We start from the raw sequence: 115,343 nt of genomic DNA, 5'->3' as shown, positions 1-115,343 counted from the left end.
CCGACGATGTACTGGTTGAGGATGGACAAATCGAAGTAATCACCAGTGCGGAAACCTATCATGCAGTGCTTCATGCCCTGCAGGAAGCCGGTTATGAGATTGAACAATCCGGCTTAACCATGAATGCGCAGACCCTGGTGACCATCGATAACGATTCCGCTGAAACCCTGATTAAATTGATTGACATGCTGGAAGATTTGGATGACGTACAGGAAGTCCACAGCAATGCCCAGTTTCCGGAGGCTTTACTGGAATCAATGGCCGGATGAGCATCATTCTAGGCATTGATCCGGGCTCTCGTGTCACGGGTTACGGGATCATCCGGGAGGAAAAGCGGCGTATTACGTATGTCGACAGCGGTTGCATACGCACGGCAGACGGCGAGTTAAGCGAGCGTTTGCTGGAAATCTTTGACGGCGTCTGCCTGCTAATGGATAATTTCAGCCCTGATGAAGTGGCCATTGAGCAGGTGTTTATGCATCAAAACCCTAATTCGGCATTGAAATTGGGGCATGCGCGGGGGGCCGCCATGGTGGCTGCGGCTTCCCATCGAGTAAAAATCAGTGAATATTCGCCGCGTGAGGTGAAGCAGGCGCTTGTAGGGTATGGCGGCGCCACCAAGGATCAGGTCAAACAAATGGTGATTCATTTGCTGATGTTAAACAGTTCGCCGCAAAGCGATGCGGCAGATGCCCTGGCTATTGCCATTTGCCACAGCCACTGGCGTCAAAGTTTAGTGGGACGTCAACAGAAACAGCTCAGGAGGGTAAAGCAATGATAGGCTGGCTGCAGGGAAAAATTATTGATAAGGAACATCCAGGAAAAATGGTCCTCGATGTTAATGGCGTGGGGTACGACATTGAAACCTCGTTGCCTACTTTTTTTGAAGTGGAGTCCAGAGAAGGCCTGCTGGATTTGCACATTCATACCATTGTGCGCGAAGATGCCCTGTTGCTTTATGGTTTTGCGGATAAGCAGGAACGGGCTCTGTTCAGGGCTTTACTCAAGGTTAACGGCATTGGCCCCAAGGTGGCACTGAGTATCCTTTCAAGCATTACGCCCCTTGAATTTATTCAATGTGTCCATCAGAACAATACCCTGCAATTGACTCATATCCCAGGCATTGGCAAAAAAACAGCAGAGCGTTTAGTCATGGAGATGAAAGACAATCTCAGTCATTTGGCGAATGTCGAGTCGTTTCATTTGTTTACCTCAAAATCAGCGGGCGGTCTGCACCATGATCAACAGGAAGCCATCAGTGCGCTTGAGGCATTGGGCTATAAAAATCAGGATGCTGTGAAAGTCATTAAAAAAATCGATGACGGCACAAAAAACTGCGAACAGTTGATTCGCCAAGCCCTGCAGCTTCTTGCGGTGAGGGCTTAACTGCCAGTCTGCGGGGTCAGGCTAACGTTCCGCTTCAGCGGAAGGTTGGCCTGGGGCCATCATTCTGTAAACTGCTCTTTTGGATTGTCCTGATGCAGGGGAAAATAAACCCGGACAATGAGGCCCGTGCCTTCTTTGGGTGAATCCAGTTCCACTTTGCCGCCGTGGAGATCCGTAATTTGTCTGACAATGGCAAGACCCAGTCCGCTGCCTGGACTTTTGTTCCCTAACACCCTGAAAAATCGTTCAAAAACACGCGACTGCAATTCACTGGGTATACCCGGACCATTATCAGAGACTTGAAGCACGATGTCGTCGTTTTTCTGGTAAACCTGCACCAGCACCTTGCCGGCATCCTTGCAATAGCGGATGGCATTGTCAACCAGGTTGCGAATAAGAATACTGATGGCTGTCAGATTGCCGGCAAAATCAGGCAGGTTCTCCTCATGCTCAAACTCCAGCTCAATCTGCTTTTCGACCGCACTGGGCGCCAGCATAGCTAATACTTCACGAGTAATTTTGACCAGATTGACTGCATCAATGTCATTCAGCGAATTGGCCTCAGGAACCAGTTTGCTCATGGTTAAAAGCTGCTGCACAATGTGCGTGCTGCGATTGACACTGGCAATGAGCTTCTGCAAAGCCAGGTTTTTTTCTTCAAGATCATTGGTATTTAAAGCCACCTGAGCTTGGGCTTTAAGTGCGGCAAGCGGGGTCCGTAATTCATGGGCTGCGTCAGCGGCAAAGCGTTTCTCGCGCTCAAAGCCTTCCTGCAGCCGATAAAACAATTTATTCAATTCATCAATAACGGGTTTGATTTCTTCGGGAACTTCTTCCAGATCCACGGGTTTTAAATGGGTTGGGGCGCGGTTAGCCACTTCCTGTGCGACGCGATCAAGGCTATCTAAACCGCGGCCGATAATGATCCAGATGAGCAAGCCGGAGAGCGGGAAGGTCAGCAACATGATGTAGAGATCATCCTGGGCGATACGATGCCCCAATTCGTTGCGGGTATCATAGCGTTCGGCCAGTACGGTGCGTATGCCGGCTTTGTCATTGTAGGTGGTAAATACCCGCCATTTTTGATCCGAAAGGTATTTGTCGCTAAACCCGTCCTCTTCAGCGGTTAAAGGAATTTTAGGGGCGGTGGACGAATGCAGGAGCAATTTTCCGCCGTTGGTCCAGACCTGAAAGTTAAATTTATCAAGGTAGTTTTTAGGCGGTAGATCGTTTAAAAAACGCCGCTGGTAATAATTTTCAATTTTCTGTGGAATAATTTCCAGGTTATTCTGAATTTTCACCAGGGGGCGCTCATGCAGATCATCCCCAAGCAGGGCCTGATAGGATAAAGCGGAAATCGCCATCAGCGTATCGAGGTGCTCCTGAATGTCTTTTTGATCGAGGTAATAGTTCCCAATGGCAGTTAACGTCGTCGTGATCGTGATAGCCAACAGAAGATTGATCAATAAAAACTTGCGTATTGAGGATTTCACAGACGTCAGTTACTCTCGTTTTTTTCAGCCATGTACCCTACACCGCGTATCGTCCGGATGAAATTGGCATTGAGCTTCTTACGCAGGTTATGAATATGAACTTCCAGCGCGTTGCTGTCGACGTCTTCATCCCAGCCGTAGATGCTTTGCATTAATTGCTCTCTGGAGAGGACCTGACCGCTGTTTTCCAGGAGCTTCTGCAACAAGGCAAATTCGCGACGGGGGACATTGACGATGGTGTCATCGACATACACGCTATGAGCAGCCGGATCAAGCGTGACATTGCGGTACTGCAGTACGGAATCGGCACGGCCAGTCGAGCGTCGAACCAGGGCCCGTACCCGGGCGCTCAATTCATTTAAATCAAAGGGTTTGATCAGGTAATCATCGGCGCCGCTGTCCAGCCCCTTCACTCTGTCTTCTATTGATTCACGTGCCGTCAGAATGATCACAGGCGTTGCGTTGCCTTCGTTGCGAATGGCCTGTAAAAACCCAAGACCGGATAACTTGGGTAAACCGAGGTCCAAAATAATCAATTCGAATGATTCAGCTTTTACAGCGGCGCGGGCAGCCTCGCCGTCTTTAAGCCAGTCCACAATGTAGCCAAATTGGGTCAGGCCCGCCTTGACTGCATCACCCAGCAATTCATCATCTTCGACCAGTAGCAATCTCATGGTTTGCTCCAAATGTTATGGCAGACTTTTCCCGGAGTCCCTGGAGGGTTGGTTTTCGTCTTCCTTCTCGATAAGGTGCCGACTTAAATAAATAGCCTGTAGAAACACAAACAGCAACGTTAATCCCGCGCCGCCGAATAATTTGAAATTGACCCAGACATCCGTGCTGTAATGGTAAGCCACGTAAAGATTTAAAATGCCCATCAGTATAAAAAAGCCGGCCCAGGCGTAGTTCAGCCGATACCAGGTCTGCATGGGCAGCTTGATGTTATGCTCTATCATCTTCTGGATCAGCGTGCGGCTGCCGATGAAGCGTGAGCCTAAAAAAACCAGGGCAGTCAACCAATAAATCCCGGTCGGTTTCCATTTAATAAACCAGGGGTCGTGAAGAATCAGGGTGGCGCCGCCTAAAATAAAAATAACGCCAAGGCCTATCAGATGCATTTTTTCGTAGCGCTGGTACTTGAGCCTGAAGAAGATAACTTGGATTAAGGAAGAAAGCATTGCGACAGCGGTAGCATAATAGATGCCATACAGCTTATAAGTAATAAAGAACAGAAGTATGGGAAAAAAGTCAAACAATAATTTCATGGGTGTTTGCTAATTTTTACAGGCAGTTAAGTTATCATTAAGTATAACACACCATTTAACTGCAACTTGCAAGGAAGTTTGCCTATATTTACTTTTCTTTACGGTGTTTTAGCGTCTTCCGTATTAAATCCTTCTGTTTTACTGTCAAAGCGTCCATTAAGTACTATTATTGTATAATAATTACACATTTTTTATCAGCGAGCGTGCAGGCTGGCATAAGAATCCCACGGCCTGTTTGTTGTTTATTTTTGCCTTAAGGAATTGAACTATGGGGTTTTTTGTTGATAAGAGTCCAACCAGGCGTGTCCTGGTACTGGGGGAGGAGGCTTGTGGGAAAAGAGCCTTTCTACTCTATTACAAAGATAATTTATGGGTGCAGGATACAGGGCGGTTTTCCACGTTAAAACTGACGGATCAGGATGAAAACATCGCCATTGTGTTTGATTTGAATCAGGACCTGGATGAAACCGCAATGGCTTCACCTCAGGGAAAGGAAAAGTACGATTTAATTCTCATTCTGGGTGATTTGTCCTCGCCCCATTTTAATCAGGCCTGTAACACCGGCCGGGCTTATGCCGAGCGTTTTTTCCCACAGGCCAGCCGGATGATCGTCGGTACCAAAGCCGATGAGAAATTGCCAGGGAATAACAGCGACAGCATGGCCCTTGAGACTTCGGCAAAAACGGGAGAAGGCTTTAACAATTTCAAGCGGGTGTTTTTGTATAAACTAAAAATGGCGCCTGATATTTCACAGGCGCGTCAGCCTTTTTCCCCGGGTACGAACTAGCCGAGAATTAATTTCTGACCCGGCTTAAGCAGACGGCTGTTGATGTGCGGGTTTAAACGCGTCAGCTTAGCCACGGTTGTATTGTAGCGTTGGGCGATGCGGCTTAAGTTATCGCCCGTTTTCACCGTGTAAACGCCGGCTTTAACCACACGTTTCCAGATGATTAATTGCTGCCCTTTACGCAACAGGGCATGACCTGGAATTTTGTTCCAGCGGCGTATTTCCGCGGCCTCCACATTGTATTTGGTCTCAAGGCTGTGGAAACTGTCACCGGGCTGGACAATATGGAGCACTTTATAGGTCTGGGTGGTTGACGGCGTGTCGGGGGTATTCAGCACGGTCGGTCGTTTGGAGGCCGCGACACTGGTGTTTTTACTGCTTGGGATTAACAGGAATTGTCCTGCCTTTAATTTCTCTGAATGCAGTTGATTCAGTTCGCGGATCATTTTAACCGTTGTGAAATAGCGCTGGGCAATGGAATTGAGGCTGTCGCCGTTTTTTACCTGGTGGCGGGTCAGGCTTACCCGTTTTTCCTGAGGAACCAACGCGAGGTTGCGATTAAAATAAGCCACCTTGTCGGCTGGAATCAATAACTTGAATGGCTTATAAGGTGCTGTCGCCCAGCGGTTGTAACCGGGATTTAATTTAATCAGGTCGTTGTAGGAAATGCCTGCCAGTTTGGCGGCATGGCTTAAGTCAATCTGGCTGCCAATGTTCACTTCTTCAAAATAGGGCGTGTGCGGGATATCCGGCAGGGTGACATGGTAACGTTGCGGGTATTTAATAATTTCAGCCAGGGCGAGGAGGCGGGGGACATAGGCCCTCGTTTCTTCAGGTACCGGCAAATTCCAGAAACGGACATTGCGCGATTGGCCGCTGTTCTTGATGGCTTTGGAGACGGTGCCTTCGCCCGAATCATAGGCAGCAATCGCCAGTATCCAGTTGCCGTTAAAGTATTTGTTGAGGTAGGTCAGGTAATTCAACGCCGCATCAGTGGAAGGGCGGATACTGCGGCGGGCATCAAACCACCAATCCTGTTTTAATCCGAGGTTATTACCGGTGCCGGGCATGAGCTGCCATAAGCCGGCTGCCCCGGCCCCTGAATAGGCAAAGGGGTCGTAAGCGCTTTCAATCATGGGCAGCAGGGCAATTTCGCCTGGCATGTTGCGTTTACGGATTTCCGTGACGATGTGGTAAATGTAAGGTTCGGAGCGCGCCAGCTTTTGCAGGTAGCTGGGATGTGAAATAAGCCAGCGCAATTGCGCCTGAACTTCGGGTTGAGTCACTTCATGATTGAGTTTTAATTGGCCACGTAACACATCCCAGACCGAGGGGATGGCGCTGGCGAAAGCAGCAGTGAACATGCTGCAACAGATTGAAAATAAAAGAAACAATCTCGTAACAATTGATGCCTTATACTTCAATGCAAAAGCCTGTTATTAATTATTGGCTTGCCAGTGTACTAAATTATGGCCCGGCAATAAACCCTTTTTGCTGATTTATTAACCGAATAGGTTTTAATTGATTCTTTTGTTCATTGAGTTTATTCATAATGAATAACAAATAGACAAATCGATTTTGCAAAAAATGGCGATGCAGTTTGAACAGACTAGGGATTTCGTCGATGCAAGGAAAAGCCAGGGCCAAATCACAACAAAAACTATTTCAGCGAATAAGGTTGACTTTTAACCCTAAAAAGTAGTACTTTAGAACAAGCTAGAAAATGTCTATTTTACACTCTCCAAATCGATCGTTTTATTCATTTAATCCCTCGTTCGGTAGTTTTTAATTCTTGTTTCCGGCTAAATTCGCCTTTACAGGCATTACAATAAACACTTAAGGATACTTATGTCTAAAACAGTAAACGGAGTCGTTAAATGGTTTAACGAAGCTAAAGGATTTGGTTTTATTGAGCAAGATTCCGGCCCGGACGTCTTTGCTCATTTTAAAGAAATTTTAAGCTCTGGCTTTAAAACCCTCACAGAAGGTCAACGAGTTCAATTCATTGTGACGCAAGGAGCCAAAGGCCCTCAAGCACAAAACATACAAGCTCTTTGATTAAAGTAGTTAGTCTTAAACCGCTACAGCATCTGATGGCTGTAGCGGTTACCTGAAGAAAACGGCAGGGGGCAGTATAACCCTCTGTGAATAAGAAGACCGTCAATCAGCGTCTAACGCTGTCAATTTAGCAATCGTTCGGCTGACTTTGCCGACTTACCCAAACGTCCTACCTCCCCGTCAATGACGTGTGTTGCGTTGGGTTAGGCCAGGAACCTAGTGCAGAGCGTGACCTTCCTTTTCCTCATCGCGGCTATCATGCGCCTGGATGGCATCGTCCACAGCCTTTTCGAGGGCTTTAACAAGATCTTCGGAGTGGGTGGTGTGTTTGCGGGCAAAAAAATCATAAATGGGATTTTTATGCGTTTCGATGATTTTCATTTTGTCTTTATTTTTGCGCAGAGCGGACAATGTGTCTGTAATGGTTTCCAAATCGCCTTTTGCCTGGAGAATACGATGATAAAGTCCATGCAGGTGCTCCCCTTTCGAACGGCGAAGCAAAGAAGAAGAGTTCATCAGCGTCTCTGCATGCTCATTTAAGGATTTCAATAAGAGCAGAACATTGCGAGGCAGGGCTTTCTCGGGTCTATCCAACTCCCATTGATCCAAATACCGCTGCTCTTCTCTTTTTTTGCCCTCATGCTGCGAAGCCGGTGGTTCAATCCTAAGCTTGTCTTCATACTGCTGTTCAAATGTTTCAGCCAGGTAGGCGTGCATGTCGGCGGTGGGATGGACATCATCCCAGAACATGTACCCTTTGGAGGGCGAGATGTGTTTTTGGGTGTCGACAGGGTCCTTCTGTTCCTTTTTGAAGGCTTCCGATTCAGTAAACGGCGTGGTTAATTTATCCTTATCAAAACCGTATTTTTTCGGATCGTCATAGGCTTGCTGCAGAAGGGTGCAGACGTCGAACACGTCAAGGAAAATCGGCGGATTAAGTTTGGCGTATTTTTCCTTCAGCTGTTGGCATCGCTTGTCCAGTTGCTTGTTGAAATACAGGGACAGGAGTCTGGCATTTTTTTGTTCGTCGCCGCCTTTTCTCGCATAACGCGGCGTTAATGACAAATCAGGCAAATTAAACAGGACAAAATTGCGATAGCCTTGGGCGATCAGTTTTTCTACATTATCTATCCGTGCATCGACTGCCCTGTCTGCTTCTTCCATGGTGGGCTTTTCGTTCACCGTAATCAGGTCATTGGCGCCTGACCATTCCACGATGAGGGTGTCTTCTTTTTCAGCTTGCGTGATGGTGTATTTCTCATCATCATCCAGCAGGGATTGCCGTTTGGCGCCGAGGTTAGAAACAATTTGACGAGCCCCTTCCTTGCCTAAATCCAGCGTCAATTCATCGGAGTAATCATGCGCCGTTAATCCGCCTTCGCAGTAAAAACGCGCAAGGCGATGGCCTTCATACAGTACATGCAAATCGTCATTTAAAGAGAAGGCATTTTCATTTCGGCGTTTAAAGCCATGATCATTGGTGAGCAGGGCATCGGCCAAATCCGCATTCCCTGCGCCGCTGTGAGGCAGCCTCTCTTGACGACGGGCACGCTGAATTTCCAACTGTTCAACGGTGGTGGCTGCGACAAAATCACCCCATAAAAAGCCATTGGTGAAACGGCCGCGCGGCGATTTGCTTTTCAGGCCGCTTAAATAATCCATGGGAATCAAACCGAGCAGTTTACGGCGATCCATGGTGCGTCGATCGGATAAACTATCACCTAGAAATGCAATATGCCTGAATTTACGAACCATTTTTTTGTCACTGAAGTGAAATAGGTTAAATTATACTCAATTTGATCCCTTGTTGAAAGACAAGAGAGTGTAAATTTGCCGTGCTAAGTCTTAAAATTATTCTTGTCTTCCCGCAATTGCTGAAACACCAGCAGGGACTCCTGGCTGGCGAGGCCCCGGCTGCGAACATAGGCGAGCACCGCCGGCTCCTGCGTACGCAAAAAGGGGTTGATTTTTTTTTCTTTCGCCATCGTTGAAGGCAGGGTGCAGCGGCCGGCATGCTGATCGAGCTCCTCCAGGTAACGGGTTATTTCTTCATTTTGCGGTTCCACACTCGCTGCGAAACGCAGATTCTGTTGTGTGTACTCATGAGCGCAGTAAACCTGCGTGGCGTCTGGTAAGGCTTTCAGGCGCGCCAGCGAACCGTGCAAGGCGTCCAGCGTGCCATCAAACACCCGCCCGCAACCGGCAGAAAACAGCGTGTCGCCGCAAAAAAGCAGGTTTTGTGCTTCATCATACAGGCTGATGTGGGTCGAAGTATGGCCGGTTGTGCTTAAAACCTGCAGGGTCATGTTGGAAAAACAGAGCCTATCGCCCTCACGCAGGGGGTGAGTCACCGCCGGAATGCGAGAATCGTCAGGGGCGTAAACCGGCGTGTTTGGCCAGGTGGTCAATAAGCCTTCAACACCACCCACATGATCAAAGTGATGATGCGTTAATACAATGGCCTCAAGCGTCAGTTGATTGTCATTCAGGTAATGTAAAACCGGTCCACTGTCGCCTGGGTCCACACTAATCGCTGTGTGTTGCTCTTCATTGACAACAAGCCAGATGTAGTTGTCCGTAAACGCCTGAATGGGAACGATGATCATCCTGCTTTTTCCTTATGGGTTATTCCATGTAATAAGAAGTAATGCCGGGATTAAACAGGGACTGTAAGTAATCCAGGGCTTCTTTCATTTCGCCGGCCAGGGTATAGGGCGGATTGGCTATCCACAGGCCGCAACCGGTCATGCCGCCGCTTTGGGCTTTAGTCAAATTAAATTCCACGCGCAGGGTATTGGCTGCGGGTATTTCAGCCAGATTTCTAACCAATTGCTGATGATGATAATGATCCACCAGAGGGTACCACAGGCAATAAACTCCATTGGAAAAATGGGGTAAGGTTTGTTTGATGGCTTGCGGAATGTGTTTGTATTCACTTTTAATTTCATAGGCCGGATCAATAAAAATTAAGCCGCGTCGTTCGGGGGGCGGCAGCAGAGCCTTTAATTGATGGATGCCGTCCGATTCGCTGAAGAACACCCGTTTACCCTGACGTTTTAACTGCTTAAGCTGTTCAAATTCCTGGGGATGGAGTTCGCAGCAGAACAAGCGATCGTCCTTCCTGAATTGGGCAATGGCAATGGCCGGGGAGCCTGGATAATAACGCAGCGTCTGCGTGGGGTTCTGGGCTTTAAGCAGGTTCAGGTAGGTGAGAAAAACCGGCGGCAATTGCTGCTGTTTTTCCCAAAGCAGGGAAATGCCTTGTTTGTATTCAGCGGTTTTATTGGCCTGGCTGTCTTTTAAATCATACAGGCCGCGGCCGGAATGGGTCTCTAAATAAAAAACAGGCTTGTCCTTTTGCACCAGGTAATCGATCAGCCGGGTTAAAGTGACGTGTTTAATGACATCGGCAAAATTTCCGGCATGGTATCCGTGTTGGTAACTGAGCATAACTAATCAATGGCAAGACAACAGGACGTTGATTATAGCCTGACTGGCAGGTCGCCGCCTTCTTTTTTTCAGTCCTCATCATTGGCACGCTTTGCACTATACTTATAACGTGGAATCATTACGGAGGCCGACATGAGCTTGCACAAAGAGCAGGATGATGACAGCTACTCGTTTACCGATTTTTCTTTCGAAGAGGATACTGACGAGTTAAATCGGAAAAAACACCTGCGAAAAAAAATCGAAGAACGTCTGGAGAGGAAACGACTCAAAGAAGAATTCGACGAGCTCGATGGTGATTTTGACTGGGATGAACTGGATCGTTAAAAGGCAATAAAGCCACCCGCTCATCCCCAGGAATACAGTCTGAGGCCACACGGCCTTAGGCCTCTTATTTTTTCTTTTTCTTGTCGCCTGAATTCCTTATTCAAGTTGAATATATTTTTAAAAATTACTTAATAATTATGTGCTTAAAATTATGAAATTTTACAATCAATTTCGTTAATACTATTCTTATATATTGAGGAATATAATTTTTATTTTTTCCTTAGGTTTTAATAAAAATTTACCCAACGGAGAATTAAAATGAATAAGGAAATATTTGAGGGAAGCTGGGAAGAAATGAAAGGCAAAATAAAACAGAAATGGGGAAGGCTAACGGATGATGATTTACTTGAAATCGAAGGAGACAATCAAGAGATTTATGGCAAGCTAACGAAACATTACGGTTATACCAAAGACGAAATCGACAAGCAATTGAAACGATTCAGAAGACACTAAATTAAGGAGTGAACCATGTTATATTGGGCTCTTGTTTTTCTGGTGATTGCCATTGTCGCGGGTTTGTTTGGTTTCCGGGGAGTGGCATCAACAGCAACGGAAATTGCTAAAATATTATTCTTCTTGTTTTTAGTAATTTTTATCGTTTTGCTGGTTTTAAATCGGGTATGACCTCGAATTAATGTACTGTTTGCTTCTTATAAATAACTAGCAAATTTCTGCCAGACCGATTAAACCTGCTTGATTAATTCGCTCCCAAAATTGTTCCCACCGACCTTTGGTTGATATCAACGCTCTTAAATGCAGGACCATCGAAATACCCTGATTTTTCCACTTCATTCCTGATTGGCAGAGGCGCTGTTTAATAAGAGTCTTGCAAGCTGCTTCGGTAACCCCCGAGCCAATGGGCAAATTGTTCATTTGATAAAAGTTATAATCCATTCGTTGCCTTTGATTTTTAAAATAGGTAATTGCACTTTTTAGTTTGTCAACAAGCCCCTGTCTTTGTCTATTGGGTAGCATATTGCTCATTTCACTAAGCAATTGGGAGGCTGCATTAAGCTCATGTTTTAATCGGTGACATGCACAATCGAGCCAAGGTTTCCGCAGTGAAGTATCGATTGGGTGCATGGCATGAGAAGCTGCTGCAAGATATTCAGTTGCATGAAAAAAATCGAGAACCTGGTATTGGGTATGGCGCTCTAAAAAATCCCAATTCACTCGTGCACCATCAGCAATACCCACATAAGTTGCATTAGGGTATTGTAATTTAATGCGGTACACCTCTCGCTCAAGACGTTCCAAAAAGTTCGCCTTGCCATATTCTGGAGCTGCCCCTAAATAAATAGTATGCAACCGTTCTCCAGTCTTATTGTATAAGGTAATTGTTCCTGTCATGGCTTCTCGCCAACCTTCATTGACCATGAGCACACAAGTGCCATCAAGACTCACAGATACCGTGGTAACCTCATCTAGTTTGGGCGTTTCATACATCCAGTCTGCTTCCACAGCTTGAGCGATTGAGCCCACCACATCCACAATATTTTGTAGAAAAGAACGGGCTACTGGACGACCATGATTGGTTTTAAAATCGTCCATGACTTCTTGTGCACTGAGTTGTGCGTATTTGCTAGAAACTTGCTTGGCAAATCGTGGCGTTGAACTGATAATAGTTCGTGCTCGTTCATCTAAAGGACAGTAGGTTTTTCCTCCAGATGAGGTTTGATAAACGTAACGCTCCAAATGGACAGCACCATAAGGTGTTTCATAACATTTTCGGACTTTCCCTTTGCTTGTCATCCGAACATTACCTATTTGAACAGGTGTCCCCGTTGTATCAAACCGCTTTAATGCCTCTGCTGTTGCAAGACGTCCCATTTCATTGACTGCGGATTGAATGGCCTCCTCCATATTCAGCATGGAACCATCAAGTTTGAGCCGTACTTGCAACACTAATTCATCACCATTTACAGCAATCACTTCAGCCATATCAATTACTACAAATCCGTTTTAAAATGGCGATGATATAACACCTGGTTTGGCAGTCAAGTTAGAATGCTCATTATTGGCTGTTCCATGCAATAAAAACAGATGAATAGATTCCTGGATGAAGCAAGGATAGAAATAAAGTATGAAACGCTGGGATCTTACTTCAATGCTGAATATAGGCCGGAAACTGTTTGCCAAGATCCATAAGCAGAAACATCATGCCCACCATAACCATGATATTCATTTTTTAGCACGAGAATTGGATGATTGGTTAGTGGAAGGAATTCATGCCCTAATCGATGGCAGTTATACACCACGATTTCTTAAGCGTTGTTATTTTCCAGACGAAATGATTGATCAACTCCATCTTTCCGACCGTATTCTGCAACATGTTTTGCTGCACCAGTTAAAGCCCACATTTCCTTTTGTCATGAACCCTAATTGTTATCACCTTCATGGTCCAAGCGGGGTAAAGTATGCAACAGAGCAAGTGAAAAAAGTTCTGGAAGAGAAGAAGCCAAAGTACCTTATTCGCGCGGATATTAAGTCGCATTACCATGATCCTAAACTGAATTTGATGTTGGAACGCATTATAGTCAATCCAATTGAAACACCAAGAGGCTATAAAAATCCAGATACAGGCATTGCGTTACGCGGCCCTTTATCCCAATTTTTTAGTGCACTTTATCTCAAGCCGTTAGATGACGCATTCAATGAAATGGATGTGGCCTACTTTCGGTATCAGGATGATATCCTATCCTATGCCAAACCCAGCGCAGTCTCAATCGATGTAAGCAGCGTCTCATGCAGGTGTTGCAGGAAAGGCGTCTGCGCTTGTCTGGTAAAAAAACGCGTATCGGCTCCATCGATAGGGCTTTCATTTTTTAGGCATCCAATATCCAAAGACGCAGCCTTTGGATAACACCACAATGACACGGGCTGTTGTAACTGTTTCTAACACGGAGCGAGTTGGACAAAATCAAGCCAAATCGGGGGTAGAGACTATTTGACAACCCGAAGAGCAGCCTCTTTTGCAAACACACAGTGTTCCTCATGCAAGAACATTGCGCAAAGCGCGCGAGCAAGTTAAATGGATGGTCAAAGATAGGGTTTCTCCCCGGCAAATCATCAGTTACTTGCATCGATGGTGTATGTGGTGGGTGAGAACAACAGCACACTGGTTATACCAGGACTTGCTTTTATGGTTTTTGGACTCATGCTGGGATGAGCATGTGGCGGCTTACGCCGCCGGGCTTCTTCATCGACATGATGTCAATTCGGTCAAATCTGAGACACCTGGTGATGCTTATCCAACGTCATCTGTTCTTCAAGTTGCGATTTAAGATCGATAAAATCGTTTGTTCTTAATTTACATAATGCCGTCATGGCAATCAAATCGTCGTCAACCGCCCACCTCGACGCAACACCCCACCCCAGCACCGGCACGCGACCCCACCGGCCGGTCCAGGGGCCCGCGGCCCCACCTTTATATATTGCAAAATCAACCGACAACTTAGAATCAACACTAAACCAATTTTCATCCTTTTTAGTAGTCCAATTATAGAATTGTTTCGATGATTTCGGCTGGGAGGTAAACTTCGGCACAGGATAAAAAGGTTCATCAGAGCAGTACTCATAGACAACATGTATAGGAAAAAGATTTTCGGCACTACCTGCACCTTCTATCCATTGCTTATCAATGGCATCCCAATTTTTATCCCCTGGTGCGTTTATTGAGTCCACTTGTGTTTGCAGCTCTTTCATGATGGTATTATTGAAATCAAAATGCTTTTCAGTGATTGTTTTCCCATTAAGCTTATAAGTGACTCCATCTGCGTTCACTTTGTTGTATTGAGCAATCAATTGTGCGAATACCTTTCTGCCTTCTTCATTCTGAGGGATGCACGCAATCATTGCTGCCCACATATGTTTATCCAGGGCCCACAGCGCATATTCAAAACCACTTATGTTCTCAAATTCTCGCCCAGAACAATCCGTAACGGCGCCCCTTTTAAAAATTAAACTCATGTCCTTCTTTAGCATTGCTTTAACCGCATCATGTTCCCCACGTGTCACATGATGCAATAATTTACGAACATCAATCATAGGCTTAAACAAAGCCAAATGATATTTTGATGTCTGAGCTAAGTTTACTAAATCACGGTTTGATAAATTTTGAGCGGTTTCAGTTTTAAGTTCTGGTAGTAATTCATTAAACTTCTCGAATTTGGATTGCATACGTTCACCTTAATTCTATTCACTGGGGATAATTTAAGAAAGAATTATATGTGAATTAATTGAAAATATAAAGAGCTATGTGATTTTAAATTGTACACAGAAAGAGAGTGCTCGGAAATCTTATTACATTAATGCGAGGTCACACCCTTTAAATCTGTTATCAGGAACACCTCCTCCGTCACCAGCAGTAACCCCTTAACAGCAATCAATTGCTATTTCAAACACAGGAAAAAAGCAGCGGATTACCCGCTGCTTTTTTATTTTAAACAGCCATCATTGCGAGCCATGGCGCAAAGGGTTATAGTAGATAAAACGCATTATCAGGGACGAAGGGCATGATGGCATTTTTATTTCTGGTTCTGGCTCTGGTGATCTCGCTTGCCTGGGTCGGGCGGCGAAACCTGTCGTTAGTGACGCTGGCTTTTGCTCTTTTTCTGAGCGCGGCTTCCTTTTTTCACCACATCACCAGCCAGTTGAATCTTAATTTATAGGAACAGGAATGAAGACGGCGTTCATGAATCGTATGATGCAGCTTGTTAATCTCCTCAATGCCTCTGCCCTCATTATTGTTTTAGTGATGGCGTTTGTTTTTCAGTTCGTTTTTAACGAATTACCCTGCCCATTATGCCTGTTGCAGCGGGCCGGTTTTTTAATTACCGCGATCGGCTTTCTGCTGAATTTACGTTTCGGCCTGCACCCCAGCCATTACGCCCTGACACTGCTCGGGGCCTTGTTCACGGCCTTCGTGGCTTTACGGCAGATTGCCCTGCATGTGCTTCCTGGCAGCGGCGCCTATGGTTCAAGCATTCTAGGACTGCACATGTACACCTGGTCATTTGTTATTTCCATGGCCATTGTGCTGTTTAATACCATCATCCTGGGTGTCGATACGCAATATCAGAGGCAATGGCGCAATACTCCGGTGACGAAATCCTTCATGCATGCGGTGTTTGCTCTGTTGCTTTTTCTGGCGTTAGCCAATGCTGTTGCGGTTTTGGCGGAATGCGGTCTTGGGGAATGCCCCGATAACCCCACCGCCTATTTATGGTAGCGGGTTGATGTCGTGATGCGCTGCGGCAAAGAGGGTGTTTTGCAGCAGGGCAGTAATGGTCATGGGGCCGACTCCGCCTGGGACGGGCGTAATCCAGCCAACCCGGCTCACAGCCTTGTCAAAATCAATGTCTCCGCGCAATTTTCCGTCGGCGAGGCGATGAATACCGACATCAACAATGACCTGATCGCCATGCAGCCAGTCGGCATCCACCACGTTCTGTTTACCAGTCGCTATCACCAGCACATCAGCCATGCGTACATGCTCTTTAAGGTCGCGGGTAAACCGATGGCAGATGGTCACCGTCGCCCCTTCGCCTAAAAATTCAAGCCCCATGGGCCGGCCTACAATGTTGGATGCTCCAACCACGACGGCATGGCGGCCGCGCAGGGTGATGCCATTGGCCTGAAGCAACTGGATAATGCCGTAAGGCGTACACGGCCTGAGAAGCGGCAGGCGCTGCGCCAGCCGCCCCAGATTGTAAGGATGAAAACCGTCAACGTCTTTTAAAGGGCTAATGCATTCAATGATTTTGTGAGTGTGCATGTGGTCGGGTAGAGGCAGTTGCACCAGAATGCCGTCAATGGCCGGTGAGTGATTTAACCGGTCGATTAAAGCCAGCAATTCCTGCTCCGAGGTGTTTGCTGATAACTGATAGGCTTCGGAGGTGATGCCTACTTCAACGCAAGCTTTGCTTTTATTTGTCACATAAATATGGGAAGCGGGGTCATCGCCTACCAGTATGACGGCCAGTGCTGGAGCGCGCCGACCGCTGGCAATCCGTGCTTGAATGGCCAGTTTAAGCTCGTCTTTTTTTAACCGGGCAAGGGCTTTGCCGTCCAGAATGAAGGCAGTCATGCAATATCCTCGTAGAGAATATGGTGGGGCGGATTATGAAATAGCAGGCGTGCTTATGCAATGCTCTTTGTTATAAATTGCTGAAAACCGCGTTTTAGTGGCCATTAAATTTTCAATTTGAGACTCGAAAGGGCAATCAAGCCTTATTGTCATTGAACCTGTTGAATACCCGTGATGAAGATGCTATTTTTTGGCTATTAATTAAAAGGTTAGATTGTCCATGCAGGGAGCGCCAATTGAATAAGACACGGTTGTATGTCGCGATAATGGCATCTTTACCCTTTGCTGCATTTTCACTCGGCATGGGCGACATGACGGTTGAATCTGCCCTAAATCAGCCTTTCAAAGCGGAAATTCAACTGTTTGATGTCGATATCCCTCTCGCCGGTATCAAAGCCCGCTTAGCCTCAGTGGAGGACTTTGCGCGCATTGGTCTTGATCGAAATGAAATACTGACCCTGCTGCATTTTGAAATAAAGAAAAATGAACATGGGCAGCCTGTCATTTTTATTTCCTCCCATGAACGCATCGTTGAACCCTTTCTTGAAATCGTTGTCGATTTAACCTGGTCCAACGGCCAGCTTTACCGCGCGTACACGGTGTTGCTCGATCCTCCGGGTTATCAGTTAAATGGCGGGATAAAAGCCACAGGTTCACCGGTCAAACTTAAAACCTACAATGAACCGGGCGTGGTGGAAAAACCCTCCTATGCGCATGTGGTCGAGCAGGGTGCCGAGAGCGGCAAAGTGCGTAAGGAGGCCACGTATGGTCCTACCGTCGCTAATGAAAGCATCTGGCAGATTGCCCAGCGCTACACCACACCGGATACAACCATTCAGCAGGTCATCCTAGCCATTGTGGGAACCAACTCTCAGGCCTTTACCCAAGGCAACCTGAACGGCTTGAAAACCGGCGAGCGTTTGCGCATTCCTTCAAGCGATGAGGTGAAGAAAGTGCCGGAAGATCTGGCGCGAGGCGAAGTGGATGCCCATGATGTGGCCTGGCGCAACAAGGAAGAAATCAAGCATGTGTTGTTGCCGCCTTACATTGACGGCGTTGCCGGCACGTCACAGTTCGACAACCCATCCTCAGCTAAGCCCATAACCAATCCAGCCACGGGGGCAAGTCCCTCCAGTATTCCCCAGGCGCCGGTCTTTAATCAACAAAAAACCACCCAGGGCAATGCCTTTACGGACATCTTCTCCACCTCGGATTCGCTCATGTCCGCGGAAGACAGCAAAAAGCCGGTGGCTGCGGACAAGCAGCCGGTTAAACCGGATTCAGCCATGAAGGCGGAGATGGACGTGACGAATGCCGCCATTGATTCCATGCGTCTGGTTAACTCGCAGTTGAAAAATCAACTGCAATCCCTGGAGAAGAACAATAAAGCGCTGCAGGAACAGATGAGCAAGCGTGACGAGGACATCAAGCAGCTGCGCGAACAAATAGCATTACTGCTCAAGCAACGTCAGGCCATTGCCGCCCAGACAAGCCAGATGCAGGCTGAAGAAGACTCATCCAATTTATGGATTTACGTGTTGTTGCTACTGGCTGCCGGCGGCCTTGGCGCTTTCACCTGGCTTTTCCTGAAACAAAAAGCAAACCGCCGCAATTCCCTGGCTGAGCCGGATGATCATCCCGATAATGAGACACCCCCTTCGCCAGTCAAGCCGCTGCTGCAGGCTCAGGCCATTAAATCTGAGCGCTCAGAAGACACCCAAAGCGCGGCAGATCCTGCCGAGGCCTTGAACGATGAGGCTAAACCAACGATCGAAAAACCCAGGTCTAAATCCAAAGACGCGTTAATCATCCACCAGGCGGCCATTGAACCGGCTGCGGCCAGTGTCGAGATGACAGAACGTTTGCCAACGGATGAGCCGGCCGCGGTAAGCGACTTGGACGAAAAGAGACCCGATATCAACGAGAGGGCTGAACCTGTCATTGAAAGTCCCGCTGTTGTGGAGGAGCTTGTACAGCCGCAACCGCCGATGGCCGTTCATGAAAACGAACAGCCTCTCTCCTATGAGGTCACGGAAGAGCCTGCCGCTGTTGCTGACGACGCAGAAAAAGCGCCTGAGAAAAAAGAATTCAAGCGGCCTTTAAGCGACCTGCTGAAAACCACATCCGACTATCCCGTCGAGGTGGTGGGTATAGACAGCCAGGTGCATGAAGCAATACAACCCGTAACGCCGGATGAAGAACCCGCGCCCATTCAGGAGGACGCTTCCGAGTCTGACAACTTTGTGCTTGATTTTGAACCAAGTCTTGAAAAAATGGTGGAAGAGAATAAGCAAAAGCACACGGTTTCTGAGGAAGTGGAACAGGTTGCGGATGATGGACTTGAGTTTATTCCAACCCCCATTGAAACAAAGACAGAGGAAAAGGCGGCCTTACCCGAGGTGGAGGCAAGCGATGATCAGGCGCTGGATTTTGAGGCTGGTTTGCATTACGAACCGGCAAGACTTGAGCCTGAAAAGGCCGAGGACCAACCCATCGAATCCCCTGAAATTGATGAACTGTTGAAGTCAGACGGGGAGGCCAATGAGGAAGGCCCGGTCATCGAGTTTGACGCCCTTGCCGAGGAAGAAAAAACAGCCGACGTTAGCGCCGCACCGCTTAACCCTGAGGCAGAACAAAAGCCTGGAAAATCCACTAAAGCCCGTCAGGAGGACGACAAGGAGTTTGACGCCCTTGTGCAGGGTAGCACGGCGAAAGACGATGAGCCTTTTCCCATAGAGGACGAGAGGGATAATGAATTTAACTTTGAGGCTGAGTTTAATGGGGATGACGCGGCAGCAGACATTCCGCTTCAGGCTGATGAGTTGGCCGATGAATTGGAAGAGACAGAGGCACCACAGAAGCTGGTGAAAAGTAAAAAAGCCCTGGATACTCTGATGGCTTTGGCGAAAACCTACCTGAGCATGGATGATCACGAGGCAGCGAAGCAGTCCCTGCAGGAAATCGTCGAATTCGGTAATAAAAAACAACGTGCGGAAGCTCAGAAACTGCTGGATGAAATGGATAAAAAATAATCCTGTTCGTAAGGTTCACCTTTCACGGAAGCAGACTGGACAAACGCGGGCTGGTGTTATACATTGACCCTTTTGGGCAGGAATAGTGATGCGTATTGCCTTAGGGGTTGAATACGATGGATGCCAGTACCATGGCTGGCAAGCACAAACTGGCCTGCATACCGTTCAGCAAGTTATCGAATCAGCGCTGTCAAGAGTCGCTGATTGCCCGATTAGCGTTGTTTGTGCAGGCAGGACGGATACAGGCGTCCATGCAACCAACCAGATTATCCATTTTGATTGCGACAAGGAACGAACCATTCGTTCCTGGATCCACGGCGCCAATTCGTTTTTACCCAAAGACGTTTGCGTGAAGTGGGGGCGGGAGATGCCAGACGAATTCAACGCGCGTTATTCAGCCCTGTCTCGCCGTTACCGTTACATCATTTACAATGCGTCCATACGTCCTGCTCTGCTCAGGGGGAATGTGACTTGGCAGTATCGGCTCCTGGATCATAAATTAATGGCGGAAGCCAGCAAATACCTGGTCGGGGAAAATGATTTCACTTCGTTTCGTTCCGTCGAATGCCAATCCAATACGCCGATGCGCAACGTGCACCAATTGCAGGTAGCTCGTATGGGTGATTTAATCGTTATTGACATTACCGCCAATGCCTTTCTTCATCACATGGTGAGAAACATTGCCGGCGTGCTCATCGCCGTGGGTTCCGGCAAAAAACCGGTAGAGTGGGTAAAGGAAGTGCTTCTGGCTCGCGACAGGCGTCTCGGCGCAGAAACAGCGCCGCCTTACGGGCTTTATCTGGTGGCGGTTACTTATCCCAAGGAGTACGGCGTGATGCAAATGGCACCCGGACCTTTGTTTCTTGGGGAGCGTTGATTGACCTCAAATCGCATAAGAATAAAGATGTGCGGGATGACCCGCGCGGAAGACATCAGGCAGGCGGCAGTCATTGGGGCTGATGCGGCAGGATTTATTTTTTATGACCAAAGCAAGCGGGCTATTTCAGTTCAGCAGGGGCATGAATTAATGCAGGCCATGCCTCCGTTTATGAGCGCTGTTGCCGTGGTCGTCAATCCGGAGCCGGCGCTGGTTGATGAGATTGTGAAAAAATTGCCGATTCAATGCCTGCAGTTTCATGGCGATGAATCCCCTGCGTTTTGTGACCAGTTTGCCTTCCCTTACATCAAGGCTATCCCGGCGACTTCCGCTGAGGCCATTTTAAAGGCTGCAGAGCAGTATACCGCCGCCAGGGCCATACTCCTTGATACGCCCTGTGATTCGCACGGCGGTAGCGGCAAGGTCTTTGATTGGCGTACCATTCCCCCATTTCTCGATAAAGCGGTAATCTTGGCGGGCGGGCTGCATGCCGGCAATGTCAGGGAGGCGGTCAGCGTTTATCGCCCCTATGCGGTGGATGTGTGCAGCGGCATTGAATCGGCCCCCGGGATTAAAGATCATCATCAAATGAAATTAGTTGTTCAGGCCTTAGGAGACATGTAGATGCGTTTCAGCGATCTTCCTGATGAACACGGCCATTTTGGTCCGTATGGCGGTGTGTTTGTTGCCGATACCTTAATGCAGGCGTTGCAGCAGTTAAAAACAGCCTATGAAAAATACCGTGTGGATCCTGATTTTCTGGCGGAGCTGACGACAGAATTAAAGGATTATGTCGGTCGAGCTACCCCCTTATACCATGCCGAACGATTAAGCAGGCAACTCGGGGGGGCGGGCATCTATTTAAAGCGTGAAGATCTCAATCACACCGGCGCACATAAAATCAACAATACCGTGGGGCAGGGGTTATTGGCCAAACGCATGGGCAAGACCCGCATCATCGCTGAAACCGGTGCCGGCCAGCATGGCGTAGCTTCCGCCACGGTGGCAGCCAAACTGGGCCTTGATTGTGTCGTTTACATGGGCTCGGAAGACATCAAACGCCAGGCCAGCAACGTTTATCGAATGAAACTTTTAGGTGCTGAGGTGGTGCCGGTCACTGCCGGTTCCAAAACCCTGAAAGATGCCTTGAATGAAGCCATGCGCGATTGGGTGAGTAACATTGACAACACCTTTTACATCATCGGCACCGTGGCGGGTCCGCATCCTTATCCGCAGATTGTACGCGATTTTCAGGCTGTTATTGGCCGTGAGGCCCGTGCGCAGATGCTTGAAAAAACCGGTGCTCTGCCGGATGCGCTGGTGGCCTGTGTGGGGGGCGGTTCCAATGCCATTGGGCTGTTTTACCCTTTCCTGGATGATGAATCGGTCGCCATTTATGGCGTCGAAGCAGCGGGCAAAGGGATTGAAAGCGGTGAACATGCTGCGTCATTGATTGCCGGTAAACCTGGCGTCCTGCATGGCAACCGCACGTACCTGCTGTGTGACGAAAACGGTCAAATCAAAGACACTCACTCCATCTCCGCAGGGCTTGATTATCCCGGCGTGGGGCCTGAGCATGCCTACCTAAAAGATCAGGGCCGTGTCCAGTACGTGCCCATCACCGATGACGAAGCCCTGCAGGCATTCCGTACCCTTACACGGACAGAAGGCATTATTCCGGCGCTGGAATCCAGTCATGCGGTGGCGTATGCCATGAAGCTCGCAAAGACCATGGCGCCCACCCAACGAATCATTGTCAATTTGTCGGGACGCGGCGACAAAGACATGCATACCATTGCCGCGATTGACAAGTTGACTATTTAACGCAGGCAGGACGTAATGAATCGAATTGATGCATGTTTAAAACGATTGCAAGACAGCAATAAAAAAGCCTTAAGCCCTTATATCACGGCAGGGGATTTGCAGCCTGAACGAACCGTGGAGTTGATGCACGCGTTGGTCAAGGCCGGTGCTGACATTCTGGAGATCGGTATTCCTTTCTCCGACCCCATGGCGGAGGGGCCGGTGATTCAGGCGGCCATGGAACGGTCGTTGAATAACGGCACGACCCTGAAAACGGTCTTGCAGTACGTGACAGAATTTCGCCAAACGGATGACACCACGCCGATCATTCTGATGGGGTACGTTAATCCGGTGGAAACGCATGGCTATGAGCGTTTCGCCCGCGAGGCGAAAGCAGCGGGTGCGGATGGCACCATTTTAGTGGATTTACCGCCGGAAGAAAGTGAAGAGGTTGCCAAAATCTGGCAGGAGTCAGGGCTTTACATGATTTACCTCTGCTCACCGACTACCAGCGACGAACGCATGGTTCGCATCAATCACTTCGCGCAGGGTTATCTTTATTACGTGTCCTTGAAAGGGGTAACCGGCGCCAGCAGTTTTGCCCTGGATGAGGTCAGAAAACACTACCAGCATCGTCACTCGCAAACCCGCTTGCCGCTTATGGTAGGATTTGGTATTAAAACGGCAGAGATGGCCGCCCAGGTTGCCGATTTTGCCGATGGGGTGATTGTGGGAGCCGCGCTGGTGGAGCGGCTCTTCGACAGTTATACGCGGAAGGACGATTACATTTTACCAGGCGTGACTCTGATTGCAGACATGCGCCGTGCCATCGATGAATAATGGATAAAAACATGACAGAAAGCAGTGAAAAAAGAGCTCATTTTATACGCCAATTGATTACCGATGAATTAGCCAGCGGCAAACATCAAGACGTTGTGACCCGTTTTCCGCCGGAGCCCAATGGTTACCTTCACGTCGGCCATGCCAAATCCATCTGCCTGAATTTTGGTCTCGCAGAGGAATTCAACGGACGTTGTTATCTTCGCTTTGACGATACCAATCCCATTAAGGAAGAAGAGGAATTTGTCAATGCCATCATCGACGATGTGAAGTGGCTGGGCTTTGAGTGGTGCGACATGACCCATTCCTCGGACTATTATCAACAGCTGTATGATTACGCGGTCTTGTTAATCAAAGCAGGAAAAGCCTACGTTGACAGCCTCAGCATGGACGAAATCCGCTCTTACCGCGGCACGTTGCAGATGCCGGGTAAAGAGAGCCCTTATCGTAATCGGTCGGTGGAAGAAAACCTCGATCTGTTTGAACGGATGAAAGCCGGGGAATTCCCCGATGGTGCCCATGTGCTTAGAGCGCGCATCGACATGCAGTCCGGTAATGTGAATATGCGCGATCCCGTATTATACCGTATACGCCATGCCAGCCATCAACGCACAGGTGACGAGTGGTGCATTTACCCCATGTACGATTATGCACACCCCATCTCCGATGCCCTGGAGCATATCACGCATTCCCTGTGTACTCTGGAATTCCAGGATCACCGCCCGCTGTATGACTGGTTCATTGAAAACCTGCCTGTGCCCGCACGTCCTGTTCAGACAGAGTTTGCCCGCTTAAACCTTTCCCATACAGTGACCAGTAAACGCAAATTACGCGAACTGGTTGAGAAAAAAATTGTCTCCGGCTGGGATGATCCGCGCCTGCCGACTTTGAGGGGTATGCGTAAACGCGGCTATCCACCGGCGGCCATACGTCAATTTTGTGAAATGATCGGTATTTCCCGCAGCGATTCAGTCATTGACATGTCCCTGCTTGAAGAATGTGTGCGTGATGAATTAAATAAGGTGTCGAAACGCGCGCTGTGTGTGCTTGAGCCGCTTAAAATCGTCATTGACAATTACCCTGTCGATCAGGTTGAAGAGTTAACTGCGGCTTTTCATCCTCAGAATGCCGATGCTGGAAGCCGCACGCTGCCTTTCAGCCGCGAGCTTTACATTGAGCGCTCCGACTTTATGGAAGCGCCGCCCAAGGATTATTTCCGTTTAGCGCCGGGGCGAGAAGTGCGTTTGCGTAACGCCTATGTGATTCGCGCCAATCAGGTTATTCATGATGATAACGGGCAGATTATCGAAGTACGCTGTACCTATGATCCAGACACCTTAGGAAAAAACCCGCCGGATCGTAAAGTGAAAGGGGTGATTCACTGGGTGTCGAGCCAACACGCTTACCCGGTTAAAATTTATCAATACGATCGCTTATTTAACGACGCCAACCCGGCGCGGGAGGAGGATTTTCTACAATTCCTCAACAAGGAGTCCTTACAGGTTCGTGAGGGATTTTGCGAGCCCTCGCTGGCGAAACAACCAGTGGGGGAAACTTTCCAGTTTGAACGCTTAGGGTATTATTGCGTCAACGAGGTGGAACATCACAAGGTCATCGCCTTTCACCGCATTGTCGGATTAAAGGATACCTGGGGCAAAACGAGCTGAGAGGAAGGCATGTTATATTTATACAATTCACTGACCCGAAAAAAAGAACAGTTTGTACCGATTGAGCCGGGAAAAATCGGCTTGTACGCCTGCGGTATTACGGTGTATGACCGTTGCCATTTAGGCCATGCCCGCTCCATGGTGGCCTTTGATGTCATGGTGCGATTTCTGCGTGCTGAAGGCTATGACGTCACGTATGTCAGAAACATTACCGACATTGATGATAAAATCATTGTTCGGGCTAACGAGCGGCACATGCCGATTGATCAACTGACATCCCTCTATATTGACGCCATGCATGAAGATGCCCGCGCCCTGAATATTCTGCCGCCTGATGTGGAACCTCGCGCCACGGCCCATATTGAAGCCATTATTCGTCTCATCGAACGTTTGATGGCAAAAGGTTTTGCCTATGTCAGCGACAATGGCGATGTCTGTTTTGAAGTCGAACGTTTTAAAGCGTACGGCAAACTGTCCAATAAAGAAATTGAGAATTTAATTGCCGGGGCGCGCATCGACGTCGTCAGGGAAAAGCGCTCGCCGCTTGATTTTGTGCTGTGGAAGAAAGCCAAAGCATCGGAGCCCAGTTGGGCTTCGCCCTGGGGCGATGGCCGTCCAGGCTGGCATATTGAATGTTCCGCCATGGCGATGCAGGAATTGGGCGAACAATTTGATATTCATGGCGGCGGATTGGATTTGCAGTTTCCGCATCACGAAAATGAAATTGCCCAGAGTGAAGCAGCCAGCGAAAAACCGTTTGCCAATTATTGGCTGCACGTCGGTATGCTGCAGGTTAACAATGAGAAGATGGCGAAATCAGTAGGGAATTTTTTCACGATTGAGGATGTCTTGAAAAAACACCATGCGGAAGCAATCCGTTATTTCCTGTTAAGCAGCCATTACCGCAGTCCCTTGAATTATTCCGAAGAGAATTTGCATAATGCCCGCAAGGCGTTGGCGCGACTTTATCAATCCATCAAAGACATTCACTGCGATGATTCGCTGGCCCTGCATGAAAAATGGGAGGCAGCGTTCGCCGCAGCCATGAATGATGATTTTAATACTCCTGTGGCCTTGTCTGTGTTATTTGATCTCAGTCATGAGGTCAATAAAACGGGCGATCCGCAACTGGCGTTAACACTGAAGCATTTAGCCGGTGTGTTAGGGCTCATGCAATCCAATCCCCTGGATTTCCTGCAGGCGGGTTTGAATGAAGAAGACAAGGAAGGCATTGAACAATTGATTCAGGAGCGTCTGCAGGCACGCGCTGACAAAAATTGGGCACGTGCTGATGAAATCCGGGATTCGCTGGCTAAATCAGGAATCGAGTTATTGGACGGCCCGCAGGGAACCACCTGGCGAAAAGTCAGCGATTAAGCACATTCAGGGCTCTTGGACTATAGTTAGTTTATCGTTGATTAAACGTAAATTCTGCTTAAGTCCGGGAGCTCAAAGTAATGATCATTGCTGATAAGCCCTGTAGTGACGTAACCCCTTTTTTTGTGAGTCGGCCCGCCAACAAGGGATTGCGGTTAAGGGGTTGTCTTTTAGTTTTCACCAGTCTCCTGGCCGCATGGCCTGTTCATCAAGCCACGGCGCATGCACGCAGCACCTCGCTTTTCCTGCAATCGACTGAAGAAACCAAGGGCTCTTATGGCCTTACCACCCGCAATAATAATCAATTGCTGACGGCATCAGCCCCCAAAGTCATCAGGCTGTTTAATGTGATTGAAAAACAGTTTGAGGGTGTTTTTTATACCCTGTCTGAAGTGAGCAGTTTTCCTTTGGATTTGACCATTATCCCGCCGAATCCCTCGCGTGACGTTCCGGGAGGGATTGCCATCAGCAGTTTTTTGGATGGCCGGGTGATTACCGTACTTACTAATGGCAGTGTCATTCAATCCAATATGGAGGCCTTTCAATTATTGCCGGAAACCGGACTGTACAAGGCAACATTTGGGCCTAGCTTGTTGGGCGTTGACGGCATTGCTTATCGACGTCAGAATGATCGCCTCTATGTCGCAGGGTTTGATCCTTACAATCTTTATGAATTGGATTGGCGGGGCTCCTTGCCGCGCCCCATCCCCTTATTGCCCTTTTTACCGGAAGGGAGGTGGCTTAATTCATTTCAGTTTGGCCCGGATGGATTGCTTTATGCACCCGATGTGGTGCATGGACAAATTGTGGTCATTAATGTGGAAACCGGGGTGGTGACGCCCTTGGTTGAAAACATCGATAAACCCGCTGCTGTGAAAGTAGACCGGGATGGCCGGGTTTATTTTATCGGAAGACGTACTGGTCATGTTTACCGGCATAATCCCTTGAGCGATGAAACCGTGCTGTTAGCAACGCTTCCACCTGGACTTGATAATCTGACGCTGGATCGCTCCGGGGATAAAGTCTACGTCAGCAATAATCAGAATCAGATTTTTGAAATTGATGTCGCGACCCGTGCAACGGAGATTCTGTTTGATTCGCCGGTAGCACAAATGTGGGATTTTGCCTACGATTCGGATCGGCGTTCCCTGTATGTGACGGATCTCGCTTCGGTTAAGGAATTCAATGCCCAGGATGCCAGTCTTGAAAGCCGCTTTGTGTTTTCAGATTTTAATTCAGGCCTTACCAATCTTAATTTTCATGCAACCAGTTTAACCCTCGATGCTCGTGAAGAAGGGAAAATCATTTTAACCGACATGTTTCTTGGCAATATTCTGGTTCTGAATCGTGCAGATTACTCTATCCATGATCAAACCCTGACCGGTGATTACACCGGATTATGGTATAAGCAACCCTCCTCTACCGTGCGGGTAGAAAACAATGGAGGGGAGTATTATCTGGCGGCCAGTTTACTGGATGGCACGATTGTTAAAATTTTTCATAATGGCGGCATTGAATCCAGTAACGTCGTGGTGGAATCCTTTGCCTCAGGATTGGATGCGCCGACGAAGCTTAAAATTTATCAGGGGTATGTCTATGTCGTTGAGTTAGGTCAGACAACCGCGGGTATGGCCAACAGCGGGAAAATCAGTCGCATTTCGCTGGCTAATCCGCGTATTAAAGAAGTACTGGTCGGTAATCTTTCAGAACCTCAGGGGCTTGATATCGTCGATGATGTCATGTATTTCATTGAATCAAAAACGAAGCGCCTGTTAAAAGCGTCCGCGCTCAATCCCGGTACGGCGGAGGTGGTAGAGGAAAATCTTGATTTAAGCAATGACCTGTTTGTTTCGCAGCTCACCCCGGTCGCTCAGGCAACACCACCGGCTGCTGTTGCTGTTCCTCCTCAAGCGGAGAAACTATTCGTCATGGAGACGCAGCCGAATGCGATTCGCCTGTTTGAAGAAGAGGATTAATGCTGGCTGGTCACGCGCAGAATTTCAGCCAGGGACGTATCGCCCATCAGTACGCGTTTGAAACCGTCCTGACGGATGCTGGGATTATTGGGGCGGAGGTAGTCTTCAAGCACCTGCAGATTCTCATCGCGGTGGATCATGCGCCTCAACGTCTCATCGATTTCAATCAATTCATAAATCCCGGTTCTGCCGCGATAGCCTAAGTTATTGCACTCCGTACAGCCTTTAGGTTCATAGACCGTGATTTTTTCGGAATTTTTAGGGAGATTCATCAATTCAAGTTCATCATCCCTGAGCACATGCGGTACTTTGCAAAAGGAACATAATTTTCTTACCAGACGCTGCGCGATGAGTCCCACCAGGCTGGATGAGAGCAGAAAGGATTCCACCCCCATGTCACGCAGACGGGTAATGGCGCCGAGCGCACTGTTGGTGTGCAGCGTCGAAAGCACCAAATGGCCGGTGAGACTTGCCTGCACCGCGATTTCAGCCGTTTCCAGATCGCGGATCTCCCCAATCATCACCACATCCGGATCCTGCCGTAAGATCGCGCGTAAGCCTTTGGCAAAGGTCATTTCCACTTTGGTATTGACCTGGGTCTGGCCAATGCCGGGCAGGTCGTACTCAATCGGATCTTCGATAGTAAGGATGTTGCGGCTGACTTCGTTTAATTCCGTCAGCATGGCATAAAGCGACGTGGTTTTACCGGAGCCGGTGGGACCGGTTAATAGAATAATGCCATGGGGCTCGGCAATCATGCGCCGGATAATGCTTAAGGTGCTTTCGGGCATGCCAAGCAGGTTTAAATCCAGTTGCGCAGCCTGTTTGTCCAGGATCCGGAGTACGATGCGCTCGCCATAATTGGACGGCAGGGTGGATACCCGCACATCAATATTATGACCGCCGATGCGAAGGGCAATACGGCCATCCTGAGGAATGCGTTTTTCAGCGATATCCAGTTTAGCCATTACTTTGACGCGGGAAATGAGCAGGGGTGCGATAGCACGCTGAATTTCCAGCACTTCATGAAGCACCCCGTCAATGCGGTTGCGGGCAATCACGCGGTTTTCGTAGGTTTCAATGTGGATATCCGAGGCTTTCTGTTTAATGGCCTGGGTAAACAGGGCATTGATCAGGCGGATAATGGGTGCGTCATCCTTGTTATCCAGTAAATCTTCGCTGTTGGAAAGTTGATCCGCAAATTGCGAGAGATCAAAATCGCCTTCCATGTCGATGGCCGCATCAAGAACGGAAGATTGCGATTGATAACATTGCGCCAAATGCTGTTGGAATTCATGTTCGCTGACTTCCTGGAGCGTCAACCGGTGTTGCAACAGGCGTTTCGCTTCAGCCAGCGCTGTCAGCGACAAATTGGGGAGGTGATAAAGCAGCGTCCCCTCGTCTTTGGCGACAGCAACCAGCCCGTGGTTTTTGGCAAAGCCATAGGGTAATCGCTTGATGTTTTCAGGCTCGTTCATTGCTATTTCGTCGTGACTATCGTGGTGCTGCGTTGCACTAAGCGATTCTGGAATGGCCGTGGCAAATCCGCGGATTTCAGAGGCGGCAGCACGGTTTCATCATCATGTTTGTGATACGTTTCCTGAGAGCGGAGGAAGTCGAGCTGCGATTGCCGTAAGTCATTGTACTTGCCGCCGCTTAAATGCACCGCATCCGCTTCCGTTGTTAAAATGATTGGACGGATAAAGACCATGAGCACACGTTTTTCGCGGTTGCGGATATTGTGCTGGAAAAGACGGCCAATGCCTGGAATATCACCCAATATCGGCAGGCGGTTATCATCATTACCCAGACTGTCCTGAGTTAAACCGCCGAGCACCACAATGTCGCCGCTTTCCACATGAACCGAGGTGACAATGCTACTGATTTTAAAGACCGGGTTGGTCGTATCCAGCGTGCTGGCTGGATCCACGGTGTCGTTGCCCTGATCAATCTGCAACTGGATGCCCTCACCGCGCGTGATTTGCGGGCGAACATACAGGTGCAGGGCGACATTCACCCGATCAAAGGTGACATAGGGACTTGCCGTGGTAGTGCCGCCGGCATTGTTGGGGTAGGTGGTGGAGGCCACGGACACCTGTCTACCGACTAAAATTTTAGCCTGGCGATTATCTAAAACCACGACGGACGGCGTGGACAGAATATTGGCCTTGCGCTTGCGCGCCAGAGCATGAATCTGGGCCTGAAAGTCATCAATGGTGGTCTGGTTATTAATGATGGCAAACCCTGGGCGAAAATCACCCGGGTCGCCGGTTTGCTGATTGGTTCCCCACTCTATACCGAGGCTGTTGACGTCACTGGCATCCACTTCGGCCACCAGCGCTTCGATTAGTAATTGCGCAGGACGAATATCCAATTGACGAATGACGCCTTTTAAAATGCGGATTAAACTGGCCGGTGCATTAAGTATGATGGAGTTGGTATTGGGCTCGGCAATAATTTGCACCGTGGGTTTAGTCGATCCCTCGCTCTGAGTGCTGGCACCGGTGGTATTGGGCGTTGCCGCCGGATTAGCCGCCGGCGGTTGAGCCGGTTGCGTCATGCCGCCGCTGTTGCCACCATAACCCCCGGAGGATGAATTGTTCACGAGGTTAGAGGCTGGATTGGTGCTGTCCAGTTCAGGACGGGTAATTGTGCCGATGGTTGTGCCGACGTTGCCGCTGAAATTCGCTTGAGCAATGCCGGCGAGGATAGGAACTAAATCCTCCGCCCGCAAATAATTTAAGTAAACAACCTGAGTATTGCTGTTCGTGCCGTTAGGGCTCTGCCGGTCAAGGCCGGCAATCAGCAGGCGCAGTTTAATGCGTTCGGTACGGCTGCCGCTGATTAGGATGGCATTGCTGCGATCATCGGCGGCAATCATGGTTTGCGCATGGCCGCTGCCGGGTTGCGATTTGATTAAATCCTTAAGGGTCGCTGCGACATCCATGGCTAAAGCATGCCGCAGTCTGACCATGTCAATGTCATTGGCGGACGAACTGTCGACCTGTTTGATAATGTTGGCGAGACTTTTAATGTTGCTTGCACGCCCGGAAAGAATCAGCATGTTGGACGGCGCATAGGCAGAGATGCTGCTCCATTGCGGCATCAGGGGGCGCAACACAGGCACCAGTTGTTCGGCGGGGACATAACGCACCGGCACAACGACCACCATCATGTCATCGCCCCGCGGCGGATGGCGCATCTGGCTTAATAAATCAGACGAGACGGTTTTGGCATCGATGTTGGGGATAATCTTGATGACGTCGCCACTGGGAATGGCGGCGTAACCTGAAACCTGCAGCACGGACAGAAACACCTGATACAGTTCGTTATTGGACATCGGCGTTGAGGAGACAATGGAAATTTTTCCCTGGACACGCGGGTCAATAATAAAATTTTTGCCGGTGACGCGGGATACCTCGGCAATGACCGCCCGGATGTCTGCATTGCGAAGATTCCATAATTTTTTTTCACTGTTTTCTGTCTCACCCGGCGGCAGTTGCGGTGCCTGGGGTGGCGGGGCGTCAGTACTGGTTGACGTGGTCTCGTGATTTAACAACTGCTTGATGTTTTGAGCCACGCTATATTCTTCAATCGGACCAATTTTAACAACATAGACGTTTTGACTTTTGTCATGCTCGATGGTTACCGGTTGTTTCAGTGTGGAAGACAATTTGAGTTTCAACTGCAGGGCGCTGTTTTCATTGGTAAAATGCCCGGCATTGAGCTCATAGGCAGGTCGTCCATCAATTGCTATGTTTTTGATAGCAACTGTTGTCGCATAAGCACAGGCCAAACCAAGTGAAACCAGGATTAATGATAAAATCTTACGCATCAAGCAACACTGAAATAAGCAATTATGACATCATAACCAAATTTACACGGTTTCAATAGCGTTTTCGAATAATCAGGGTATTAATTAAATAAAGGGCATCTGGATTGAAACGCGTTGGAGCAGGAGTCAAGTAAGACCGACGGGATTGGAAATGGTGGCTATGGGTGGACTCGAACCACCGACCTCAGCATTATGAGTGCCGCGCTCTAACCGGCTGAGCTACATAGCCACAAGAGGCCGTGATTTTGTCGTTTATGAGGAATTCTGTCAAGAGTTAGATGCTTAATTTTTTAATTTTTTTAGAGAGTGGGCAAGCCTGGCGACTTGCCCGTCTTTAAGACTAGATGATTAGAATATACAACGCGCCGGCGTCACGTAAAACCTGAACCAGCAATTGTTGTTTTTTCTGAGACGCAATCGTTTGCAGGGTCTTCACATTGGGGGTGCGTTCCTTGTTGGCGCTGATGATGATGTCGCCAGGACGTAAGCCTGCGCGCCAGCCGGCGCTGCTTTCCGATGCGCCTACCACCTGAATACCGACCACATGGCCATGCAGAGGCGAATCCTGCTCAAAGTTCCTTAAGGCAAGGCCGTAAAGGAAAGGATTGGTGGCCTGCAATTCCTGCTCGTGCTTTTTAATGTCGGTTACCACCGCGTTTAAGGTTAATTCCTTGCCATCGCGCTTCACCGTGATTTTGGCGTCGCTGCCGACACGCAGCAGGCTGATGGTAGTTTTGACCTGGGTCGCCTGGGTAATTTTAGTGTTGTTAATCTGGGTAATGATATCGCCCGGTTTTAATCCGGCGCGTTCAGCCGGGGATTTTTCATTCACCTGAGAAACCAGTGCGCCCTGAAAATCTTCAGGATAGCCCATCGCCTGAGCCAGTTCTGGCGTTAAGTGCTGGACAAAAATGCCCATCAGGCCGCGATGGATTGACCCAAATTTGATTAATTGCTGCACCACGTCTTTCGCCATGTTGACCGGGATGGCAAAGCCGATGCCCACATTGCCGCCATAGGGCGACAGAATCGCTGTATTAATCCCGATAAGTTCACCGCGGGCGTTAACCAGGGCGCCGCCTGAGTTTCCGGGGTTAATGGCGGCATCCGTCTGGATGAAGTTTTCAATGCCTTCGATGTTTAAATCGCTGCGCTTCATTGCACTGATAATCCCAAAAGTAGCGGATTGGCTGTTGCCGAAGCTGTTTAAACCGAAGGGGTTACCAATGGCGACCACAAAATCACCGACTTCGGCTTTGTCTGAATCACCAATGGGCAGACTCTTTAAGTTTTTCGCGTCGATTTTCAACACCGCCAGATCGGTTTCACTGTCGCTGCCAATCAATTTTGCCTTGAGACGGCGGCCGTCATTCAAGGTCACGGTGATGAGCGTGGCGTTACGGATGACGTGATCATTGGTAATGATGACCCCGTTTTTGGGATCGACGATGACACCGGAACCGATGCTTTGAAATTTGCGCGGTTTTTCAGGGGTGAGCTGCTGGCGTTCATTGTCGTCATCGTCATTGTCTGCGGCAGGGGGACCGGCAGGTATAACCCCCTGGACAGCGACGTTGACAATGGCTGGCATCACGTTCTTAAGAACGGGGGCTAAGGTAGTGATGGTTTTATTATCATCGGCGGCAGCGGAAGCCGTCAGGCCAATGAAAAGTAAACCGGTCAGAAATGAAAGTAATTTACGAGACATAGTTTTTCCGAGCGTTTAAGTGAACCAAATTAAAGTGGCCATTCTACCTGTTTGTGGCTCGCGGCGATAGGAATAGAAGTCATTTTTTTGCTCAAAAGTGCAAAGATTAGACTTCGAAACAGTAGGAATGGACAAATTTTCCAAAACCAGAGCAGCTAAACCGGGTAAATCGGCTAACCATTTGCTGTCCTTTTTTTGAAAAGCGGGCAATGAAAAATCATAACGGCTTTTAAACTGACTGCGCATGTCATCGCCAACCTCATAGCAGGATTGGCAAATCCCAGGTCCTATCCAGGCCATGAGATCGGCTGGTTGACTCTGCATGGCCTGTACCGTGTTTTCAACGATGCCATTGACCAGACCACGCCAGCCGGCATGGATGGCAGCAATTTCCGTTCCTTGCCGGTTGCAGAGCAGGATAGGGAGGCAATCGGCGGTCATGATGGCTAAAACCTGTTGCTTATCACGGGTGATGGCGGCATCGGCGCGGCGATTGTGGTTTTCTTCCACCACCACGCAGGTGGTGCTGTGCGTCTGGTCAAGCCAGGCCGGTTCACCGGGCAGACGCAGGCTGTCTACCAATTCGCGGCGGTTTCGCAGCACATGTTCCGGGTTGTCGCCTACGTGCAGACCCAGGTTATTTTTGTCATAGGGCGGCTGGCTAAAACCCGAGTGCCTTAATGTGGTGAGGGCGCGAATTGTCGCAGGGGCTGGCCAGTCGGCAATTAAATTAGACAAGGTACTCATCCAGGCTGTTTATCAAGGATTGAAAATCATCCGGCAAAGGGGCGGTGAAAGTCAATAAGTCATCGTGTTCTGGATGATGAAACGACAGGGACGCGGCATGCAGCGCCTGACGTTTAAACGACTGCAGGGCTTCGCGTAATTCGGGGGCAATTTGTGCCGGTATTCTGGGGCGTCCGCCGTACAGGGGATCGCCGACCACCGGATGATTGATGTGCGCCATATGCACGCGAATCTGATGCGTTCGGCCGGTTAACAACTGCACATCAAGCAGGGTAAAGGCATCATAATGGCGCTTGACAGTATAAAGGGTAACCGCCTGCCGGCCCTGATTGAGCACCGCCATTTTCAGGCGATTACGGGGATGTCGGCCAAAAAAGGTATCGATTTCCCCGCCGCTTATCACATGCCCCTGAACCAGGGTCACGTACCGACGCTGAATGTCGCGTTCCTGCATTTGCCGTACCAGCGAGGTGTGAGCGGGCAGGGTTTTAGCCACAACCAGGAGACCGGTGGTGTCTTTATCCAGACGATGAACGATGCCGGCTCTCGAAAGCGAGGCCAGTTGGGGGGCATGATGCAGCAGCGCGTTGACCAGCGTGTGTTTGGGATTTCCAGCACCGGGATGCACCACGAGGCCCGCCTGTTTATTCACCACCAGCAAGGCATCGTCTTCGTAAACGATGTCGAGTGGAATAAACTCCGGCTCATACGTGTCACTGGACTGTTGGTGCGCCTCGTCCTCCACTGCAATCGTGATGACATCGCCTTCCATCACCTTGTCTTTCGGCTTTAATTGACGCTGATTGACCTGGATGAGTCCCTGCTTCAGCCATTGGCTCAATTGTGAGCGGGAATAAAGGGGGAGCAGTCGGGCTAAGGCAACGTCAATGCGTTGCCCATGCAGATCGCGAGGAACCCGCAGTTCATTGTTCAGTGCGCTCATGCCGGAACGGCATCCTCAGAAACGCTGAGGCGACCGCGCAGGGAGTTAGGCAGGGCTTCAGAAATGTCGACCTGAACGAACTGGCCGATTAAGGTGCCAGGACCATCAAAATTAACGACGCGGTTGCATTCCGTGCGTCCGGCTAATTGGTGAGCACTCTTTTTGGATTGACCGGTTACAAGGATACGCTGCGTGCTGCCAACCATGGATTGGCTGTATTGCGCCGCATTGATCAAAAGCCGGTTTTGCAGGATTTGCAGACGCTGTTTTTTGACGTCCATGGGCGTATCGTCCGGCAGGTTGGCGGCTGGTGTGCCGGGACGGGCACTGTAAATGAAACTGAACGACGTATCAAAACCGATGTCATGGACTAAATCCATCGTATCCTGAAAGTCTTTGTCGGTTTCACCGGGAAAACCGACAATGATGTCGGTGGACAGGCGGATGTCGGGTCTTACCTTGCGTAACTTTCTGATTTTTGATTTGTACTCAAGGGCGGTGTAACCGCGCTTCATCATCGATAGCACGCGGTCTGAGCCGCTTTGAACTGGCAGATGCAGGTGGTTGGCCAGCTCGGGAACTTCCGCAAAGGCATTGATGAGGTTGTCTGAGAAGGCAAGTGGGTGAGAAGTGGTGAAGCGGATTCGGCCAATGCCGTCAATGGCGGCGAGGTAGTGAATGAGCAAGGCGAGATCGGCGGTTTCACCCTGACTCATCACGCCGCGGTAATCATTTACGTTCTGGCCGAGAAGATTAATTTCCCTGACACCCTGAGAAGCCAGTTGGTAACACTCGGCAAGGACATCGTCAAAGGGCCGGCTGATTTCTTCACCTCGGGTATAGGGAACGACACAGTAACTGCAATATTTGCTGCAGCCTTCCATAATGGAAACAAACGCGACAGGGCCCTCGGCACGGGGAGCGGGGAGGTGATCGAATTTTTCGATTTCAGGAAAACTGATGTCAACGACCGGTTTTTTAGTCCGTGCCCGTTCTTCGAGCAGGGCGGGAAGACGGTGCAGCGTCTGGGGGCCGAAAACGATGTCGACATAGGGCGCCCGCTTGATGATATCCCCGCCTTCCTGACTGGCCACACAGCCGCCGACACCAATAATCACATGCGGATTTTTTTCTTTGTATTCCCGCCATTGACCCAACTGCGAAAAGACTTTCTCCTGGGCTTTTTCGCGTATCGAGCAGGTGTTTAAAAGAATAACATCCGCTTCGTCAAGGACGTCTGTTTTTTCAAGACCGTGGGTGTTGAGTAGGACATCTGCCATTTTGGATGAATCGTATTCATTCATCTGGCAGCCATTGGTTTTAATAAAAAGTTTTTTAGCCATAGTCTTTATTCTATTAATTAATCATGAACACTTTGACAAAAGGTTTCTTTTATCCTGGGTAAAATCAGTAATGAAATTAAAATGCCGACCGGCAGAATAGCCAGCGCAACATGGTAAGCTTCAAGAGGGTAGACGCGGACTTTATTGACGATTTCGCCCTGCCACATCCGGTCGAGAATAAAGCCGATGATGGGCTGCGCCAAAGCAATACCCACCATGTTCATCATGTTCATAAAACTTAAACCGGTCGCCACGTAACGGCGGCTGCACAGCTCTTTGGCCACAGCAAAAGCTGGCAGGAAAGCCGAAGAAAAAATGCCGAAAATGAACAGCAGCGCCTGCATCTGCCAGCCGGTGGTAATGGGAGCGTAAATGAATAGGGTGCTGGTAATCAGCGCGCCAACAGCACCAATGTACAGGGGCGGTTTGCGGCGGCCAATGCGGTTGGAATAGATTCCCCACAATGGGCTTGCGATAGCCCAGCCAATGAAAACCAGGGAAATGTAATTGGCGGCGGTGGCTTTGGCCAGACCCATTTTAAACATCAGAAAGGGGACGCCCCAGAGGCCGCAAAAAACAGGGGTGGACATGTACATCAAGCCGCCGTAGATCGCGACCAGCCATAATTGTTTATTTTTTACGAGGGCAACCAGGCTGCTCCACAGGGGTTCATCGTGAGACGAAGCAATGACAGGCTTTTTGTTGGCGGGGGCGTCTTTGGCAATGACCAGAATAAGCACAGCAATGATTAAGCCAATACTGCCCATAATGACCATGCTCTGGCGCCAGCCATAGTGGTCAATCAATAAAGCCAGCGGCGCTTCGCCCCCGATAGCGCCCAGCATGCCGATGGTTACCATCAGTCCGGTCAGCAGCGCAAAACGGTTGGCGGGAAACCAGTTGGCGGCGAGTTTCATGGCGCCTACGGCGGCGAACGCAGAGCCGAAACCAATCATCAGTCGCGCCAGGCAGGCGGCGAAAAAATTGTCGGTCAGGCCGAACGCAATCGTGCTGATGGCGCAGATGGTGGTGGCTAAGGTGAGCAGTTTTTGCGGGCCGAAATAATCCATCATGACTCCGCCAGGCAATTGCATGGCCGCATAGGAATAAAAATAAATGCCGGATAAAATGCCCAGGGTTTGACTGGTCACCGCAAAATCACGCATTAATTCGTTACTCATGACGCTCGGGGAAACCTGTAGGAGGCACTCGTAGAAGTAAAAGACGCAACCCAGTCCCCAAACAATCCAGGCCTTGGCTGTTCCTTTGGAGATGACATCCGTAACGCCATGATTTTTACTATTCGACATCGACTGAAATACTCCCTGATTTTTAAATAAATACGCCTGGGTTTACCTGCCAACGATGCAAGCGCTTTCGGCTTCTGGGCAAAAAGGTCTGTATTGTACTGAATAAGTTTGCTTTGGCATAGACCAACAAAAAATTTTATCATCTTGATAATTAATTGTCTATTCTGCCTCTTTGAGGAAACGTCCTGGCGTCGGGACCCGGGCGCAACCGCTGTCCTTAAGCGTTCCTGCGTATAAAAGGATTGGGTCTTTGCTAATCTGTGTTATCCTAGGGACAGCCAAGATCCTGATTCTGATAATGTTGAGGTAGATTCCCGTCCAGGTGTTTTTTATAATGCCGGCTTTGGGTATTTGCCATTCATTTCAGACAACACGAACAGTAGGGCATTCACTTTATGCATAATGAGTCAGTTTTTTATACAATTTTTTTAATATTTGCTGGAGCGGCTGTTTTTTCCACTCTGGTATTGTATACAAAACAGTCCCTGCTGGTTGCCTACATTTTATTAGGAGCGGCCTTGGGCCCTTGGGGTCTGCGTCTGGTTTCTGATGTTACCGTGGTGCAGCAGGTCGGCGATATTGGCATTGTTTTCCTGCTGTTTCTGCTGGGCCTTCACCTGCAACCGCAGAACTTAGTCCATATGCTGCGCAAGATCACCTGGATTGCAATCGTCAGTTCGGTTGTTTTCGCCATCATTGCCTACCTCATTGGCCGCTGGTTTGGTCTTAACGAAACCGAGTCCTGGGTTCTTGGTGCGGCGATGATGTTTTCCAGTACCATCATTGGGCTTAAGCTGTTACCGACAACCATTTTACATCATCAGCACACCGGTGAGGTGATGATCAGCGTCCTGCTGATGCAGGACGTCATCGCGATCATTATCCTTATCATGATTAACGGCGCCCAGGGCAATGGCCTGGCTCTGGATGATTTCATTCTGGTGCTGGTGGCGCTGCCGTCGCTGACGTTGTTCGCCTTTGCGGTCGAACGCTACATCCTGGTAAAGCTGCTGGCGCGTTTTGACCGCACCCAGGAATATGTTTTTCTGCTTTCCATCGGGTGGTGCCTCGGGCTTTCTTTCCTGGCCAAACAATTAGGATTGTCAGAGGACATCGGCGCCTTTGTCGCCGGCGTTGCTTTAGCCTCAAGCCCGATCTCCCTGTTTATTGCCGAAAGCTTAAAACCCCTGCGCGATTTTTTCCTGGTCATGTTCTTTTTCTCCATCGGGGCGACGTTTAATTTCGGTTTTGGCGCGCAGGTTTTTATACCAGCACTCATCCTCTCCTTCCTCATGCTGGTGCTTAAACCCCTGTTTTTCTGGTTCCTGCTGCAGCGGGCCGGTGAAAAGAAAACCATCGCCAAGGAGGTCGGCGTCCGTCTCGGTCAGGCGAGCGAATTCTCCCTGCTGGTGGCAAGTATCGCCTTAAGTACTAAACTCATTTCAGAAGTCGCTTCCAACCTGATTCAGGCGACAACTATTTTGACGTTTATTGTGTCGTCATACCTCGTGGTGTTGAAATACCCAACACCGATTGCTCTCTCGGAAAAAATGCAGAAGGATTAATCATGAAATTATTGGTCATTGTACTGTGTCTATTTAGTGAACGTTACCTGATTCATGCTGCTTCCCTGAACCGGTTTACGTGGTTTACCCGTTATTTTAACGCCATTAATCAGCGGTTACCTGAAGGGTCTGCATTAGCCAACCCCTATTTAAGGCTTTTGGCAGTGATTTTACCGCCTGTCCTAATCACCTCCCTGGTGTTGTTTTTATTTTGCCATATTCTGTTTGGTTTCATTTATCTGCTGCTGAATATTGTTATTTTTTACTATTGTCTTGGACCCAATAACCCCTTTTACCCCGTCGCTTCGGACAAATCCGATGAAGAGGATGACTCCGTTGCCCGGGATTATTTTGCCGCCGTCAACGGGCAACTGTTTGCCGTTATTTTCTGGTATATTTTACTGGGTCCCCTGGCCGTGCTGGTGTACCGGTTACTGTCTTTAAGCCAGGTTCAGGCGCAAACGGCCACGGCTGCAGCGACGATAACCCGTTACCTCGACTGGATTACTGCCCGTGTGACTGTCCTGCTTTATTTGCTGGTGGGTAATTTCCAAAGGGGCTTCAGTTTCTTTACCCAGTATTTTCTTTCACAGCCCGACAACAATGAATTACTCCTTGGGCAGGGAGGGGTACTCGCAGCGCGCACGTCTGAAAATGACGCGGTAACCCTGCCGCAGGCGCAAACGCTGGTTGAACATGCCCTGATTGTTTACCTGGTGTTTTTAGCCTTTTTTACTCTGGTTGCCTGGCTGTAAAACGGGTTAAATAATAACGAGGAAGCGTTGACTATGATAAATTCGATGGCTCGTGTGGTACTGACAATTCTGGCTCTGGCTCTGCTTGCGGCCTGCTCACACCCGATCATTACACCGCAGGGTAAGCCCCAGCAAAAAGCCTGTACGCTGTCCTGTGAGCAGAAAGCCCGTGCCTGCAACAAAGTATGCCGTAATAACTGCGCGCAATGCACCGCCTATAATTTCCAGACAGCCGCAAAGAACTTTAATCATTATTTCCATGAGAGTGCTGTAAATGGTCAAATCATTAAACGGGATTTGAATTCTTACTTTGATCCACTACAATGCCGCAAAACAACGTGCAATTGCCGCGGCGATTATGTGGCCTGCGTGCAATCCTGTGGAGGAGTGGTGAAAAAACGCCTGCAGGCTGCGGCTGTTTGTTAAACGTTTTATAGATTGACGAGGAAGACATCCATGTCCCAAGAAAAGATAAACGATATAGATCCTATTGAAACACGTGAATGGCTGGATGCCTTGCAAGCGGTATTGCTGAATGATGGAAATGAACGTGCGGCCTACATTCTCCAGGAGCTGGTTAGCAAAGCCGGCACGGAGGGTGTAAGATTACGTGATGCCGTTCATACGCCTTATCGCAATACCATCAGACCGGATGAAGAAAAACAAATGCCTCCCGATGAAGGCGTGGGTAAACGCATCAATGCTCTGATTCGCTGGAATGCCGTCGCCATGGTGTTGCGCGCCGGGAAATACGCGCCGGAGCTGGGCGGCCATATTGCATCGTATGCCTCCTCATCCACCCTGTACGAAACAGGCTTCAATTATTTCTTTAAAGGCCCTAATGCCACACCGCATGGCGGCGACCTGATTTATATTCAAGGCCATTCGTCACCCGGAATTTATGCGCGGGCCTTTCTTGAAGGCCGCTTAAATGAAAGCCAACTGGCCAATTTCCGCCAGGAAGTGGAGGCTGACGGTCTGTCTTCCTATCCCCACCCCTGGTTAATGAGCGATTTCTGGCAATTCCCCACCGTGTCCATGGGATTAGGCCCTTTGCAGGCCATTTACCAGGCGCGTTTCTTAAAATACCTTGAAAACCGCGGTCTGATAAAATCAGAGGGACGAAAAGTCTGGGCCTTTTTAGGCGATGGTGAAATGGATGAACCCGAGTCCGTCGGAGCCTTGTCCATTGCCGCCCGTGAAAAACTCGATAACCTGATTTTTGTCGTGAACTGCAACCTGCAGCGTCTGGATGGGCCTGTTCGTGGCAACGGCAAAATAATTCAGGAACTGGAAGGGGTGTTCCGCGGTGCCGGCTGGAATGTCATTAAAGTCATTTGGGGCGGCCGCTGGGATCCCTTATTTGCCCGCGACAAGACAGGCATCATGCAAAAACGCATGGAAGAGTGCGTTGACGGGGATTATCAGGCTTATAAAGCCAATAACGGCGCTTATGTCCGTGAACATTTTTTTGGCCAATATCCCGAATTGAAAAAGATGGTGGAGAATCTGTCGGATGATGAAATCTGGCGGCTTAACCGGGGCGGTCATGATGCACAAAAAGTCTATGCGGCTTATGCCCAGGCGGTCGAACACCAGGGTTCTCCTACGGTGATTCTGGCAAAAACCATTAAAGGCTATGGCATGGGTGCGGCTGGCGAAGGGCAGAACATTACCCACCAGCAGAAAAAAATGACCATTGAACAATTACGGGCTTTCCGTGATCGTTTCAGCATCCCCATCAGCGATGACAAAATCACCGAAATTCCTTTTTATCGCCCGGCGGCCGACAGTCCCGAAGTGAAATACCTGCAAAAGCAGCGTGAAATGCTGGGTGGTTATCTGCCGTCGCGAAGCCAGGCTTTCGAATCCTTACCTATTCCGGAACTGTCTGCTTTTACATCTGTGACGCAGAGCACGGGGGATCGCGAAATTTCGACCACCATGGCCTTTGTCCGTATTCTTTCAGTTTTATTGAAGGATAAAGTCCTGGGCAATCGTATCGTCCCCATTGTGCCTGATGAATGCCGAACCTTCGGCATGGAGGGTTTATTCCGTCAAATCGGTATTTATTCACCAGTTGGACAGCTGTATACGCCGGTGGATCATGAGCAGGTGATGTATTACCGCGAAGCCCGTGACGGTCAGATTTTGGAAGAGGGCATTAACGAAGCGGGCGCTTTCTGCTCCTGGATTGCGGCAGCGACGTCCTACAGTTCCAACAAACTGCCCATGATTCCCTTCTACATTTACTATTCCATGTTTGGCTTTCAGCGCATTGGCGATTTGGCCTGGGCGGCGGGCGATATGCAGGCCCGAGGCTTTTTACTGGGTGGTACCGCGGGACGCACGACCCTGGCCGGCGAGGGATTGCAGCATCAGGACGGGCACAGCCATTTAATGGCGGGAACCATTCCGAACTGCATTGCCTATGATCCTACCTATGCCTATGAATTGGCCGTGATCATTCAGCATGGTCTTCACCGCATGTATCAAAAGCAGGAAAACGTCTTTTATTACATCACGGTCATGAATGAAAATTACACCCATCCGGATATGCCGGCCAATGTCGAAGAAGGCATTATCAAAGGCATGTACCTTCTCCAGCAAAGCAAGAAAAAGGGCAAACTGCATGTTCAGTTAATGGGAAGCGGCACCATTTTAAGGGAAGTCATTAAGGCTGCCGACCTGCTCAAAGAGGATTTTGGCGTCACTGCCGACATCTGGAGCGTCACTAGCTTTAATGAATTACGCCGTGACGGGCTTGCGGTTGAACGCCACAATCGCATGAATCCTGAAGCCAAGCCTCAGCAATCGTATGTTCAGGAGCAGTTAAGCGGACGTCAGGGACCTGTCATTGCAGCAACCGATTACATGCGCCTGTACGCGGATCAAATCAGACCTTATGTTCCCGGCCGTTATGTGGTACTGGGAACCGATGGTTATGGGCGAAGCGATACCCGCGAACGGTTGCGTCATTTCTTTGAGGTTGATGCCAAATTTATTGTCCTCGCGGCGCTTGAAGCCCTGGTTGCCGAAGGGGAAATGAAACCCGCAAGCATGGCAGAGGCCATTAAGCGTTACGGCATCAATTCCGACAAACCGGATCCTGTAACCGTTTAATCTAAGAATAATGAGGGCCATGATGCAATCCGTGCATGATGGCTTCCCCTTTTTGCTGAGGATAAAAATGGCAGATGAGATGAAAGTGAAAGTTCCTGATATCGGTGGCGCGAGTGGTGTCGATGTCATTGAAGTACTCGTAAAACCCGGTGACAACATTGCGGTGGATACGCCATTGATCACCCTGGAATCGGATAAAGCCAGCATGGAAATTCCTTCTCCGAGTGCAGGAAAAGTGGTGGAATTGCTGGTGAAAGTGGGCGATAAGATCTCGGAGGGGGATGTTATTCTTGCCTTGTCAACAGAGAGTAAACCTGAGACAGAACAACAAACGCCGACAGAGGCCAGCGAGCCGCCTGCCAGGACAGAAAGCCCGAAGCCGACTCAATCCCCCTCGACTGAAACTGTTTCGCAATCGCAAGAAATCACCATTCCCGACATTGGCGGCGCTACGGATGTTGATGTGATTGAGGTAATGGTCAGTGCGGGTGATACCGTTAAAAAAGATCAGGCGCTGATTACCCTTGAAGGCGATAAAGCGACGATGGATATTCCCTCGCCCTTTGACGGAGAAATTGAAAAGCTCGCCCTCAAAGTCGGGGATAAAGTGTCGCAGGGCAGCGTAATTCTGACCATGAAAACGACACAGGCAGTACCGGTTTCTGCGCCCTCCGAAAAAGCGCAACCCACACCCCCTGTTGCAACCCAAACCGGGGAAGCAACAAAACCGGCACCGGCAGCCAGTGCTCCCATGCCGTTGCCTGCTGCTGCCAACAATGCGGCGCTTGCCGCCGGCCCCGCTGTGCGACGTATGGCCAGGGAGTTTGGTGTCAATTTAAGTGAGGTGGCCGGCAGTGGGCGTAAAAACCGGATCACCAAAGAGGATGTTCAGCAGTACATCAAATCACGCTTAAATGACAAGCCGGCAGCCGGTGCGGGCGGTTTTTCGCTGCCCCAGGCGCCGATCATCGACTTCAGTAAATTTGGCGCGATTGAAACCCAACCATTGAATAAAATCAAGCGATTAACCGGCCAAAACGTCCATCGCGCCTGGATTACCATTCCCCATGTGACGCAATTTGATGAAGCGGATATTACCGATCTTGAAGCGTTTCGAAAGGAAGAGTCGGAGCGTGCCTCACAAAACGGTTACAAACTGACCATCCTTGCGTTCGTTGCCAAAGCCGTGACCAAGGCATTGATGGCCTTTCCTCAATTTAATGCGTCGCTGGATGCCAGTGGTGAGAACCTGATTTACAAAAAATATTTCAATATCGGTATTGCGGTTGAAACCCCGAATGGTCTGGTGGTTCCTGTCATTCGCCAGGTGGACCAGTTGCAGGTGAGCGACATCGCCCGCGAGATGGCGGCAATCAGCAAAAAAGCCCGCGACAAAGGGTTAATGCCGGCGGACATGAGTGGCGGCTGCTTTACCATTTCCAGTTTGGGAGGGATTGGCGGTACCGCGTTTACACCCATTGTCAATAGTCCTGAAGTGGCTATCCTGGGCTTGTCGCGTTCCAGCATCAAACCGATCCATGTGGCTGGTGAATTTAAACCACGATTGATGCTTCCCTTGTCCTTGTCCTATGATCATCGTGTCATTGACGGCGCGGAAGCCGCACGGTTTACCCGATACCTGGCTGATTTACTGGGCGATATTCGTCGAATTTTACTGTAATTTTAAATGAAAGAGGCTTTGTAATGAGTTCGATTAAAACTGATGTGGTGGTGCTGGGCAGCGGACCTGGCGGTTATACCGCGGCGTTTCGTGCAGCGGATCTGGGTAAGAAAGTGGTTCTCGTTGAACGTTTTGACAGCTTGGGCGGTGTGTGCCTGAATGTGGGATGCATTCCCTCCAAAGCCCTGCTTCACATTGCCAAAGTGGCTGATGAGACGCATGAACTGGCCGATCAGGGCATCAGTTTCGGTGCGCCCAAGCTCGATAATAAGAAAATGGTCACCTGGAAAAATTCCGTGGTGGGCCAATTGACTGGCGGCCTTAAAGCATTGGCTAAACAGCGCAAGGTCGAGGTTATTACTGGCGTGGGTCAATTCTCCGGGACGCATGAAGTCACTGTCGCCGGGAAAGAGGGCAATACCACCATTTCTTTTGAAAATGCCGTCATTGCTGTGGGCAGTGAGTCCATTAAATTGCCTTTTGTGCCTGAGGATCCACGCATTTTCAGTTCCACAGGGGCTTTGGAATTATCTGACATCAAGGGGGATCTCCTGGTGTTGGGCGGCGGTATTATTGGTCTTGAAATGGCCACGGTTTACTCCTCCCTGGGCGTTAAGGTGACTGTCGTTGAATTTATGGATCAATTGATGCCAGGCGCCGATGCGGATTTAGTCACTGTGCTGCAGAAACGCATGACTAAAAAAGGCGTCACCTTCCTGCTCAAAACCAAGGTGACTGCGGTTGAAGCCAAAAAAGACGGTATTTACGTCAGCATGGAAGGGGAACATGGCACGGACAAACCCCTGCGCTTCCAGCAGGTGCTGCTGTCGGTCGGACGCAGACCCAATGGCGGAACCATCGCTGCTGAAAAAGCCGGTGTTGCGGTGGATGAGCGAGGCTTCATTAAGGTCGATAAGCAAATGCGCACCAATGTCCCCCACATTTTTGCCATTGGCGATGTGGTTGGACAACCCATGCTGGCGCACAAGGCTATCCCGGAAGGGCGGGTGGCTGCAGAAGTCATTGCCGGCATGAAGCACTATTTTGATCCCAAATGCATTCCAAGTGTGGCCTATACCGATCCAGAAGTCGCCTGGACTGGCTTGACTGAAAAAGAAGCCAAAGAGAAAGGCATAGCCTATGAAAAAGCCACGTTTCCCTGGATGGCCAGCGGCCGTGCCTTGAGCATGGGGCGTGGGGAAGGGATGACCAAGCTGTTATTCTGTCCTGAAACCAATCGCATTCTGGGGGCTGGGATCGTCGGGGTCAATGCCGGTGATTTAATTACCGAAGCCTCGTTGGCCATTGAGATGGAATGTGATGTGGAAGACATCGCGTTAACCATTCATCCGCATCCAACCCTGTCTGAGACCATCATGTTATCGTCCGAAGCATTCGAAGGCACGATTACTGATTTGTACCTGCCCAAGAAAAAGAAAAAATAAATGCTGTACTGACTGCTTGCCTGAATACCAGGCAAGCAGCGCCTTTCCCTTCGGTTACAAAACCGTGCAAAGCGAGTATAATCAGAGAAACCTCTTTTATTTCCACCAATTGCCAATGCCAGGGTAGCCATGCTTAAAGTACGTCCCATGCAGGTCAGTGATATTGACAGGGTATATACCATCGAGCTCGCAGCGCACCGGGCCCCATGGAGCCGTGATATTCTGAGGGATTGTGTGCTCGTCGGATACAACTGTCAGGTATTGGAATTGCATGAATCCGTGGCGCAGGTTGTGGCTTATATTATTTGCCGGCACAGCTATGGCGTTTGTCATATCTTAAATCTGTGCGTTGAAAATAGCCAACAGGGCAAGGGGTATGGCCGGTTTTTACTCGAAAAGCTGTTGAGTTCGCTTAATCAGTCCATGACGACCACGGTGATGCTGGAAGTCAGGCCCAGCAACAAAATTGCCATTGCACTTTATGAAAGTCTTGGGTTTAAAATCGACACGGTTAAAAAGGGATATTACCGTGACGAAAACGGTGAAGAAGAAGATGCGTTACTGCTTAAAAAACAGCTTAATCCAGAAGGTTCATGCCCTTAGTAACGTGGATTTAGGTTTCATAACCGGGAAACAGCGGCCATCCTTAGCCGCTTAGTCTAATAATCAGGCGGATAACACGTCGTTGCTTTGCGAAGCCGACGAGGCCTGGCGTTCACGGTATGAAAGCATCAAAAAGCCCAGAATGGCAATCCCCAGACTCGCCGGGATAATCCCCACGCCGTAAATCAGGGCCTGCGCTGTTTTGGCGCCGCCAAAAGCCTGAATGATCATGCCGATGGTTGAATGAAAGGCATAACCAAAACTCATGATGATCATATTGGCGACGGCCGTCGTTAAGCCGGCAATCTGTTCGGGGACATAGGTGGATGCCTTATAAATCGCCAGGATCTGGTAGGCGCAGCAAACGCCAACGGCAATAAAACTGGCCACCAGACTGACGGAGGTGAGGTAACCGCCAATCATCAGCATAAAACAAAAAAACATCACCAGGCCTGCGCCAATGATCACACCCAGGTAATTACCGCTCTTTTCACCCATTAAACTCAAAAAGGGCGCTCCAAAGCACATGCCTAAAAAAATCATGGAGGTGATGTAGCTTGAGCTTTCATGGCTTAAGCCATAAATCTGTTGCAGGAAGGCAGCACCCCAGACATCGGCGAATCCTTCCAGCGGCCCGACCATGAGCCCTGCGAGCAGGCATAAGGTGATTACTTTCCTGTTGGTAACGACGGCTTTGATATCCGACATGACCTTGTTTTTATTCGGTTTTTGCAGATCAGGGATAATAAAATAGGTTATCAATGCCAGAGCAAAACCAAACACACAGAACAGTTTAATCACGGCCTGATAGCCCCACTGATCACAAAGGGCGCTGACTGGCCCGCCGCCATAAATCGCACCGATCAAACCAATGGTCACAGACAGGCTCAGCAATCGGGTGAAACGTTGTTCGTCAAAGGCCATACGAATGATTTTAAAAATACCGAGGATGGCCGCTGAAGAACCCATGCCGATTAATGCCCGGCCAATGACAGGGTATATCCAGTGCTCTGAAAAAATAATAGGCATGAGTCCGGCGACGGTGAGCAGTATACATCCAGTCATTACTTTACGCGGCCCGAAGCGGTCGAGCAGAATGCCTAAGGGTAAATGCATCAGGGAATAGCCAATGTAGTAAACGCCTGAAAATTGACCAAATACTGCACTGTCGATATGAAACTGACGGGTAAAATCCTCGAGCATGATGTTCGGCATGACTCGCAGGATGTATTGATAAGCATAAAAAATTGAGGCGGTGGCCCACATAATCCAGGCTGCAAAACGTGTAGTAGACATCATCATTACTCATTATTTAAATTGAAAGAACGACCTTGATTCAAGGGAGGTCAGCAAAAATAGAATGTGTGATTAAGTATTGTCCGCCTTAGCGGAGGAGGAGAGTAAGACGATTTGCACAGATTGCAGGTTTGGTAAAATAATCCATCACAACACCAATGGGAGTAAAAATAATTTACAATGAATACATGTTATGGCCAATGGTGGGGATTGTCAATAGCTAACGTGAAACGGTTGTGTTTTGCTAAGCCAACCTGGATAACCCGGTCAAGCCCTTATCCCAGAGGGAACGGGCAGGCAGCGAATTGACTTAATTCAACACGAGTACGGGATAATATGGTATTCTCTATGGATTATACTTTTTATTATTAATAATAATGCGGTGGTTAAAAAACACACTCACCCTTATTTACTCCTATCTGGTCAGGCAAACGGAAGAAGCCAGTCATCAGATCACCTTGTTTGGTATCGTGATGATGATCAACTACCCGCTTTTTGGGGTGTTTTGGAAGCTTGAGAGTTTTCAGCTGACGGAGGAGTTTTTTTTGCGCTTGATTGCTACGACGCTGTGCGCATTATTAGCCTTCAATAAATTCTGGCCTGCTTCATTATTAAGAATTCTACCCGTATTCTGGTACGTGACCCTGCTTTTCTGCCTCCCCTTTTTCTTTTGCTATCTGACCTTATTGAATCATGGAACAACCCTTTGGCTGATGAACTGTGTCTCGGCTATTTTTTTCCTATTGCTGGTAACCAGTGCTTTGGGTGCACTAATTCTGCTGCTTTTAGGGGTGGGGTTGGCTTTTTTCTGCTTCTTTCAACTCTCTACAAATGTGTTTGAGTATATACCGGGTAATTTATCGGTCTTTGGTTTGACCATTACCTATTCTGCAGCAATCCTTATTGGCGCGCTGTTTGCCCGTGACAGGGAAATTATTCAGGCAGGAAGGTTATCCGGTCTTCGCTTGCTGGCAGGGAGTATTGCCCATGACCTGCGCACCCCATTGGCCAGTATTCATTTGCAGGCGGAACTGCAGGAGTTGCTGCTCGCCAAGTTGAATAATCCCGAAATTCAAAAAGACATGAAGGAAAACCTCAACAAGATTACTCGCGGTATCGAGATGGGCAATCAGCTAATCAGTATGCAGCTTAATAATATTAAACGGGAGAAGTTTGATACAAGCGCTTTCGCTATCCACCCTGTGGCCGTTTTGCTTAAAAAAACGCTGGAGGACTATCCTCTCAAGGACGAGCAAAAGGCATTGATTCATTGCGATTACGATCATAATTTTCAGGTTTGGATAGAGGAAGTGGCTTTTAAAAACCTTATCTGGAACCTGTTAAAAAATAGCTTTGAATACATTGACGAATCCGGTAAAGGCCAGATTTTCATCTGGTTGGAGAAAGGAGGCGAGAAGGATGATTTTAATTACCTGCACGTAAAGGATACGGCAAAAGGGTTATACACCAAGAATACGGAAAAAATCTTTGATTTTTTTTACTCCGATCGCAAAGACGGGACCGGAGTCGGGTTGGCCTATTGTAAATTACTGATGCAGGCTGCGGGAGGAGACATTCAATGTAAAGGAAAAATGAATGAATTTGCCCATTTTATTGTTAAATTCCCTAAAATTGACTAAGCAACAACCGCTTCAGAACGCGCCACTGAAAAGATGGCGTCTGACAAGTTTGACCACATCTGCCGCTGATGAGTATAAATAAATTCAAACGCGTTTTTTACTTTACTCTGATCAGTTTCCCATATGGGGAATAATAAATCGAGCACCGAATCAAAATGGGTCACATGGACATGGACGTTAAAAAAGGCCATGCCTTGTTGTGAAATGTGCAGTGATTTAGCCAGATTGACCAAAAGAGGGTAATCCAGGTTATCAAGGCGTTCGTAAGCGGCAAAAGCAGCGATACGCTCTTCTTCGCTATGGCAGGTAAGCCATTGTAAATGTTTTTTGTTGAATTCACGGGCAAAGGGCAGATAGAAGGCTTCCGAAAGCATTTCCTCATGAATATTGACCTGGCACTCCGTGGCGAAACGCTCATAAAGCAGTTCATGAGAAAAACGGGTGCCAATGCCTATTTCTTCATGGATATTATTCAATACAACCTGCTTCATTTGCTCGTTGGATGAAAAATTGGCCAAGTACCACATAAAATTAATAAAATGACCCCGCAAATGGTAAAAGATGGCCGCAAAATGCTGCTTTTGTTGCGTATTCCAATGTTGCGTTTGGTTGGAGTCAAATAAGGGAATAGTATCCAGGGAAGCGCGATACATTGAATCGGAATGCGCCAAAAATTCCTGCAGTGACGCAGGCGTTGCTATGGAATTATTGTTAGGCATAACACGTTCTTCTACTAAAAGAGAGATGAAATGAGAATTCAAAAAATTCTACCATATGAACAAAAATTAATCAAATAGACTGGCTGTATTATTTAAAAAAATGAAGACTAAACTTCTATTTGTTGCTTATTTCATCACATTTCAACACTGAATTAAAGGCATCTTTTTGAATAAGGTAGTCTTTACCTCATTTTCTTCGACCTCTCTTTTTTGCGTATATACTTAGAAAGTAGTAAAGGCGACACTAAGCAGGAGCCCGCAATGATCAATCCCTTAACCTATACCCCTAAAGGCGACAAGCAAAACACGGATTATTTTAATGAATACCGCATGAAAATCTACGAGCGGCGTCAAACGGCAGGGTTGCAGGATTTATACGGTGACATGTGCGCGGTGGTCATTCAGGTGCAGACGGGTGATGCGTTGGGTTATTTGAAAGAGCTCTACCTCATGACGCCTTACCGTTATCAGGCCAGTTACATCAGTGATACCCATAAAATTTATTGTCTGGTGAATACGACTGAATCGCCCGTTTTAATTATTCTCGAACCGCTGGATCCCAATTTTCGCGATGACATTACCCGCATCAATAAAATGTACCCCAACTCACGCGAAAAATTTAATGCGCGCTACGTGGGTGAACTGTTTAAGACAAAAAATCAGCAGGAAACCAGGGACATTCTTCAATCCCAGGGGTTTCATTTTTGCGATCCGGCCACCACTGAAAATCCATTTTATTGCAATGGCCATTTTGCCTTTACCAAACTGTCTGATTACTCATTCAATGCGTTAGGTTATACCGATGCTAATATTTTTGACTTTGAAAGCCTTAATCTCGGGCAACCCTTTAAGTTGACCAAGGCACAGCAGCAAGCACTCGACAGCGTGGATCAACTCAGTATCGACAAGGGCATTAAACCCTTGTTAAAAGGCATTGATCACATGGCGACCCGTATTCTTGCCGGGGAACGTGAAGATGCGATTTTGGAGCTGTTATGCCTGTCGAATTATTATTTTTGGGGGGCTTACAACATCAGCGATATGAATTCATCCACCAATGTTAACCGCACCGCGCATGGCCAGGACATTAAATCGCCGGCCAAGGTATTTACGGCCAATAATACGCCTTTTATGGTGAATTCCTTCGAGGGTTTGCCCATGCCCACGGAGAATTTTGTCAGGAATTATGGCCGCCGCATGCACCATATTGCCATTGAAGTGATCGATGGTGATCACCCCTCCGGCCTTAAGAACATTGATTACGTGGTGAATACCCTGCAGAATGAGTTGTCCATTCCCTTTCTTGCTCAGGTTTTCGGTTCCTGCGGTACGGAGCCGGATTTAAAGCAGATTTTCTCCAAACATTCGCCGTACTCCATCCTGATTACCGAATACGTCGAGCGCTGCCATCAGTTTGACGGGTTTTTTACCCGTGAAAATGTCGCGGCCCTGACAGAAGCCGCCAGCCTGGATGAAGCAGTCCAGCAGCACAGTAAGAAACATGGCCTGGTAGGGGACTAACGCCGCTTAGCACGGCGATGACGGTACCTGTTGAAGAGGGCGATTGTCTTTAAGATTGGGAAAATCAATCTCATTCAAATCATGCAATAAACCATTCAGTTTTCTTTCCGAGTGGGTTTTCGGCCCTTTGAAAAAGGCAAAGCAGCCGCCTGCTCTGGTGTTGAGGTAGGCCAGGGCGTCGACGACGTATCGGTTTACGCCGCGATGGTTGGCTAATTCAGTACGAGCGTCACGAATCAGACCTTCGTAGGCTTCCTTTAAGGCGTCAATGTCTTGAATCGTCCCCTCGTCAAAATAGTCGCGTCGTAATTGCTGCAAGTCATTGCACAGCTTATTCGCAATGTCACTCGCCTTGACGTAGCGGGGGTTGGTTTTTGCCCTGTCGGCGAGAATGGTTTGCTGGGCGCGCATTTTTTTAATGGCAAAATCAAACAAATCAGCGGCTAACCACACGCTGTTGCCATCAATCACTTTCGTTTTCAGGGCAAGCGAAAGCGCTTCTTGCCGGCTTTTTTTATTTTTTTCTTTCAACTCGCGGGCTTCTTTGGTTTCTATGGCCATCGCTTTGTAGTTTTGTTGAATTTCCGCATTGCCTTGGGCCGTTTGAATGTGTTGTCTTACTTTTGACTTGCATAAGGTATACTGCTCGTGCTTTTGTTCGATTAATTTACAGAGTTTATCCAGCAAGAGTATTTTATTTTCAATGATGCCGCAACGCGTTGGATTGGTGCTGACTAAGGGATAGTATAACTCCAGGCTGGTGACAATCGCGCTGATGAGCGCCTGGGCGCGGCCTAGAGCTAGACGCAGATCATAATCAAACCGAGTGATTTCCAGAATAAAATTTTTCAGTTCACTGGCTGTGGTGATGGGCATAAGCGTCTCCCCGACAAAAGGATCATAATTGTCAAAGAGGGAGTTTAAATTGTCCGTTTCAAAAGCCAGATCAGAATAGAATTTATTAAATAACCGGGTAATTTTCTTCTCAGGCAGGGGGGCGGGAGCCTGGGTCGCGAGATAAGTCCGCATTAGTTTGAGCTCGCTATCCAGTTCTCGTTGTGCGGCTGCTTCCGCTTGTTTGGCTTTATTCAGCATGTTGGTCTGATGAAGAGGCACTTCAATGTAAGTTGGCCTGTGGATGAGCTCCTGTGGACTCCAATGGGCGGCGGGGTGGATGGTTTTGAGTTTTCCCAGTGCAGTTATTCGTGTTTTTAACGCATGGATTTGTTCGGGAATGGTTTCTTTCATATTCAACTCCTTGTGAATAAAAAAATAACAAGATAATTTCACGCGGAGCAGGGATTTACAAGAGGAATTGTAAGAAAATCAATGAAAAATCAAATGCGTTTAGCCAATTGTTCCAGAAGCAGGATTAAGCTCACAATCAAGGTGAATTTTATGCCAATGCCCACGTATTTTTTTCGGGATAAAGCGGCAAGGTAGGCCAGCGGGTGACGTTTGATTAAATCGAGCAACAGGATACGGGTGACAGGGCTTGGAGTCCCGCGATGAGGAATTTCATGAATGGTGATGTTAGGATTAAAATTGCCTTCGAGAATAAGCCATCGGGTGTGATCAAACGATTGATTAATGTCTTCACATAACACATCAAATCCGACAAACTGCAGGCCTAAGGTTTTGGCTGCTTTCACCAGCAGGCGTGCATTGCGGGGATGGATTTTTTTGCCATGGGAAACGATATCGCCGCCGCGCCCGGTGTTGACGGTATGGCACAAATGAACTGTTTGTCCTGCCGCGGGAATGCTTTCCAGTGTTAAGCCCTGTTCAGTCAGGCATTGCCGGTATTCCTGATCAACCACCAGCGGCGAAATGGTTAATTTATCGCTTAATTTCTCACGCGCCGCGTTACTGGCGTCAATCAGCTGGGCAAGGGTCTGACGCCCATCGCCCGTTACCCTGGCGCCAAAGCGCTCAACGACGCCAATCACGCGGCGTTTAAACACCAGGACGCGGTATTCTTTAAGGCCCTGATGAAATTCTTCCACCTGCATGGATTTGTGTGTATTTAATTGCTCGTCAAGGTAAGCATAGAGGGTGTCTACGTCTTTAATGTTGCAGAAGACATCACGTCCCCGCACAGTATCCTGAGCCGGCTTGGCGACCAGCGGAAAGCGAAAGTGCTCTATTTTTTGGCAAAGGATCGCTTTGCTGAAATGCTTGGCAAGAAACAAGGCCGCTTTAGGAACTGGAAAACCGGCCCTGTCGAGCAAATAATTGGCTAAATACTTGTGTTTGGCAATGTAAATGCTCGCGCCCTGGTTAAACGGGGTGATGGCGGCATGGAAATAATAGCAACGGCGGCTGAGCTTGATGTTCAGTATATTCAGTTCCGGCTGGAATACCGCCGGCAGTCCCAGCGCTTCGGCTGTTTCTGCGTAAATTCGAATGTTCTTATCCATTATCATGGCCTGATTTGCGATGCTGCTGCCTCCTACCATACCGGATACACCGGGGCCGTGCAAACGGGTTGGCGAATCCTGATTCACTGTGTTGATTTGGTGTTATCAGCAAGTCAGAGTAGAATGGATTTGGAGGAAGTAACCCGTCTTCGTAAGCCCTCGCGAAGTCTTTTTCATTTTAAAAGGAATTAATTATGAAAATGTCACTTGTAGCGTCATTGTTTCTTCTGTCCCCGTTAAGTTTTGCCAACCTGGCAGAACCGCCTAAAGCAGTGATCGATCCGGTTTTTGACGGCCAGGCGGTTGTAAAGCAATACAGCAATTTTCAGGATGTTGCAGGGCATAAGCAAGGGTTTGAGCGGCATCAGCCTTACCCGACTCAGATCGTACGTGTTCAGGGTGCGCTCAGCGGTGAACGCCATTGCGAGGCAATAATCCAGGACATTGAAGATTTTTTCGTGTCAAAAATTACCTATGAAAAATTTTTATACAACACTCTGGTTTTCTGCGGTTATGATCCCAAGACCGAGTATGCAGTACATTTCGCCATCAACAGTTATTTTGATCCCTTAAACGACGGCGCCATTTATTACCTTGAAAATTACCTGCGTTCACACAATGGCCAGGATTTACTGGGTGTTCCTTTTGAGGTGGAATCCGCAACGGGTGTCGCGGTGTCGCTTAACATTGATGCGGGGGTTTTGAATCATCGCAATGACAGCAGGCTACTGCGTTATCGACATGACAACCAGAGCCATTATTTCGCCAGCAACTATGATCTGATGAATGAGTTGACTCATGACATTTATGAACGCTTTTATTCCAACGATCCGGGTTTGATCCTGCCGTTCATCAATCGCTGGTTCTATGCTTTTGCCGACCGGACCTATTCGGGGGTGCTAAGCCATGCCAACTACGTGGAACTGCAGCCGGAACTTCTGTTTTTGATGGAGAAGGCGCCGAAGGTCTATACTTCACCCTTGCGGATGTACTTTGGTCATCACTGCACCAAATACGACAACAAACATTGTTTATAACCCTGTCCCGGGCCTCAGTGCCCGGGCGTTATTGTGAGGAAATCATGTCAAATCAGGAATGGCCGGCATCAGACTATGCCATCGGCTCCTTTATCCAAGCCACCATCGCCGACACGTTTTTACCTCAGTTAGAAATCAAACCGCAAGATGCGGTGCTGGATATCGGCTGCGGTAACGGCAGTTTCAGTTTAAAAATCATTGAAAAGGTACCCCTCGGCTCTTTTCTGGGTGTCGATGCCTCGGACAACATGTTGGCGCTGGCTAAAGAAACCGCCAGGGATTACCCGAATGCCGACTGGCAACAGGCGGATGTATTGACGTTGCCTTTTGAGACGGCGTTTGATTACATTGTGTCTTTCTGGTGTCTGCAATGGGCAAGCGACATCAAACGGGCATTCGCTAATATCACCCGGGCGCTTAAACCAGGAGGCCGGTTTTTCACGCTGTTCCCTACCGGGGATGATCCCTTCATGTGGACGTTTAACAGTGTCAGGGATTCAGGGCAGTTTGCTTCCCTGCGCGAATTCAAGCCCCCTGTGGATTACTCCCGACTTCATGAGGGCATGGAGCATCTCCGTGATTTGCCGCTTAAAACAGTGCACATTCAACGCGTCGGCGAAGCCTTGACATTACCTTCATTAGACACCTTCCGTAAATTTGTAAACGGCATCCCTTTCTTCCATGGGCAAATTGAGCCTGACGAAATCAAACGCATCAATGAAGCCATGGTGCAAACCTATGCCGAAAAAGTGAAAGAGCAGTACCAGGGGGATTACCTTTTTAAATTGTCGGTGTTTGTTGTGACCGGGGAAAAATAACCCCGGCCATTGTCGGGCGGATTTAGAATTTTTCTGCTGTGGCCAAATCCCAGTATTTTTTATAGCTTGGCGGGATATCCGACCCTAAAAGCTGGCCCGGTTTTAAATAGTCATAGATTTCACAGAAGGATTTCACGGATTCTTCGCTGACACGGCGCATCAGAAAGTCCGGTTTTAAGTCGCTGGGATTGGAAAGACCCATGGCTCCCACCATTTCCAGAAAACTTTTCATGGTGTTGCGATGGTAATTGACGACACGCTGCTTTTTAACATCCACAACCAGGCCGCGTTGCAGGCGCTCATTCTGGGTTGCAACCCCGGTAGGGCAGGTGTTGGCATTGCATTGTTTGGACTGAATGCAGCCGATAGCCATCATCATGGCCCGCGCGGCATTGCACATGTCGGCGCCCATGGCAATTTTAGCCACCAGATCATAGCCACTGTACACCTTGCCGCTGCAAATGACGCGGATTTTGTCACGCACATTGATGCCGACCAACGCATTGTGCACAAACACCAGTGCCGCTTCCAGGGGTTCGCCGACCCGGTTGGTGTATTCAAGCGGTGCGGCCCCGGTACCGCCTTCGGCACCGTCTACCGTGATGAAATCCGGCAGGATATTGGTTGTCAGCATGGCTTTGCAAATGCTCAGAAATTCTTCTTTACGACCCAGGCACAATTTAAAACCAACCGGCTTTCCCCCGGACAAATCGCGGAGTTTTTTCACAAATTCCAGTAGACCAATTGGCGAATTGAACGCGGTATGTGCTGGAGGAGATAGGACGTCCTCTCCCATTTTCACTTTCCTGACCCGTGCAATCTCCGGTGTCAGCTTGGCGGCAGGCAGAATACCGCCATGCGACGGTTTCGCGCCCTGCGATAATTTGATTTCGATCATTTTGACTTGTTCGCGGTTCGCTTCAATTTTAAACTCGTCTTCACTGAAACGCCCCTGATCATCGCGGCAGCCAAAGTAGGCTGTCCCTAGCTGGAAAATGATATCACCGCCCTGCAGATGGTAGGGGCTTAAACCCCCTTCACCGGTATTATGGGCAAAGCTGCCCAGTTGGGCCCCCTTGTTCAAGGCCATGATGGCATTGGGCGATAACGACCCGTAACTCATGGCTGAAATGTTTAAGCGCGAGGCGCTGTACGGTTTTTTGCAATCGGGTCCGCCCACAATGATGCGCGGTTCGACTTCAGAAACATGCTTGGGTGCCAGCGAATGCAAAACCCAGGTATATCCCACCTGGGTGATTTCGCGTTCAGTGCCGAAAGGAACCGTGTCACGTACATTTTTGGCGCGTTGGTAAATAAGTGATCGTGCCTCGCGGTTGAACGGTCGTTCCGCTTCATTGTCGGCAATGAAATACTGCTGAATTTCCGGGCGGAAAAATTCAAGAAGGTAGCGGGAATGCCCAAGCACCGGGAAATTGCGCAGTATGGTATGCTCTTTCTGGGTAGTGTCGTAAATCCACAGAATGACAATGGGTGTCAATACCGCTAAAAACCAGATGGTATCATGCAGCATCACCAGAAACAGCAGGATGCCTAATAAAACCACTCCAAAACCGATATACCATTGCCGTCGCATCGTTTTCTCTCCTTGAAGCCCTGCCTTGATTATAGGTATATTCCCGTTGATTAAACAATGTGAAATTGACAAACGTGCAAGTCTTTTTAAAATGACAATACATCCGATTGCGGAGCTTCAATTGCCTTACTCAACCACACCCTTGATAAAGATTAATGCCGATGGCCATTACACGCTGTTTCCGGGCGTGACAGTCATTTGCCCCGTCAGGGAGGAAGACGCCACTTTCTGGCAATCCGTTTATCAGGCGTTGGTCGATGATCCCTTGCTTCTGCGTTATTTTTCGCCACTGCCCATGGGCAGTTACCACATGACGGCCATCAACGTGTTTACCCAAGCTAATGAGGGCGGGCAAGGGTGGGACCGGTTTCTGTTGGAGCATCGCCTGTTCTTACAGCGCTTAAAAGCGAGTCTTGATCAGCGGTGCCTAAAGCCGACACTGACCATTGAAAAAATCGTCGTCAGTGATGTCATCCAGCTTTATGGCCATCTGCCGGCGGCCATGCGAGACGCCATCGTGACGCTGGCGCGAGACCATAATCTTGAACATAAAATACCCCGTGTTTTTCACATTACCCTGGCGTATCGTTATCAAACGCCATCCGACGAGCGCCTGCAGACCATTACCCGGCATGTCAGCAACAGGCTGCAAAAACTGCTGCAGCATCACACCGACACCTGGTCGCTTAAGCCCGCTGGATTGTATTGTTTCAACGACATGACGGCCTTTATACCCTGGGAAGAGCAAAACGCTTAGTGAGGGCTGCCGTCATACAGCCCGCAAAGGTAACTGTGGGTAGAATCAGCCAAGGCCTCGAGGTGATAACCGCCTTCAAGAACAGAAATGATGTGGCCCTCACAATAATTTGCGGCAAGATTGGCGAGGGTGTGCCCAAGCCAGTAAAAGTCATCTTCATCCAGATTTAAGCCACCGATGGGGTCCCGCTTATGCGCGTCAAAACCTGCGGAAACAAAAAGAATATCGGGTTTAAATGCCTGCAAGGGCGCAAGGATGCTCTCTTCAAAACGCAGTCGGTATTCTTCGCCGGCTGTTCCGGCTGCAAGCGGTAAGTGGATAATGTTCGGATGATCCCTGACTAGGGGTGTGAACGGGTAAAAAGGGTGTTGAAAAGAAGAACAGAAAAGGACCTCTGGTTTGTCTTTTAAAATGTGCTGAGTGCCATTGCCATGGTGAACGTCAAAGTCAACAATGCCCGCTTTTTTAACCCCGTAATGCTTAAGGGCATAAATGACGCCGCTTGCAATCGTGTTAAAAAAGCAAAACCCCATGGCCTGATTATATTCCGCATGATGCCCTGGGGGTCTGACCAGGCAAAACACTTGCGTGGCTTGCTGCTGATACACTTTATCCACGGCCTGAATAAGGCTGCCGGCAGCGTGCAGGGCAGCATTCAGGGAAAACGGATTCATCAGGGCGTCAGGACCGACCGCTTTGTACCCGTGCACAGGGGAGGCGGCGAACACATGATCAACATGTGCTCTGTCGTGGGTGGCGTAGAGCCATTGACTGTCGATTGGCCTTGCCGTATGCCATTGCAGAGGGAGGGCTGAGGTTTGAAGTTCATCCATAATGGCTTCAATCCGCGCCGGCGATTCGGGATGAAATTGCCCCATGTCATGCAACTGGCAAACGTCATGGGTGATGATATCGATCATGGTTCATGCCTTGCGGTGCTTTTTAAAATTATAGCATTAACCCACCTGCCTAAGCCCAGCCCTGATGTCCGTAGGCTCAAGCTATATCACCTCCGTCAGATAGGCATAGGCTTTGCGTGCATAGTCTAAAGGCGGCGCCTTGGCTGGATCCTGCTCTGCCTCAACAATCATCCACCCCTGATAATTCAATTGCCGCAATTCGTCAACAACGGCCGCAAAATCCAGTTGCCCATCCCCAGGAACGGTAAACACACCCAGACGCACGGCGTCCATGAAACTTAATTCCTGCTGTTGGACCTGATGAAGAATGTGGCTGCGGATGTCTTTTAAATGCACATAACGGATTCGCTGGCCGTGTTTTTTAATCAGGCTGACCGGGTGAATGCCAGCCATTGCGGCGTGTCCGGTATCCAGCAGCAGGGCGACGAGCTCAGGGCTTGTGTGCTGCATCAGGTAATCAATTTCTTGCTCGTGAAACACACCGGTTCCTGCATGGTAATGGTAGGCTATCTGCATATTGAAATCATGGGCTATGCGGCCAATAGTATGTAAGCCCTGGATCAGTTGCTGCCATTGGCTGGCGCTGAATTGCGGTTTATTGTGTCCTAAAATGGGGTGCGGCGTTCCCTGAATGGCGCCGCCGCATTCACAGACATTGACGAATCGGGCGCCTAAGGCACGCATGAAACTTAAATGATCAAGGAAGCGGGACAGGGTGGCATCGTATTGCTCGGCTTCGGTAAAAAAGGTACTGAACCAGGCACTGGCCATTTCAAGGCCTTTTTCAGCCAGCGATTGTTTAAGCACGGCCAGATTCCGGGGATACTTGTTGCCCATTTCCGTGCCGACAAAGCCGGCCTCGGCCATTTCCCGCAGGCATTGTTCAAAGCTGATGTCCCGACCCAGGGATGGATCATCGTCATTGCACCAGTTAATGGGGGCGATGCCGAGTTTAATGGTCATGTGTTGCTCCTTAATAATCTTTAATTGCTTCAAGCTGACGGGTCATTTGTTCGTAGGCTTGTTGCACCTGCGGTGATTTGGATTGAGCCGCTACGCCGACCCGCCACCAGGTGTGATAGCCCTGACTCATGGTTTTAGGCAGAACCGGTAAAACGATGACGCAACTTTGCGTTTCCTGTTTAGCGGCCTGCAGTGCAGAGTTAAACTGTTCATAGCTTTCTGCATAAAAACTTTTTGCCCCCAGGGCCTCGGCATACTGACAAAAATCGATGGTTAAGTACTCACCTGTTAATTGCCCGGATTGCGGATCGCGGTAGCGGAATTCGTTGCCAAATCCCTGGCTGCCATGCGCTTCCTGCAGGTTGCGGATGCACTGATACCCGTGGTTATCAAAGAGGAGAATGGTGATTTTTTTATGCTCCTGAATGCAGGTGATCAATTCGGAATGCATCATCAGGTAACTGCCATCGCCTGCAAGCACATACACCTCACCCGCGCCTCCTTTGGCAAGACGCACCCCCAGCCCGGCGGCGACTTCATAGCCCATGCAGGAATAAGCATATTCCAGATGATAATCCTTAGGTTGTTTGCATTGCCATAAGCGATGCAAATCCCCAGGCAGACTGCCGGCAGCACTGACAATCACATCCTCGGCGGTGACAAATTGATTGAGTTCAGCAAGGACGGCTGTTTGCTCAAGACCGTCTTGGCGTAGCGGCTGGCTTATCCGCGTTAATTCCTTTTCCCAGGCCCGCCGGTAATCGTTAACCTGTTGTTGGTAGGACAGGTCAGTCTGATAATCCTCCAATGCCTGCGACAATTGCTCAAGACCGGTACGCGCATCGGCTTTTAAACTGAGACTGTCCATTTTCAGGCTGTCAAAACGGCTGATATTGAGGTTGATGAATTGGCAGTCTGTCTGCCTGAATCCTGACTTGGATGCGGTGGTAAAATCCTGAAGACGCGATCCGACCACCAGAATGACGTCCGCCTGCGCAGCAAGACGGTTGGCGGCCTCTGAACCCGTAACCCCCATGCCCCCGACATTGAAGGGATGGCTTGCCGAAAGGGCACTTTTACCCGCCTGCGTTTCAGCCACTGCAATGCCGTGTCTGGCAGAAAAATCAGCCAGGGTTGCTGTGGCCAGGGAGTAGTGCACACCGCCTCCGGCAATGAGGAGGGGGCATTTTGCCTGCTTAAGGAGGTTTACGGCTCGCTGCAGGGTGTTCTGAGACAGCGGGGGCCGCTCAATGAACCACTGGCGTTTGTTGAAAAACGACGCAGGGTAATCGTAACATTCCGATTGCACATCCTGCGGCAGGCAGAGGGTCACGGCGCCAGTCTCTGCGGGATCGGTAAGCACACGAAAGGCATTGATGCAGGCCGTCATCAATTGTTCCGGGCGGGAAATCCTGTCCCAGTATCGGCTCACCGGTTTAAAGCAATCATTGACAGACAGCGTGTAGTCATGCGGCATTTCGAGCTGCTGCAACACCGGATCGGGTTGACGGCAACTGAACACGTCCCCGGGTAGAAGCAGCAGGGGAATGCGATTGGTGGTGGCTGTCGCCGCCGCAGTCACCATATTGGTTGCGCCCGGTCCAATCGAGGACGTGCAGGCAAAGATCTTCAAGCGGTTATGCTGTTTGGCAAAGGCAATGGCGGTATGGGCCATGCCCTGTTCATTATGGCCTTGATAATAGGTCAGGCCGCCCGAGTCATATTCCAGGGCTTCGCCAAGGCCTGTGACATTGCCATGCCCAAAAATACCGAAGACGCCCTCGACCAAGCGCTGCTCCACGCCATCCATCACCACGTATTGGTTGGCTAAAAACCGTAAAAGAGCCTGAGCCATGGTTAAACGAATTGTGTTCATCGCGTTTCCTTATTGCTTGTCCTGCCATGATCGCAGCGGCGATCCGGCATGGCGTGTCCACTCGTGTTCGCTCTGGAACGCGGGGGTTAAATAGGGATTATCCGGCTGATGGCGAATAAACCACAGGGTGTACATGGCGTAACCCGGTGCAGTGCAATGCGCGTGCGACTGGCCTTCTGCAATTTGAAACGTGTCGTTGTGTTCGATCCGCAGCACCTCGCGGCCATTTTCGCCGAAGGCAAAGCCCTGGGGTTCGGAAAAGCGGTAGTGATAAATTTCCGGCTGCGGGTGAGCATGTGGTGGATAACTGGACCAGCGGCCCTGAAAGGTAATGATTTCACCCACCACCAGATTCGATTCGGGACGATTGCGTTTGTCAAAGACAGTGCGAACCAGTCGATAAGATGTGTTGTCCAGCAAATCCTTGCCGCGATGATCGCATTCGAGCAGATTGGCCTCATCAAACAACACCGGCGCAAAGGGTTGATCGTTTTCGGTTTCAATCAGCATGATCTCGCAATCGCTTAAGGCATCGACATGCGCCGCTGTGCCGGCCGGGCAGTGAAGAACCAGCGGCAGTTGTGAGAAATAATCCGTGCGTTCGACTTCTTTTTTGAGGGACTGGTAATGGAAAATAACGCGACCAGTCATCAGCAGGGCCGCAAATTCATAGTCGGTGTCAAAATGAAATGTTTGGCCGATTTTTAGTCGAAGTGAACTGAAATTCATGCCCGTGGGCAAGGTGGATTTCTGCATGTCGACAATGCGGTTTAAACCGTCTTTAAATCCCTGAGGTTGTTTAAGCAGGGTTTCAGACGAGGGGGGGGATGTGGGGGTCAATGACTGATGCAGTTTGGCTAATTCATCACTCGCCCAGATTTCAGGATCGTCTGCATAATGGCGGATGAAATAGGTTAATTCAGGCCAGAAGGGGATGGCGGGTGCACAGCCATGGCGAGTGACCACCAGCGCACCGCAGGCATTAGCGTAAGTCATTGCCTGGTCAAAGGATTCGCCTGTCAGCAGTCCGCGCAGCAAACCGGCCATAAAGCCATCGCCAGCGCCTAACACATTGAGGACGGGTACAGGGAACGATTGGCTGCAATAAGGCCTGCTGTCTCTGGCGAAATAAACCTCGCTCCCTTTTTCGCCTCGTTTCATGACAATCGGCGCCTGCGTGAGGCCGCGAATCGTCCGCAGGGCCTTGTGAATGTCCTCGTTGCCTCCGGCAATGCGGATTTCTTCTTCTGTACCCACCACCAGTGCGCAGTGAGGCAGAATCTGCTGATAGGTTTGGGTGACGCGGTGGCTGGTCAGGTAACGGAGTTCGCCATTGCCGCGGTCCGTCAAACCCCACAACACCGGACGGTAATCCAGATCCATGATGACGGCGGTACCGGTTTTTTTTGCCACGCTCACTGCATGGCGGCTGGTGGCAAACATCGAGGACGTCGACAGCCCTGTACCGGTGATGAGCAGGGCTTTTGCCTCAGCGATTCTGTCTTCCTGGACATGTTCAGGTTTTAGCTGCATGTCGGCACAGTCATTGCGATAAAACATCAGCGGGAAATCATGTGGCGGTTTAATTCCCAGTAATACCAAACCGGTTAAATGCTGGCTGGACTCCTGAAGAAGGCTGATGTCCACGCCTTCCCGCACCAGCGTCTTTTTGAGAAAAGTACCCATGTCATCCTTGCCGACGCAGGAAAACATCAGGCTGTTTAGTCCAAGCCTTGCGGCGCCCACGGCAATATTGCCAGCGCAGCCGCCTAAATATTTTCGGAATGTCTGAGCCTCTACCAGACTGCTGCCTATTTGTTCCGCATAGAGATCAACAGCCACACGCCCCATGACAATGACGTCAACGGGGCGATTGTTTTCAACGACAAAATCAGTCTGCGTCATAGCCGCCTCAATCCAGATGAACGGGTAAGCCAGTGATCAGTGATTGCTTTGCAGCACTGGCTATGCGCAGAGCCTGAAGGCCATCCCAGCCTGACACCGGGCTGGGTTTGGTCTCCTGCCAGGCCTCATGGAAAGCCAGCAGTTCCGCAATGAAGGCTTGTTGATAGCGTTCCAGAAAAAAGAATTTGGGGTTGGCGGTGGTGGTTAAATGCTGACGGTAATGCTTTACCGTGTGATTGGTCTGATTATCCGCAAGCAGCATGCCCTGGGAGCCGAACGCCTCGATGCGTTGATCATAGCCATAGACCGCCTGACGGCTGTTGTCAATAACGCCTAAAGCCCCATTGGCAAAGCGAAGCTGAACAATGGCGGTGTCCACGTCCTCACAGGCTTCAAAGTCCGGATCGATTAACACAGCGCCGCTGGCGTAAACTTCCACGACCTCGGAGGACGTTAAAAAACGCGCCATGTCAAAATCATGGATGGTCATGTCCATAAACAAACCGCCGGAGGTGGCGGCATAACCCTTGGGAGGGCATACCGGATCACGGGACGAAATACGTACAATCTGCAGCGAGCCGATATCTCCGGCTTTAATCTGGGCCTGCAGAGTGGAAAAACTGTGATCGAAACGGCGGTTAAAACCCAGTTGCAATAAGGTATTATTCGACTCAATGACGGTTAAGGCGTCTTGAATCGTTTCCTCAGTAAGTCCCATGGGTTTCTCACAAAAAACCGCCTTGCCCGCCGCACTTGCGGCTTTAATCTGCTCAATGTGGAGTGACGAGGGGGATGCAATCAGGATCGCATCAATGTCCTCGCGCTCAAGGAGTTCACGGCTATCCCCGCTGATGGGAATTTGCAGTCCCTGGGCCCAGGACCGGTCTATCGCGGGATCGGCAATGGCGGTTAATTGGAATTGCGGCAGGTGAAATTGAATGTTTTCTGCGTGCAGACGGCCAATGCGTCCAGCGCCAAGGATACCTAGGCGGCAGCGTTTATAAGGTAAATGGGTCATGGTGTTTTTTCCAAAGTAAAGTCAAACGGATTGTTCCTGTACGGCAGCGGCTGGCCGATGTCTCTGATGTTGAAGCCTTTCGTCAGGTTTTCTTCAATTTTTTCAAGACTGACGCCAGAGGTTTCGGGAACAAAATAATAGGTGACGACAAAGGCTGATAAACAAATGATGGAAAAACCAAGAAAAACCGTGCTTTCGCCAACGCGTTCATAGGCCTGTAAAAACGAAATGGATACCGCAAAATTCGCGGCCCACTGCATTAAAGTGGCAAAACTCATGGCCATTCCCCGAACGCCTGAGGGGTAAATTTCGGCGATGAGAACCCAGAATAACGAGCCCAGGCTGATGCAATAGCCAATGACATACAGCGTCATGAACAGCAGCAGCACAAATGGAGAGGGGGCATTGGGTAGTGCAAAGAAAAGGCTTGCCGCCAGAAGGCTTATACAGGCCAGGAACGATCCGCCAAGCAACAAAGACCGGCGCCCATGGCGATCGATAAGACAGGCTGTTACCCCGGTAAAAATGAAATTAATCAGACTGAGCCAGAACGTGGCAAGGATGGCGTTTTTAACGGGCATGAAGCCTGCGTCATGAAAAATCATCGGCCCATAAAACAGGATGGCGTTAATGCCTGAAAACTGTTGGAAAATGCCAAGGCTTACTCCCAGCAGTAGAAGCCCGGCAAGCGGCCGTTTTAACAGAGCCAGAGGATTGACTTGTGAAGCGCACCCTTGTTTTTTTATTTCCTCTAACTCCAGAGACGTTTCTATGGCGTGGGGGCGAATCCGGTTCAAGGCTTCCCGGGCTTTTTCTTCCCCGTGATGTTTCAGTAACCATCGCGGGGAGTGGGGGACAAAAAACAAGCCAAGAAATAACACCAGCGCGGGCAGAATACCGATGGCCAACAACAGCCGCCAACTGGAGGACGAGACATCATGGAGAAAATAACCCAGGAGGTAGGCGGCGGCTTGACCGGAGGTGATGGCAAGGCCATTCATTAACACAAGGGCCCCTCGTTTATTCCTGGGCGCCATCTCAGCAATGTAAAGCGGTGCGGCATAGGAGGCTACGCCAATGCAGAGTCCGATTAAAAGCCGGCCGGCAAGCAGCCCAGTCAGGGTATGAGCGTCCGCACAAATCAGAGTGCCTGCAATAAACAGCAGAGCCACGGCTTTAAGCAGGGAACGGCGGCTGATGCGATCCGCGACAAGACCGCTTAGAGGGATACCGCAAATTGAACCGAGTAAGCTGACACTGACGACCTGTGACCATTGCCAGGTGCTTAAGGATAATTGCACTGAAACCTGATCGTGAATATCCGCGATGACACTGGAATCAAAACCAAAAAGAAAACCGGACAGGCCCGCAATGGCAGCAACGAGTACAACAAAACGATTAATCCCATGGTTCATGGTGATGGCATAAGTCCTTTTAATTTTTCCGCTGCAATGCTAACACTGTCGTGCAAAATCGTAAATGCCACGCTTGTTTAGCAGGGTAAACTCCTGTAATTTAAAAAGATTATTAAATGGCGTAAGGACCGTCTTTTACCATGCGCAAATTGCTCGCTACTCTGCTATTGCCGGCCTGCTTGTTGCCGCAGCCCGCTTTGTCTTACAGTATGCGTCATGCCAGCAAACCCTTTGTTCCGATGGTTGATAATCAGGCTTTTCGTGATGAAATCATCAGCTACGTGCGCGGTATTGCCATCAATCAAATCAAGCAGACTCCTTTGCAGAACCTGCAGACGCTGGATGCGACCTGGAACAACTCCTACCAAAAATCCGACTGGAGTGTTCATGTCAGTCTTTATCATCTGGGCAACAAGGTCGGCGAAGGGACAAGCCATGGATCAAGTCTTGCGGAAGTGTTAAAAAAAGCAACGGACATGTCGCTGAAACCGCAGCCGACCGATCGCCTCAATGAAGCGGAATTAAATCATTACCGCTTTAAAGTGGCCTTTGATTATTACCCTGCACGCCGGTATTCTTTTATTGAATACGGCGAAAAGGGCCTTGAATTAACCGGCAGCCGTGTGGCTGTGCGCACGATGACTGCAGACTCCCTGAAGGAGCAGATCAAAAACAGCGAAGCGTATTTACTGAAAACCATGCACCCGCAATTGCATGGTTTTTTCAAATTTTATAATGCAGGGAAAGACAAACAGCAGGAATTGTTGCGCACCATTTACTCCTCCTCCAGTTTATACACCCTGCTGATGCTTTATCGTGCCCATCCGGATCAGCGCTTGTCGGCGCAGTTTAAACCCATTGCTGATTTTATTCTTTCCAATCAGGTAAACGAGGGACCTCATGCCGGAGGGTTTTACTATGGCTACAATCCCGAAACCCAAAAAAAATCCTGTCGAGTGGTGGTCGGTACCACGTCCAAAACCATTTTTACCCTGCTTGAACTTAACCAGTTTTATCCCGATGAGCCCAAGTACCTCGCGGCCGCTAAACACGCCGGCGATTGGTTGTTGACCCGCGTCAATCAGGACGGCACGGTGATGCCCGTGGCCAGTTGTACCAGTGGTCAATGGAAAGACAGTAAAAAACAGTCTTTCCTTTATTCTGGTCAGGTGCTTTCGGCCCTTTCAAGGCTCTACGGGGTTACGCATGATCAACGTTACCATCAGGGGGCTTTAAAAATTGCAGGGCAATTTTTAAAGCAAATACAGACACAGGGTTTCATCGTCGGTGATGATTACCGGCCGGCCAACTCCATTTCCTCAAGCTGGGTGATGATGTCGCTGATTGATCTGGCTAAAGTAGACAACAACCCGGTCTACCGTCAAACCATTGATGACATTGCCAAAGCCATTCTGGCACGGCAGATTACGGATAAAAATGACATTTACAGTAATGGACGCTACCTCGACGCGATGACAACCAGCGGCAATGGCTGGATTAATGAAGTCATGGGCGTGCTTTATCAATTTTGCACTCAACAGGGCGGCAGTCAATGCCAGCGTTACCGGGAGGCGATGATCCTGACCAGCCGTTGGTTACTGCAGAATGCCTATACGCCGCAGAATTCGTACAATGTTAAAAATCCTGAGCGGGCAATTGGCGGATTTATTACCAATTTTACCACCCGCACAGTCCGCACCGATGCGGTCTGCCACGGGGTGAACAGTTTGATTATGCTGCTTTCAACGAGTGGCGATGGCAACAAGCCGCTGATTAACTTACCGGAAAGACCCTTAATCGAGATACTTCCGCTATTGCGCGCAGGCAATGGGTTTCTATGAGCGAACAAAGCAGTAAAGACAAAGTGTATGAGTCTTACGATAAAATAGTCGATTGGTATGACGCGCATCGCAGCCGTGACCTTTTTGAAAAACCTTACCTCGATGCGGTGTGTGATGAAATACGGCGCAGCAGTAAAAAGATACTGGATTTAGGCTGCGGAACCGGCGAACCCATCGCACGCCATTTCATTGAACAGGGGTTTGCCATTACCGGCGTGGATGCGTCAGTAAAAATGGTTGAACTGGCAAGGCAGCGTTTTCCTGAGCAACGTTTCATTGTCGATGACATGCGCACGCTGGCACTTGATGAAACGTTTGATGCCATTCTCGCCTGGCACAGTTTTTTTCATTTGCCGCCGGATGATCAGCGGGCTATGTTCAAGGTGTTTGAAAATCACCTCCAGGTGGGCGGTGTCTTGCTTTTTACGACAGGATCTTCGGAAGGCGAGGTCTGGAGCGACAATGGCGGCCAGAATCTCTACCATGCCTCATTAAGCCTGGCGGAATATCAATACCTGCTGGCACTGCATCACTTTACCGTGCTGACCCACAAAGTCGCTGATCCGGATTGTGGCGGCGCCACCGTTTGGCTTGTGAAGTATACGCACAAGCCAATCCATTACGCTGATCATTGAGTGTCATAAAGGTCTTCAAGGTTGGTATTGTATTGTATTGAGATCATAACCTGTATAAAATTTGTTTTTTGTTGCCTGCGACTCCGGCGGATAAATTAAATTCTCAGCATGGTAACCGTGTTCTGATAAAAAAGTGGCTAAAAGCGCGCCGCCAGATTCACTCAAATTGTCTTTGGATACTTTTTGGCATTGCATGGCGACTGTTTTGGCCGCATCGAGATCGGAAGGCGCATGGTCCCATAGCGTTCCGTTAAAGCACAGGCGATGGTGTGTGATTTTTTTGGACTCAGGATCATAGTAAGTGATGGAGAGAAGGCCGTCGACGCTGCTTTCCCGGATTAGCCAGGGTGACGAAAATTTGTCCATTTTATTTGCAATGATGGTTTGTGCTTTTTCCCAATCAAGCATGGCATAAATGTAACTGGAGCTGTTCTTGTTCGATTTAGGCTTAAATAGACCCTGCGCTGTTATCATGGTTTCTCCTTGGATTTTGAATCGCCCTATAGTACCTATTTTCACGAATCAGTAACTATTTTTTTACACATTTTTTGTTGCATGCACTAAAGGATGACACAGACTGCAAAATGAAATTCACCAATCAGGGGTTTAGCAGTTGACGCGAATCACCAGTATTGTACAATCCCGACAATTCCGCGGAGGAACAAGCGGTTATTGTCCCCGAAACTTGTATTATCAGGAGTGTAATCAGGGTTCATGATGCCAACGACAACCGACCATAACGCCTGTGATTTGATCCTGTTCGGCACCTTGGGTGATCTTGCCCGACGCAAACTGCTTCCTGCACTGTATCAACTGGAAAAAGCAAATCTTCTGGCAGCAGAGACGCGACTGATTGGTTGTGCACGCGAAGCCTTAAGCAATGATCAATACGGCCAATTTTTAAAAACCAATTTCGAACGTTTTGTTGATGAATCAATCGATGAAACCGTGTTGCAGCGGTTGCAGCAACGCAGTCACTATGTGCAAATGGATTTAAGCCAGGCCGCGGATTACCGAAAACTTCTCGATGCCGTATCTCCCGGGCAAGGTATTCCCGTCAGTTATCTGGCCGTGCCGCCTTCGTTATTTGGGGCCATCAGCCAGGGTTTGGCCAGTGTGGGGCTCGCTGAGGGAGCCGCGCGCATTGTACTGGAAAAGCCCATCGGCCATGATCGGGCGAGTTCCATTACGATAAACGACCAGGTGTCCCATTATTTTAATGAAAATCAGATTTATCGTATTGATCATTACCTTGGCAAGGAAACCGTATTAAATTTATTGGTGCTGCGTTTTGCCAATTTCATTTTTTCATCAAATTGGGATCGTACCGCCATCGATCACGTGCAAATCACTGTCGCTGAAGAAGTCGGGGTGGAGGGGCGCTGGGGTTATTATGATGATGCCGGTCAAATGCGGGACATGGTGCAGAACCATTTGTTGCAGATTCTGTCATTGATTGCCATGGAGCCGCCGGTGAGCCTTGATGCCGATAGCATCCGCGATGAAAAATTAAAAGTGCTTAAGGCCTTACGCCCCATCGATCACACGAATGCGCTGCAAAACACGGTACGAGGGCAATACGTCAGCGGCGTTCTTCGTCACCGTGCTGTTCCCGGTTATTTGCAGGAAGAGGGGGCGCGCGCTGCGAGTACGACGGAAACCTTTGTCGCGCTGAAGGTAGCCATCGATAATTGGCGATGGTCAGGGGTTCCCTTTTATCTGCGTACCGGTAAACGCATGGCAAAAAAACAAAGTGAAGTGGTGATTTATTTTAAACCGCAACCGCATAATATTTTTGCCGCCACCTGCCCAGAGTTAAACGCCAACAAACTGATTATCCGCTTACAGCCGGATGAGGGCGTTGAAATTCAAATCATGAATAAAATACCAGGCCTGGGTGAAACCATGCAGCTTAAAGAAAGCCAGCTGGATTTAAGTTTTAATAAAACCTTTGAAGCCCTGCGAATCGCCGACGCGTATGAACGCCTGTTGCTTGAAGCCATGCTGGGGCATCAGTACCTGTTTGTCCGACGCGACGAGGTAGAGCAGGCCTGGCAATGGGTCGATGGCATTCTTAAAGCCTGGGAAGAAATCCAGACTCCGCTTCATACTTACTCCGCGGGTTCATTAGGACCTGAAGCGGCACAAACACTGCTGGCGCGGCATCAACATCAATGGGATTAACAGGATGCAATTAAATCATTTTAATGATTCAACCGTATTAAACGAGCAATTTGTCAACGAGATTACCGGGATTCTTGACCAGGCCATTCAGGCGCGTGGACAGGCTTATCTCGTGGTTTCCGGAGGAAGTACGCCCAAAGCATTATTCCAGCGTTTAGCCCAGGCCGATCTGGATTGGCAGAAGGTCACTATCACCCTCTCTGATGAACGCTGTGTGGCACCGACGGATCCGGACAGCAATGAAACCCTGGTGAGAAGTTATCTTCTTAAGCACCAGGCAGCCCATGCGCAGTTTATCAGCCTCCATAGCGATAAACCGACACAGGACGAACGCCTGTTGGACATTGAAGATCGCCTCAAGACCTTGCCGGTGTTTGATATCGTTATTCTGGGGATGGGCGAAGACGGGCACACCGCGTCGCTGTTCCCCTGCAGTGAACAAATTGAGGCGGGTCTTCATGATGAACGCCTGATTGTCTTAAGCATTGTACCGAAAACAGCACCTTATCCGCGGATTTCACTGAGTAAAAGCAGGCTGCTGAAAAGCCGGCATGTTTATCTTCATCTAGTCGGTGAAAACAAACTGGCGGTGCTTAACCTGGCCTTGGCCTCAGACAGAGCCACTGCCATGCCGATTCGGGCTTTTCTGCAACATCCTGGCACGGACGTGCAAGTGATGTTTGCCGCGCAATGAGGTGAGTTATGCATCCAGTCATTCAGCAGGTCACTGACCGAATCAACGAACGAAGCCTGAAAAGCCGCGAACACTATTTAAAACACCTTGAGGCAGCACGCCTGAAAGGCCCGCAGCGCAAAGCGCTGCATTGCGGTAACCTGGCCCATGGATTTGCCGCCTGCACTCCCGAAGACAAAGGCGACATACGTGCCATGGTGAAGCCCAACATTGCCATCGTGTCTTCGTATAATGATCTACTCTCCGCCCATCAGCCTTACGCGGCTTACCCCTCGCTTATCAAGCTCGCGGTCCGTGAAGCAGGGGGCGTGGCGCAATTTGCTGGCGGGGTGCCGGCCATGTGCGACGGGGTCACGCAGGGACAACCAGGCATGGAGTTAAGCCTTCTAAGCCGCGATGTCATTGCCATGGCTACGGCCGTGAGTCTTTCGCACAACCTGTTTGACGGAGGGTTGTTGCTTGGGATCTGCGATAAAATTGTTCCCGGCCTGTTGATGGCGGCGCTGGCTTTCGGACACCTGCCTTTTCTTTTTGTACCCGCAGGCCCCATGCCAAGCGGCATTGCCAACAAGGAAAAGGCTCGAGTACGGCAGTTGTATGCGGAAGGACTGGTCAATGAAGAGGCTTTGCTGGACGTGGAAGCCGCGTCCTACCATAGCCCGGGGACCTGTACTTTTTATGGTACCGCCAATTCCAATCAGTTGGTGATGGAGCTCATGGGGCTGCAGTTGCCTGGCTCTTCGTTTGTTCATCCGAATACGCCCCTGCGTCAGGAATTAACACGTGCTGCTGCCCGCCGTGTTGTGCAGTTAACGGATTTGGGCGATGACTACCTTCCTTTAGGCAAATTGATAACCGCCGCCGTCCTGGTCAATGGCGTGGTGGGTCTGCTGGCTTCCGGCGGCTCCACGAACCATACCATGCATCTCATTGCTATCGCGCGCGCCGCGGGCTTTGTCCTCAATTGGGACGATTTTGCTGAGTTATCGACCGTAACGCCGCTCATTGCCAAAATTTATCCCAATGGTCAAGCTGATATTAACCATTTTCAACAGGCAGGCGGCATGGCTTACTTCATTCGGACTCTGCTGGATGCCGGTTTGCTGCATGAGGAAGTCGAAACGGTGGCTGGTTTTGGCCTGGGTCGTTACACCGAGCAACCCTTACTTGACGGCAATCAGCTGCAATGGGGCAGCGGTGTTAAGCATTCCCTTGATGAGCAAGTATTAACTTCGGCTGAAAAGCCCTTCAAACCGCAGGGGGGATTGCAGGTTTTAAACGGCAATCTCGGTCGGGCTGTGATAAAAACCTCTGCGCTGGCTGACCATCAGGAGGTGATTGAAGCCCCGGCTGCTGTTTTTGCCAGCCAGCATGAACTTGAAGCGGCGTTTAAAGCAGGCGAACTGAACAAAGATTGTGTCGTCGTTGTCCGCTTCCAGGGTCCCAAAGCCTGCGGCATGCCGGAATTGCATAAGCTCACGCCCATTCTTGGCGTACTGCAGGATAAGGGATATCGGGTGGCCTTGGTGACTGATGGGCGTATGTCTGGCGCGTCCGGTAAAATACCGGCGGCGATTCATGTTACCCCGGAGGCAATGGATGGGGGTGTGATTGCCAAAATTCAAAATGGCGACCGCCTGCGTGTGGACGGCCGCGAAGGGGTTTTGCAGTTGTTGGTCAGTGACGAGGAATTGGCCACACGTCCGCTGCAGGTAAACGAGGTATCTTCCTGCCATCAGGGTATGGGACGTGAACTGTTCGGCAGCTTGAGAAGGCATTTCTCCGGTGCCGAAGAGGGTGCCTGCAGTTTGTTTGTGAGCGAGGACGATGTTCATGCTTAACCAGAATACCTACGCCATTGTGGCGGATATTGGCGGAACGAATGCCCGATTCAGCCGTGTGAATCTGCGTAGCCTGCAGGTTGATCGCCTCGCTGTTTTTCCATGTGCCCAATTTGCCGGTCTCGATGCTGCCCTTAAGCATTATCAGTCCAGTCAGCATTTACAGGATATACGCCACGCCGCGATTGCCATTGCCTGCCCGGTAACCTGTGATCACATCCGCATGACCAATCTGGACTGGCAATTTTCAATTCAGGAGTTAAAACACCAGCTGCAATTCGAGCAATTGCAGCTGGTTAATGATTTCACGGCGACAGCAATGAGTCTGCCGGTATTGCCGGCCACCGAGCGATTGCAGATTGGATGCGGGCTGGTGGATAAGAGCAAGCCCAAGGTAGTGCTGGGGGCGGGGACAGGGCTTGGTGTGGCGCATTTAGTTCGCGCAACAGAAGGCTACATCCCCTTGCCTGGCGAAGCAGGGCATGGCGGCTGGGCGGCGCAGACCGAGCAGGAATGGTTTATTCAGCGTTTTTTGCATGCGCGTTATGGCCATGTGTCCGTCGAGCGGATTATTTCAGGACCTGGCCTCGAAAACCTTTATCTGGCCATTGCCGCTTTTCACCAGCAACCGGTTGAACCGTTAACCGCAGCAGAGATTGCGCACAGGGCGCTAACGCAACAATCGCCGCTGGCCAGCGCTGCCGTATTGCAATTCTTCGCCAGCCTGGGCAGCTTTGCCGGTGATCTTGCCCTGTCGCTCAGTACCTTTGGCGGTGTGTACATTGCTGGCGGTATTGTTCCCAGGCTATTGCCGCTGATGGCAGAAAGCGAGTTCAGACACCGCTTTGAAGCCAAAGGACGCTTTGCCGCCTTTAATCGCAACATTGCGACCTTTGTCGTGACGACTGAACAGCCAGGGTTGTTAGGTGCAGCCGTCTATCTTAAACAAATCATGGAAAAAAATTATGCCCTCTGTTAACACGTTATCGGCGGCTTCGGTATTGGCAATGGGGCCAATCGTTCCGGTGGTTGTTCTCCATCACCTTGCCGATGCGCTACCCTTGGCTGAAGCCGTATTAAACGGCGGCATTAAGGTGCTGGAAATTACCTTACGAACGCCGGTGGCGCTTAAAGCCATTGATTTACTGAGAGAACGCCTGGCTGAAGCCTGCGTGGGTGCAGGCACGGTGGTGAATGGTCGGCAATTACAACAATGCATCGAAGCCGGAGCACAGTTTGCCATTAGTCCAGGATCAACAACCGAGTTACTGCAGGCAGGATTGCAGAGTCAAGTTCCCTTAATTCCCGGTGTTTCGAGTGTGTCTGAAATGATGGAAGGGATGAATTGCGGCTACAGTCATTTTAAATTTTTTCCGGCAGAGGCGGCAGGGGGTATTCCTATGCTGAAAGCCATTTCGGCCCCATTTCCCGACCTGCGGTTTTGTCCTACTGGCGGTATTCATGCTAAGAATTATCTGGACTACCTGACGCTGGCTAATGTAGAGTGTGTCGGCGGCTCCTGGGTTGTACCTGATGAGGCAATTAAACAAAAAAACTGGTCACTCATTACCGATTTGTGCTCGACTGCTTTGGAAAAAGCATCGCATCCTGCAGCAGTAAATTAAAAAAAAACAACATGGACTTTTTAAGGATAAAATATGGCATGGTTAGTCGCAATAATAGGCTCGCTCGCTGGATTTCTTTTTGGTTATGATGAAGGCATTATTGCCGGATCGCTTGACCTGTTGAAAAATCACTTTACGCTCACCCACACCCATGTCGGGACCATGGCCGCAGCACTTCCGTTTGGTGCGTTGTTCGGCTCCATGTTGATTGGTGCTCTGCTGGGAACGCGTTACGTCAAACGCTTGGGACGACGCTCGTTATTGTCCTTTGCCGGCGCACTTTTTTTCATTGGCGCCCTGGGTGCGGCGCTTGCTCCGGCTACCTGGATGCTTATTTTGTCGCGATTTGTTCTTGGGTTAGCGATTGGTATTGCTTCAGTCACAACACCCCTTTACTTAGCTGAAACGGCGCCGGTGAATTTACGCGGCGCTATGGTTGCCATTTATCAATTAGCCATTACCATTGGTATTGTCTGTGCCTACAGTGCCAATTACCTGCTGATTGAACATCAGGCCTGGCGGACGATGTTTGCTTCCAGTGCCATACCGGCATTCATCTTGTTTGCAGGCATTCTATTCCTGCCCGAATCACCGCGATGGTTATTGAGTGTCGGCCGACGCGAAGCTGCTGCGCGTTCGCTGCGCCTGCTGCGTCGGCAAGCGTCCATTACGGAGGAACTAACCCACATCGAAACCACGCTCAAACGCGAGCCGGCCGAAAAAAACTGGAAGGCCCTGTTTCGAAAACCATTACTGCCCGTCTTGTCATTGGGGATGATTTTATTCTGTCTGCAGCAGTTAAGCGGTATTAATGTCATTATTTATTTCGCACCGGAAATTTTTAAAAACCTGGGTTTTACCAATGCCACGGGCCAGATTCTTGCCACCATGGGTATCGGCATTGTTAATTTACTGGTGACGGTTCTCGCCATTTACTGCGTTGACTGGATTGGCCGCCGCAAATTGTTGTTGATTGGCTTCAGCGGCGCTTGCATCAGCCTTGCAGCGCTTAGCGTGTTTTCCTTGTATCAGGTCTCGTTGCTTGGCTATTTGTCGGTGCTCTGCCTGACGGTGTATATTTTTTCATTTGCTATCAGCATTGGTCCGGTACCGCATATCGCCATGGCTGAAATTTTCCCCCTGTATGTTCGCGGCGCAGGAATGGGGCTGTCGTCCATGAGCAATTGGTCGTTTAACACGTTAACGGTTTTTACCTTTCCCCTCCTGCATAAAGCCATTGGCATTGAATACACCTTTATCATTTATGCCGTGATTTGTTTTCTCGGTCTGGTGTACACCATTTATTTTATGCCCGAAACAAAAAACATCAGCCTGGAGTCCATTGAAGATTACCTGCTAAGCGGTAAACCCCTGCGTGAATTGGGCAGAAAACCTGCACCGCAATCTTCCGCTTCGCTGCCACTGGATGATACCGGGGAAGCCGTGTTTAATTAATACGACAGCCACTGCTTTTAAAAGGGCAGCGGCTGTTGTAGCTGTTACAACTGCTGTAGTTTGTTATCTCCGTATTTGCTGGCCTTACACTCTTCTTGATACCTGAACGTTTTGTGTGAAAACCTTCTCCCTGGGGAGAGTAGAGGTTATTTTGAAGACAGCCACACAAATGGATGCCCGCCTGCGCGGGCAAGACAAAAGAGGCTCAGCTCGTAGGTAAGCGCCTGACAGGGCATGGGGTAACGCCGCTTAAGTCTGTCGTGCCTGCGAAGGCAAGCAAGAAATCACATTGACTATATGACGGAGGATTTGTTGGGTTTTTCGCAGGTTAGGTCTGACAACAGGGCATGTGGTATCCCTCTTGGCGTCTGAGGCTTGTCGGGGGCAGAGGCTGACAAGGCATGCCGTACCCCCACTTTAGCCGGTCTTGCCCGCGCAGGCGGGCATCCATCAGGTTAATTCACCCAATTTGGTTTCGAGCTTCTGTTGCAGCGTAATGGCCCGAAGTGTTGCTACGTAACTCCAGGTAAGCGAGTTGGCGCCTTGCGGATTGCCGGTGTATAAGTTGATTTGTTCGCTTAAATTTAAATCCGCAGCATACTCTTTAACGAGACTCAGGTAAGCATTGCCCTCTTCGAAATACTGTTTAATCAGAGGCACATTGGCTTGGGTCAGTGGTAACATGTCGCCCAGGGTGTAGTAATATTCCGCCATGGTCGCTGTCAGAATATACCAGGGGTTGCCTTCGCCGTCATTGCGGTAACCATCATAAGTATCGCCAGGGTAGCGGCCGAACAGGACGGCTTGATAGTGATTGTCATTAATGGGGAAAAGCGCTCTATACTGTCTTTTTAAGGCTGCGGCTGTGTTTTTTACATACAGATTGTCCGGAGCATAAACGCCGTCATGGGTATTGGCCAACAGCACGCCCAACATCACCGCCGAATCAAGCTCCAGCGTTTTCTGCGGTCCTGAATGAGGCGGCAGCGTCGCCTGGATGAGGATGTTTTTAGAGTCTAAATGCTCGCCAAGCCGCAGTTCAATAAAGCGGGCCTGTGCTTCATAATAGACTGCCGCCTCATTATCATGGAGTGCCCTGGCCAGCTTGGCGCCTTCGATGAGGGCTTTTCGTTGGCACATCGCTGTAAAAAAATGATGACCGTACACTTCTTCCCAAAGATCATAGTTCATGTCCTGCCAATGGTGGGCGGTGTATTCCAGATCAATTTTAATGGCGCCCATGTTCGCCGTATCCAGGCTCTGGTTATACAAATGGGTTTTTACATAGGCTGATTCGTCATGGTTCAGTAATACCTGGGCAAAACGAATCAGTGTTATTGCCCTCAGGGCGGGACCGTCATTTTGCGGTCTGCCCCATGGGCCCTGGTAGGGGCGGCTGTCCATGTAAAACTTGGGTTCCCCGAGAATATCAAACCCGGGTAGCGTCTCAGTCTGGTGTTGAACCCGTTCTACCCAGCTGACGTAATTCAGCAGGCGGGTTTTGTCTTTGGCGTTGAGGTTGCTTTCGTAAACATGTTCAATGAAATCCATGGCAATGGCTGAATCACGCGTCCAGTCATAATAATAATCCGGGTTGGCTTTTGACGGGGACGCCATGATGGATCCCTCGGAGGTGATGTTGGCGAGAAAATTTTTTTTGAGGGTTTTGATGTCATCCGCTGAGAAAATCGACGCGGCAACGCTTTGGGTAATTAAAAAATAAAGTAAAAAAGCGAAAATCCTTCTCATTGAGTTAACCTGTTGATCAGTTTAAGAATCGCCGATCTTACCGGAAAGCGATCTTTCCGGCTATAGGTTATTTCGGTGAATAGTCAATGCGCACCGAGGGGGATTGTTCTGATGCGCTTCGTCGTTTATTCGAGGGTGACGCAGGGAAAAAGGTGCAGGTATTCTCAACGTCGATAGTCGCCTGCACATTAATCCGTTTAACCGAGAGGCCAGGGTATTTGTCCTGATAGGGTGAGAAAACAGAGCATTTGTCTTTTTCAGGAAAATGATGGCTAATCATGATTTTAAGTGAGCTGTTTTTCTTCACCAAAACCGCAATCAGGTTGCTCAGTTCAAGGTAGTTCCGGGGGTCATAGTGTTCAATAATAAGGCTTTCCAGGTGCGGCATGTTGGAGCTGTTGAGGAAGCCCAATAAATCCATGAATCCATGGCCGTCTTCGGCTGAGGCAGTGGACGTCGGTCGGTGAACCACGGTTAAATGCCTGATTTTGCCGAGTGAGTTTAGGTTAGGGCAACTGTCCAGACGGTTGCAGATATCCAGCAGATCACTCGAAGCCTTAAGCAACACGGCGACTTTGGCGGCTTCCGTACCGGTTTTGTCCATGAGGGTTGTATCCTGCTTTTGTTTTTCAGACAGGGTGTTTAACAAGGCAGTTTTTGCCTTTGTTAAATCCTTCTGCAAGGATTCCTTAGCGAGGATCGCAGCTAAAAAAGCCTGCAATGCTGTGTTTTGCGCCTCTTTATAAGCAAATAAACTTAACACTGGGCGGCTTTTGAAGGCGTCTTCAAGGGTTGTTTCTTTACCCCCGGAATTTAGGGAAAGTTCAAACAAAGCATTGGTTTCACACACCTCACGGCAGTCCCGCAAAAGCGCATGCAACTGGTTTAAAATACCAAAATAGGAATAATGCCGCTTAACCGCCTTGTCTGGTGCGTCATCGGTCAGCGAGTAGTGCTGTTTGCTGAATGGATCAACGAAGTAAAGGTATTGGCCAGGGTTTTTAAGCATCTCACCCAACAGGCAAATCATTTCAAACAGTCTGTTTTTAAATTGGCTTTGCTGCCAGGTGATGATTTGTTTACGAAAAGAATCGGGATTTCCAAGCCACTGCAAATCGATTTCAAGCAGTGCGCTATCCCGGATCGCGACAAGGGATGACGGACTGGCTGGCAGTTCGTCCACCTCCGGTAATTTCATCACCCGGGTGTCATGGATGGACTGGTTATCATTGTCCTCTTTGCCCGGCAAGGGAGGCGTGGATTTGCTTTTCAGCGTCGCTGATTTCGCTTCGCTTTGATTGTCCTTTGCTAAAAAAGCAGGGGAAGCCGGTTTACTGTCGTACGTTTTCAGTTTTCCCGTCCGGGCTGGCGAAGGGGTATTCCCATAGTTCGGGAACTGGCTGTAGGTTTTGGTATAATTGAGGGTCGGTTTTTTATCTTTGCTATCACGACTGTCCCTTTTATCATCTTTCATCATATCCCTCCCGATGGATCACTGGAGTGGTTAGAGTATGCCAAAAACGGGGGGATGAAAATGTGTTTAACGGGTTTTTATCGCGGCTTCGGGTAAGTGATTCGAGACCATCCTCCGTGCCATCCGTTTGCTTTCTTCATGCCTGTACAAATCCTGGCGAGTTGATTATAGTGACGCCGTTAATCATCAGATGAAGCGGGGATTCCGTGATGAGTCAGGTACTTTCACCCATTGCCTGCCTTAAGCAATGGCTTTTGGCAGAAAAGGATGCCGGAGCGGCCAATCCACAGCACGCCGTGCTGTCTACCGTTGCCTCTGTGCCTCATCCGGTACCGCATGCGCGGGTAGTGGCTCTGCGCGAAATCAGCGAAGACAGCCTGTTGTTTTTTACTCAAAGAGGGACCCGAAAAGTCAACGAACTGACGGCCAATCCTAACGCGGTGTTAACGTTCTGGTTTGAGTTGCATCAGCGACAGATAAGCTTTGAAGGGGAAGTCCAGGGGCTGTCGGCTGAGGAAACTGCCTGGTATTGGCAAAATAATGCGCGCGAAGCACAGTTACGGTTTTCAAGCTACGCCCCCACGTCAGGGCAACCTATCCCGAGTAAAGACGTCCTCGAGCAAAAAAGAGAACGCCTTACGATGGAATTGAAGGATAAACCAATTCCACACAGCCCGCTTTATTGCGGTTTTCGTTTCAGACCAAAAACCGTTTACTGTTACAGTTACCGTACTGATGAACTCTCGGATGTAAGCCGTTTCAGCTACAGCGAAGGCACCTGGATTCATCAGTTGCTTTCTCCCTGATTGAGCCTGTACAAGCTTCGGTGATTTGGTTATAGTGCGCCTCGTCAATGACGGATTGACAACGCATTACGGAGAATATCATGAAGTGTAAAGCCATAGCCTGCGCGGTGTTAGTGACCCTGTCTGCCGGTGCTGACGCGGCATCGACAGCCCGTGAAACCATAACTTACAAAAATGAGCGGGGTTCAGTATTAACCTTGCATTTTACCTCAAAAGACACCTTGTCAGGGACTTTCAAAACAGCGGTTGCATCCAAAGAATGCCAGGAGGCGATTGGCAGTGAACGGCCTGTCGTGGGTTATATTGTAAAAAATGCCATTACCATCAGCGTGGATTATCCTGCCTGCGGTTCGGTGCTGACCTTCATCGGCAACATTGAGCAGGGCAAGGCTATGATTGATACCACGTCGATTCTGGCGCATCAATCAACGCATATCGCGACACAGGGTCCGGGGGCGCGTTTTATCGGGCATGATGTGTTTAAGCGCGTTTAATGGGATTGCCTGCCTGTGATGCAGGCAGGTGGCCTGGTAGTTCGCAATGCCCCTTCGAAGTTGTTCAAGGTAATGGTGAAAGCGTTGCGGGTCTTCACGCAGGGCGTCTCGCTCGCCGCGGGAAATTTCCAGTTGCACACCGTACTCGGGGGTAAGATTAATGAAATTGTCGGGATTCATTCCCGACAAAGAACCGCCGCACAACCCGGTTGCAAATCCTCCGGATTGCAGGGCCTCGCAGAGGTGACGCTGAAGCAAGGTGTTAAGTCCCCCGGTTAACGTCAGACGCTGCAAGCGTCCTTTCATCCCGTGAATCGCCAGCGTAACGCGAGCGTCCTGTTGCAGGCGGGCGAGTTCGGGTGCGCGAAAGCGCGTAGACGTCACGTGCAGGGCTCGCCCTGGCCGCCTCAAGCCTTCGAAGAGGAATAAACTGTAGTGAGGGTAAGCTAATTGCCGCGCAATCACCTGAGTAAACGGTTCAATGGTGCCGCCATGAGGCGCTGCAACAAGTAACCAACTGTTACGGGAAATGCTTTCCTCACGCCAGGCCGAAGCCTGTTCATTCTGCTTTAACGCATGAAGGGTAGTATAGACATCCACGCTGTGTCCGTATGGGGTTCTTTTTATGAGTGTAGTGAATGGAGAGACGCTGTGCATGTTATGGCGTGTCATCGGTTATTTTAAAATAATTTTAAAATAACACTGTATTTTTCAAAATTATTTGCTAATATGGTCACCCCTGCAGGATTTTTATCTTTATCGAGCCTGTGGATAATTTTCAAGCTTTCCCCTGTTTTATCTGTTAATTTCCGTTTATCTTTGTTGATTCGCTCAGTGTTTATAAGGTTTTTTTGTGGTTTTTGTAAGTTATGCACAATCTGCTTATCCACAAAATCTGTGGATAAGTCTGTGCATACGCTGTAAAACACGCTGAATTTCCATCTTTTTCGTCACTGTTCAAAATTTATTGACCTTTTTGTCGGAAAGTCTTGGTTAGGACTACAGGCAGCCTCTGTTTCAAGATAAAATCATTCTTTTATTCTGGTTTTAAGATAGTGCATCATTATCAGGACTTAATTACGTTATTTAATCACTGTTTCGCCGCATCCCATAATACGCGATTGGTCAAAGGGAACGAGGAACCCATTTATCTTCCAGCCGACGAAGAGCGGCCATGGCATGCCATTGTCTTTGCTCATGGTTTTTTCAGCAGTGCGCTGCATGAGTGTGCGCATTGGTTAATTGCCGGCGCCGAGCGGCGTTTGCAGGTTGATTTTGGTTATTGGTATGTTCCGGATGGACGTAATGAGGAGCAGCAGCAATTGTTTCAGCAGGTGGAAGTCAAACCGCAGGCCATGGAATGGATTTTATCAATGGCTGCCGGGTGCCGTTTCCGTCTAAGCCTCGATAACCTCAATGGGGCGCCAACGGATTATCAGGGCTTTAAAGAGGCGGTGTATCAACAGGTCCTGCGCTATTGCCGGCAGGGCCTGCCGCCGCGGGCGGCACGCTTCCGCCAGGCGCTATGCGAGTTTTACTGTACGGATGCCGCTTTGGACGAACAGCAGTTTGATTGTTCTGTGCTGTAAAAGGCTTATGGGCTTTCCCCAACCTGATGAACATCCTTTTCTGCAAAAATGGCGGAAGGGTAAGTATAATGTTTAAACTCCAATAAATTGTTACTGGGGTCTCTAAGAAAAAAAGAGTGGTGCTCAATCGTGGTGCCTGGAAAGCGGATCTTGGGCGGAATCTCGTAAGCGACAGCCTGTTGATTCAAGCGCCCGATAAAGTGATCAAACTCCCGTCTCTCGAGAAAAATCAACCCAAAATGACGCGGGTAAATACCTGCTTGCAGCGGCAGCGGGTCATCTACTTTATGCCCGACAATCTGATGATTGCCGAATTTAAAAATCAGCGCATGGGCTGATTCCCTCCCTAACTCAAAACCCAGTTGCTGCTGGTAAAAACGTTTAGCCTGGTTGAAATCATGAACGGGGAAAGCGAGATGAAAAATGGCATTCATGGTGGATTGCTCCCTTAACGGAATAAGCCATTGTACTGGCTCTGCCGACAATTGAGAACGTGTTCGCAGCAACTGTGGAGTGAAACATTGCAATTGGCACATTTTTTGTTTATGGATAACACCTTTCGCGAGTGAGATAACCATGCCTGCCATCCTGCCGGTTGTGACTGGGCTGTTGCTGTGTACCCTTGTCTGTGCCGATACCGTGCACATCATTGCCGTGGGTGACGTGCTTTTGCATGCCCCTTTACAGAAAAAGGGATTGTCGAAGGGGTTTGATTCCTTATGGACTGCGGCCATTCCCCAATTAAAAAAGGCCGACATCACCTACGGCAATCTCGAAGGGCCGACGGCAGGAATGATTGATATGTCCGGCAAGGAGACGAAAGATGAACGCCGGGCTTATACTTCCTTTCCCATGTTTAATTATTCTCCCGATTTAGTAAAGGCATTGAAATCATCCGGCTTTGATATCCTGTCGACCGCCAATAACCATACCCTGGATCGCTTAAGCCTGGGCATCGATCGGACCATCGCCACGTTAAATGAGCATCACATGGCTTACGCCGGTACCCGAGCCCGAAACAGCAAGGAAGCGTGGTATACGGTGACTGTTAAAAACACCCTGTCGATTGCCTGGATAGCCTGCGCTCAAGACACGAACGGCATCGCTGACAGGCATCGCCAGGTGTTACTCTGTTACCGTGATAAGCCGCAAGTGCTTGAACTGATTGCCGAGCTTGCTAAAACCAAGGATGCCGTGATTGTCACCCCGCACTGGGGAGTGGAGTACCAAACCCGGCCCAATAAGGCGCAAAAAGCGCTCGCGCGCGAGTTTGCCATGGCGGGTGCGCTGGCGGTTCTGGGGTCGCATCCCCATTGCGTGCAACCGTTCGAGTGGGTCATCACGGCGGAGGGGAAAAAGGTGTTTATTGCCTACTCATTGGGTAATTTCATTTCCAATCAAGGCAGTTTGAAAAACCGTGCCAGCGGTCTGCTGTCCCTCCATTTAAAAAAAGAAGCCGGGGTGACTGCCATAGACAAAGTGGCCTATCAACCCACGTACATGGAAAATCGCAGCGCTCAAATGAGCCTGTCGCTGGTGACTTCCGCCAGACATCCCGCTTATCAGTGGCTTAAACAGGTTGTGGGGGCTGACTACCTGGTGCTGCCAAAGAAAAAAGGGTTCATCAAACCGGACAAAAAGGGACAAACGGCCTTATTGATTAAAAATTAATCATTATGGTATAATGGTATCCATGTTTTATGGAGAGCCCGCCCATGCCTGCTGAAATAAAAGAAGGATACCGTCCCGATAACAATGACACCCCGCCTGAAGGCTCAGCGTACACCCTGATCCAGCGCATCCTGAATGTCGCCGGCGCCGGTTCCATTCAGCAGGTGGTTAGAGCCGCTGTGGATGACAGCGGCGCGAAAACCGCTGGAGCCAATAGCGATGAAACCGATGTAACCAATAATAGTGAAGGATTTATTCTAAGCGGCGATATTGAGGGCAGCCTTCATGCGACGTTACAGGGCCATAATCTCATGCAGCGGTATGAAGAACAAAAAGAAACCGAAGAGAATGACGAACTGCTCGCTGAAAATACCCTGGCCAATCTGAATGAAAAGGCGGAAAACACGCTGGAGGCCTTTAAGCAGTTTGTCGACACGCTGCAATGGGCCAATAAGCATTTCCCTCCCTTACCCAAGTAATAAAAGGGCCTGGCGATTCCCATTACTGTAGGAGACTATGGTATAGTCGCTGGTTTCCATTGACTCGATTCTCCATGTTTGAACCCTTGCTTGTGTCCACCGGCATTGTCGCATTGGCGGAGTTTGGCGATAAGACCCAATTGTTAGCGCTGATGCTGGCTGCACGTTTCAAGCGGCCCTTGCCTATTATTGCCGGAATCTTAGTGGCGACATTGATAAACCATAGCCTCGCCGGGGCTTTGGGTGCGTGGCTTGTGTCCATTCTGGGACCCCGATTATTGCGGGGGCTTGTGGCTTGTTCTTTTATTTTGATGGCCGTGTGGGTACTCTTTCCGGACAGGTTGGACGTCAGGGAACAGGATTCTTTCCGGCGTTTTGGGGTGTTTACCACCACGCTGCTTACTTTTTTCCTGGCTGAAATGGGCGATAAAACCCAGGTGGCGACCGTCGCCCTGGCCGCGCATTATGGTCAGCCTCTTTGGATTATTGCAGGAACGACCCTGGGCATGCTGCTTGCGGATATTCCTGCTGTGCTCCTCGGGAAGACACTGGGGAATCAACTCTCGTTGACCTGGGTGAGGGCAATCACCGCGTTCAGCTTTGCTGTCATGGGCCTTCTCGCGGTGGTGCAGGGGCTTAGCTTTTCAGGTTGAGCACCGCGGATTTCTCCAGTTTTTCCAGGCATTGAGCAAACTCCGCTGAGGATAAGACCGTTTGTACAGGCGGCAATGACTTCGAACTGGTCGCCGTCAGTTTGATGTCCCCGCTGACGCTGTCCTGTTCGATAAACGACAGCTGATAAGAGTCATCCATTTTATCCAGCTCCGGGATGTTTAATCTGCCCGTGGATTGATTAAGCCGTTCAAGAATGTCGGAGGCCAGATAGCATTGATTAAGATGGTCTGGCGGCATCTGCGACAATAAATAATATAAATCCTGCGCCTGCAGTGGAATAGACACCGGCAGCGCATCCATATAGGCTGATTCAGCCAATAGAACAAACCCATCTGTCGTTGCCGTGAGTTTTTGTATCAGGTAGCGGCTGTCTTGTTTCACGTGATCAATAGCCGGCAAACCTGTTGCGGCAGACGCGTTTAAATACTCAAGTAGGGGCATTGTGTAATTTTCCAGGGTATCGAGAAACAGAACCGGCAGTGACCAATGGTTAGCCTGGTCATCGGCAGGGGAGGGCTCTGGTGTAGAAACAGACGCAAGCTCAGGAATATCGGATTCCAGAATGCGTTTAAGGCATTCAAGGGGGTTGGTGCTGGCCTCGGCAAAAACAGGAAAATCATAATCCTTTGTGCAGGACACCAGTTGACCCTGTTCCATGCGGCAAAATTGCCTGTCCCCTGTGGCTTCAATGCGATCACTGACGGTGCTAAGTAAACGATTAAACTGGTGTTGTTGTCCTTCTGACGGGATAATCAGGGGATCGTGGCCTTTCATCACCGCCAATTGGTATTGCGCTAATGGATAACAGCGCATCAGATCGAGTTTATGGGCGAGATTCATCACATGGAAAAGCGCCGCTTTTTGGGGCGTGATGTGTTTGGATGTCAAATACGTAGGATTGCCCATGTTGCGGATCAGTTCCATGTATTTTTTTATTTCATCCGACGGCATCTTCTTGTGGGCATAGGCGGCAAATTGCAGGGCGCATTGTTCGCGGTACTCCCGGTATTTCTGCGGATTACTTTTAAAGGCAACATCCGACTCACGCCCGGAGACGCTGAAAAGCATGCAAAGGGCTACTTTTTTCAGTTCATCACCGGATAACTGAAGGCACTGCTTTCTTAATTCCGGCTGGGCAAATTGCTGGAAATACTCCACTACCAGCGGGATAGAGGCAGCGACGCGTAATGAATGGGCCAGGCCGTGATTGGGGCGATGAATAACCTGACTGTCCTGTTTTAATTCAGCATCGGTGGAGTCTAATTGGGTGTCTTTGTAGGCTTTACTTAAATGATGCGTGTAGACATAGTCGGCTTGTTCGACTAAGTGCGAGGTATTGGCCATTTCAAGCTGGATGAGCAGGTGATTCATCTTGGTCGCCATCTGTTGAAGCGATGGGTGCAAGGTGTTTAAGTCTTTAAATTGTTCAGCCAATTTAGCCGTTTGTTTATGAAGCGCCTGCAGTTTTTCTCTTTTTTCAACGGGTTTATGGCGGCTGTCTGCAAAAAAGACGATGAGTTTATCCAGCTGAGCGGCTAAGGCAAGGAGTTCGGCCGTCTCACTTTTTTTAATTTTATGCGGCAGTGTTTGCCAGAACGAGGTTTTAACACGAGGAACTGCCTGTGCTGACAAATGCCGTACTTCGTCCAGAAAAGCAATCAGATGTGTCCTGATTTCATTATCCACGGTGGAATACGAATCGGGATGAATGCCGTCGAGACTTCGGACTGGAAACGCGTGAAATACTTTTCTACCCTGCTCCTCAATAAAGGAGCTAAAGGCCAGTTGCGTTCCTGCAGGAAGCAAAATTTCCTGCTCATCGGTCTTATAAGATAAATCTTCTACCTTTTTACCAATGCCTTGGCGAGGTTGAGTGATTTTAAGCAGCGTGTCGGTGCCGCTTACTTTCATGGCGGCGATGTCTTGCGAGGTGCTAATGAAGCCTTCCTGCCGCATGGGCTTATGGGTTTTGATGGTTTCATGACGCTGTTGCCACACACTGGCCGGGATCTTATGGCTGCTTTCCGCGCGATAAAGCGTTTGCAGGCTGTTATCGGCGGAGTCATCGGGTAACTGCAGGCGGGTGAGCCCATGAGCCGCTAAACAGGTCGCCAGAATAATTTCCTTGACCTCCTGCGTCAGTCTGTCCTGAGGCAGATTTTTTAAGCGGGGATCCCGTCCATGACTTCGCAAAAACCCATTAATTTCTTCGTAAAAATTAGAGGTATACAGAGTGATGGCTAATTTTTCGCCATAAGTTAATTGGGTATAAAGGTTATTTTTATCAGCGGCCAGATAGTCTTCCTTTTTGGGAAGATGCGGATTGCCCTTCAGGGAAGGAATGTGTACGGCCGTTTTTACGAAGGTTTCATAATGCGACGAAACCTGCTCTGTAAACGATAAATGTTCAAAATCAGGCTGATGCAGAAGAATCTGGCTCAGATTAAACACCCGGTCATTAAAGGCGACTTCAAGCTCCCCATAGAAATTAAAGCGGCATTGGGCTTTCTGTTCTGGATGAAGGAAGAATTGAATGACTTTTTCCAAATCCCGAGTGGCCTCACTCTTTAATCGGGGACCTTTTTTAAGCAAAGCGATGGTCTTATCGTAGGACATCTGAAAGAGCGAATAAAGACTGAATATAGCAATTATAGTTTAATAATTGATCAATATGGGTTGTCTAAGGACGAATCCAATCCAGAAGGGTAGCGAGTACATCCGCTTCTGCAGCTGGTTTATCCCAACGGATGCGGTTAATGCGAGGAAAACGCATGGCCACGCCTGATTTGTGGCGGGTAGAGCGCTGGACGGCATCAAAGGCCACTTCCAGCACCAGCGCTTTGGCCACTTCGCGAACCGGACCAAAACGCTGCAACGTGTGGTTGCGTATCCACTGATCGAGCTGAAGCAATTCGTCATCCGTAAACCCAAAATACGCTTTGCCGACAGGGAGCAGGCGGTCATCCTGCCACAGTCCGAAAGTATAGTCCGAGTAATAAGAGGACCGTTTGCCCTGACCTCGCTGGGCGTACATCAGGACGGCGTCCACCGTCAGCGGATCGCGTTTCCATTTATACCAATGGCCCTTGGGACGACCTGCAAGATACGGGCTTTGCTTGTGCTTGAGCATGAGGCCTTCAACAGCGGGGTGGGCCTCATTAAGGACCTGTTGCTTTAAATGATGCAGTGTCTTCCCTGGATGAAGCGTCAGCAAATCAGACAGAATCAGGTTATCGGCTGGGTGATGCACGTACCATTGTTCCAGTGTCTTACGCCGTTCAATGAAGGGGAGGGCGCGCAAATCGCGGCCATCCATGGATAAAATGTCATAGAGAATCATCGCGGCCGGGGATTCGGTGAGCCATTTTTTTGTCAGCGACTTGCGGTTTAAACGCTGCTGCAATTCATTAAAACTGCCGATCCCTTGTTCTGTTTTAATGACCAGTTCACCATCAAGAATCACCCGGGTTTTAAAGGAAGCCAGCAAATCAGGAAAGGAATGACTGATGTCATCCCCCGTCCGGCTGTACAGGGCTTTGCCGTTTCCGGTGACGACAGCCTGGACACGAATGCCATCGTATTTACGTTCAAAAACAAATTGCTGCCAGTCAATCTGGGCGATGTCGTTTTCATTCAATGGGTGAGATAGCATCACCGGATGGAAGAACAGCTGATCGTCGACAGAGGGCAATTCGGCTTTCTTTTCAAGCCAGGCAAACAGGGGTTCGTAGGGCGGTTTTAAGCCGTGCCAGATTTTTTCAATGTCTTCAACGCCGACCTCTCCGTAATCAGCCAGCGTTTTTTTTAGAAAACGGGCGGAAACGCCTATGCGCAGACTGCCGGTACCTAATTTTAAAATGGCCCAGCGCTCTGTCGTGTCTGCACGATTTAGCAGGTCTGCCAGGAAGTCGCGAATGGCGTGTTTGGGTAGTTGGTTAAAGGTGGTAATCAGGTTGGAAAGCCTTGGGAGGATGGCTGTTGAGTCATGGGTAGGCCAGAGCAGGGCAATGGTATCCGATAAATCACCGACGTAATCGTAGGAATAGGCAAAGAGTACCGGGTCAATTTCCTTCTCAATTAATTCTTTGATTAAAGTACGGCCGAAGGTTGGAAATTCAAGCGTATTGGCCATGATCGAAAGCGCATACCCTCGCTCCGGATCAGGGGTCGTTGTGAAATAGTGATGAAGCAAAGCCATCTTGTCGCGATGGCTGTAAGTAAAATAAAGTGTGTTCAGTAATTCGGCAAATTTTTTCATTGCCTAATCCTCATGTTCGTCATAGCCCAGTAAATGCAGGGCTTGAGCCTTGTAACCCTGTTGCTGTGCATAATGAATCAGCGCTTCTTCGCGGCCATGGGTAACATATACCTCATTGGGGTTTACTTCTGACAGGGTTTGAATCAGTTCCGGCCAATCGGCATGATCAGAAATGATCAATGGCAATTCCACGCCCTGCTGTTTAGCTCGGGCTCTGATTTGCATCCACCCTGACGCCATGCCGATCATGACATTGGCAAAACGTCGGCTCCAACGGTCGCGGAGGGCACTGGGAGGGCAAAGCACTATTTTGCCGGCTGACTCGTCTTTGGTGAGCTCAAACGCTGAGCGTAATTCCCCCAGATCGATGCCGCATTGCTGATAGAATTCACAGGTCTTGTGCAGGCTGCCATGGATATAAATGGGCTCCAGGTAGCCCATCAGCCTTAAGGTTCTAATCACGCGTTGACATTTTCCCAGAACATAGACCCCCACCAGATGGCAGCGGTGCGGAAACAGGCGCAGGGAGCGCAGCAATTTCTGGAGCTCGTCTTCAATGGGGGGGTGTTTAAACACCGGCAGGGCAAACGTGGCTTCCGTGATAAAGACATCGCAGTGCTCCACTAAAAAGGGATCACAGGTCGGATCAGGGCGGCGTTTATAATCCCCGGAAACAATGACCTTGCTTCCCTGATAATGCATGACCAGCTGAGCGCTGCCAAGGATATGGCCGGCGGGTAAGAGGTACAGGTCAATCGCGTTCACTGAAAGCGGTTGTTGATACGCCAGAGAATGCCAATGACGGGCTCCTTCCTCGCCAAAACGACGCTGCATCAGTTGCAGCGTGGCGGTGTGCGCAAAGACCTCGCCATGCCCGGCGCAGGCATGATCGCCATGCGCATGGGTAACGACCGCAGCAGGGACCGCGGTTACCGGATCAATGTAGAATTCTCCCGGTTCACAATAAAGCCCCGCTTCTTTAACAACCAGCCAGGGTGTCGAATGGTTCATGAGCGGATTTTTGAAAGGGGTGTTTGTAAGTATAGGCCAGGGGCAGTAGCCCAGCCCTTATCCACAAATTCTGTGGATAAGTCTGTGTATACGCTGTAAAAGTCATTGGTCTGCCCGTGTTGGGTCCAGTGACCATGGATTTTACAAGCGCTTTATTAAATGGTGTTGTTGGTGTTTAAAGTAAAAGTTAGGCATGAGTCAGGCAGTGAGCGGCTGGTGTGACGAAGAATTCAGTGAACCAATCAGTGCCCGCGCAGGCGGGCATCCGTCAGAAGCTAGTGCGGGCAGGTTTCAGATTCAATGGCATCCTGCTTTCGGATAGTGAGCAGCGCAAGGGTGCATAAGGCCGCGCTCAGGATTAAGTAGTAACTTGGGGCAATGACATTGCCTGATCGTTGGATTAAATAGGTGGCAATGAGTGGGGTGACGCCGCCGAAACAGGCAAAGGCCAGGTTGTAGGCGATGGCAATGCCGGTGTAACGAACGGACGTTGGGAATAATTCAACCAGAAAACTGGGGTAAACCATAATGCAACTGCTTAATAAGGCCAGTATAAACAGGGCGGTGAGGAGTGCTGCCGTGGTTTGGTAAGCAAGAAGAATAAACAGGGAATAACCGCACAGCATGAACCCGACGCTGCCAATTAAAAGCACCGGCTTTCGCCCGACACGGTCAGCCAGCCAGCAGGTAAAAATCAGAAGCAGGGAATAAAACAGCAAATTAACGGTAGTGAGTCCGCTGGCCTGTTGTTTAGAGTAAGCCAATATAGTGGATAAGTAAGTGGGCATGTAGAGAAAAATCAGATTGATCATAACCGCTCCCAGGGCTGTTAAGGCAATGCCTTGGAGAATCTGGGGCCAATAGCCGGTAATCGCCTCCACCAACGGGATGCGGGCCTTTTTTTCATGGTGCTGAAAGGCAATGAACAAGGGGCTTTCCGTCATTTGCCGACGAATATAAAAACTGAAAACACCGAGGAGGCCGCCGAGGAGAAAAGGAATACGCCAACCAAAAGCCTGGAGTTGCTGCTCATTCAGCAGGTGATTTAATAATAAACTGATGCAGGCGCCTAAAAAAATACCGAAATTGAGAAAGGAAAAAATAATGCCGCAGGCTAAGGCGCGATGTCTGGGATTTACATGCTCACAGGTAAAAGTCAATGCACCGGGAATTTCTCCGCCAATGGATAACCCCTGCAACAGGCGCATGGCAATCAGCAGGATACTGGCTAAAAGGCCCATTTGCTGATAGGTCGGCAGCAGACCAATTAAAAAGGTGGGGACAGCCATCAGCATCACTGAAAAAATAAAGGTTTTCTTGCGCCCGTATTTGTCGCCAAAATGGCTGAACGCAATGCCGCCTAAGGGACGAACCACATACCCGATGGCAAAGATGGCGTACACGCTCATTAAGGAAGCGAGTGGATCGGTTTCCGGGAAAAAGGTCCGGCTGATGATGGGGGCAAAAATAACGTAAATGATGAAGTCATAAAATTCGAGGGCGCCGCCCAGAGAAGCCAGCAGGATGATTTTTTTTTCCTGGGAGGAAAGGGTGAATGCTGTCATAAGTCCTTGTCCTTAAGGGTAAGGCGTGAAAAATAACACAGTTGATCGTTTTTAGGAATCAACGGGCGTGCACTGTGAAAAAGATTTATACTGTAAAAAGAAGAATGATAATCATTGTGTTAAGGATTCGTTGTGCCTCATTATGTTGATATTTCGCCTAAAATCAAGGCATGGACTCGTTTTGTCGCCTTTGATGACGGGGCCAGGGCGCAGGTCAATAACCTGGCCTCGCTGGACATTGTGCATAAACACATCGCCATTATGCCGGATGTTCATCTTGGTAAAGGGGCGACAGTGGGGTCGGTTATTCCAACCAAAAATGCCATTATTCCCTCTGCCGTCGGCGTGGACATTGGCTGTGGCATGATGGCCGTGCGTACCACCCTGACTGCTCATCAATTGCCGGATGATTTATCCAGCCTTCGTCATGCCATTGAAAAAGCCATCCCCGTTGGATTTGGCAAATGGGCCGATAAGACACTTCCAGACATTGCCCTTAAGACATGGCAGACTAAACTCCGAAAAGAGTATCAGATGATTCTGAACCGTCATCCTGCCTTAGGGTTCAATCGAAAAACAGGACGACGCCAGATCAATGATGTCAATCACCTGGGTACCTTGGGCGGGGGCAACCATTTCATTGAAATCTGCCTGGATGACAGTCATCAGGTCTGGTTGATGCTGCACAGCGGTTCACGCGGTGTGGGTAATTGCATCGGCACGTATTTTATTGAACTGGCCAAAACCGAAATGGGACGGCTGCTCGGCACCCTGCCCGATGAGGATCTGGCTTATCTGTCGGAAGGAACGCAGCATTTTGAGGACTATTTTTTTGCGGTTAACTGGGCGCAGACGTACGCCCGGTGTAACCGCGACATCATGATGCAAATCCTGACGCAGGTGTTTACAACCCAGTTACAAAGGCCGATTACCACGGATTTGTATGCGGTCAATTGCCACCATAACTACGTGTCGAACGAAAGGCATTTTAACGAAAACCTCTACATCACCCGCAAAGGGGCCGTGTCGGCCAAAAAGGACGAACTGGGCATTATCCCAGGCAGCATGGGAGCCAAATCGTTTATCGTCAGGGGGCTTGGCAATGAGGAGAGCTATTGCAGTTGCAGTCATGGCGCGGGCAGGGTGATGTCCCGAAACCAGGCTAAAAAGCAAATCAATCTGGCGGAGCATCGGCGCGCCACGCAGGATGTGGAATGCCGCAAGGACAAGGCTGTCCTGGATGAAAGCCCGCGAGCGTATAAAAACATTGACGACGTCATGAAGTCACAGCAGGATCTCGTGGAAGTCCTCTTTACGCTTAAACAAATTCTGTGTGTCAAAGGTTAATTCATCATTGACAACCCCGTTATTCCATATCATTTTTTTAGCCTGACATTCTAAGGATTAATTCGGCGTGCATAAAAAGGAAAGTGATGATTAATTTATCAGTTAAAGTCAATGAGAATAAGGTCATTGAGATACGGATTGACTACCTTCGTACTCAGGGTATTTTTTTTGAAGAGAATGCGGATACGCTCAATCTCGATGGAATAAACGCCGCAACCAACGGTCTTGGTCAATTGATTGAAGAGGTCACCACGCCGTCAGCGTATGGCTTTTGCCCGATGAATGGCCAGGCATTGGCTAAAAACCAAATCCAGGTCAAAATGCTGGATGGCACGCTTTATTACAGCCTGCTCGATAAAACAGGAGAACGCATTGACGGGGTGCTGCCGAAGGACAGGTTAGAGACGATGTTTCGTGACGAGCACGCGCTCATGCCATCTCACCAGAGCGAGCTTTTGTTCCTGAAACCGTATTTTCCCCGTTTAATGAATTACATGGCGGTGATGCATCTTGGCGGTTTTTATTTTTTTAAGGCATTGCCTTGCCTGACGGGGGATCAAATCAGCAGGAAGTCCTTGCCCGACAGGGAATTCCTGGCACGCCCGCTCTCGTATGATCGAAAAAACAAGGCGAAGGAACAGCCCTATACCTGCTCCAGTGTCCTTTATGAAATCCCATTCGATAACGCCGCGGCGGCGCTGCGTCTGATTGCCTTTTTTGAGGCTTACGTCAAAACCCGGGTTCATGTGGTCAGGGGCTACTCGGTGGAGGAGCGGCTGAATGGAAAGTACGCTGCTTTAGCGCCAAATCAACTGTTTGGCGATGCCACTGCCAAGGCGTTTCAAAGTCCGTCACGAACCCTGCATCCCTTCGTGGAAGCGGTGCTTGCGATCATGAATCCCTTACCCCATTATGCAACCCTCTTTAACGATTTGCAGACGGTGTATCGCTACGCCAATAATTGGGCTTTTGCTTGTGACGAGGAAGACAGGCTTAAAAAAAGGGAATTAGTCAGCGAGTTGGTGTTTAACGAGGCGGCGGTTAAGTTGGTTTTAAAATTCAAAAGCCCTGCCTTTTTATACGATGAAAACCTGCCCCTTGAGGTCAGGCAATCCCGATTCGACGCGATGATCATCGCTTACGAGCAGGCGGGACTTCTCGATGAACTTCTGTTCCTTGTCGAAGGCTGCAATCGGGTAGCGGCGAGTGAGTTACTCAATGAACGCGACGCGGCAGAGGGCAACCTTCATGAGGCAACTCCCTCTGCTGAAGCCGCCTCTCAACACGTCATGACCCTCGGTTTGCATTTTAATGCCCAATACGTCAAGGAGCACATCGCTAAATACCGTGCCGACATGCAAAACCGGCCTGGCCACAAAAACATGCTCCCGGAACGGGCGGTATTGAGTGAACGGGATAAACAATCCATTGCCAGTTTAAGTGCCTTAGGCCTTCATGCTTCCGCTTTAAAAGCACGGACTGAGGAAAAATCAGAGCCCTCCGCAAGCCTTCCTGTGTCTTTTGAAGAGACGAAAGGCTGTTGCAAGCTCTTGTAATGAAAAGGAGAAAAGGATGCCTGAGCGCAAAGAGGCCTGTCTCATTGATTTGATTGCCGCCCACGAAGAAGAAGCGTACCTTGTTTTTGAAGACTCTGACTTCATTGCCTTCCTCGACCACCGCCCTTTATTCCCGGGACACACCCTGCTTGCGCCAAAGCACCATTTCCGCACCCTGTATGAGGTGCCGCCAGCCCTTGTCACGCCCTTGTTTTTATTGACGCAACAACTGGGCCGGGCGGTGGAAAAAGCCATGGGGGCGGCAGGGAGCTTTATTGCCATGAATAATACCATCAGCCAGAGCATCCCCCATCTGCACGTGCACATTGTGCCGCGAAACAAACAGGATGGACTAAAAGGATTTTTCTGGCCACGCACCCAGTATGACCATGCGGCGCATGCCCTTGCAGTCCGTGATAAAATCAGACATTGCCTGTCTTTTGACGAATGAGTTGGCTTAGATAGATGCCTGCAATCAGCGCGGCGCCAAGCAGAAAGGGCAGGTACAGTGAAACAGCGAGCAGGGAACCGGCTGTTAAGGCGGTAATCGCTGACGCCATGCCATTGATGCTGGTTAAAAGCCCCATGGCCTCCCCTTGATGCGTGGCGGTATGGGCTTGTGATATCGCGCTGGAATAGGCCGGGTTTAAAATCGCAAAAGCAAAAATAATGCAGAAATTGGCAATGAAAAAGACAATGAGATTACCCTGACACAGGCCAAGGCTTATAAAGCCTGAGAATAAAACCAGGATAGCCAGGGTTTTAGCCCGTTTAAGGCTCATGTGCTGGTAGAGAAGTTTTTGGGCACTGGCTAAAAAAAGGATATACAACAACACCATGACCGAAAACAAAACCCCAATGGCATAGCTTGAAAAGGAAAAGGTAAGGATGGCAAAGGGCAGTACGGCAATATAATAAAGGGCCCACACGACCTGCATTAAAAAGAATTCAATGTAAAGGACGTTCAGATAATCCGTCCATTGCGTTTTGGTTCCTTCAATTCGGCGTTGAATGGTTTTGACAGGGAGTGCCGGCAGGAATGACAGATTGATGAGTGTTAAAAGCAAAATCAGAAAAAAAGGCAAAGTGTAGTAATAAAGGGGTACTTGCGCTTTAAAATTCACCAGAATGCCGCAGAGTAAGGGGCCAAGGCAAAGACCGAGCGCATTGATTATTTCAGCCACACGAAACAGGTGGTGTCTGGGATACTCCGTGTGCATCAGCAGGGAAAGAATCACCGCACGCCTGCCCGACATCAGCCCATCCAGGGCGCGGCTTGTAAAAAAAAGCCAGTAATTGACGTGGATTAAGCTGATTATCGATAACAGGCAGGCCAACAGCGAGCCGGAAAGGCAATACCACAAGGTTTTCTTTTCACCGGATTGATCAGACACGATTCCCCACAGCATACCGCCAAGAATAGCGCCAATACCGTAAATGCCGACGGCAAAACTGTAGGCGTTTAAACGCAGGGAAAGGCTTTCGCCGGGTAAAAGGCCAGGTTGTTTGAGAAAAAGCGGACCCACCAGGGGAGGAATAATGCTGGCGCTTAAGCTGATAAGAAAAAGCATGGCATAAGCCAGATAAAACGTCCTGTATGCTGTTTTCGGCATCGCCTGCCCATCCAGTCAATTATAAGCCCATTATAAAAATACCTGCCTGATTGGCCAGTTTTAAGGTTTCTTCTTTATTAATCAGTATGGACCAACCCGCCTCCAATGCAATTCCGGCCAAATTGGCTTCCGCCACATGCCGTACCGTGGTCTCGCCGATTACGGGCAAATCAATGCGGTTATCCTGCATGCCTTTTTTAATTTTAACCAACACCCCTTCTTTATGCGGTGACTTAAATTCCCGGCAACGTTTGATGAGATTATCCGTTCCCTCCACGGCCTCCACGCCAAGGACATAGCGGTTTTCAATGACGAGGGCTTGACCGATGTCCATTTCGCCTATTCGTTTAGCGATACTCACGCCAAGCTTTGCATCCTCGAGGGATTTAAGCGTTGGTTGCGCGGTAGTTAAAAGTCCCATCGGTGTCATGGCTTCGGCAAGGATTTCCTGAACACCGACCACGTGAAAACCCTGCGCTTCGAGGAAATGGACAAGACCGGCGAAATAACTGTTGTCGCCCAAACTGGTGCTTTCACCCGGCGCGGTTAAATAATTCTGAAGACGCATGCCGCCGTAATTATCAAACAGCAAGGTATGGTCGATTTTTCCGGCGAAAACAAGGTTTAAAAAACCGGCTTCCTTGACTTGTTGAATGGTTTCTCCCAGATTGGCCAGGCTGACGGCATGGTGTGCCGCAGGTAATTTAAATTGTTTTTCTCCCGAGGCCCTGATAATGAGCACGTCGATGTGCTTTTTTTGACAGGCATTAACAATTTCAACCGGTAAATCCCCTTCGCCGGCAATTAAGGCCAGCTGTCGTAATTCAGACATGTTCAACCCCTGACAACCTGTGTTTGTTGATGATAGGCACTGTTTTGCTCCCCTTTAATCCAAAGAGAATGCCTGCGAAAGGATCGACGTGCCTGCTGCAGCCTGACGGTTAGCCAGCCAGGAAAACAGGGCGCGACGATGGCGTGCGATGTCATAAATCCTGGTGATGGTCTTTTTTTTCACCTCCTCAAACTCCTGTTTGATGGTTTTAATGTCGTCATCAGTCAGAGGTTTCCTGTCAATTGACTGAATAATCCGCCGCATGGTGCCAAAGCGCAGGGAGTCAAAATAAAAACAGTGATTGTTCTGGTAAATGGTTTCTTTAAAGGTCAGGTGCTTAAATTCCTGACCAATGGAAACCGGTATGAACGGCGTTTGTGTTTTCTGTTTGCAATGCACAAAGGAGATGGCGTTTAAAAGGAAAAATTCCCTGGAAAGACTGGTGACGTCTTTGTTGAGAATAGAACAATTAATAAGCGGCAGGCCCATTCCGATGTAATTTAGGAAAATAATATCAAAGATACGATCAATGTAGGTTTCGGCTTCGGACTCGTGGTGATTTTTAAACGCATCAGCAATGAATTTAAAATCAAATCCTACCCAGGGGGTTTTCATGCTGTTATCCAGGTACCAGACCAGATAAAAATAGCCTTCCCAGGGGGATTGATAATATTTTTCGGCGATTGAGTCTTGAAGTTGCCGGATTTCCTTTGTTAAAGACACGGTGATTACGGGGTGTACTTTCGGTCTTAAGCAAATGCCCATTCCATTGCTGTTGATCTCCTTAAGAATAAGTAATTCCATGGATTGCATGGTTAGCCTCCAAACCCAGGGAATTTAATTATAGAACAAATGGAGCAAAAGTTATCCAAAATAGCAAAAATGGTAAAAAAAAAGGGGGTAATTGCTGGGAATGTGCTTGAATAAGTGGACAAGCCGCTGCGATCCATCAGGCCGTGGCGTGTTCTCCACGGCCGCTGTGCGGGGTATTATAGATGCAGGGACTCATTGTCGTCCTCGTGCTCATCCTCATCCTTTGGCAAATCCATGGGACTTGGTTCCTTGATGTGGAGAAGGGTTTTAATGTTCGTTTGTGCCTCTTTCAATAATGTTTTAAATTTTTTCCTCATGTCCTCGACATTGTCTTTGGGCGACAGCTTTTCCAGGTGGTGTTCGACTTCGTGTACAAAATCAGACCATATTGCCTTAATGGCTGCCTTTCTATGAGAGGCATGGGTTTCCCGTGTTTCCGGAGTGGCCGTTTTTAATTTACGGGTGGTGTCAGTTTCCTTCGCATGGCCTTGCGGCAGCACATTGACAGGGGCGGTATGGGTACCAATGACCCGCGAGTAATCCCCTCTGGCCTGGGTGTTACCGGGATTTGAAAGGGGGGTGTAGTGGGGTGAAACCGGTTGGGTTTCCCGCGCCGATTGAGCTTGAGCCCGACTTAAGCTGGTGTAATGGCTATCCTGAGCCGGAGTTGACGGTTGCGGGTTTTGACTTGGACGACGATTTTGCTGGGCAGTCGTCCCGGTTAAGCGTTCCTTAGCGATCATGCGCATGTAATGCGTTTCTCCGTCATTGTCTTCAGTTGCCGGCGCATTGACAGGAATGGAGGTCTTTGCATAGTGAGACGACGGGTCCTGATTTTCCACTGGGTTTTGTGAGGGTAAATTACCCTGATTAAGCTGGCTGGTAATGGCTTCTTTCGACAACAGGTTGTTGTAGTGTGTTTCCCCGTCATCCTGGTCGACGGTGGGCGGTGCTGTTTGCACGGTCTGGATTCTGCCGTAATGATCCATGCCAACCGGCTGTGCCATTGTCCTTTCCCCATGGGTCATGCTCCGGTGCTCAGGCGTTGGCGGCGGCTCTTTTTTGGCCATATCCCGCTCAAGTTGACGAATATTCCCCTGAATCATGGATCGGATGGGGTTGTTGACTTCAATGCGATTGAGGCGTTGTAAGCCGAGGAGGAAGTTCTCTGCAGGGTGGTTTTTTTTATTTAAAATCAGGTGTTCGTAATACATTTCGACGAATCGGCTGTTGCATTCGTTAAAAACCGCCATTTCCTGCTCTCGCGCTTTTTTTAAGTCAGCGCCTTCAGGAAAAAAAGTCAGCCAGGGTTCGTAACATTGGATGAAAAGTTCTACTTCCTGTTTAAGGTGTTTATCCGGGTTTTGTTCCAGGTAGGCCAGGACATTGTTTAACAATTGCTTCAATGCAGTGTTGTTATCTGAAAATTTTCCCATGCGGTCAGCTAAAAATTCCTTCATAGGCTGGGTTGTACCCGGCTTCAGTGACAGCGCGGCAAGTTCTCCAGGCAAGGCGGTAAGCATCTGGGCTAAAATGCTCATCATGGCTGCTTTTCTGGCGTAATAATCCGTAAGCTGGCTGGTCTTTCCTCCGGTGTTTATAACCCCGCTGTCGATAATACGAAGAGGAACCTTGTTGAGGTTGGGATAGACACCATTCTGTTCACCCTCAGCCAGGATCGAGGTCAATCCATAGTCGCTGATTTTGGGCACAATGCCAAGGACATTGCCATCGCTGTCGCGCTCAGTGCGGATTAAAAAATTTCTTGCGGCACTGTCCTGATGCAGTATGGACATTTGATGGAGAGTCTCTTGGCCCTTAACCAGACCACAGGCAATCTGGGCTAAAAAGACAGCCGGATTGCTTTTTAACGCCAGAACAACTCCGGCACCGGGAAATTGGTGCGCTTCAAGGGGATGAAAGGTGTCGGCAATCAGGGAATACAGGTTGGATGAGAATGAGGTCACATGGCCGTCTTTTATGTCGAGGTACGATTCGTACTCCGTCAGTATACCCACCACCTGGCCGTCGATTTCCAGGGGAAAGGTTTTATTAATAGCACTTAAATCAAGTTGTCCTGATTCACTGTGTTTGGCAATCACCTTGGCTGTGGCTTCTTCGTGCTCATCGGGTTCCAGGAGAAGTTTGATGGCAATCTGCCCCTGGCTGTTGCACATGTTCCGATAAGCTGGATTTGAGCCGCTGTAATGATAGAGCGCGACTTCACCAAATGCGCCCCCACCAAGATGCCTGATTTTATGGAACCCATGCATTGGGAGATTAATGTCTTTCGTGGTTTGGGCCGGTAACTCAATTTCCTCTTTGGAGTTGGCATTATTCAAGGTGTCCAGCGGTGGCATGATGAATTACTCCTCAAATCTTTCGTATAGTATAACGCAACTGACTATTATATGAACAATATATTTTTAATTTTTTCATTATTCCGGTTATCATAGGCTTATACTTAATGAAAGTAATGAACAGGAACAACAATGGCTAAAGGAAAACATGGCGGGGATAAGGGGTTTTTTATGTGGAAAAATTGGGACAGTGTGCTGAATGCCGACCATTTTGAGGCGGCTTTTAATGACAAGGATTTTACTCTAAAGAGGCTTGTGAAGCTGCAGGATCTCGAAGGCGGCAAGAATGACGGTGTGGATCAATTGCTGATTCATCTGATTGGTTTTTTACGCTTGACTGATCCAGACAATATCAGCATTAATGACAATGACAGAGCCAGTGCAGAGGCCTTGTTTGTTAACCTCGATAATGCATTGACCCAGGTCAAAGCGGCCAGTGCCGACCAGAAATTCGAACAATCGGCTGTCCGTTATGCGGACGAGGTCATTCGTCTGCGCATGGACTTACTCAAACAGCAGCCCACGGAATCGCTGCCTCTTGTCTGGTACAATGCTGCTCACAAGGGCCATAAGAATACCTTCTGATGGCACCCTGAGTTTTTGGCGGGAAGTACGGTAACTAACTGATTCTAATCAATTTGACACCGCTCAAATTATAAAGAACCGTGCTTCTCTCGTCGGTTACTTCAATGTATTCGCTGCCTTTACCATCAATAATGCTGACAGAATTGCCTGCGGCATTCAAATGATGGGTTGTGCCGTCATTCTCCACAAGCCAGATGGATTTATTGCCGGCTCTCAATTCATCAAGGCGTTTCGATAGTTCGCTCACAATAAGTCCTGCTACTGCACGTCCTTACTTTAATAATAGCTGTTGGTTGAACATTCTGGCTACTAATGGCTTTTAAAGGCTATAATTACATCAATTGTTGATAGAGGTAGGCTATGACACACACTGTCGTTAAAGAGAAAGACGTTAACCTCGAAGAATATCCTTTCAGCAGTGAGGCAGACGAAAAGGAAAGGATTAAAGAAGACATCTCACTGACCATTGGGGATTTACATGGTAATTCGTTAAAGCTTTTTTGGATTTTAGTAAAGCAAAACGCATTAAAACTTAACCCCATCGATGGCCGTACCCCCAAGCAATTGTACGAACGGTTTGTAGCGATCTACAAAACGCCAGCCGATCAATTGACGAAAGCGGATTTGGAGGAATTTAACCGTATTCTCGATGGCGCCTCATTGAACCGGCTTGCAATGCTTCGTCTCATTGGCGATGAGTTGGCCGATAGAGGTCAAAATGACTATTTCACGTTAAAAATCTTAAAACGCCTGGGCGATGCCGGCGTCAGAACCGAAATTCTGCTCTCTAACCACAGCGCTGAGTTTTTAGATAACCACCATCGTGGCTCATTGAAAAAGCCAGAGGATTTGCTGGGTGATGAGAACGCCAGGTCGATGCATAATTTAGGGACATTGCTTGAGAGGGGGCTTGTTGATTCTGAGGAAATCACAAGCATCGTCAAGGACCATTATTTACCGGCATTAAAAGCAATAAGCTACAGCATTGATAATACCGTGCAGCCGCCTCGATTAACCCTGTATACGCATGCGCCGGTCGGAATAGAGACAATCCGAAGTTTAGCTGATTTGTATGGTATACCCTATGACGACAGTTCCATCGACCGCCTGTGCCGAACCATTGATCAGATTAATGAAAGAGTCCACCAGGACCTGTCTGAACATTCAGTTCACGACCATCATCGAGGCTTTTTAGAGGAATGGACTATGGGGCTTGGCAGTATTGCCATTCCCCATGATTTGCCTTTATTGCGCTTGATGTGGAACCGTGGCGATGTGGATAAACAGATGGCAGAAAAGCCGGGAGAGCAACAGTCGCTCTACGGTATCGAGCTTCCAATGCAGCAGAATGGCTACCAATTGGCCTTAGTGCATGGTCATGATGGCCCCAGTAAAAAAATTTTCTCCGACGACAAGGAGGTAACCGATGAAACCTCTTACCTGCCCAATATGTACAATACCGACAATGATCTGGGAAAACGGGAGTTGACAGGCGATTTTCACCTGGTGGCTTCGAAGGATACCCCCGCGCCATTGGCATTACGGCAAGTCCCCGTGCAAATGCACGCTGTATTGTATCGGCTCGATGAAGGCTTAAGAACACCCCCGGTTTTTACCGCCAGGGAATGGCATCAACGGTTTATCGACGCGCAACTGGCTGAGTTTGCCCGAATTGACAACAATCAGGGGATGTCCTCTGCTATCGCCCGCTCAAAAGAATCGTTAATTAATTTCATGAGCATTTATCAAGTGCCTTATAAAAAAGGTGAAGATATAGTGGATTTCTCCATGAGGGTCGCCGAATCAAACCGGGGATATGCCAGCCGGATTGAGACGTTTAAAAGCCAGTCGATTCAAGAAGATAAAACCATCGCTTCTGATAACCTGGCGAGAGCGGCGCTTAAGGACATTAAACAATTCATCGAAACATCGGATTGGCAGGTGGGGAAATGGGGCAGCCGCACCAAAATCGAAGTGAATGGGAAGATGAAACCTATTCCTGGCCACCTCTACGAAATTTATAAAAAGTGTAGTGAGGCTGAAAACGGGGGGAATCCCACGCAACTCATGCAGTCGATTCATGGCATTGCTGAGAAAGCCCTGCAACCTAAATTCAAACTTTTCGAAAGTTACCGTGAAAGGTATCAATCGACGATGGAGGTCTATAAGGTGATTGAAAGGGACACGCGAAACCTGTTAAAACCTTAGTCGCTCAGGCGTGTCAAAAGCGCAGTGGTCAACCTCTGGTCATTATTTTCCTGCTTTACAGATTACTCTTGTTCGATTCGCCTTTCATCGCTAATATGAAAGCTTCGCTATCGTCATCCTGCTGCAGCATCCATATCAGGTATAGGGAAATACTGGCACCATGTTAAAGATTCTTTTACTCGCTGTCTGCTTGTTTCTAAGTGCCTGCATGGTGGGGCCGGATTACAAGGAGCCTGCAAAAAATGTAGCCCCTTACTGGCTGCAGAAAAACCCAGCTGTGAAAGTGGCGCCAATCAATAATGCAGATTGGTGGAAGGTGTTTCACGATCCAACCCTGACGCACTTAATTCACTGCGGTTACCACAATAATCTTTCATTACAGATAGCCGGCGTGCGTGTGCTTCAGGCCCGTGCCAAACTGGCGCAATCAGTTGGGGAACTTTACCCGCAACAACAGGTGTTGAATGGCAGCTATACCCATGTGCGTACCGGGGGAGGGGAGTTGCAGGGGATTTTGCCTGACAAGTTCGATACGGCCTCTGTCGGCCTTTCTGCCAGTTGGGAAATTGATTTTTGGGGCAAATACCGCCGCGCCATTCGCGCCAATGATGCCGCCTTCCTGGCGTCACTGGCAGCTTATGACAATGCCCTGGTTTCGTTAACCGCCGACATTGCCAATGCTTACATTTCGATCCGTACCCTGCAGCAGCAGATTAAGACGACTCAATTCAATATCCACCTGCAGAAGGTAAGCCTTGATATTGCCACGTCACGCTATCGCGGGGGGCAAACCAGTTTACTGGATGTCCAACAGGCAGAAACTGAATTGGCTGAAACCCAGTCATCCCTGCCGGATCTGGTCTCCCAGCTGCAACGGCAAAAAGATGCGCTGGCAGTTCTATTAGGTTTGGTTCCTACGCAAGTCGATGACTTGCTTAAAAAAGGCAGCGGCATCCCGCGTGCCAACGCGTCGGTGGCAATTGGCATTCCCAAAGAAGCGTTGGCGCGCCGCCCTGACATTTACCAGGCAAGGATGGAGGCGGTAGCCCAATCCGAATCCATTGGTGCGGTTAAGGCCAACCTTTATCCGGCGCTGACCTTAAGCGGTTCCTTTTCTTATTCGGCGAACAGCATTGGTCAAGCCTCTATCAGCAACCTGTTTGATCCAGCCAATCGTTCGGTGATTGCCGGTCCTTCGGTGGTCTGGCCGTTATTAAATTATGGACAGATTACCAATGCGGTGCGCGAGCAGGATGCCGTGTTTCAGCAAAGTTTGTTGAATTACCTGAATTTGGTGCTTAAGGCGCAGCAGGAAGTGCAGGACAATATCACCCAGTACATTGAGGCACGAAAAACCACGGCCTTGCTGGGTTCTGCGAATACGTCGGCCACGAAAACCACGCGTCTTGCTCTCATCCGTTATCGCGAGGGAGAAGCAAATTACACCGCTGTACTGAATGCGGAGCAGCAACAATTGCGTATACAGAAATCATTGATCAATGCGGAAGGCGAGATTGCCAAATCGCTGGTCGCGCTTTATCGCGCCTTAGGCGGCGGTTGGCAAATCCGAAGGGGCAATGATATCGTTCCAGAAGCGATAAAACAGGAAATGGCTGCACGAACCAATTGGGGCAGTTTGCTCAAACAACCAAACCATGAGCGCCCAACCACGACCGAGCAGCAAATTAAACAGCTTTACCTACCAAACTGGTGATGGGTTATGATGACAGCCGAGAATAAATCATTGATTTTAAAAATTGCAGCGGGTGGGATAGTCCTTTTATTGCTTTACTGGTTTATTCATCACTATTCTCAAAGTACACCGCCCGCGCCGCCTGCACCGGCCGTGATCGTAAGCCATCCCACCCGCATGGAAATGACTGATTACATCACGCAGACAGGAAATACCATTGCTTACAATTCTGTCAATTTAGTCGCCCGGGTGGAAGGCTACCTGGACGCGATTCAATTCGTTGATGGTTCCTTTGTTAAAAAAGGCCAGGAGCTGTTTATCATCGAGCCTGAACCTTATCTGCAAAAACTGCATGAAGCAGAAGATACCCTGGCTGCTCAAAAAGCCGCTTATGCCTATGATCAGGCAGAATACGCGCGCCAGCAACAGATGTACAAAGAGAATGCGACGTCGTTAAAAAACGTGGAAAAATGGTCTGCCAAGCGCGACGAATCCAAGGCTGAAGTGGCCAAGGCAGAAGCCAACGTTAAAATTGCACAGATTAATTACAGCTATACCCATGTTCAGGCCCCTTTCGATGGGCGCATTGGGCGGCATCTGGTGGATGTCGGCAATCTCGTGGGTCATGGGCAGGCAACCGAATTGGCCACTATTGAACAGATTAATCCCATCTATGTTTATTTCAATTTAAATGAACTGGATTTAATTAAATTGCGGGAAGCGGCACGGGCGCGGGGGTTTAAACCCAATGAACTGCATAAAATTCCGGTGTACGTCGGCATGCAGAATGAAAGTGATTTCCCCCATCAGGGCAAGCTGGATTTCGTTAACACCGGGTTGAACGCATCCACTGGAAGCATGGAGTTCCGTGCGCTGCTCGACAACAAGGATTACCCCCTTTTGCCCGGGCTTTTTGTTCAGGTCCGCATTCCTATCAGCAAACCCTCACCACGGCTCGCTATTCCCGATACCGCCATTCAATACGACCAGATCGGCGCTTATGTCTTGACGGTGGATAAAACCGATACCGTGGTATTAAAACGGGTGAGCACAGGAACGCTTGATCAAGGCATGAGAGCGATTAACAAAGGTCTCGATATTGACGACAGGGTGGTGGTGAACGGCATTCAGAATGCCGTGCCCTCGCACAAGGTTACTCCAAAAAAAGAAAGTGAATAAAGCCAATTGGATAGGGATGCCATTGAATGAAATTGATGCACGTTGAGAAGAGCGAGAAATGATTTCCAAATTTTTCATTGAAAGGCCGGTTCTGGCCAATGTGATTGCTTTACTCCTGGTTTTCATTGGCCTAATCGCAATCCTGGTTTTACCGGTATCGCAATACCCGGCCATTGTACCCCCCACCATCCAGGTGACGACCACTTACCCGGGTGCGGATGCCAAAACCCTGATTAACACCGTGGCCTTACCCATTGAGCAACAGGTCAATGGGGTGGAAAACATGCTTTACATGCAGTCCACCAGTTCCAATAATGGGGCTTACACGCTGATTGTTACCTTTGCCATTGGCACGGATCTGAATTTTGCCCAGGTTCTGGTGCAAAACCGTGTACAGGCGGCCATGGCGCAATTGCCCATGGATGTGCAGAAGCAGGGGGTCGTGGTTCAGCAAAAATCAACGGCCATTCTGCAGTTCATCACCTTAACCTCGGAGAATGGCGAATACGATGGAGTATTTCTTAACAGTTATGCCGCCATCAACATGCAGGATGAACTGGCGCGTCTCCCCGGGGTGGGGAATGTTCTGGTGTTCGGGTCCGGCAGCTATGCCATGCGGGTATGGCTTGATCCGAAAAAAATGCTCGCCTATTCGTTAAACCCCAGCGATGTCTTAAATGCTATCAGTTACCAGAATAAAGACGTGTCAGCGGGCCAGATTGCCTCCCCGCCGGTCTTGGGGTCGCATTCGTATCAACTCACCGTGAACGTGCCGGGTCAACTGGCTGATCCCGACGAATTTGGTAATATTATTATCAAAACCGTCGATACCCAACCGGATGAAAATGCCAATGCCAGCAGTTCAGCCCAGGTGGTACGCATTAAGGACGTTGGGCGGGTGGAACTTGGGTCTTCAAGTTACAGCCAGTTGGCTAATTTAAACGGCAAGCCGACAGCAGCCATTGGCATATTCCAGTTACCGGGTGCCAATGCGCTGCAAGTGGCGGACGAGGTGAAAAAAACCGTTGCCAAAATGGCGAAAAAATTTCCTCCGGGCCTTACGTATTCGATTCCTTTTGATACCACCGTGTTTGTGAAAGCCTCCATTTCAGAGGTCTATAAAACCCTGTATGAAGCCGGTATTCTGGTCTTGCTGGTTATTGTTGTCTTTCTGCAGAATTTCCGCGCCTCGCTCGTCCCGGCCACGACGGTACCGGTGACGATTATCGGGACCTTTTTCGCCTTGATGCTGCTGGGTTATACCATTAATTTACTCACCTTGTTTGCGCTGGTACTCGCCATTGGTATTGTTGTGGATGATGCGATTGTGATCGTGGAGGGCGTCACTCAGCATATTGAAAAAGGGTTATCACCCAAAGAAGCTTCCATTCAGGCCATGAAAGAATTGTTTGGACCTATCCTTGGCATTACGCTGGTGTTGATGGCTGTGTTTGTACCCGCGGGGTTTATGCCGGGTTTGACTGGGGCGATGTATGCGCAATTTGCTCTGGTTATCGCAGCAACGGCCTTAATCAGCGCCATCAATGCCATGACCTTAAAGCCCACGCAATGCGCCTTGTGGCTTAAACCCATCGATAAAAACAAACCCAAAAATGTCTTTTTCAGGACTTTTGATAATCTCTATAACCCGATTGAAGCGCGTTATATTCAATTTATGGATAAATTGGTACACCACAGCGGCGCAGTCTGCCTGCTCGGCGCCGCGCTGGTGGCCCTGGCTATTTTTGGTTTAACCCGAATCCCAACGGGGTTTATCCCCATTGAAGATCAGGGGTATCTGATTTTAAGCGTGCAATTGCCTGATGCAGCCACTCTGGGGCGCACAGACAAAGTCATGAGCGAGTTGACTAAAAAGGTTTCGCAAATTGACGGCATTGATAACGTCATTGCCATTGATGGCATTTCCCTGCTTGATAACAATGCCAGCCTGGCGAACGCGGGCGTGTTGTACATCATGTTTAAAGACTGGAGCGTGCGCGGAAAGTCTGAAAATCTGCTGGCCCTTTACACTAAAATCAATGACATTGCTAAAAACACGCTGGATGCCAGGATCCTGACCGTCGTTCCCCCGCCCATTCAGGGTCTGGGTTTATCGGGCGGCTTCCAGATGCAGGTGGAATTACAGGACGGTACGTTTGACTATCAAAAATTGCAGCGCGTGACGGACGGCTTAATCAGTGAGGGGAACCGTGAGCCGGATCTGCAAAACCTGATGACGTCCTTCCGCGCCAGTGTGCCGCAGGTTGCTGCACCCATTGACCGTACCAAAGCCGAGAGTCTGGGTGTTCGCATCGGCGATGCATTTAATACCCTGCAAACCTATCTTGGATCCTCCTATGTCAATTTGTTTACCAAATTTGGTCAGGTCTTTCCGGTTTATGTGCAGGCGGATGCGTCTTCGCGCGGGCAGGTGGACGATTTACGCAATTATTATGTCAAAAACCAGCAGGGCTCCATGGTTTCGTTAGGTACCCTGACTGACATCAAGCCGGATGTCGGTCCGGCAATCATATCGCTTTACAATCTGTATCCGTCAGGTAACGTCAACGGAATGGCTGCCAAAGGCTACAGTTCCGGGGAAGGGATTGAAACCATGGAAGAATTGGCTAAAAAGCTGCCCCCTGGTTTTTCCTATGAATGGACGAGTACTGCCTATCAGGAAAAGGTCGCTGGTAACATGAGTTATTATATTTTTGCCATGTCCCTAGTGCTGGTATACCTGATTCTGGCGGGACAATATGAAAACTGGTTGATTCCCTCCGCCATTCTTTTCAGTGTACCCCTCACCTTGATCGGGACCGTACTGGCTCTGTCACTGCTGGGACTGGACAACAACATGTACACTCAGATTGGCTTATTATTGCTGATTGCGTTGGCGACAAAAAACGCCATTCTGATTGTGGAGGTGGCGCATGAGCAACACCACATTCATAAAAAATCAGTGATGGAAGCGGCCGTTATCGGGGCGAAAACCCGATTCCGACCCATCCTGATGACTTCTTTTGCCTTCATTATGGGGGTCATGCCCCTGGTTTTTGCGACCGGTGCAGGCGCCAATGCCAGACGCTCGATTGGCGTGGCGGTTTGCAGCGGCATGCTGGCTTCAACCTGCCTGGCAGTTGTGTTTGTCCCTGTTTTTTACGTGTTGCTACAAACCTGGCAGGATAAGCGAAAGGCGAAAAAAGAAGCAGCCGTCTTGTCTTAATGGATAAGACTGCTGGCGGACTTTCTGCACGGTTTGGAGAACGTCGTTTGCTTCGTTCACTGGTGTTTTGGAGGGTGATTGTCAGGGTAAAGAGACGGCCAGGGTTACCTGAGATAACCCTGGCCATTCATCAATACGCTCCGCCATTAGTACCCGTTCCGGTGGTGGTGTCAGTGCCTGTGCCTGTTCCGGTGGTGGTGTCAGTACCTGTGCCGGTTCCGGTGGTGGTGTCGGTGCCTGTTCCGGTGGGGGTGTCGGTGCCTGTGCCGGTTCCGGTGGTGGTGTCAGCGCCTGTGCCGGTTCCGGTAGTGGTGTCGGTGCCTGTTCCGGTGGTGGTGTCAGTGCCTGTGCCGGTTCCGGTGGTGGTGTCAGTGCCTGTGCCGGTTCCGGTGGTGGTGTCAGTGCCTGTCCCTGTTCCGGTGGTGGTGTCGGTGCCTGTCCCTGTTCCGGTGGTGGTGTCGGTGCCTGTCCCTGTTCCGGTGGTGGTGTCAGTGCCTGTGCCGGTTCCGGTGGTGGTGTCAGTGCCTGTGCCGGTTCCGGTGGTGGTGTCAGTGCCTGTGCCGGTTCCGGTGGTGGTGTCAGTGCCTGTGCCGGTTCCGGTGGTGGTGTCAGTGCCTGTGCCGGTTCCGGTGGTGGTGTCAGTGCCTGTGCCGGTTCCGGTGGTGGTGTCGGTGCCTGTGCCGGTTCCGGTGGTGGTGTCGGTGCCTGTTCCGGTTCCGGTAGTGGTGTCGGTGCCTGTGCCGGTTCCGGTAGTGGTGTCAGTGCCTGTGCCGGTTCCGGTAGTGGTGTCAGTGCCGGTGTTCATTGTCCCCGTGCCCGTCGTGGAGGTGCCGGTTGACGACGTCCCTGCGCCAGACGTATCCGCGTAAGTGGTGGTTAGTGCTGCGGCAGTGAATAAAGTCAGTGCAATCCGTTTCATGGTTAAGTCCTTCTCATTAAGTCTGTTCTTAATGATTGTCGTGCTGATAAGCTCTTTTGGCACAAAAAAATCATAAAAACAGGTTTGGGTTTAGAAATAATTACGGCAATTGTCTGGAGTAAAACAATTTAAAACTCTACTGTTAAGAATAGCTCAAATAATCGGACAATTAGATTATTTATGAGTCTGAATTGCGTTTTTCTCCGAGAGGCATTGTTTTTTATAATCAGTCCGCATAAAAAGCACCCCAGGCAGTAGTAAAAACAGTTCAGATGAATGTATTATTTCTAAGCTTTGAATTGACAGGATGCCAAAATGAAAATTTCATTCATTAAAAATTGCTTAACCAATTATGATAAAAACAAGGGGTATCTGCGGGTACTGAAAGATGAAACCCACATCAGTCAGTTAAGAGTCTTTTATAATGAACTGGGCGGCGACAAAGCAGGCGATCGTGATCTTAATCCCCACGAATTACTCAAACTCGTGACCATAGCACTCGGCAAAAAAAATTGGAATGATTCCCAAAGTGCCGATGTGTTTACTGAAATTTTCAAACAGTTCGGCGGCAAAGAAGCTTATCAGTATCTGGTTGATAAAAATGGCTTAACGGCAGAAAACGTTGCATTTTTGGAAAATACTGTCTCCGTTCACAGCAGGAACAGCCAGGAGATTGGAGGGCTTGCGATCCTGTTGGATTATTCATCACAAAGTGTCCCCCCGTTGCCTTTAAGTGTTTTGTCGGAGGAGTCTCTTCTTTTTGATTTAGTCAGCATGTACAACAAGACGGGTTGTTTGAGTCGTCTGAAAAAGGAGGGACTATTAAGCAAGAACGCGCTCTTGTTGATTGCTAAATGCAAGGACGTGGAAGTTGCTGAGCAGTTGATTCGCTTAATGAATGCCCAAAACAGCTTCAACGACGCAAACCTTTTGTCATTATCAAAAAATCCTGAGGCCCTTGAGCCCATTTTTCAAATTCTAACCAGTCTTGGTCATAAAGACGTATTCCCGCCGACCTTTTGCGAGGTGACAACATTATTCAGTTTCAACGCGGTAACTGCGACCAATCTCAAGCATTACCTGCAGGGTATTGAGCAACAATGCATAAAAAGTAAAACAACTGCGGCCCCTGAAATTGGCAAAAAACTGATGGCCCATGCCGAAACGCTGGCAAACCAAAATCCGGGGGTGATGGAGAAAACACTGAGTGTATTCAAGCAGCGGGAATGGATAATAGCCGACTACCTCGATTACCTGTTGGCAATAAAAGATGCCAACCTGTACTATACCGTGCTCAACATGGCTAAATTATCGGTTGAAGCTGTCTATTTACCCCTGATTCTGGAGGCGGTGAAGACAGAGAGCACGCATCATCGAACGATAGTCAGTGGTGTTGTCCATCTTAAAGAGAAAAATGCCCTGACTGAAGAGCATCTGATTTTTATTTTAAGCTCCTGCCCGCATGCTCATACCCTGGCGGTTGCACTGACCCAGTGGCCGCATTTAAAAGATAAAAACATCCCTGTGACTCCTGGTGAGTTATTAAAGCATCCTTCTTTTGCTGAAAAAATCGTTTGCGCGTTGATTGAGTTAAGTAACACAGCGGTCTTCACTGAGCAACTCTGCAGGCTGGTGATGAGTAAACCGGAGAGTGCTGAAGCGGCACAGCCTATTTTTCAGTTATTAAAAAGAAGTGGGTTGTGTACTGAAAAAATGGTGAGTTTCCTTTATCAAAACAATCTGATGAACCCTCATCTTCATAAAGCACTTGTCGCATTGGATGCAGCGAATATCCTGACCGACACGAACATCATTAAACTCAGTATGAAGGCCACTTATCTAAAAACCATTGCCAGTGCCTGCGCCACCTTAAATAATGCCAACGCGTCAGTGAAAGAGTTAAATTCTCACAAGTCGTGTACCCGGTTAAATCAGGACATTTTTGATGCCCTAATCGCGAAACCGCTCGACGCCTTGAAACTGGCGGAGTCCTCAGGCGGGTTGCTTTCCCGTGCGCATAGTCCCATCAAAGACGAGGGCGCCTGCGAGTTTGTCAAAATCCGGGGAGCGGCGCGCAGTCTTGCCTTATTACAGCGCAGTGGTTTACTGTTCGGGCCTTACCTGGAGCCTCATGCCAAGGATCAAAAAAAGCCGTTTACCCTTGAAGAAAGGCAGGCATTGGAGAAAAAATCCGTCTTTCATATTGCCTCGTTTCTTGGCAACAGCCGCCTTCTTGAAAAAGCAGTCGAGGATCATGTGGCAAAAGAAGGTGTTGAAGGCGTTTTTAATGGCAAAACAGGGTAACCGCTCGATGAAGGACCTGCATTGAAAGGGAGTGGGTGGTTCCAAACAGGTTAGACAGTGGGGTAATCCCTCTCCCATCGGGAGAGGGCCGTGTGACCCGGTTGGGTCGACATAGACTGTTTCTAGGGAAACGCAGCCAGGGCCTTTTGCAGGCAGGGATCCTGTTCGGCAAAGGCGCTGATGACGATGCGGGTTGCGGCGGCGATCACGTCATTGTTGGGGGTTGCATCCACTTTCGGTTGGGTAAAATACACCGCCAGCGTCACCGGTTGACAATGGGGCGGCCAAATGACGCCAATGTCATTGGAGGTGCCATAGTCGCCGGTTCCTGTTTTATCACCGACTACCCACCCCTCGGGCAATCCGGCGCGAATGCGGGCGCCGCCCGTGGTATTGTTGCGAAGCCATGTGATCAACAGTTGACGTTCGGGTGCGGCCAGTGTGTCGGTGGTGAGCTTCTGCAAACTGAGCGCCATGGCTTTGGGTGTGGTGGTGTCCCTTGGGTCGCCCGGAATGGCGGTGTTTAAGTCCGGCTCAAAGCGATCCAGCCTGAATTGCTTATCGCCAATTGATCGGGCAAACGCCGTCACCGCCCCGGGGCCTCCGATTTTTTTTAAGATAAGGTTAAGGGCTGCATTGTCACTCTGCGTGATCGTGGCTTCACACAGCTCAGCCAGTGTCATGCCATCAGCCAGGTGTTTCTCCGTCTCCGGCGAATGCACCACCAGATCCTGTTTGCTGTAATGAATTTTTTCCTGAAGCAGGGTCTTGTTCCTCATGTTTTGGCTTAAAAGAGCGGCCACGCTCATGGCCTTGCTGGTACTGCACAGAGGGAACGCTTGTCGGGCATGGTATTGAATCGTCATGCCATTGGCCTGATTGATGGCGGCAATGCCCAGGCGCCCCCCGGCAGAGGCTTCCAGTGCGGCCAGTTTTTGTTGCAGGGAAAGCAATTCATCCCTGGCATGGGCAGTTAAGGTCAATGAGGCTATTGCGAAAAAAAATACACTAAATCGTTTAAAAGACATAAAAAACTCGTTACTTTTATTAATACAACGGGGTGGGTTTGACGCGCAATGGCAGGGTGAATGCGTCAGGACGTCAAGATCTGCTATGCTAATGGGAAAGCCAGGGTATTGGAATGCCTGTATGAAAAAAATTTTACTGATGGCGCTGTGGGCGTGGACCGTTTCTGCAGTTGCTGTTGAACCCCCGGAATCAGCCATTGTCGACCAGCAATACGATCAGGAACGCTGCGTGCAGGATCTGATGAATCGTTGCC

The 115,343-nt window shown here is 49.3% G+C and carries 100 protein-coding genes and 1 tRNA gene (2 of these 101 running past the window's edge); 55 read left to right on the top strand and 46 right to left on the bottom strand.

Annotated features, from left to right (window positions below):
• The 3 genes in view from DYE45_RS09305 to ruvA are tightly spaced (each overlapping or abutting the next) and all read left to right on the top strand, a layout consistent with a single transcriptional unit that may run on beyond the window.
• Positions 1-269, top strand: partial view of a YebC/PmpR family DNA-binding transcriptional regulator gene (locus DYE45_RS09305; protein WP_115300809.1) — the final stretch only. Its footprint begins 478 nt before the window's first position; only the last 269 of its 747 coding nucleotides appear in the window; the start codon falls outside the window, past its left edge; it ends in the stop codon at positions 267-269.
• Entirely contained in the window at positions 266-778 is a 513-nt protein-coding gene (gene ruvC / locus DYE45_RS09300) for a crossover junction endodeoxyribonuclease RuvC (RefSeq protein WP_108292803.1), read from the top strand. The genes DYE45_RS09305 and ruvC overlap by 4 nt, the downstream gene beginning before the upstream one ends.
• Positions 775-1,386: a Holliday junction branch migration protein RuvA gene (ruvA, locus tag DYE45_RS09295; protein ID WP_108292801.1), complete on the top strand. Its 612-nt coding sequence runs from the start codon at positions 775-777 to the stop codon at positions 1,384-1,386. Before ruvC ends, ruvA begins: the two co-directional genes overlap by 4 nt.
• Positions 1,387-1,445: 59 nt before the next feature.
• Here ruvA and DYE45_RS09290 read toward each other — a convergent pair whose 3' ends face one another.
• The 3 genes from DYE45_RS09290 to DYE45_RS09280 are packed head-to-tail and all read right to left on the bottom strand — an operon-like array spanning position 1,446 to position 4,144.
• Complete coding sequence (locus DYE45_RS09290) at positions 1,446-2,879, bottom strand: ATP-binding protein (protein ID WP_108292799.1); 1,434 nt, start codon at positions 2,877-2,879, stop codon at positions 1,446-1,448.
• Positions 2,880-2,884: 5 nt separating this feature from the next.
• Entirely contained in the window at positions 2,885-3,553 is a 669-nt protein-coding gene (locus tag DYE45_RS09285; RefSeq protein WP_058531389.1) for a response regulator, read from the bottom strand.
• Between the two features lie 15 nt (positions 3,554-3,568).
• On the bottom strand, positions 3,569-4,144 hold the full coding sequence (locus tag DYE45_RS09280) for a septation protein A (RefSeq protein WP_108292797.1): 576 nt from the start codon (positions 4,142-4,144) through the stop codon (positions 3,569-3,571).
• A gap of 268 nt (positions 4,145-4,412) precedes the next feature.
• On the opposite strand from DYE45_RS09280, the gene DYE45_RS09275 reads away from it, so the two are divergent.
• Positions 4,413-4,931: a hypothetical protein gene (locus tag DYE45_RS09275; RefSeq protein ID WP_108292795.1), complete on the top strand. Its 519-nt coding sequence runs from the start codon at positions 4,413-4,415 to the stop codon at positions 4,929-4,931.
• Here DYE45_RS09275 and DYE45_RS09270 read toward each other — a convergent pair.
• Positions 4,928-6,295 (bottom strand): lytic transglycosylase, encoded by a 1,368-nt coding sequence (locus tag DYE45_RS09270; protein WP_108292793.1) that lies wholly within the window; start codon positions 6,293-6,295, stop codon positions 4,928-4,930. The genes DYE45_RS09275 and DYE45_RS09270 overlap by 4 nt on opposite strands.
• Before the next feature lie 484 nt (positions 6,296-6,779).
• Between DYE45_RS09270 and DYE45_RS09260 the strand changes: the two genes are divergently transcribed.
• Positions 6,780-6,989, top strand: a complete 210-nt coding sequence (locus tag DYE45_RS09260) for a cold-shock protein (RefSeq protein WP_058531393.1) — start codon at positions 6,780-6,782, stop codon at positions 6,987-6,989.
• A 216-nt stretch (positions 6,990-7,205) separates the two neighbouring features.
• Here DYE45_RS09260 and DYE45_RS09255 read toward each other — a convergent pair whose 3' ends face one another.
• The 3 genes from DYE45_RS09255 to DYE45_RS09245 form a co-directional block, all read right to left on the bottom strand.
• The gene (locus DYE45_RS09255; protein WP_115300807.1) at positions 7,206-8,744 is read right to left on the bottom strand and encodes an SGNH/GDSL hydrolase family protein; all 1,539 of its coding nucleotides are present in this window, start codon (positions 8,742-8,744) and stop codon (positions 7,206-7,208) included.
• Between the two features lie 83 nt (positions 8,745-8,827).
• On the bottom strand, positions 8,828-9,595 hold the full coding sequence (gene gloB, locus DYE45_RS09250) for a hydroxyacylglutathione hydrolase (RefSeq protein ID WP_115300806.1): 768 nt from the start codon (positions 9,593-9,595) through the stop codon (positions 8,828-8,830).
• A 19-nt stretch (positions 9,596-9,614) separates the two neighbouring features.
• Positions 9,615-10,439: a 23S rRNA (adenine(2030)-N(6))-methyltransferase RlmJ gene (locus DYE45_RS09245; protein WP_115300805.1), complete on the bottom strand. Its 825-nt coding sequence runs from the start codon at positions 10,437-10,439 to the stop codon at positions 9,615-9,617.
• 132 nt (positions 10,440-10,571) lie between these two features.
• Between DYE45_RS09245 and DYE45_RS09240 the strand changes: the two genes are divergently transcribed.
• From DYE45_RS09240 to DYE45_RS09230, 3 genes are all read left to right on the top strand, one after another.
• Positions 10,572-10,763 (top strand): hypothetical protein, encoded by a 192-nt coding sequence (locus tag DYE45_RS09240; RefSeq protein ID WP_108292784.1) that lies wholly within the window; start codon positions 10,572-10,574, stop codon positions 10,761-10,763.
• Positions 10,764-11,021: 258 nt separating this feature from the next.
• Positions 11,022-11,216, top strand: coding sequence for a CsbD family protein (locus tag DYE45_RS09235; protein WP_115300804.1), 195 nt, complete (start codon positions 11,022-11,024; stop codon positions 11,214-11,216).
• A 15-nt stretch (positions 11,217-11,231) separates the two neighbouring features.
• Entirely contained in the window at positions 11,232-11,387 is a 156-nt protein-coding gene (locus DYE45_RS09230) for a DUF1328 domain-containing protein (protein ID WP_115300803.1), read from the top strand.
• A gap of 36 nt (positions 11,388-11,423) precedes the next feature.
• Here the strand turns inward: DYE45_RS09230 and DYE45_RS09225 are convergent, their stop codons facing one another.
• Positions 11,424-12,704, bottom strand: coding sequence for an ISKra4 family transposase (locus DYE45_RS09225; RefSeq protein WP_115300802.1), 1,281 nt, complete (start codon positions 12,702-12,704; stop codon positions 11,424-11,426).
• 142 nt (positions 12,705-12,846) lie between these two features.
• Between DYE45_RS09225 and DYE45_RS09220 the strand changes: the two genes are divergently transcribed.
• Entirely contained in the window at positions 12,847-13,626 is a 780-nt protein-coding gene (locus tag DYE45_RS09220; RefSeq protein ID WP_242602691.1) for a reverse transcriptase family protein, read from the top strand.
• Between the two features lie 359 nt (positions 13,627-13,985).
• On the opposite strand, the gene DYE45_RS09210 is transcribed toward DYE45_RS09220, so the two are convergent.
• Entirely contained in the window at positions 13,986-14,942 is a 957-nt protein-coding gene (locus DYE45_RS09210) for a Dot/Icm T4SS effector CpeA-related protein (RefSeq protein ID WP_115300801.1), read from the bottom strand.
• A gap of 335 nt (positions 14,943-15,277) precedes the next feature.
• Between DYE45_RS09210 and DYE45_RS14715 the strand changes: the two genes are divergently transcribed.
• Both DYE45_RS14715 and DYE45_RS09205 read left to right on the top strand, forming a co-directional pair.
• Positions 15,278-15,433: a DUF5993 family protein gene (locus tag DYE45_RS14715; protein ID WP_160160709.1), complete on the top strand. Its 156-nt coding sequence runs from the start codon at positions 15,278-15,280 to the stop codon at positions 15,431-15,433.
• 8 nt (positions 15,434-15,441) lie between these two features.
• On the top strand, positions 15,442-15,993 hold the full coding sequence (locus DYE45_RS09205; protein ID WP_207393865.1) for a disulfide bond formation protein B: 552 nt from the start codon (positions 15,442-15,444) through the stop codon (positions 15,991-15,993).
• Here the strand turns inward: DYE45_RS09205 and folD are convergent.
• A complete protein-coding gene (gene folD / locus DYE45_RS09200) occupies positions 15,985-16,851 on the bottom strand; it encodes a bifunctional methylenetetrahydrofolate dehydrogenase/methenyltetrahydrofolate cyclohydrolase FolD (RefSeq protein WP_108292779.1) in 867 nt (288 codons plus the stop codon). The two genes, DYE45_RS09205 and folD, sit on opposite strands and share 9 nt — an antisense overlap.
• A gap of 236 nt (positions 16,852-17,087) precedes the next feature.
• Here folD and DYE45_RS09195 point away from each other — a divergent pair, with 236 nt between their 5' ends.
• The 8 genes from DYE45_RS09195 to DYE45_RS09160 all read left to right on the top strand — a co-directional run bounded on the left by DYE45_RS09195 (position 17,088) and on the right by DYE45_RS09160 (position 28,423).
• Entirely contained in the window at positions 17,088-19,883 is a 2,796-nt protein-coding gene (locus DYE45_RS09195) for a FimV/HubP family polar landmark protein (protein WP_133138184.1), read from the top strand.
• A gap of 88 nt (positions 19,884-19,971) precedes the next feature.
• Positions 19,972-20,760 carry a tRNA pseudouridine(38-40) synthase TruA gene (gene truA / locus DYE45_RS09190; RefSeq protein ID WP_108292775.1) on the top strand — a complete coding sequence of 263 codons (789 nt, stop codon included), beginning with the start codon at positions 19,972-19,974 and terminating at the stop codon, positions 20,758-20,760.
• Positions 20,761-21,384 (top strand): phosphoribosylanthranilate isomerase, encoded by a 624-nt coding sequence (locus tag DYE45_RS09185; RefSeq protein ID WP_108292773.1) that lies wholly within the window; start codon positions 20,761-20,763, stop codon positions 21,382-21,384.
• Complete coding sequence (gene trpB / locus DYE45_RS09180) at positions 21,385-22,584, top strand: tryptophan synthase subunit beta (protein ID WP_108292771.1); 1,200 nt, start codon at positions 21,385-21,387, stop codon at positions 22,582-22,584.
• A gap of 15 nt (positions 22,585-22,599) precedes the next feature.
• The gene (gene trpA / locus DYE45_RS09175; protein WP_108292769.1) at positions 22,600-23,403 is read left to right on the top strand and encodes a tryptophan synthase subunit alpha; all 804 of its coding nucleotides are present in this window, start codon (positions 22,600-22,602) and stop codon (positions 23,401-23,403) included.
• A gap of 11 nt (positions 23,404-23,414) precedes the next feature.
• The gene (locus DYE45_RS09170; protein ID WP_115301077.1) at positions 23,415-25,070 is read left to right on the top strand and encodes a glutamine--tRNA ligase/YqeY domain fusion protein; all 1,656 of its coding nucleotides are present in this window, start codon (positions 23,415-23,417) and stop codon (positions 25,068-25,070) included.
• Positions 25,071-25,079: 9 nt separating this feature from the next.
• Entirely contained in the window at positions 25,080-26,447 is a 1,368-nt protein-coding gene (cysS, locus tag DYE45_RS09165) for a cysteine--tRNA ligase (protein WP_108292767.1), read from the top strand.
• An 80-nt stretch (positions 26,448-26,527) separates the two neighbouring features.
• A complete protein-coding gene (locus tag DYE45_RS09160) occupies positions 26,528-28,423 on the top strand; it encodes a YncE family protein (RefSeq protein WP_115300799.1) in 1,896 nt (631 codons plus the stop codon).
• On the opposite strand, the gene lspE is transcribed toward DYE45_RS09160, so the two are convergent.
• From lspE to DYE45_RS09120, 8 genes are all read right to left on the bottom strand, one after another.
• Positions 28,420-29,901 carry a GspE family T2SS ATPase variant LspE gene (gene lspE / locus DYE45_RS09155; RefSeq protein ID WP_108292763.1) on the bottom strand — a complete coding sequence of 494 codons (1,482 nt, stop codon included), beginning with the start codon at positions 29,899-29,901 and terminating at the stop codon, positions 28,420-28,422. The genes DYE45_RS09160 and lspE overlap by 4 nt on opposite strands.
• Positions 29,902-29,903: 2 nt before the next feature.
• On the bottom strand, positions 29,904-32,258 hold the full coding sequence (lspD, locus tag DYE45_RS09150; RefSeq protein WP_108292761.1) for a GspD family T2SS secretin variant LspD: 2,355 nt from the start codon (positions 32,256-32,258) through the stop codon (positions 29,904-29,906).
• 152 nt (positions 32,259-32,410) lie between these two features.
• Positions 32,411-32,487, bottom strand: a tRNA-Met gene (locus DYE45_RS09145).
• Between the two features lie 111 nt (positions 32,488-32,598).
• Complete coding sequence (locus tag DYE45_RS09140; RefSeq protein ID WP_108292759.1) at positions 32,599-33,966, bottom strand: Do family serine endopeptidase; 1,368 nt, start codon at positions 33,964-33,966, stop codon at positions 32,599-32,601.
• Positions 33,967-33,981: 15 nt separating this feature from the next.
• Complete coding sequence (gene pgeF / locus DYE45_RS09135; RefSeq protein WP_108292903.1) at positions 33,982-34,704, bottom strand: peptidoglycan editing factor PgeF; 723 nt, start codon at positions 34,702-34,704, stop codon at positions 33,982-33,984.
• Positions 34,697-35,656 (bottom strand): 23S rRNA pseudouridine(1911/1915/1917) synthase RluD, encoded by a 960-nt coding sequence (rluD, locus tag DYE45_RS09130; protein WP_108292757.1) that lies wholly within the window; start codon positions 35,654-35,656, stop codon positions 34,697-34,699. The genes pgeF and rluD overlap by 8 nt, the downstream gene beginning before the upstream one ends.
• On the bottom strand, positions 35,653-36,999 hold the full coding sequence (gene miaB, locus DYE45_RS09125; protein ID WP_115300798.1) for a tRNA (N6-isopentenyl adenosine(37)-C2)-methylthiotransferase MiaB: 1,347 nt from the start codon (positions 36,997-36,999) through the stop codon (positions 35,653-35,655). Before miaB ends, rluD begins: the two co-directional genes overlap by 4 nt.
• 17 nt (positions 37,000-37,016) lie before the next feature.
• Positions 37,017-38,309, bottom strand: a complete 1,293-nt coding sequence (locus DYE45_RS09120) for an MFS transporter (protein ID WP_108292753.1) — start codon at positions 38,307-38,309, stop codon at positions 37,017-37,019.
• 395 nt (positions 38,310-38,704) lie between these two features.
• Here DYE45_RS09120 and DYE45_RS09115 point away from each other — a divergent pair, with 395 nt between their 5' ends.
• The 7 genes from DYE45_RS09115 to rimI all read left to right on the top strand — a co-directional run bounded on the left by DYE45_RS09115 (position 38,705) and on the right by rimI (position 47,481).
• A complete protein-coding gene (locus tag DYE45_RS09115; RefSeq protein WP_108292751.1) occupies positions 38,705-39,874 on the top strand; it encodes a cation:proton antiporter in 1,170 nt (389 codons plus the stop codon).
• Positions 39,875-39,876: 2 nt separating this feature from the next.
• Positions 39,877-40,629 (top strand): hypothetical protein, encoded by a 753-nt coding sequence (locus tag DYE45_RS09110; protein ID WP_108292749.1) that lies wholly within the window; start codon positions 39,877-39,879, stop codon positions 40,627-40,629.
• Between the two features lie 45 nt (positions 40,630-40,674).
• Positions 40,675-41,055 carry an Aq_678 family protein gene (locus tag DYE45_RS09105; protein ID WP_133138185.1) on the top strand — a complete coding sequence of 127 codons (381 nt, stop codon included), beginning with the start codon at positions 40,675-40,677 and terminating at the stop codon, positions 41,053-41,055.
• A gap of 30 nt (positions 41,056-41,085) precedes the next feature.
• Positions 41,086-43,752, top strand: a complete 2,667-nt coding sequence (gene aceE, locus DYE45_RS09100) for a pyruvate dehydrogenase (acetyl-transferring), homodimeric type (RefSeq protein WP_108292745.1) — start codon at positions 41,086-41,088, stop codon at positions 43,750-43,752.
• A gap of 67 nt (positions 43,753-43,819) precedes the next feature.
• Entirely contained in the window at positions 43,820-45,433 is a 1,614-nt protein-coding gene (aceF, locus tag DYE45_RS09095) for a dihydrolipoyllysine-residue acetyltransferase (protein ID WP_115301076.1), read from the top strand.
• 23 nt (positions 45,434-45,456) lie between these two features.
• On the top strand, positions 45,457-46,878 hold the full coding sequence (lpdA, locus tag DYE45_RS09090) for a dihydrolipoyl dehydrogenase (protein ID WP_108292743.1): 1,422 nt from the start codon (positions 45,457-45,459) through the stop codon (positions 46,876-46,878).
• Positions 46,879-47,007: 129 nt separating this feature from the next.
• Positions 47,008-47,481 carry a ribosomal protein S18-alanine N-acetyltransferase gene (rimI, locus tag DYE45_RS09085; RefSeq protein WP_242602692.1) on the top strand — a complete coding sequence of 158 codons (474 nt, stop codon included), beginning with the start codon at positions 47,008-47,010 and terminating at the stop codon, positions 47,479-47,481.
• A gap of 63 nt (positions 47,482-47,544) precedes the next feature.
• On the opposite strand, the gene DYE45_RS09080 is transcribed toward rimI, so the two are convergent.
• Positions 47,545-48,777, bottom strand: coding sequence for an MFS transporter (locus DYE45_RS09080; RefSeq protein WP_108292897.1), 1,233 nt, complete (start codon positions 48,775-48,777; stop codon positions 47,545-47,547).
• A 377-nt stretch (positions 48,778-49,154) separates the two neighbouring features.
• Between DYE45_RS09080 and DYE45_RS09075 the strand changes: the two genes are divergently transcribed.
• A complete protein-coding gene (locus tag DYE45_RS09075; RefSeq protein WP_108292741.1) occupies positions 49,155-50,417 on the top strand; it encodes an ATP-binding protein in 1,263 nt (420 codons plus the stop codon).
• On the opposite strand, the gene DYE45_RS09070 is transcribed toward DYE45_RS09075, so the two are convergent.
• Positions 50,414-51,136, bottom strand: coding sequence for an iron-containing redox enzyme family protein (locus DYE45_RS09070; RefSeq protein WP_108292739.1), 723 nt, complete (start codon positions 51,134-51,136; stop codon positions 50,414-50,416). The two genes, DYE45_RS09075 and DYE45_RS09070, sit on opposite strands and share 4 nt — an antisense overlap.
• Positions 51,137-51,397: 261 nt before the next feature.
• On the opposite strand from DYE45_RS09070, the gene DYE45_RS09065 reads away from it, so the two are divergent.
• On the top strand, positions 51,398-52,657 hold the full coding sequence (locus DYE45_RS09065; protein WP_108292737.1) for a hypothetical protein: 1,260 nt from the start codon (positions 51,398-51,400) through the stop codon (positions 52,655-52,657).
• Positions 52,658-52,663: 6 nt separating this feature from the next.
• Here the strand turns inward: DYE45_RS09065 and DYE45_RS09060 are convergent, their stop codons facing one another.
• Both DYE45_RS09060 and DYE45_RS09055 read right to left on the bottom strand, forming a co-directional pair.
• Positions 52,664-53,905 (bottom strand): hypothetical protein, encoded by a 1,242-nt coding sequence (locus DYE45_RS09060; protein ID WP_108292735.1) that lies wholly within the window; start codon positions 53,903-53,905, stop codon positions 52,664-52,666.
• Positions 53,906-53,994: 89 nt separating this feature from the next.
• Positions 53,995-55,164, bottom strand: a complete 1,170-nt coding sequence (locus DYE45_RS09055; RefSeq protein WP_108292733.1) for a UDP-N-acetylmuramyl peptide synthase — start codon at positions 55,162-55,164, stop codon at positions 53,995-53,997.
• A gap of 107 nt (positions 55,165-55,271) precedes the next feature.
• On the opposite strand from DYE45_RS09055, the gene DYE45_RS09050 reads away from it, so the two are divergent.
• Both DYE45_RS09050 and DYE45_RS09045 read left to right on the top strand, forming a co-directional pair.
• The gene (locus DYE45_RS09050) at positions 55,272-56,114 is read left to right on the top strand and encodes an Lpg0189 family type II secretion system effector (RefSeq protein ID WP_108292731.1); all 843 of its coding nucleotides are present in this window, start codon (positions 55,272-55,274) and stop codon (positions 56,112-56,114) included.
• A 44-nt stretch (positions 56,115-56,158) separates the two neighbouring features.
• Positions 56,159-56,932 carry a class I SAM-dependent methyltransferase gene (locus DYE45_RS09045; protein ID WP_108292729.1) on the top strand — a complete coding sequence of 258 codons (774 nt, stop codon included), beginning with the start codon at positions 56,159-56,161 and terminating at the stop codon, positions 56,930-56,932.
• A 22-nt stretch (positions 56,933-56,954) separates the two neighbouring features.
• On the opposite strand, the gene DYE45_RS09040 is transcribed toward DYE45_RS09045, so the two are convergent.
• The gene (locus tag DYE45_RS09040) at positions 56,955-58,526 is read right to left on the bottom strand and encodes an FMN-binding glutamate synthase family protein (protein WP_108292727.1); all 1,572 of its coding nucleotides are present in this window, start codon (positions 58,524-58,526) and stop codon (positions 56,955-56,957) included.
• 91 nt (positions 58,527-58,617) lie between these two features.
• Between DYE45_RS09040 and DYE45_RS09035 the strand changes: the two genes are divergently transcribed.
• Positions 58,618-59,283: a DUF1868 domain-containing protein gene (locus DYE45_RS09035; protein WP_133138186.1), complete on the top strand. Its 666-nt coding sequence runs from the start codon at positions 58,618-58,620 to the stop codon at positions 59,281-59,283.
• Here the strand turns inward: DYE45_RS09035 and DYE45_RS09030 are convergent.
• From DYE45_RS09030 to DYE45_RS09005, 6 genes are all read right to left on the bottom strand, one after another.
• Entirely contained in the window at positions 59,280-60,203 is a 924-nt protein-coding gene (locus tag DYE45_RS09030) for a histone deacetylase family protein (protein WP_108292723.1), read from the bottom strand. The two genes, DYE45_RS09035 and DYE45_RS09030, sit on opposite strands and share 4 nt — an antisense overlap.
• An 81-nt stretch (positions 60,204-60,284) precedes the next feature.
• Positions 60,285-61,166, bottom strand: coding sequence for a myo-inosose-2 dehydratase (gene iolE / locus DYE45_RS09025; protein ID WP_115300797.1), 882 nt, complete (start codon positions 61,164-61,166; stop codon positions 60,285-60,287).
• Positions 61,167-61,176: 10 nt separating this feature from the next.
• A complete protein-coding gene (gene iolD / locus DYE45_RS09020; RefSeq protein WP_108292719.1) occupies positions 61,177-63,042 on the bottom strand; it encodes a 3D-(3,5/4)-trihydroxycyclohexane-1,2-dione acylhydrolase (decyclizing) in 1,866 nt (621 codons plus the stop codon).
• A 9-nt stretch (positions 63,043-63,051) separates the two neighbouring features.
• The gene (gene iolC / locus DYE45_RS09015; protein WP_115300796.1) at positions 63,052-64,947 is read right to left on the bottom strand and encodes a 5-dehydro-2-deoxygluconokinase; all 1,896 of its coding nucleotides are present in this window, start codon (positions 64,945-64,947) and stop codon (positions 63,052-63,054) included.
• 7 nt (positions 64,948-64,954) lie between these two features.
• On the bottom strand, positions 64,955-65,965 hold the full coding sequence (iolG, locus tag DYE45_RS09010; RefSeq protein ID WP_108292715.1) for an inositol 2-dehydrogenase: 1,011 nt from the start codon (positions 65,963-65,965) through the stop codon (positions 64,955-64,957).
• Entirely contained in the window at positions 65,962-67,380 is a 1,419-nt protein-coding gene (locus DYE45_RS09005) for a sugar porter family MFS transporter (RefSeq protein ID WP_115300795.1), read from the bottom strand. Before DYE45_RS09005 ends, iolG begins: the two co-directional genes overlap by 4 nt.
• Positions 67,381-67,520: 140 nt before the next feature.
• Between DYE45_RS09005 and DYE45_RS14910 the strand changes: the two genes are divergently transcribed.
• Both DYE45_RS14910 and DYE45_RS08995 read left to right on the top strand, forming a co-directional pair.
• Positions 67,521-69,221: a glycoside hydrolase family protein gene (locus tag DYE45_RS14910; RefSeq protein WP_242602693.1), complete on the top strand. Its 1,701-nt coding sequence runs from the start codon at positions 67,521-67,523 to the stop codon at positions 69,219-69,221.
• Positions 69,218-69,856, top strand: a complete 639-nt coding sequence (locus tag DYE45_RS08995; protein WP_108292711.1) for a class I SAM-dependent methyltransferase — start codon at positions 69,218-69,220, stop codon at positions 69,854-69,856. The genes DYE45_RS14910 and DYE45_RS08995 overlap by 4 nt, the downstream gene beginning before the upstream one ends.
• A 15-nt stretch (positions 69,857-69,871) precedes the next feature.
• Here the strand turns inward: DYE45_RS08995 and DYE45_RS08990 are convergent, their stop codons facing one another.
• On the bottom strand, positions 69,872-70,330 hold the full coding sequence (locus DYE45_RS08990; protein WP_108292709.1) for a hypothetical protein: 459 nt from the start codon (positions 70,328-70,330) through the stop codon (positions 69,872-69,874).
• Positions 70,331-70,570: 240 nt separating this feature from the next.
• Between DYE45_RS08990 and zwf the strand changes: the two genes are divergently transcribed.
• From zwf to DYE45_RS08960, 6 genes are read left to right on the top strand one after another with little or no spacing between them, the layout of a single operon-like run.
• Complete coding sequence (zwf, locus tag DYE45_RS08985; RefSeq protein WP_218563731.1) at positions 70,571-72,040, top strand: glucose-6-phosphate dehydrogenase; 1,470 nt, start codon at positions 70,571-70,573, stop codon at positions 72,038-72,040.
• 4 nt (positions 72,041-72,044) lie between these two features.
• Positions 72,045-72,734 carry a 6-phosphogluconolactonase gene (gene pgl, locus DYE45_RS08980; protein ID WP_115300794.1) on the top strand — a complete coding sequence of 230 codons (690 nt, stop codon included), beginning with the start codon at positions 72,045-72,047 and terminating at the stop codon, positions 72,732-72,734.
• 8 nt (positions 72,735-72,742) lie between these two features.
• Positions 72,743-74,575 (top strand): phosphogluconate dehydratase, encoded by a 1,833-nt coding sequence (gene edd, locus DYE45_RS08975; protein ID WP_108292705.1) that lies wholly within the window; start codon positions 72,743-72,745, stop codon positions 74,573-74,575.
• A complete protein-coding gene (gene glk / locus DYE45_RS08970) occupies positions 74,562-75,554 on the top strand; it encodes a glucokinase (protein ID WP_370447868.1) in 993 nt (330 codons plus the stop codon). Before edd ends, glk begins: the two co-directional genes overlap by 14 nt.
• Complete coding sequence (locus tag DYE45_RS08965) at positions 75,541-76,200, top strand: bifunctional 4-hydroxy-2-oxoglutarate aldolase/2-dehydro-3-deoxy-phosphogluconate aldolase (RefSeq protein WP_108292701.1); 660 nt, start codon at positions 75,541-75,543, stop codon at positions 76,198-76,200. Before glk ends, DYE45_RS08965 begins: the two co-directional genes overlap by 14 nt.
• A 33-nt stretch (positions 76,201-76,233) precedes the next feature.
• A complete protein-coding gene (locus tag DYE45_RS08960) occupies positions 76,234-77,655 on the top strand; it encodes a sugar porter family MFS transporter (RefSeq protein ID WP_115300793.1) in 1,422 nt (473 codons plus the stop codon).
• A gap of 450 nt (positions 77,656-78,105) precedes the next feature.
• Here the strand turns inward: DYE45_RS08960 and DYE45_RS08955 are convergent, their stop codons facing one another.
• Both DYE45_RS08955 and DYE45_RS08950 read right to left on the bottom strand, forming a co-directional pair.
• Positions 78,106-79,404 (bottom strand): glycoside hydrolase family 15 protein, encoded by a 1,299-nt coding sequence (locus DYE45_RS08955; RefSeq protein WP_108292697.1) that lies wholly within the window; start codon positions 79,402-79,404, stop codon positions 78,106-78,108.
• A 67-nt stretch (positions 79,405-79,471) separates the two neighbouring features.
• The gene (locus DYE45_RS08950) at positions 79,472-80,881 is read right to left on the bottom strand and encodes a hypothetical protein (RefSeq protein WP_133138187.1); all 1,410 of its coding nucleotides are present in this window, start codon (positions 80,879-80,881) and stop codon (positions 79,472-79,474) included.
• Positions 80,882-81,087: 206 nt separating this feature from the next.
• Between DYE45_RS08950 and DYE45_RS08945 the strand changes: the two genes are divergently transcribed.
• A complete protein-coding gene (locus DYE45_RS08945) occupies positions 81,088-81,684 on the top strand; it encodes a pyridoxine/pyridoxamine 5'-phosphate oxidase (RefSeq protein WP_115300792.1) in 597 nt (198 codons plus the stop codon).
• A gap of 80 nt (positions 81,685-81,764) precedes the next feature.
• On the top strand, positions 81,765-82,178 hold the full coding sequence (locus DYE45_RS08940) for an avidin/streptavidin family protein (protein WP_108292691.1): 414 nt from the start codon (positions 81,765-81,767) through the stop codon (positions 82,176-82,178).
• Here the strand turns inward: DYE45_RS08940 and DYE45_RS08935 are convergent.
• A complete protein-coding gene (locus tag DYE45_RS08935) occupies positions 82,110-82,778 on the bottom strand; it encodes a poly-gamma-glutamate hydrolase family protein (RefSeq protein ID WP_160160708.1) in 669 nt (222 codons plus the stop codon). The genes DYE45_RS08940 and DYE45_RS08935 overlap by 69 nt on opposite strands.
• Positions 82,779-82,858: 80 nt before the next feature.
• Positions 82,859-83,068: a hypothetical protein gene (locus DYE45_RS08930; RefSeq protein ID WP_133138188.1), complete on the bottom strand. Its 210-nt coding sequence runs from the start codon at positions 83,066-83,068 to the stop codon at positions 82,859-82,861.
• A 165-nt stretch (positions 83,069-83,233) separates the two neighbouring features.
• Between DYE45_RS08930 and DYE45_RS08925 the strand changes: the two genes are divergently transcribed.
• Positions 83,234-83,767 (top strand): elongation factor P hydroxylase, encoded by a 534-nt coding sequence (locus tag DYE45_RS08925; protein ID WP_115300790.1) that lies wholly within the window; start codon positions 83,234-83,236, stop codon positions 83,765-83,767.
• Between the two features lie 5 nt (positions 83,768-83,772).
• Here the strand turns inward: DYE45_RS08925 and DYE45_RS08920 are convergent, their stop codons facing one another.
• Positions 83,773-84,345, bottom strand: a complete 573-nt coding sequence (locus DYE45_RS08920; protein WP_242602694.1) for a VOC family protein — start codon at positions 84,343-84,345, stop codon at positions 83,773-83,775.
• Between DYE45_RS08920 and DYE45_RS08915 the strand changes: the two genes are divergently transcribed.
• From DYE45_RS08915 to DYE45_RS08905, 3 genes are all read left to right on the top strand, one after another.
• A complete protein-coding gene (locus DYE45_RS08915; RefSeq protein WP_108292683.1) occupies positions 84,344-85,438 on the top strand; it encodes a CapA family protein in 1,095 nt (364 codons plus the stop codon). The two genes, DYE45_RS08920 and DYE45_RS08915, sit on opposite strands and share 2 nt — an antisense overlap.
• Positions 85,439-85,482: 44 nt before the next feature.
• Positions 85,483-85,917 carry a hypothetical protein gene (locus tag DYE45_RS08910; protein ID WP_108292681.1) on the top strand — a complete coding sequence of 145 codons (435 nt, stop codon included), beginning with the start codon at positions 85,483-85,485 and terminating at the stop codon, positions 85,915-85,917.
• Between the two features lie 74 nt (positions 85,918-85,991).
• The gene (locus DYE45_RS08905; RefSeq protein WP_108292679.1) at positions 85,992-86,570 is read left to right on the top strand and encodes a TMEM165/GDT1 family protein; all 579 of its coding nucleotides are present in this window, start codon (positions 85,992-85,994) and stop codon (positions 86,568-86,570) included.
• Here DYE45_RS08905 and DYE45_RS08900 read toward each other — a convergent pair.
• The 4 genes from DYE45_RS08900 to DYE45_RS08885 form a co-directional block, all read right to left on the bottom strand.
• Positions 86,554-89,208: a SidE phosphodiesterase domain-containing protein gene (locus DYE45_RS08900; RefSeq protein WP_115300789.1), complete on the bottom strand. Its 2,655-nt coding sequence runs from the start codon at positions 89,206-89,208 to the stop codon at positions 86,554-86,556. The genes DYE45_RS08905 and DYE45_RS08900 overlap by 17 nt on opposite strands.
• 64 nt (positions 89,209-89,272) lie before the next feature.
• Positions 89,273-90,850 carry a cisplatin damage response ATP-dependent DNA ligase gene (locus DYE45_RS08895; RefSeq protein WP_108292675.1) on the bottom strand — a complete coding sequence of 526 codons (1,578 nt, stop codon included), beginning with the start codon at positions 90,848-90,850 and terminating at the stop codon, positions 89,273-89,275.
• Between the two features lie 3 nt (positions 90,851-90,853).
• Positions 90,854-91,861 (bottom strand): ligase-associated DNA damage response exonuclease, encoded by a 1,008-nt coding sequence (locus DYE45_RS08890; protein WP_108292673.1) that lies wholly within the window; start codon positions 91,859-91,861, stop codon positions 90,854-90,856.
• A gap of 275 nt (positions 91,862-92,136) precedes the next feature.
• Entirely contained in the window at positions 92,137-93,426 is a 1,290-nt protein-coding gene (locus DYE45_RS08885; RefSeq protein WP_108292671.1) for an MFS transporter, read from the bottom strand.
• A gap of 132 nt (positions 93,427-93,558) precedes the next feature.
• On the opposite strand from DYE45_RS08885, the gene DYE45_RS08880 reads away from it, so the two are divergent.
• The 3 genes from DYE45_RS08880 (at position 93,559) to DYE45_RS08870 (ending at position 96,780) form a co-directional block, all read left to right on the top strand.
• On the top strand, positions 93,559-94,773 hold the full coding sequence (locus DYE45_RS08880; protein ID WP_115300788.1) for an RtcB family protein: 1,215 nt from the start codon (positions 93,559-93,561) through the stop codon (positions 94,771-94,773).
• Positions 94,774-94,859: 86 nt separating this feature from the next.
• Positions 94,860-96,329: a hypothetical protein gene (locus DYE45_RS08875; protein WP_115300787.1), complete on the top strand. Its 1,470-nt coding sequence runs from the start codon at positions 94,860-94,862 to the stop codon at positions 96,327-96,329.
• 16 nt (positions 96,330-96,345) lie between these two features.
• Entirely contained in the window at positions 96,346-96,780 is a 435-nt protein-coding gene (locus DYE45_RS08870) for an HIT family protein (RefSeq protein ID WP_115300786.1), read from the top strand.
• Here the strand turns inward: DYE45_RS08870 and DYE45_RS08865 are convergent.
• The 4 genes from DYE45_RS08865 to DYE45_RS08850 form a co-directional block, all read right to left on the bottom strand.
• Entirely contained in the window at positions 96,752-97,942 is a 1,191-nt protein-coding gene (locus tag DYE45_RS08865; RefSeq protein ID WP_115300785.1) for an MFS transporter, read from the bottom strand. The genes DYE45_RS08870 and DYE45_RS08865 overlap by 29 nt on opposite strands.
• Before the next feature lie 19 nt (positions 97,943-97,961).
• Positions 97,962-98,774 carry an LpxI family protein gene (locus DYE45_RS08860; RefSeq protein WP_108292661.1) on the bottom strand — a complete coding sequence of 271 codons (813 nt, stop codon included), beginning with the start codon at positions 98,772-98,774 and terminating at the stop codon, positions 97,962-97,964.
• A gap of 54 nt (positions 98,775-98,828) precedes the next feature.
• Positions 98,829-99,587, bottom strand: coding sequence for a hypothetical protein (locus DYE45_RS08855; protein WP_115300784.1), 759 nt, complete (start codon positions 99,585-99,587; stop codon positions 98,829-98,831).
• A 176-nt stretch (positions 99,588-99,763) separates the two neighbouring features.
• On the bottom strand, positions 99,764-101,947 hold the full coding sequence (locus DYE45_RS08850; RefSeq protein WP_115300783.1) for a protein kinase: 2,184 nt from the start codon (positions 101,945-101,947) through the stop codon (positions 99,764-99,766).
• A gap of 132 nt (positions 101,948-102,079) precedes the next feature.
• Here DYE45_RS08850 and DYE45_RS08845 point away from each other — a divergent pair, with 132 nt between their 5' ends.
• Positions 102,080-102,532: a hypothetical protein gene (locus DYE45_RS08845; protein ID WP_108292655.1), complete on the top strand. Its 453-nt coding sequence runs from the start codon at positions 102,080-102,082 to the stop codon at positions 102,530-102,532.
• A gap of 34 nt (positions 102,533-102,566) precedes the next feature.
• On the opposite strand, the gene DYE45_RS08840 is transcribed toward DYE45_RS08845, so the two are convergent.
• Positions 102,567-102,779: a hypothetical protein gene (locus DYE45_RS08840; RefSeq protein WP_108292653.1), complete on the bottom strand. Its 213-nt coding sequence runs from the start codon at positions 102,777-102,779 to the stop codon at positions 102,567-102,569.
• Between the two features lie 113 nt (positions 102,780-102,892).
• On the opposite strand from DYE45_RS08840, the gene DYE45_RS08835 reads away from it, so the two are divergent.
• From DYE45_RS08835 to DYE45_RS08820, 4 genes are all read left to right on the top strand, one after another.
• Positions 102,893-104,740: a hypothetical protein gene (locus tag DYE45_RS08835; protein WP_108292651.1), complete on the top strand. Its 1,848-nt coding sequence runs from the start codon at positions 102,893-102,895 to the stop codon at positions 104,738-104,740.
• A gap of 160 nt (positions 104,741-104,900) precedes the next feature.
• The gene (locus DYE45_RS08830; protein WP_108292649.1) at positions 104,901-106,454 is read left to right on the top strand and encodes an efflux transporter outer membrane subunit; all 1,554 of its coding nucleotides are present in this window, start codon (positions 104,901-104,903) and stop codon (positions 106,452-106,454) included.
• A 9-nt stretch (positions 106,455-106,463) separates the two neighbouring features.
• Positions 106,464-107,612, top strand: a complete 1,149-nt coding sequence (locus DYE45_RS08825; RefSeq protein WP_108292647.1) for an efflux RND transporter periplasmic adaptor subunit — start codon at positions 106,464-106,466, stop codon at positions 107,610-107,612.
• A gap of 58 nt (positions 107,613-107,670) precedes the next feature.
• Positions 107,671-110,838: an efflux RND transporter permease subunit gene (locus DYE45_RS08820; RefSeq protein ID WP_108292645.1), complete on the top strand. Its 3,168-nt coding sequence runs from the start codon at positions 107,671-107,673 to the stop codon at positions 110,836-110,838.
• A 130-nt stretch (positions 110,839-110,968) separates the two neighbouring features.
• Here the strand turns inward: DYE45_RS08820 and DYE45_RS08815 are convergent, their stop codons facing one another.
• Positions 110,969-111,757: a hypothetical protein gene (locus tag DYE45_RS08815; RefSeq protein ID WP_178033765.1), complete on the bottom strand. Its 789-nt coding sequence runs from the start codon at positions 111,755-111,757 to the stop codon at positions 110,969-110,971.
• A gap of 315 nt (positions 111,758-112,072) precedes the next feature.
• On the opposite strand from DYE45_RS08815, the gene DYE45_RS08810 reads away from it, so the two are divergent.
• Positions 112,073-114,061, top strand: a complete 1,989-nt coding sequence (locus tag DYE45_RS08810; RefSeq protein WP_115300782.1) for a hypothetical protein — start codon at positions 112,073-112,075, stop codon at positions 114,059-114,061.
• Positions 114,062-114,183: 122 nt separating this feature from the next.
• Here DYE45_RS08810 and bla read toward each other — a convergent pair whose 3' ends face one another.
• Positions 114,184-115,089: a class A beta-lactamase gene (gene bla / locus DYE45_RS08805; protein ID WP_115300781.1), complete on the bottom strand. Its 906-nt coding sequence runs from the start codon at positions 115,087-115,089 to the stop codon at positions 114,184-114,186.
• Positions 115,090-115,210: 121 nt separating this feature from the next.
• On the opposite strand from bla, the gene DYE45_RS08800 reads away from it, so the two are divergent.
• Positions 115,211-115,343, top strand: the 5' portion of a protein-coding gene (locus DYE45_RS08800; RefSeq protein ID WP_108292639.1) for a hypothetical protein. It continues 92 nt past the right edge of the window; only the first 133 of its 225 coding nucleotides appear in the window; it begins with the start codon at positions 115,211-115,213; the stop codon falls past the right edge of the window.

It is taken from the genome of Legionella taurinensis, from assembly GCF_900452865.1.
In the GTDB taxonomy this organism is placed as follows: domain Bacteria; phylum Pseudomonadota; class Gammaproteobacteria; order Legionellales; family Legionellaceae; genus Legionella_C; species Legionella_C taurinensis.
Note: the sequence above shows the minus strand (reverse complement) of the source record. Positions and strands in the feature narration are given on the sequence as shown.

Coding starts and splice junctions, on each gene's coding strand:
- iolC (WP_115300796.1), bottom strand. CDS start 64,947: ATGACGCAGACTGATTTTGTCGTTGAAAACAATCGCCCCGTTGACGTC.
- DYE45_RS09065 (WP_108292737.1), top strand. CDS start 51,398: ATGATCAATCCCTTAACCTATACCCCTAAAGGCGACAAGCAAAACACG.
- folD (WP_108292779.1), bottom strand. CDS start 16,851: ATGACTGCCTTCATTCTGGACGGCAAAGCCCTTGCCCGGTTAAAAAAA.
- trpB (WP_108292771.1), top strand. CDS start 21,385: ATGCGTTTCAGCGATCTTCCTGATGAACACGGCCATTTTGGTCCGTAT.
- DYE45_RS09105 (WP_133138185.1), top strand. CDS start 40,675: ATGGCTCGTGTGGTACTGACAATTCTGGCTCTGGCTCTGCTTGCGGCC.
- miaB (WP_115300798.1), bottom strand. CDS start 36,999: ATGGCTAAAAAACTTTTTATTAAAACCAATGGCTGCCAGATGAATGAA.
- DYE45_RS09110 (WP_108292749.1), top strand. CDS start 39,877: ATGAAATTATTGGTCATTGTACTGTGTCTATTTAGTGAACGTTACCTG.
- DYE45_RS08850 (WP_115300783.1), bottom strand. CDS start 101,947: ATGCCACCGCTGGACACCTTGAATAATGCCAACTCCAAAGAGGAAATT.
- DYE45_RS09170 (WP_115301077.1), top strand. CDS start 23,415: ATGACAGAAAGCAGTGAAAAAAGAGCTCATTTTATACGCCAATTGATT.
- DYE45_RS09080 (WP_108292897.1), bottom strand. CDS start 48,777: ATGTCTACTACACGTTTTGCAGCCTGGATTATGTGGGCCACCGCCTCA.
- DYE45_RS08940 (WP_108292691.1), top strand. CDS start 81,765: ATGAAGTGTAAAGCCATAGCCTGCGCGGTGTTAGTGACCCTGTCTGCC.
- DYE45_RS08955 (WP_108292697.1), bottom strand. CDS start 79,404: ATGAGAAGGATTTTCGCTTTTTTACTTTATTTTTTAATTACCCAAAGC.
- DYE45_RS08915 (WP_108292683.1), top strand. CDS start 84,344: ATGCCTGCCATCCTGCCGGTTGTGACTGGGCTGTTGCTGTGTACCCTT.
- DYE45_RS09280 (WP_108292797.1), bottom strand. CDS start 4,144: ATGAAATTATTGTTTGACTTTTTTCCCATACTTCTGTTCTTTATTACT.
- DYE45_RS09035 (WP_133138186.1), top strand. CDS start 58,618: ATGACAATACATCCGATTGCGGAGCTTCAATTGCCTTACTCAACCACA.
- edd (WP_108292705.1), top strand. CDS start 72,743: ATGCATCCAGTCATTCAGCAGGTCACTGACCGAATCAACGAACGAAGC.
- DYE45_RS08905 (WP_108292679.1), top strand. CDS start 85,992: ATGTTTGAACCCTTGCTTGTGTCCACCGGCATTGTCGCATTGGCGGAG.
- DYE45_RS09205 (WP_207393865.1), top strand. CDS start 15,442: ATGAAGACGGCGTTCATGAATCGTATGATGCAGCTTGTTAATCTCCTC.
- DYE45_RS08895 (WP_108292675.1), bottom strand. CDS start 90,850: ATGAAAAAATTTGCCGAATTACTGAACACACTTTATTTTACTTACAGC.
- DYE45_RS09070 (WP_108292739.1), bottom strand. CDS start 51,136: ATGCCTAACAATAATTCCATAGCAACGCCTGCGTCACTGCAGGAATTT.
- truA (WP_108292775.1), top strand. CDS start 19,972: ATGCGTATTGCCTTAGGGGTTGAATACGATGGATGCCAGTACCATGGC.
- DYE45_RS09260 (WP_058531393.1), top strand. CDS start 6,780: ATGTCTAAAACAGTAAACGGAGTCGTTAAATGGTTTAACGAAGCTAAA.
- iolG (WP_108292715.1), bottom strand. CDS start 65,965: ATGACCCATTTACCTTATAAACGCTGCCGCCTAGGTATCCTTGGCGCT.
- lspD (WP_108292761.1), bottom strand. CDS start 32,258: ATGCGTAAGATTTTATCATTAATCCTGGTTTCACTTGGTTTGGCCTGT.
- zwf (WP_218563731.1), top strand. CDS start 70,571: ATGATGCCAACGACAACCGACCATAACGCCTGTGATTTGATCCTGTTC.
- aceE (WP_108292745.1), top strand. CDS start 41,086: ATGTCCCAAGAAAAGATAAACGATATAGATCCTATTGAAACACGTGAA.
- DYE45_RS09230 (WP_115300803.1), top strand. CDS start 11,232: ATGTTATATTGGGCTCTTGTTTTTCTGGTGATTGCCATTGTCGCGGGT.
- DYE45_RS09140 (WP_108292759.1), bottom strand. CDS start 33,966: ATGTCTCGTAAATTACTTTCATTTCTGACCGGTTTACTTTTCATTGGC.
- DYE45_RS08900 (WP_115300789.1), bottom strand. CDS start 89,208: ATGTCCTACGATAAGACCATCGCTTTGCTTAAAAAAGGTCCCCGATTA.
- DYE45_RS09075 (WP_108292741.1), top strand. CDS start 49,155: ATGCGGTGGTTAAAAAACACACTCACCCTTATTTACTCCTATCTGGTC.
- DYE45_RS08830 (WP_108292649.1), top strand. CDS start 104,901: ATGTTAAAGATTCTTTTACTCGCTGTCTGCTTGTTTCTAAGTGCCTGC.
- DYE45_RS09160 (WP_115300799.1), top strand. CDS start 26,528: ATGATCATTGCTGATAAGCCCTGTAGTGACGTAACCCCTTTTTTTGTG.
- DYE45_RS08945 (WP_115300792.1), top strand. CDS start 81,088: ATGAGTCAGGTACTTTCACCCATTGCCTGCCTTAAGCAATGGCTTTTG.
- DYE45_RS09255 (WP_115300807.1), bottom strand. CDS start 8,744: ATGGTTCGTAAATTCAGGCATATTGCATTTCTAGGTGATAGTTTATCC.
- ruvA (WP_108292801.1), top strand. CDS start 775: ATGATAGGCTGGCTGCAGGGAAAAATTATTGATAAGGAACATCCAGGA.
- DYE45_RS08950 (WP_133138187.1), bottom strand. CDS start 80,881: ATGATGAAAGATGATAAAAGGGACAGTCGTGATAGCAAAGATAAAAAA.
- DYE45_RS09225 (WP_115300802.1), bottom strand. CDS start 12,704: ATGGCTGAAGTGATTGCTGTAAATGGTGATGAATTAGTGTTGCAAGTA.
- iolE (WP_115300797.1), bottom strand. CDS start 61,166: ATGACCATTAAACTCGGCATCGCCCCCATTAACTGGTGCAATGACGAT.
- DYE45_RS08965 (WP_108292701.1), top strand. CDS start 75,541: ATGCCCTCTGTTAACACGTTATCGGCGGCTTCGGTATTGGCAATGGGG.
- DYE45_RS08910 (WP_108292681.1), top strand. CDS start 85,483: ATGCCTGCTGAAATAAAAGAAGGATACCGTCCCGATAACAATGACACC.
- gloB (WP_115300806.1), bottom strand. CDS start 9,595: ATGATCATCGTTCCCATTCAGGCGTTTACGGACAACTACATCTGGCTT.
- pgl (WP_115300794.1), top strand. CDS start 72,045: ATGCAATTAAATCATTTTAATGATTCAACCGTATTAAACGAGCAATTT.
- DYE45_RS08825 (WP_108292647.1), top strand. CDS start 106,464: ATGACAGCCGAGAATAAATCATTGATTTTAAAAATTGCAGCGGGTGGG.
- DYE45_RS09275 (WP_108292795.1), top strand. CDS start 4,413: ATGGGGTTTTTTGTTGATAAGAGTCCAACCAGGCGTGTCCTGGTACTG.
- lpdA (WP_108292743.1), top strand. CDS start 45,457: ATGAGTTCGATTAAAACTGATGTGGTGGTGCTGGGCAGCGGACCTGGC.
- DYE45_RS09050 (WP_108292731.1), top strand. CDS start 55,272: ATGAAAATGTCACTTGTAGCGTCATTGTTTCTTCTGTCCCCGTTAAGT.
- trpA (WP_108292769.1), top strand. CDS start 22,600: ATGAATCGAATTGATGCATGTTTAAAACGATTGCAAGACAGCAATAAA.
- DYE45_RS09270 (WP_108292793.1), bottom strand. CDS start 6,295: ATGTTCACTGCTGCTTTCGCCAGCGCCATCCCCTCGGTCTGGGATGTG.
- DYE45_RS08835 (WP_108292651.1), top strand. CDS start 102,893: ATGACACACACTGTCGTTAAAGAGAAAGACGTTAACCTCGAAGAATAT.
- DYE45_RS08920 (WP_242602694.1), bottom strand. CDS start 84,345: ATGGTTATCTCACTCGCGAAAGGTGTTATCCATAAACAAAAAATGTGC.
- DYE45_RS08890 (WP_108292673.1), bottom strand. CDS start 91,861: ATGAACCATTCGACACCCTGGCTGGTTGTTAAAGAAGCGGGGCTTTAT.
- aceF (WP_115301076.1), top strand. CDS start 43,820: ATGGCAGATGAGATGAAAGTGAAAGTTCCTGATATCGGTGGCGCGAGT.
- DYE45_RS08810 (WP_115300782.1), top strand. CDS start 112,073: ATGAAAATTTCATTCATTAAAAATTGCTTAACCAATTATGATAAAAAC.
- DYE45_RS08860 (WP_108292661.1), bottom strand. CDS start 98,774: ATGTCTGAATTACGACAGCTGGCCTTAATTGCCGGCGAAGGGGATTTA.
- DYE45_RS08875 (WP_115300787.1), top strand. CDS start 94,860: ATGATTAATTTATCAGTTAAAGTCAATGAGAATAAGGTCATTGAGATA.
- DYE45_RS08995 (WP_108292711.1), top strand. CDS start 69,218: ATGAGCGAACAAAGCAGTAAAGACAAAGTGTATGAGTCTTACGATAAA.
- DYE45_RS09245 (WP_115300805.1), bottom strand. CDS start 10,439: ATGCTCAGTTACCAACACGGATACCATGCCGGAAATTTTGCCGATGTC.
- DYE45_RS08885 (WP_108292671.1), bottom strand. CDS start 93,426: ATGACAGCATTCACCCTTTCCTCCCAGGAAAAAAAAATCATCCTGCTG.
- DYE45_RS09115 (WP_108292751.1), top strand. CDS start 38,705: ATGCATAATGAGTCAGTTTTTTATACAATTTTTTTAATATTTGCTGGA.
- rimI (WP_242602692.1), top strand. CDS start 47,008: ATGCTTAAAGTACGTCCCATGCAGGTCAGTGATATTGACAGGGTATAT.
- DYE45_RS09285 (WP_058531389.1), bottom strand. CDS start 3,553: ATGAGATTGCTACTGGTCGAAGATGATGAATTGCTGGGTGATGCAGTC.
- DYE45_RS09060 (WP_108292735.1), bottom strand. CDS start 53,905: ATGAAAGAAACCATTCCCGAACAAATCCATGCGTTAAAAACACGAATA.
- DYE45_RS09235 (WP_115300804.1), top strand. CDS start 11,022: ATGAATAAGGAAATATTTGAGGGAAGCTGGGAAGAAATGAAAGGCAAA.
- DYE45_RS09120 (WP_108292753.1), bottom strand. CDS start 38,309: ATGTCGAATAGTAAAAATCATGGCGTTACGGATGTCATCTCCAAAGGA.
- iolD (WP_108292719.1), bottom strand. CDS start 63,042: ATGAACACAATTCGTTTAACCATGGCTCAGGCTCTTTTACGGTTTTTA.
- DYE45_RS09240 (WP_108292784.1), top strand. CDS start 10,572: ATGAGCTTGCACAAAGAGCAGGATGATGACAGCTACTCGTTTACCGAT.
- DYE45_RS09005 (WP_115300795.1), bottom strand. CDS start 67,380: ATGAACCATGGGATTAATCGTTTTGTTGTACTCGTTGCTGCCATTGCG.
- DYE45_RS09220 (WP_242602691.1), top strand. CDS start 12,847: ATGAAACGCTGGGATCTTACTTCAATGCTGAATATAGGCCGGAAACTG.
- DYE45_RS08990 (WP_108292709.1), bottom strand. CDS start 70,330: ATGATAACAGCGCAGGGTCTATTTAAGCCTAAATCGAACAAGAACAGC.
- cysS (WP_108292767.1), top strand. CDS start 25,080: ATGTTATATTTATACAATTCACTGACCCGAAAAAAAGAACAGTTTGTA.
- glk (WP_370447868.1), top strand. CDS start 74,562: ATGTTCATGCTTAACCAGAATACCTACGCCATTGTGGCGGATATTGGC.
- DYE45_RS09210 (WP_115300801.1), bottom strand. CDS start 14,942: ATGCAATCCAAATTCGAGAAGTTTAATGAATTACTACCAGAACTTAAA.
- DYE45_RS09045 (WP_108292729.1), top strand. CDS start 56,159: ATGTCAAATCAGGAATGGCCGGCATCAGACTATGCCATCGGCTCCTTT.
- DYE45_RS08845 (WP_108292655.1), top strand. CDS start 102,080: ATGGCTAAAGGAAAACATGGCGGGGATAAGGGGTTTTTTATGTGGAAA.
- DYE45_RS14910 (WP_242602693.1), top strand. CDS start 67,521: ATGCGCAAATTGCTCGCTACTCTGCTATTGCCGGCCTGCTTGTTGCCG.
- DYE45_RS09030 (WP_108292723.1), bottom strand. CDS start 60,203: ATGATCGATATCATCACCCATGACGTTTGCCAGTTGCATGACATGGGG.
- DYE45_RS08865 (WP_115300785.1), bottom strand. CDS start 97,942: ATGCCGAAAACAGCATACAGGACGTTTTATCTGGCTTATGCCATGCTT.
- DYE45_RS08815 (WP_178033765.1), bottom strand. CDS start 111,757: ATGAAACGGATTGCACTGACTTTATTCACTGCCGCAGCACTAACCACC.
- DYE45_RS09040 (WP_108292727.1), bottom strand. CDS start 58,526: ATGCGACGGCAATGGTATATCGGTTTTGGAGTGGTTTTATTAGGCATC.
- lspE (WP_108292763.1), bottom strand. CDS start 29,901: ATGAACGAGCCTGAAAACATCAAGCGATTACCCTATGGCTTTGCCAAA.
- DYE45_RS08820 (WP_108292645.1), top strand. CDS start 107,671: ATGATTTCCAAATTTTTCATTGAAAGGCCGGTTCTGGCCAATGTGATT.
- DYE45_RS08870 (WP_115300786.1), top strand. CDS start 96,346: ATGCCTGAGCGCAAAGAGGCCTGTCTCATTGATTTGATTGCCGCCCAC.
- DYE45_RS14715 (WP_160160709.1), top strand. CDS start 15,278: ATGATGGCATTTTTATTTCTGGTTCTGGCTCTGGTGATCTCGCTTGCC.
- rluD (WP_108292757.1), bottom strand. CDS start 35,656: ATGAGCGCACTGAACAATGAACTGCGGGTTCCTCGCGATCTGCATGGG.
- DYE45_RS08855 (WP_115300784.1), bottom strand. CDS start 99,587: ATGCAATCCATGGAATTACTTATTCTTAAGGAGATCAACAGCAATGGA.
- bla (WP_115300781.1), bottom strand. CDS start 115,089: ATGTCTTTTAAACGATTTAGTGTATTTTTTTTCGCAATAGCCTCATTG.
- ruvC (WP_108292803.1), top strand. CDS start 266: ATGAGCATCATTCTAGGCATTGATCCGGGCTCTCGTGTCACGGGTTAC.
- DYE45_RS08960 (WP_115300793.1), top strand. CDS start 76,234: ATGGCATGGTTAGTCGCAATAATAGGCTCGCTCGCTGGATTTCTTTTT.